The sequence below is a fragment of the Streptacidiphilus alkalitolerans genome (assembly GCF_042511045.1).
In the GTDB taxonomy this organism is placed as follows: domain Bacteria; phylum Actinomycetota; class Actinomycetes; order Streptomycetales; family Streptomycetaceae; genus Streptacidiphilus; species Streptacidiphilus alkalitolerans.
Window position 1 is genome coordinate 282,219 of sequence record NZ_JBHEZX010000003.1, and the last position, 83,133, is coordinate 365,351.

The window sequence follows — 83,133 nt, forward strand, 5'->3', positions numbered from 1 at the left end:
TGCTGGTGCTGCGGACCTCCCGGCTGTCCGCGCTGGCCATGGTGGTGACCTTCCTGGCGACCACTCAACTGCCGCTGCAGCAGGCCATCATCATCGGCGCGGTGCTGTCGCTGCTGCTCTACTGCGTGCAGGCGGCCCGGCAGTCGCGGCTGGTGGCGCTGACCCCGGCCGGCGACGGCGACTGGACCGTGGGGCCGGTGCCGCCGCGGCTGCCCTCCGACCAGGTGACGGTGCTCTACTACGGCGGGGTGAACCTCTTCGCCGAGCTGCCCCGGATCGACGCGCAGCGCCCCGACCCGCACGGCAGCGAGCGCGCGGTGGTGGTGCTGGCCGTCCGCGGCGCCCCGGACGTGCCGTCCTCGGCGGTGCTGAAGCTGCTCGGCCGGTACGCGGACGAGCACCGGGCCTGCGGCGGCCGGCTGATCGTCGCCGGAGCCGGCGAGGCCACCGCGCGGCTGCTGGAGCAGACCGGGGTGTCCGCGCGGCTGGGCGAGGGCGGGGTGGTGCGCAGCACGCCGCGGCTGATGGAGGCGGTGGAGCAGGCGGTGGCGGAGGGCCACCGCTGGATCGCCGAGCGGCAGCGCGAGCAGCGGGCCGGAGGGTCGGCACCGGGGCAGGAAGCCTGACGGTGCCGACCGTGGCCCGGGGGCGTGCTAGTCGGTGAAGTACCCGGTCAGGTCGGCGACCAGGTCGACCGTCCCGGTCCGGTTGAAGAAGACCGCCCGGCCCTTCACCACCGGCACGATCACCAGGCCGGAGACCAGCTCGCCCTTGCCGAAGCCGAGGCTGGTCGCCGTCGGGACGGTCGGCGGCCCGTACGGGAGGACGGTGACGGAGCCGTCGGCCGAGGGCCGGACCGCGGTGACGTTGAGGACCACCGCGGTGGCGCTCAGCGGGACCCCGTCGCGACCGCCCACCTGCAGCGTGACGGTCTCCCCCGGGCCCACCCGGCCGGCCCGCACCCCGGTGCCGTCGCGGGTGTCCATGACCCGGACCGGGCCGGCGGTGTGCAGCATCCCGCCGCTGCCGTCGGTGGTGAAGTACCCGTCCAGGTCGGCGACCAGGTCGACCGTCCCGGCGCGGTTGGAGAAGTCCACCGTGCCGTCCAGCACCGGGACGATCACCGTCCTGGGGCTGAGCTGCCCGGGGCCGAAGGTGAGGTCCGACGCCGCCGGATTCCCGGCGCCCGAGCCGTCCGAGCCGTCCGGGTGGACGCTCACCGCACCGGCGGCGGTGGGGGCGACCGCGGTCACGTTCAGCACCACCGCGGTGACCCCGTCGGCCGGCACCCCGGCCGTGCCGGCCACCTTGAGCTTGAGGACGCCGCCGGGCCCCAGCCTGGCCTTCGGGGCGCCGGTGCCGGTGACCGTGCTGAGGATCCGGGTCGGGCCGCTGGGCACGAAGGTGGAGCCGACGGTGGCGTCGGTGGTGAAGTAGCCGGTCAGGTCGGCGACCAGGTCGACCGTCCCGTTGTGGTTGTAGAAGTCGACCTTGCCGTTCACCACCGGCACCACGGCCAGGTCGGACTGGGCCAGGTCCGCGGCGTAGCCGTAGTCGACCGTGGGGACGGCGGGCAGCGCCCGGCCGTCCGGGTGGACCGTGATGAACCCCGGTGCGGAGGGCTTGACCGCGGTCACCTGGAGCACGACCGCGGTGACCCCGTCGGCCGGCACCCCGGCCGTGCCGGTGACCTGCAGCGTGACCGTGCCCCCGGCCGGGACCCGGGCGACCGGGACCCCGCCGGTGCCGGTCCTGGTGTCCAGCACCCGGGTCGGCGCGACCGGCACCAGGTTCCCGGCCGGCGGGGCCTTCGGCTTGATGGTCTGCACGTCGGAGGCCAGGACGTAGGCGAGCCGGTGGTTGTAGCGGATCTCGTAGTACTGGGTGGTGCCGATGACGACCTTGCACGCGGCGGTGCCGCACTTCCTGCCGTCGTAGTCGTAGTAGTCGCCGGTCACCGGGGTGGAGCCGGTGGTGGTGTACGCCTGGTTCGAGGTGATGGTGTAGTCCGGCAGCGCCACCAGCGGCCGGGCGTCGGCCGGGACCCCGGCCGCGGTGTACGCGGCGGCCTCCGGGTAGGCGCGGCCGTAGACCGCGATCGCCGCGGTGCCGCTGTTCGGTATGACCAGGCTCTGGCCGGGGTTGCTGTTGGCGTAGCTGTTCACCCCGCCGGGGTTGTAGAACCAGGCCTCCTGGCCGCCGTACCAGATCGCGGTCCAGGAGCCGGAGACAGCGGCCACCACGAAGCTCTGCCCGTAGACCGCCTTGTCGCTGACGTCGGCCAGGCCCGTGCCGGCCTGGGCCGCTCCGGCCGACTGCAGCAGCGGGTCGCCGATCAGCGGCGCCGCGGAGGCGGGCGCGGTGCGCAGGTAGACGAAGTTCGCCGGGTGGGCCACGCAGGCGCCGCCGCTGCAACCGGTGAGCACCGGCTTGTTGGACGCGTAGTCGGGGGCGATGGTGACCGTGCCGCCGACCATCGGCAGGCCGGTGCCGTCCAGCGCCGGGGCGCCCAGCAGGCTCAGGTAGTGGGCCCAGTCCCAGTACGGGCCCGGGTCGTCCTGCTGGCCGCCGGCGCCGGCGCCGGTCGGAGCGGGCACGTCGTCGTGGCCGAGGATGTGCTGCCGGTCCAGCGGGATGCCGTAGAGCGCGGCCAGGTTGCGCACCAGCGCGGCCGAGGCCGCGTACTCCGGCTCGGAGATCCAACTGCCGGCCCTGAGGCCGTAGCTCTCGTTCGCCACCCCGATGGAGTGCGCGTCCAGGGTGTCGTTGCCGGCGTGCAGGGCGACGTCCGAGGTCCGCACCAGCTGGGTGACCGCACCGGTCGCGGCCACCACGAAGTGGTCGCTGGCCGGTGCGGCGGGGTTGTTCGTCCGGATGGCGCTGACCATGGCGGCGGCGCTGCCCGCGGTGGTGTCGATCACGATGTCGCGGACGGCGTCGCCGTCGGTCGGACGCTTCGCCGTCTCCACGTTGCCGCTCGCCGCGGCCAGGTAGGCGCAGCTCCGCAGCCCGGTCGCGGTGCCCGCCTCGCAGGGCCGGGCCGGGCTGGGGGTGGCGGCGAGGCTGCGGGCCACGGTGGGCCCGGCGCTGCTGAGCGCGGCCGGTGTCCGCGGCCTGACCGAGGGGTCGGCCCGCAGCGCCACCGTCTGGTGGTCGTCCGTGGTGCGGGCCGCGCCGGTGGCGATGACCTGGTAGACCCGGTCGGCGAACTGCTCCTGGGTGGACGCGTCGGGGCCCTGCGAGAACCGGGCGACCGCCGCGTACCACTGCCCCGGGTCGGTCGGCAGCGAGCCCTCGGCCTGCTGCTCGTACGAGGCCAGCAGGGCCGCGCCGCCGCGGACGCTCTGCTCCATCTGGCCGCGCAGCGCCGCGTCGGGCTGCTGGATCAGCGCCGCGGCGGCGTCCAGGGTGTGCAGCGCGGGGAGCGTGGTGTCGACCGTCCCGGAACCGGCCGGCAGGTCGGAGCGGCCGACCGAGGTGAGGCCCATCACGTTGTAGTTGCCGGTGATGCTGGGGCCGCCCTGGTGCGACTCCCAGAGGGTCTGCTGGTAGGAGACCGCCAGCAGCACGGCCACCGGGACGTGGAACTCAGCCGCCGCCGCGGCGAAGTCCGCCTGCAGCGCGGTGGAGGGCGCCGGAGCGGGCTGGGCGGCGGCCACGATCCGTACCGGCGCCGGTACGGTCCCGGTGGCGGCGTCGGCCACCGCGCCGACCACCAGGCCGCCGACGGCCAGCCCGGCCGCGGCGCCGGCCCAGAGCCGTGACTTGGCCCTCCCGTGTTTGGCCGAACGCTTCGAAGCCGGTCCCCGGGCCTTGCCCCGGGCCGACCGACCATGTCTCGCTGTCAACGCTTGAGCCCCTGCCCTGTACTCATGTACGGGTCAGCCGTGACGCCCCGGTCCCCCCGGTCCCCCTGGCTCCCAGCCTTGCTACCCCGCATCTGTGAACGCTGCCCGCGTCACCGAAGACCGCGGTGCTCGAAGATTTCCCGAAGATTTCCGAACGCGATTCCGCGATTCGAACGCATGCCAAGTCCGGGGAGAGGCTAGCAGGAGCTGGTTCGGTTGCGACCGTTGGGGCTCCTGTGCTGTAACCAATCGTGCGACGATATGCACATGGTTGACGCGAACCGCACACATCGCAGCGACGCTCCCGCCAGCGAGGAGCCCCTCTCCCCCACCGGCCCCCAGCAGGTCATCGAGTACGGCGACTACCGCGCGGTGGTCACCGGCGTGGGGGCGGGCCTGCGCGCCCTCAGCCATCGCGGCCGTCCGCTGATCGTCAAGCACCCGGTGGACCAGACCGCGCCCGGCGGCGCCGGACAGCTGCTGGTGCCGTGGCCCAACCGGATCCGCGACGGCCGGTACGCGTTCGACGGCCAGCAGCAGCAGCTCGACATCAGCGAGCCGCCCAACCACAACGCCAGCCACGGCTTCGTCCGCTGGCTGCCCTGGCGGGTGGTCGCCGAGGACGCCTCCTCGGTCCGCCTCGGCCTGCGGCTCTACCCGATGCACGGCTACCCGCACATCCTGGAGCTGACCGCCTCCTACGAGCTGGGCGAGGACGGCCTGGGCGTCTCGGTCTCCGCCCACAACGTCGGCCCCACCGCGGCCCCGTACGGCATCGGCGCGCACCCCTACCTGACCCTGGGCCGGGGGCCCGGTAGCGTCGACGAGATGGTGCTGGAACTGCCGGCCGACACCTGGCTGCCGGTCGACGAGCGGATGATCCCGACCGGCGAGCGGAACGACGTCAGCGGCGGCCCGTACGATTTCCGCAAGGCCCGCGGCATCGCCGACACCCTGCTGGACACCGCGTTCACCGACCTCCAGCGCGACCAGGACGGACGCGCCAGGGTCCGGTTGACCAGCGGCGGCGGCAACCGGGGCGTGGAGCTCTGGGTCGGCGAGGGCATCGACTGGCTGCAGGTCTACTCGGCCGACGGACTGCCCGGCGGATACCGGCGCGCGGGCGTCGCGGTGGAGCCGATGAGCTGCCCGCCGAACGCCTTCGCCACCGGCGAGGACGTGATCCGGCTTGAGCCGGGCGAGCGGGTCACCCACCAGTGGGGCATCCGCTCGCTCTAGCAGCGGCCACACAGCATCTCCAACAGCAACTTTCCACTGACGCAGGGCCCCTCTTCCGCCGTAGAGTTGGGCTGACGAGGGGGTATCGCACATGCGCATGACGCAGGGGTGGACCAGCACGGGGCCGCAGTCGGCCGAAGAGATGATCACCGAGGCACGCAAGGCGTTCTTTGTGATGTTCGGCTTCATGGTGGTCATCTGGGCGCTCCAGATCGTCAACTGGGCCGGCCACTACCAGCTGGACCGGGAGTACGGGCTGATCCCGCTCCGGGTCAGCCGGCTCCCCGAGATCCTCACCTCGCCCTTCCTGCACTTCAGTTGGCAGCACATCGAGGGCAACTCCGGGCCGCTGTTCGTCTTCGGCTTCCTGGCCGCCTACCGGGGCGTGGTCCGCTTCCTCTGGCTCACCCTGCTGGTCGCGCTCACCAGCGGTTTCGCCGAGTGGTTCTTCCAGGGGACGAACACCCTCGGGGTGGGCGCCAGCGGGCTGATCTTCGGTTACTTCGGCTACGTGGTGCTGCGCGGGATCTTCGACCGGCACCTGATCGACACCCTGATCGGCGTGGTGATGGCGGCCTCCTTCGCCTACCTGGTCACCATCGCGCTGCCGGGCACGCCCGGGGTCAGCTGGCTGGCCCACCTGGGCGGGCTGATCGGCGGCATGGCCGGCGCCTGGCTGCTGCGGGACCGCAGGGAGAAGGCGGTGGCGGCGGCCCCCGCCCCGGCCGGGTCCGTGCCCGCGCAGCGCCCGGGGGCGAACCTCCCGGTGCAGGCCTCCGGCGGCCCGGCCGGGCCGGCCGACCCCAGCCGCAGTGACCTGCACAAAGAGCTCGGCGACCTCGGCCTGCTGTGACCGCCGCGGCGGTCGGTTAAGCGAAGCTGGGAGCAACGGCACCAAATTGCCACAGAATCCACAGGGCGGCCACAGACCGGCCTCATCGATTTCTCATCTGCTCTCGGCACCGTGTCGGCATGACCACAACTTCCCCTGCCTCCGACACGGCCCCCGTCGACCTCCGCCGCCCCGACGGCTCCCCCGTCCGGGTGCTCGTGGTCGACGACGAGGCGCCGCTGGCCGACCTGCTGTCCATGGCCCTGCGCTACGAGGGCTGGCAGACCGCCACCGCAGGCGACGGCGCCGAAGCGCTGCGCGGCGCGCGTGAGTTCCGTCCCGACGCGGTGATCCTGGACGTGATGCTGCCCGACATGAGCGGGCTCGAGGTGATGCGCCGGCTGCGCGCCGACCAGCAGGACGTGCCGGTGCTGTTCCTCACCGCGAAGGACGCCGTGGAGGACCGCATCGCCGGACTCACCGCCGGGGGCGACGACTACGTCACCAAGCCGTTCAGCCTGGAGGAGGTCGTCGCCCGGCTGCGCGGACTGCTCCGCCGCAGCGGCGCGGCGGCGGCCCGCTCGGAGTCGGTGCTGGTCGTCGGCGACCTGACGCTGGACGAGGACAGCCGCGAGGTGTTCCGCGGCGACGACTCGATCCGGCTCACCGCCACCGAGTTCGAGCTGCTGCGCTTCCTGATGCGCAACCCCCGCCGGGTGCTCAGCAAGCCGCAGATCCTGGACCGGGTCTGGTCCTACGACTTCGGCGGCCAGGGCAATGTGGTCGAGCTCTACATCTCCTACCTGCGCCGGAAGATAGACGCCGGGCGCAAGCCGATGATTCACACCATGCGCGGCGCGGGCTACGTGCTGAAGCCCGCCGACGCGGGAGCGCCGGGGCGATGACGTCGGCGACGGGCAGCGGGGCCGGCCGGTTCCGGAGCTGGTCCACCTGGTCGCTGCGGACCCGGCTGCTCGTCACCACGACGCTGATGCTGGCGGTGGTCTGCGGTGTGATCGCCCTGGTCATCACGCTGGCGGTGAAGGCCGACCTGATGGCCTCCGCCGGTGACCGGCTCCAGCAGGCGCAGAGCCGGACGAACCCCGGCGGCGGGCCGGCTCACGGGTCGTTGCCGGTGCAGCAGGCCGGCGGCGGCGACAGCGCCCTGGCCTTCGTCCACTTCCTCCCCGAAGGGACGATCGGTGCCGTGGTCAGCAAGGGGTCGGTGACCGCCGGTCAACCGGTGGTCGGCCTCGACGCCCACGCGCAGCCGCAGTTGAACATCACCCCGCTCACCGCCGCCGAAGCGGCACCGCTGGCGGCGGCCGTTGGCCAGGCCGGCAATGTGACGATCAACCTGCCCGGTCTGGGCGACTTCCTGGTGAGGGCCCAGCTCGATCCCGACACCGGCGACACCAAAGTGGTCGCCGTCCCGATCAACGGCATCGAGACGACGGTCAACCAGCTGATCGCGGTCGAGGCCGTGGTCACCGTGGGCGGCCTGATCGCGGCCGGCTTCCTCTCCTTCGCGCTGATCAGGGTCTCGCTGCGACCGCTGGACCGGGTCGCCGCGACCGCCGTGCGGATCTCCCGGCTGCCGCTCGACCGCGGCGAGGTCGGCGAGCTGGTCCGGGTCCCCGAGGCGGACACCGACACCAGGACCGAGGCCGGGCAGGTCGGCGCCTCGCTGAACCGGCTGATCGAGCACGTCGCCAGCGCCCTCGCCGCGCGGCACGCCAGTGAGACCCGGGTCCGGCAGTTCGTCGCCGATGCCAGCCATGAGCTGCGCACCCCGCTGGCGTCCATCGCCGGCTACGCCGAGCTGACCCGGCGCGGCCGGGAGACCGTGCCGCCGGACACCGCGTACGCGCTGAGCCGGGTGGAGTCGGAGGCCGCGCGGATGACCCGGCTGGTCGAGGACCTGCTGCTGCTCGCCCGCCTGGACGCCGGACGCCCGCTGGACCGCGCACCGCTGGACCTGTCCCCGCTGGTCATGGACGCGGTACGGGACGCCCACGCCGCCAGCCCGGGCCACCGCTGGCAGGTGGACCTCCCGGACGACCCGGTGATGGTGGACGGCGACGCGCACCGGCTGCACCAGGTGCTGGTCAATCTGCTCGCCAACGCGGGCAAGCACACCCCGGCCGGAACCGTGGTCACCGCCTCGGTCAGCAGCACCGCCGCCGATCGCAGTTGCGAGCTGCGGATCACCGACAACGGGCCCGGGATCCCGGAGCAACTGCTGCCCACGGTGTTCGAACGCTTTGCCAGGGGCGACAGCTCCCGCTCCCGCGCGGCCGGCAGCACCGGCCTCGGCCTGGCCATCGTCGCGGCCGTCGCCGCCTCGCACGGCGGCCAGGTCAGCGTGCAGAGCGAACCGGGCCGGACGGTGTTCGCGGTGCGGCTGCCGCAGGCGGCGTCCGAGCCGACGGAGCTGCTGGCCGTCAAGCGACGGGTCGTCAACCAACAGGTCGTCAACCGATAGCCGTCTCACAGCACCGGCATACGTCGACGACAGGGCGGCGGGCGAGATTGGGAGGGTGTCCAGTCCGCAGCCCCGAGAAGGTTCCCCGATGACCGAGACCGCCCCGCAACCCCACGTCCTCCCGCCTGCCGGCATTCCGTCGGCGCCCGACGCCGGGCCGCCCGCACCCGGCGCACCAGCGCGCGACCCGCGCTGGGTGCGGCCCGCCTTCGTCGGCCTGCTGCTGGCCACCGCCGTGCTCTACCTGTGGGGCCTCGGCGCGTCCGGCTGGGCCAACCAGTTCTACTCGGCGGCGGTCCAGGCCGGGACGAAGAGCTGGGAGGCGATGTTCTACGGCTCCTCCGACGCGTCCAACTTCATCACCGTGGACAAGCCGCCGGCCTCGCTGTGGCCGATGGAGATCTCCACCCGGATCTTCGGGGTCAACGCCTGGGCCATCCTGGTCCCGCAGGCGCTGGAGGGCGTCGCCACCGTCGCGGTGGTGTACGCGGCGGTCCGCCGCCGCTTCACCCCCGCGGCGGGGCTGATCGCCGGCGCGGTGCTGGCGCTCACCCCGGTCGCGGCGCTGATGTTCCGCTTCAACAACCCGGACGCGCTGCTGGCGCTGCTGCTGGCGCTCGCCGGCTACGCCGTGCTGCGGGCCCAGGAGCAGGCGCAGACCCGCTGGCTGGTGCTGGCCGGCGCGTGCGTCGGGACGGCGTTCCTGGCCAAGACCCTGCAGGCGTTCCTGATCCTGCCCGCGCTCGGCATCACCTACCTGGCGTTCGCCCCCACCGGGATGTGGCGGCGGATCAGGCAACTGCTGGTGGCCACGCTGGTCCTGGTCGTCAGCAGCGGCTGGTGGGTCGCCATCGTGGAGCTCACCCCGGCCGCGTACCGGCCGTTCGTCGGCGGCAGCCAGAACAACAGCTTCCTCGAACTGACCTTCGGCTACAACGGGTTCGGGCGGCTCAGCGGCGCCGAGACCGGAAGCGTGGGCGGCGGGGGCGGCGGCGCGGGCGGCACCGGGATGTGGGGTGCCACCGGTCTCGGCCGGCTGTTCGGCTCCGAGATGGGCGGACAGATCGCCTGGCTGCTCCCCGCCGCGCTGCTGCTGCTCGCGGCCGGGGTCTGGGCGACCTGGCGCACCGTCAGGACCGACCGGCAGCGGGCGGCCTTCGTGCTGTGGGGAATCGCGCTGCTGACCACGTTTCTGACGTTCAGTCTGATGAAGGGGATCTTCCACCCGTACTACAACGTGGCGCTGGCCCCGTACATCGCGGCGCTGGTCGGCATGGGCAGCGTGCTGCTGTGGCAGCGCCGGCAGAGCTGGTTCGGGTCGGCGACGCTGGCGCTGGCGGTGGGTGCGACCGCGGTGTGGTCGTACGTGCTGCTGGAGCGCAGCGCCGACTGGTACCCCTGGCTCCGGTACGCGGTGCTGGTCGTCGGGATGCTGGCGGCGCTGGGCATCGTCTTCGCCGGGCAGCTGCCGACCGGGATCGCCCGCACCTTCGCCATCACCGGCCTGATCGCCTCCCTGGCCGGGCCCGCGGCCTACACCCTGCAGACGGCCGGCACCGCGCACGGCGGCTCCCTGCCGACGGCGGGGCCGACCGTGGCCGGCGGCGGCTTCGGCGGCGGGGGCGGGGGCTTCGGCGGAGCGCGCGGCGGCTTCGGCGGCGGCGCGGGCGCGCCGGGCGGCGGTGCCGGCGGCGGCGCTGTCGGCGGGGCAGGCACGGGCGGCACCCCGCCGCAGGGCTTCCCCGGCGGCGGCACCGGCCCGCGCGGCGGCGCGGGCGGTACGGCCGGGGGCGGTGCCGCCGCCGGCGGCGCGGGCCGCGGCGGGGGTGGCGGGACCTTCCTGAACGGCTCCACCCCGGGCACCGCGATCACCGCGCTGCTCAAGGCCGACGCCTCCCGGTACACCTGGACCGCGGCGGCCATCGGCTCCCAGAACGCCTCCGGCTACCAACTGGCCACCGGCGAACCGGTGATGTCCATCGGCGGCTTCAACGGCACCGACCCGGCGCCGACCCTGGCCCAGTTCGAGCAGTACGTCCACGCCGGAAAGATCCACTACTTCATCGGCGGCGGAACGGGCATGGGCGGCGGTGCCGGGACCGGCGGCAGCAGCGACTCCAGCCAGATCTCCAGCTGGGTCGCGGCCCACTACAGCTCCAGCACGGTGGACGGGGTGACCGTCTACGACCTGACCAAGGCGAAGACCACCAGCTAGGCGGAAGGGAGCCGCTCCGCGGGCGTCCGCTCAGGCGTCCTCGGAGCGGCCCTGGCGCCAGTAGCCCATGAAGGTCACCGACTCCCGGCTGAAGGCCCGCTGGTTGACCAGGTGGCGGCGGATCGCGCGGACCTGCGCGGCCTCACCGGCCAGCCACACGTACGGGGCCTCCGACCGGAAGTCGGCCGAGGCCGCGGCGACCGCACGGGAGAGGAGGGTGTCGCCGTGCAGCCAGTGGAACCGGGCGGCGGCGGCCGTGCGCAGGTCCTGCCGGTCGGCCGGGTCGGCGGCGCGGAGGAAGACCTCGGCGGGGAAGCCGCTGGGCAGGGACTCCAGGATGGCGCCGATGGCCGGGAGCGCGGTCTCGTCGCCCGCAAGCAGCACCCACCCGGCGTCCGCCGGGAGTTGGAACTCGACGCCGCCCGCGTCCGGGACGGCCGGGCCGAAGATGCCGACCCGGTCGCCCGGACGGGCCGCCCTGGCCCAGCGCGAGGCGGGGCCCTCGGCGGCGCCGGCGTGCAGGGCGAGGTCGACGTCGACCTCGCCCTGCACGACCCGCTGCGCCCGGACCGTGTAGGTGCGCATGACGGGGCGCCAGGCGGCGGGCATCCGCTGCCAGGCGCGGTACCACCCGCCGTTGGCGTCCTGGTCCGGCAGGATCGGCTCGGTCTGGCCCTCCGACGGGAACAGCAGCTTGATCCGCTGGTCGCGGCCGCCGTTGACGAACCCGGCGAGGTCGTCACCGCCGAAGGTCACCCGGGTCATGCCGGGGGTGAGCCGTTCCGTCCGCACGACATGCGCGGAGAAGAGTCGGAACGGGGCGACCTCAACGGGGGCAACAGGTGCGACGGCGGGGGCGGCTACGGGGGCGGCTACGGGCATGGGGGCTCCAGGCGACCTAGGAGGTTAGGTTAGGCTGTCCTAACTATTGCATAAGCCTGCCACGTGTCACATCCTCCGCCGCCGTCCTGTCCTCACTGGTGACAGGCACTCGAACCGGTGGAGATGAGGAGAAGGACGATGAGGATCCTGCTGGCAGGCGGAAGCGGCACACTGGGGCAGCGCGTCCGCGAGCTGCTGACCGCCGAGGGACACCAGGTCTCCGGACTCGGCCGGGGCGCGGCCAACGAGCTGCGGGCGGACCTGCTCGACCGGGACGCCGTCCTCCGCGCCGTGGACGGCCTGCGGTTCGACGTGGTGGTGCACGCCGCGACCGCGCTGGCCGGCCAGTCGCTGGCCCGGCACCAGAGCATGGCCGGGACCAACGCCCTCCGACTGGAGGGCACCCCGCACCTGATCGAGGCCGCCCGGGCGACCGACGCCCGCCGCTTCATCTCCGAGTCGATGATGTTCGGCTACGGATACGGCGACCACCACGGCGCCCTGGTCACCGAGGACAGCACCCCGTTCGGCCCCCGCGGCAGCAATGCCTGGCTGGAGCGGCACGTGGGCGCGATGCGGGCGAAGGAGGAGCTCACCTTCGGCACGGACGGCATCGAGGGGGTCGCGCTGCGCTTCGGCCTGTTCCACGGTGCCGGGGTCACCGACACCACCGTGCTGCCGATGCTGCGCAAGCGCTCGCTGCCGGTGGTCGCCGAGCACGGGATGCTGCTGTCCTGGGTGTCGGTGGCGGACGCGGCAGCCGCCGTGACCGCGGCGGTCCGCAACGGACGTGCCGGGCGGGCCTACAACATCGCCGACGACACCCCGGTCAGCTTCGGCGCCCATGTCCGCGCGGTCGCGGAGGCGTTCGGCGCGCCCAGGCCGATGACCGTCCCGCTGTGGATGCTGCGGGCGACACCGCTGGCGCACACCGTGCTCAGCACCGACCTGCGGCTGTCCAACGCCAGGGCCAGGGCGGAACTGGGCTGGGTCCCCACCCACGCCTCCAGCCTGGACGCGGTACGCGCCCTGGCCGCGGCGCGGCGCCCGGCGGCGGTACGGGCCGCCTGACCGCCTCGCGCCGCAGGTCAGGGCAGCGGGACCGCGGCGCCGGAGACCCGGATCCGGCGGTCACCCGCCCTGAGCTCGACCCGGAGCAGCCCGGGCCGTCCCAGGTCCGCGCCCTGGTACAGGGTCAGCGTCGCGGACGGCGGCACCTCGCCCAGCTCGCGCAGATACGCGCCGAAGGCCGCCGCCGCCGCGCCGGTGGCCGGGTCCTCGACCACGCCGCCGACCGGGAACGGGTCGCGGACGTGGAAGGTGTCGGCGCTCTCCCGCCAGACCAGCTGCAGCGTGGTCAGATCACGCTCCGTCATGTACCCGGCCAGCCCCTCGAAGTCGTAGGCCAGGGCGGCCAGCCGCTCCCTGGTCCGCACGGCGAGGACCAGGTGCCGGGCGCCGGCGTAGGCGATCCGCGGCGGCAGCGCGGGGTCCAGGTCCCCCGCGCGCCAGTCGAGCAGCCGCAGCGCCTCGGCCACCTCGGCCTCGCCGACCGGGTGGACCTGGGGGTCGACGCTGGTCAGCGTGGCCGCCATCACCCCGTCCGGCCCTGCGGCCACGGTCACCGGGACCTCCCCGGCCCGGGTCCGGAACAGCAGTTCGCCGGGTCCGGTGAGGTGGTCGGCCAGGGCGACGCCGGTGGCGACGGTGGCGTGGCCGCAGAACGGGACCTCCGCCCGGGGGCTGAAGTAGCGGACGTCGAAGCCACGGCCGCCCCCGCCCTGGCCGCCGTCACGTCCGGTGACGAAGGCCGTCTCCGAGTAGCCCACCTCCGCCGCGACGGCGAGCATTGCCGCCGGGTCCAGTCCGCTCGCGTCGAGGACGACCCCGGCGGGGTTGCCGCCGGAGGGATCGGTGCTGAAGGCCGTGTAGCGAAGGATGTCCATGCTGGTGGCAACGGAGCAGCGGAACCGGTTGTTCCGGCTGCGGAGCCGTGCGCAAGTGACGGCAGGGGCTGAAAGGTATCAGCAGTTCGCTCTGCAAGATTCTGCAAGAACTTTCTGCAGGAGTATTGACGCGCCCACGGCACCCCGAGCATGGTCAGGCCTCAACAACCCTCCACCCAGGGAGTCCCTGATGCGCCGTCAACCCCCGCAGGCACGTCCGCGCAGAGGCCGTACCGGCCGTCTGCGAGCCGCCCTCGCCTCCGGCGCGCTGCTCACCGCGGGCATCGTCCCGCTGACCCTGGTCGCCGGTGCCGGCACCGCCCACGCGGCCATGAACAGCAGCGACGTCATCGCCAACCTCTTCATGTGGAACTGGAAGTCGGTCGGCAACGAGTGCACCACCGTGCTCGGCCCTTCCGGCTACGGCGGCGTCCAGGTCGCACCCCCGCAGGACTCCACCACCGCCTCCGGACACCCCTGGTGGGAGATCTACCAGCCGGTCGACTACAACCTGACCAGCAGGATGGGCAACGAGGCCCAGTTCGCCGCCATGGTCTCCACCTGCCGCGCCGCCGGGGTCAAGGTGTACGTGGACACCGTGATCAACCACATGACCGGGCAGGGCAGCAGCTCCTACGGCGGGGTCACCGGCTACAGCAAGTACAACTACCCCGGCCTGTACTCCAGCGCCGACTTCCACAACTACCCCAACGACTGCTCCGAGTCCGACGACCAGATCCACAACTGGAACGACTTCAACGAGGTCACCCACTGCGAGCTGTCCGACCTCGCCGACCTGCGCACCGAGTCCGACTACGTCCGCACCGAGATCGCCGGCTATCTCAATAAGCTGATCGGCTACGGGGTTTCCGGATTCCGGGTCGACGCCGCCAAGCACATCGGCCAGACCGACCTGGCCGCGATCGAGTCCAAGCTCAACACCACCGCCGACGGCACCGCCCCCTACGTCGCCCAGGAGGTCGCGCTCGGCAGCACCGGGCAGCTCGCCCCGTCCGCCTTCGAGGGCACCGGCAGCCTGCTCGGCTTCGACTACGCCGACGACCTGGCCCAGCAGTTCAACGGCAACATCGCCAACCTGAAGACCTTCGGCTCCTCCTGGGGCCTGCTGCCCAGCAACAAGGAACTGGTCTTCGTCGAGAACCACGACACCGAGCGCGACGGCTCCACCCTCAGCTACAAGTCCGGCGCGACCAACACCCTCGCCACCGAGTTCGAACTCGCCTGGGGCTACGGCACTCCCGAGGTCTACGCCGGATTCGACTTCAACGGCCGCGACGACTCGCCGCCGGCCGACGGCAACGGCTTCGTCACCGACACCACCTGCGGCAGCGGCTGGGAGTGCACCGACCGGATCACCGGGGTGAACCACCTGGTCGCCTGGCACAACCACACCGCCGGGCAGTCGGTCGCCAACTGGTACGACGACGGCTCCAACCTGATCGCCTTCAGCCGCGGCAACGCCGGCTGGATCGCCATCAACAACGAGGGCTCGGCGCAGACCAGGACCTTCGCCACCGGCCTCGCCGCGGGCAGCTACTGCGACATCGTGCACGGCACGGTCAGCAACGGCAGCTGCAGCGGCGCCGCGGTCACCGTGGACGGCAGCGGCAACGCCAGTGTGACCGTCCCGGCCAAGGACTCGGTCGCCTTCGACAGCACCGACCTGGTCGGCGGAACGGCCACGTCCACCCCGACGCCCACGCCCACCGGGACCGGCACCCCCGCCTCCGGCATCACCGAGACCTTCACCGTCGCGGGCGCGCCCGGCACCGCGCCGATCTACCTCACCGGGTCGATCGCCGCACTCTCCAACTGGGCTCCGGCCAGCGCGATCCCGATGACCCAGAACGGCGCCTACTGGACCGTCACGGTCAGCGGCCTGCCGGCCTCCACCGCGGTGCAGTACAAGTACATCGCCCGTGACGCCGGCGGCAACGTCACCTGGGAGCCGGGCAACAACATGGCCCTGACCACGGCGGCGACCGGGTCGGGCGCGGTCAGCGACGTGTGGACCGGCTCCGGCGCGACGGCCTCACCCACGGCCACGGCGACGCCCACGCCGACGGCCAGCGCTACCGCCGGCGCTGTCAGCGAGACCTTCAAGGAGAACGCGACCACCGTCCTCGGCCAGAACGTCTACCTGGTCGGCTCCATCCCCGCCCTCGGCAGCTGGAACACCAGCAGTGCCGTCCTGCTCTCCTCCGCGACCTACCCGGTCTGGGCCGGGACGCTGTCACTGCCGCCCGGCACCGCCTTCGAGTACAAGTACATCAAGAAGGACGGCAGCGGGAACGTCACCTGGGAGAGCGGCGCCAACCGCACCAGCACCACGCCCGCCTCGGGCAGCGCCACCCTCAACGACTCCTGGAAGTAGTGCGGTCAGGCCGCCGCCGGGGGTTCCTCGGCGGCGGCCAGCCACTCGGTGAACGTCTGCTGTCCACGCGGGCCGGGCCCGGTGGGCAGCAGCGCTCCCCCGGCCATCGCCCGCCCCGCCGCGCCCGGCAGCCGTACCGCCAGCAGACGTTGGCGACGACCGCCGGCGCCGCCCCTGGTCCACTGCACCCGCCGGGCCAGGTCGACCAGCTCCTCCCGCTGCGGCCCGGCCAGTTCCGGGGCCATCCCGACCGCCGGTCCGGCCGCCAGCGCGACCAGCGCCTCGGCCACCTCCGAGGCCGCCACCGGCTGCACCGTCATCCGCGGCACCACGGCCACCGGCCCGCGGGCCCGGTCCAGCACCTGCCCGGCGAACTCGTGGAACTGGGTGGCGCGCAGCACGCTGGACGGCGTCCCCGCCGCCAGCACCAGTTCCTCCTGCCGCCGCTTCCCCAGGTAGTAGCCGAAGTCCACCCGGTCGACGCCCACGATCGACAGCGCGACGTGGTGCCCCACCCCGGCCCTCCGCCCGGCGGCGAGCAGCCGCGTGGTACTCGCCGTGAAGTACGCCACCGCCGGCCGCTTCCGCGTGGTCGTCACATTGCCGACGTCGATCACGGCGCCGACCCCGACCAGCGCGTCGTCCAATCCCGCCCCGCTGACCAGATCCACCCCGCACGCCCGCGCCAGCACCACGGGCTCGTGCCCCGCCCGCCCCAGCGCGTCCACCACGTACCGTCCGACCAGCCCCGTCCCACCTGCCACCGCGATGCGCATGCCGATCGCTCTCCCTCTCCACTGCCGCCGGTTGTGCTGTCCACTCACCAGAGAGGACAGAACAGCCCCCGCAGATGTGACAGCGAGGCTTCCCGCTCAGGCGCGGGTCGGCGCCGGACGATCGATCGGCAGGCAGCGCACCCAGACCTCCCGCAGATAACTCCCGGAGGACACCGGGGGGAGCCACACACTGGGGTGGCCGGCCGGTGCGAGCGCATCCAGCACCTCCGCGGCCGGATACCCGAAGACGTCGACACCGTCCAGGACCACGGGAACGGCCGACGGCCCGGTGAGGGTCTCCGGCCACCGGTGGAGAGCGACCGAGGCGAGCCCGTTCCGGTCCAGCTCGGAGCGGCCCTGCCGGTCCTCACAGTCACCGAAGGCAGACAGCTCCAGGCCGTCCCACGCGGCCGTGAAGGCCCACCCGGCCCCGCAGGCCCACGACTCCCGCACATCCGCCAGGCTCGCGACCGCCCACTGGGCGTCCCGCTCGGACATGCCGAAGCTCAGCACGCCCACCTGACGCGGCAGCACAAGGCCCGTCCCGGGCAGCAGCTCAAACACCCGTCGATACTGCCCCCGCCGCCCGCCCCCGGCAACGGAGATACCGCCTTCGTGCGGGGGCCGACCGCGCCCTCCGGGCCGGAAGTGATCGTGCGTGCCCGAAGGCGACACGATCCGCTAGGCTGAGAGAGTTGAGGCTCCGGGCCGCATCGGATCGCAGGAGGGCACGTCGTGCCTGTCGCTGCGATCTGTGCTTGCCGGGGTCCTGACGCGCCTCCGTAGCTCAGGGGATAGAGCATTCGCCTCCTAAGTGAAGGGTCGCAGGTTCGAATCCTGCCGGGGGCACACGAGTTCAGGGGCCGGCGCGGTGGGTTCGCGTCGGCCCCTGACTGCTGTGCGGTCGGGCAGAGGTGCTAGCCCTCGCCGATGATGTTGGCCTGGGAGGCGGGGAAGCAGGTGGGCTCGCCGTGGGCGAGCAGGACCTCCATGGAGCCCATGGTGCTCGGGTGCAGGTCGCCCTTGAGGATGTGCTGGACCAGGACCAGGCTGTCGCCGCGCGGGATGGCGCTGGGCCGGATCACCATCAGGCGCCCGTTCTTCGGGTCGAAGGACTGGACCGCGTCGAGGTGGGCGTCGTCGGTGCTGACCTTGGCGGGGCAGGAGTCCGCGAGCTTCAGGACCACGGCGGGCACGCCCAGGCTGCGCAGCGCCCCCTGGAGTCCGGACAGCTTCGCGCCCGTCACCTGGATGGTGACGGTCCCGTCCTTGCGGGGGGCCACCGTGTAGGAGGCGTTGCTCAGCACCGGCGCGCTGCCGGTGTGCGCGCCGGCGGTGGCCTGCCCCGCTCCGGCCTGCGGCGGTGCGGCCGTGGTGCGGCCCGCGTGCGGGATCAGCACCACCGCGGTGACGGCCGCGGCCAGGCCCAGCGCGGTGACGGCGATCCGCCGGGTGTGGCGCGGGCGCCGGGTCACGGTCGCGGGGGGCGACAGGGCCTCGGCGCGGGCGGTGAGTTCCTCGGCGAGCTGCTGCCGGAAGTGCACGGGGGTGGTCATGAGCGGGCCTCCGAGACGGCGTACAGGGATGCGGTGGTCAGCGTGTCGACACGCTGCAGGGCTTTGCGGGCGCGGTGCAGGCGCACCCGGGCGGTGGCCGCGCTGATGCCCAGGGCCTGCGCGGCCTCGCGGACGCTCAGCCCGTCCAGGGCCACCAGGTCGAGCACGGCGCGCAGCGGCTCGGACAGGGCGGCGTGCTGCGCCGCCAGCTGCCGGGCGTCGCGGGCGGCGTCGATGCGGCCCTCGATCGCGCTGACGTCCTGGTCGTCCAGCAGCCGCCGGCCCGCGATCCGGGCGGCGGCCCGCTGCTCGCGGGCACTGCCCCGGAAGTGGGCGGCCAGGACGTTGCGGGAGATGCCGTAGAGCCAGGCGACCGGTGCGCCGCGCCGGGCGTCGTAGGTGTGCGCCTGCTCGAGCGCGGCCAGGAAGATGTCGGCGGTCAGGTCCGCGGCCAGGTGCGGGCTGTCGGTGCGCCGGGTGACAAAGCCGAGCACGGTGTCGAACTGCTGCTGGTAGAACACGGCGAACCCGGCCGGATCACGCACGGGTGGTGCTGTTGAATGCTCCGCTTGCACGGATGACTCCTTGAACGGACGAGCAATGCCTTACATCTCTACTTGGCTCGGGCCTCAAGAAGCGTTACACGCCGTACTCAGCGGGCGGCGTCGGGCAGGGCCTCCGGCAGGGCCCCGAGCAGGCGTTCGCGGGCGCGGCGCAGGTGGGTACGCATGGTGGCGGCCGCTGCGTCGGCGTCGTGCTCACGCAGGGTGTCGAGGATGCGCTCGTGCTCCCGGCAGGTCTCCTCGGCGATGCCCTCGCGGAAGTAGAGCCGGTAGAGATGGGTGTGCGCGTGCAGCCGTTCCAGGCTGCCGCGCAGCAGTCCGTTGCCGCCGGCCGCCGCGATCCGGTCGTGGAACAGCGCGTCCTGGCGTACGAACGACTGCAGCGCCCGGTCCGGGCCGGCCGCCCGGGCCTCGCGCATCTCGGCCAGCTGCCCGGCGAGCGCCCGCAGGTCGGCGGCGTCGGCGCGTTCGGCCGCGCGGGCCGCGGCGGCGGGTTCCAGCAGCATCCGCAGCTCGAACAGCTCGTCGAACTCCTGGCCGCTGAGCAGCGGGGCCGCCGTGTAGCCGGCCAGGGTGCGCTTCAGCACCAGCCCGTCGGCCTCCAGCCGGGCCAGCGCCTCGCGCACCGGGGTCGGGGAGACCTCCAGCTCCAGGGCCAGCGCGTTGATGTTGAGCTTGGACCCGGGTTCGATGGCGTGCTCCAGCAGCCGCTGCCGGATCGTGTCGTGGACCGTGTCCGCGAGCACCTGTCGCCGTGGTTCCGGCTGCGCCATCGTCCACCCTCCCAGTTTCCAGGATCCTACAGGATCTGCTGACAGACTCCCCCTTGACTGACCATAAATCCGGTCTAGCCTCATGGAAACTATACGATCGAAGAGGGCAGAGATGACCGTGATCGTCAGCGCCAGTGCCTACCTGGTCGATCTGGAGGTGGATCAGAAGCGGACCGACGCCGTGCAGTCGTTCGTCAAGCAGGAGACCGTCCTCGTTGAGATCCGCACCGACGACGGCCGTACCGGCACCGGCTACTCCTACACGATCGGCACCGGGGGCCGCTCGGTCCTGGCGATGCTCAGGGAGCACCTGCTGCCCCGGCTGCCCGGGCAGGACGCCCGGGCCGTGGAGGCGGTCTGGTTCGACCTGTTCGGATCCACCCGGGCCACCACCGTCGGCGTGATCACCTCGCTGGCCCTGGCCGCGGTGGACACCGCCCTCTGGGACCTGAAGTGCCTGCGCGCGGACGAGCCGCTGTGGCGGCTGGCCGGCGGCTTCCGCCGCGAGGTCCCGCTGTACGACACGGAGGGCGGCTGGCTGCACCTCACCACCGAGGAACTGGTCTCCGGCGCGCTGGCCTCGCGGTCCGCGGGCTGGCGCGGCGTCAAACTCAAGGTGGGCAAGCCCGGTGCGGGCCAGGACCTGGAACGGCTGCGCGCGGTACGGGAGGCGGTCGGCCCGGACCTGGACATCATGGTCGACGCCAACCAGTCGATGACCCACGCCGAGGCCCGCCGCCGCGCCGCCGCCTTCGAGCCCCTGGACCTGGCCTGGTTCGAGGAGCCGCTGCCCGCCGACGACGTGGCCGGGCACGCCCTGCTGGCCCGCTCCACCTCGATCCCGGTGGCGGTCGGCGAGTCGCTCTACTCCGTCGCCCAGTTCCGCGAGTACCTGGCCCGGGGGGCGGCCTCGATCGTCCAGGTCGACGCGGCGCGGGTCGGCGGGATCACACCCTGGCTGAAGGTGGCCCACCTCGCCGAGGCGTTCAACGTCCAGGTCTGCCCGCACTTCCTGATGGAACTGCACGTCAGCCTGGCCGCGGCGGTGCCCAACGGCCGCTACGTGGAGCATATTCCGCAGTTGCACGCGATCACCGACGACCCGTTGGAGATCGTGGACGGGCACGCCGTCGCCCCGGACCGCCCGGGCCTGGGCATCACCTGGAACCGGGACGCGATCGACGACCGCCGCGTCGACTGAGGCCGGAACGTCCACCGGGACCGGGTCAGGACGGCGGCGCTGCCGTCGCGCCGAGGCGGGGCGCGGCCAGGGCCGCCGCGCCCACCAGCCCGGCGTCGGTGCCCAGGGCCGCCGGGACGACCCGGATCGCGGAGGTGAAGGAGAGCGTGGCGTAGCGGGCCAGGTGCCGCCGCAGCGGGGCGAACAGCAGGTCACCGGCCTGGGCGACGCCTCCGCCGATGACGGCGAGGTCGATCTCGACCAGGGTGGCAGTGGCGGCGATCCCGGCGGCGAGCGCCTGCGCGCCCCGGTCGAAGGCGGCCAGCGCGATCGGGTCGCCCCGCCGCGCGGAGGCGGCGACCGCGCCGGCGGAGGTGTCGGAGCCGTGCGGCTGCCAGCCGTCGCGCAGGGCCCGCCGGGCGATGGCCGTGCCGCTGGCCAGGCCCTCGACGCAGCCGCGCGACCCGCAGGCGCAGGGGTCGCCGTCGAGGTCGACGCAGATGTGGCCCAGGTGTCCGGCGTTGCCGGTGGGCCCCGGGTACACGGCGCCGTCCAGGATCAGCCCGGCGCCGACCCCGGTGGAGACCACGATGCACAGGGCGTTGGCGTGTCCGCGGGCCGCGCCGCGCCAGTGCTCGGCCGCGGCCATGGCCACCGCGTCCCCGCCGAGCACCATCGGGAGCCCGGCCAGGGCCGGATGCGCGGCCATCGACCGGACCAGCGGGAAGTCGCGCCAGCCCGGGATGTTGACCGGGCTGACCGTGCCGCGGGCGGTGTCCACCGGCCCGGCGCTGCCGATGCCCAGGGCGGCCACCCGCCCCCAGCGCGGATCGGCGGCGAGCTGCTCGACGGCCGCGTGCACCGCCGTCAGTACGGCGCCGCCGGACTCCTGGGCCGGGGTGGGGCGGCTGACCTGGCACAGCAGCTCACCGGTCCGGTCGACCAGACCCGCGGCGATCTTCGTCCCGCCGATGTCCACGGCGGCGAGCAGCTGCCCCGAGGCTGCCGCCCGTTCCTTGGCTGTCACGGCCGACGGCGCGCTCATGGGGTACCTCCAGGTCGGTCGGCCGGGTCCGCTGTTCGAGTGCCAACGTTGTCCGATCGTACCTGACAACGTTGTCTAAGCTGAGACCACGTCCAAAAACCGCCACGGAGCCTCCGCCCCGGCCAGACACCCCCTAGGACACCCCGCTGCCCACTCCCGGGTCGATGTCCATCCGGGCGGCGATCTGGCCCCGGGCCGGGATGCCCAGCTTGGCCAGGATCCGTTCCACATGCGCGTCCACGGTGCGTTTGGAGATCACCAGGTGCTCGGCGATCTCGCGGTTGGACCGGCCCTCGGCGGCGAGCAGGGCCACCTCGCGCTCACGCTGCGTCAGCGGGCTGCGGCCGTGCCGCGTACCGGTCCGCGACCGCGGTGTGCCGCGGGGCCGCTCGGTCGCCCGGGCGACCACCCGTTCCAGCGGCTGCCGGGCCCCCTCCTGCCGCAGCGCGGCGCAGCGCTCGGCGCCCAGGGACGCCCGGGCCGAGCGCAGCGCCGACTGGTGCAGCTCCTCCATGATCGCGGTGCCGCCGAGCCGGGCCCCGGCCCCCTGCCAGAGCGGGTCGGCGGCGCCCAGCAGCCGCACCGCGTCGGTGAACCGCTGCTCGCGGACCGCCAGCCAGGCCAGCAGCTCCAGGCAGTACGCCATGCCGACGCCGTCGCCCAGTTCGTACTTGATCCGCAGGGCGGTGGTCGCGGACTGGGTGCTGCGCTCGTGCTCGCCCCGGCTGAAGCAGGCCACCCCGATCACATAGTGCAGATAACCGCGCACCCAGCCCTCGGCGGAGCGCTCGCCCAGCCGTCGGAGCCCTCGCTCGCAGGGCGCGATGGCGCTGTCCAGGTCGCCCGCCAGATGGTGCAGGTAGCCGGTCTGGGTCTCCAGGGTGATCAGCCCGACCACGTCGCCCACCGCTTCCAGCAGTGCCTCGGCCTCCTCCCCCGCGCGGGCCGCCTCGGCGTGGCGGCCCTGGAAGGTCAGCGAGAGGTGCAGATAGACCCGGCCGCGGCCGGCCAGGACCGGGTCGTCCAGCTCGTCCGCGATCGACACGCACTCCTGGGCCTGGGCCAGCGCCTCCGGGTCGGCCTGGAACGCGCCGAGGTAGCTGCTCTGGGCCAGCGCCCAGGCGCGTTCGCCCACCCGCTCCGGGTAGCGGTCGGTGATCTTCGCGTACCAGTAGCGCCCCTCGGTGTGCAGGCCGGCGATGTGCCAGTACCCCCACAGGTGGCTGGTCAGGGCCGCGGCCAGGGCCGGCCGGCCCGGGGCGGCGAGGGCGTACTCGATCGCCAGCCGCAGGTCGGCGTGCTCGGCGCGCAGCCTGCGGTACTGCGGGATCTGGTCGTCGGCGAGGAAGTCGGAGTCGAAGGTCGCGGCCAGGGCCAGGTAGCGGGCGAGGTGGCGGGCGCGCCCGGCGTCCTGCTCCCCGCTCGCGGCGAGCCGTTCGGCCCCGTACTCGCGCAGGGTGTCCAGCATCCGGTAGCAGGATCCGGAGTCCCGGACCCGCAGCACCACCGACTTGTCGACCAGGCCGACCAGCGCCACCAGCAGGTCCTCCCCGCTCAGCTCGCCGCCCGCGCAGACCTCCTCGGCCGCCGCGAGGTCGAAGGACCCGGCGAAGACCGAGAGCCTGGACCACAGCAGCTGCTCCTGGGCGGTGCAGAGGTCGAAGCTCCACTCGACCGCGGCGCGCAGGGTCTGATGGCGCGGCAGCGCCGCCCGCCGACCACCGGTGAGCAGCCGGAAGCGGTCGTCCAGCCGGTCGACCAGCTCGGCCAGGTCCACCGCGCGCAGCCGCACCCCGGCCAGCTCGATCGCCAGCGGCATCCCGTCCAGCCGGCGGCACAGCCGCAGCACGTCCGCGCGGTTGCCCTCGTGGACGGTGAACCCGGGCACCGCGGCGGCGGCGCACTGGGCGAACAGCTGGACGGCGTCCCCGCCGGTCCAGTCCTCCCCCTGGCCGCTCGCGCTCCCGCACCCGCCCGCTCCGTCGTCCTCGCCGTCCGGGTGGACCGGCAGCGGGGCGACCGTCCAGATCCACTCGCCGGGCACGTCCAGCGGCTGCCGGCTGGTGGCCAGCACGGTGACCCCGGCGGCCTCCCGGAGCAGGGTGTCGACCAGCGGCGCGCAGGCGTCCACCAGGTGCTCGCAGGTGTCGAGCACCAGCAGCAGCTCCCGGTCGCGCAGGTGCTCAAGCACCGTGTCCAGGGCCGAACTGCTGTCCTGCCGGGCCAGGTTGAGGCTGTCGGCCAGGGTGTGCGGAAGCAGCTCGGGATCGCGCAGGTCGGAGAGCTCGACCAGGCACAGGCCGTGCTGGTAGCGGTCGGCGATGCCCGCGGCGGCGCGCAGGGCGATCCGGGTCTTGCCCACCCCGCCCGGGCCGGTCACGGTCACCAGCCGGGCCGAACGCAGCGCGGCACGGACGTCGGCGACCTCCGTGGCCCGGCCGACCAGCGGCGTCACCTCGACGGGAAGGTCTCCGACCCGTCTGCGGCTCGGCCCAAACATCATCTCGCGCCCCCGCCACCGGTCACCGGCTGTCGTTTCCCCGACCATACCCAGCGGGGAACGATCAAAGCGAAGGTGGCCGTATCCGCCATGAAACGCCACAGCCGGCACTACAATCCGCGCCGCCCCGACTCCCCCGCCCCCTGCAAGCGGATGCACCCCCGCAGCACACGGCATAGTGTCCTGTTTATCCGTTTTATCCGGCGTGGATTCGGAGCACTCACATGTCCCGTCCAACGACCGCAACCGGCCAGGACGCCGGGCTCGCCGCCCGCTCCCCGGGTGAGAACCACCGCTGGTGGGTTCTCGCCGTCATCGGCCTGGCCCAGCTGATGGTCGTGCTCGACGCGACCATCGTGAACATCGCGCTCCCCTCGGCCCAGGCCGACCTCGGCTTCACCGACTCCAACCGGCAGTGGGTGGTCACCGCCTACGCGCTGGCCTTCGGCAGCCTGCTGCTGCTGGGCGGGCGGATCGCCGACCTGATCGGACGCAGGCGGGTCTTCCTGATCGGCCTGGTCGGCTTCTCGGTCGCCTCGGCCCTGGGCGGCGCCGCCCCCAGCTTCGAGGTGCTGGTCGCCGCGCGGGCCCTGCAGGGCGCCTTCGGGGCGCTGCTGGCGCCCGCCGCGCTGTCCCTGCTGACGACGACCTTCACCGATCCCAAGGAACGCGCCAAGGCCTTCGGCATCTACGGCGCCATCGCCGGCACCGGCGGCGCCGTCGGGCTGCTGCTGGGCGGGCTGCTGACCGAGTACCTGAACTGGCGCTGGTGCCTGTTCGTCAACCTGATCCTGGCCGCCATCGCCTTCGCCGGCGCGCTGCGGCTGCTGCACGCCGGCGCGCCGGCCGATCCGCCCAAGCTGGACATCCCCGGCACGGTCCTGGTGTCGCTGGGCCTGTTCGGCCTGGTCTACGGCTTCTCCAACGCCGAGAGCCACCCCTGGAGCACCGTCGCCACCTGGGGCTTCCTGCTGGCCGGGGTGCTGCTGCTGATCGCCTTCGCGTGGTGGCAGACCCGGACCCCGCACCCGGTGCTGCCGCCGCGGGTGGTGCTGGACCGCAACCGCGGCGCGTCCTTCCTGGGCATGTTCATCGCCGGTGCCGGGATGTTCGGGGTCTTCCTGTTCCTGACCTACTACCTGCAGCAGTCGCTGGGGTACTCCCCGGTGCTGACCGGCGTCGCCTTCCTGCCGATGGTCGCGGTGCTGATCGTCACCTCGGTGACCGCGACCAACATGCTGGTGCCCAGGTACGGCGCCAAGCCGATCGTCCCGGTCGGCATGCTGTTCGGCGCGGGTGCGATGGCCTGGCTGACCGCGCTCGACCTGAAGAGCGGCTACGCGGCGAATGTGATGCCGCCGCTGCTGCTGCTCGGCCTGGGCCTCGGCCTGATCTTCGCCCCGGCGATGTCCCTGGCCACCGCCGGGGTCGCCCCGCACGACGCGGGCGTCGCCTCGGCCACGGTCAATACCAGCCAGCAGGTCGGCGGCTCGATCGGCACGGCGCTGCTGAACAGCCTGGCGGGCAGCGCCGCCACCGCCTACCTGGTCGGCAAGCAGCACAGCCCGGCCAACCTGGCCCAGTCCCAGCTGCACAGCTACGCCACGGCGTACTGGTGGTCGGCCGGGTTCTTCCTGGTCGGGATGGTGGTCTGCGGCCTGCTGTACCCGGCGGGCAAGCCCGACATCCACCCGGAGGGCGACGCCGCCCCGGTGCACATGTAGCGCACCGGGGCGGGGCAGGGCACCGGGGCGGGCCCGGCCGGGGGTCACCCCAGCCGGGTCAGCCGGGCCTGGTAGGACGGCGCGGTCAGGTCGGCCTGCAGCGTCACCGGGATCTGCTGGGCGCTCGGTTCCGTGCCCACCTCCAGGGTGCCGACCGTGGTCCCGGCCTTGGCGGTGTGCGGCAGGCCGCCGATGGGCGGATCCAGCGACACGTCCACCGACAGGCTGCCCCAGCCGACCACGGTGACGTCCTTGGACGCCACCACCGGCACCTTGCCGCCGAGGCCGTCGTCCGCGTAGCCGACCACGTCGCCCTTCTTGGCGATGGTGTGCGACTGCAGCGCGGCCTCGGCGCTGAGGATGACCTTCTTGCTGTTCGCCAGCACCATCGGCAGGTAGCCGACGCCGTTGACGGCCGGCTGGCTGAGCACCACGCCGAGGACAGTCTGGGTGGTCCCGCCGATCTTCTGCTCCGCGGCCCACATCAGGCAGCCGAGCGCGGCGGTGCTGGACCCGGTCTTGATCCCGATCACGCCGTTCTTGTCCAGCAGGTCGTTGTTGTTGTAGGTCAGCTTGTCACCGGGCGGGGTGAACGAGGCGGTGCCGACGATCTCCCGGAAGACCGGGTCGAGCATCACCGTCTCGGCCAGCTTCAGCTGGTCGTTCGCGGTGCTCCTGGTGCTGCCCTCCAGACCGCTGGGGTCGGTGTAGGTGCTCTTGGTCATGCCCAGCGCGCCGGCCTCGGACTGCATCCTGGTGACGAACGCGGCGTCGCTGCCCGCGTCCCAGCGCCCGAGCAGCCGGGCGATGTTGTTGGCGGAGGGGATCAGCAGCATCTGCAGCGCCTGGTACTCGCTGATCTGCTCACCCTCGGTGACCTTGGCCGAGGACTCGCCGCTGGACACCGACTGCTGGTACTCCGTCTGCGCCTGCTTGTCGACGGTGATCAGCGGACCCAGCTCGCCGCTCTTCAGCGGGTGGTCCTTGAGGATCAGGTGCGCGGTCATCACCTTGGTCACGCTGGCGATCGGCACCGGGTTGTCGGAGCCGGTGTGCCCGAGCGAGCCGAGCCCGCTCACCTCGGCGGTGGCCTGCCCGCTGGGCGGCCAGGCCAGGGTGGGTGCGGAACCGGTGAAGGCGAAGTTCGACGCGGCGGTCAGCTTGAGGTCGGGCGTCGGCAGCGGGCGCAGCACCTGGACCACGGCCAGGACCACCAGCAGGAAGCAGAGCAGGCCGCCCCAGAGGCCGATCCGCTTGGCCGTGCGGCGCAGCGCGGAGGCCGGCCGGCGGTTGAGGGTGGCCAGCACCTCCATCGCCTCGGAGGTGGTCTCCGGGAACTCGTCCCCGGAAGGCGGACCGTCCGGGCCGCCGGGGCCCGGCGGCCCGGGGGGCGGGGCCGGCGGCGGGGTCCAGGCGGCCATCGGACGGGTGCGCTCGGCCTCCGGCGCGGTCGTCCAGGGTTCGGCGGCGGGGGCGCTACGCCATTCGGCGGGCGGAGGGGTCGGCTGCGGGGCCTGCGGGGCCCGGACCGTGTCGGCGTCCGCGGCGGAGGCGGCGGGCGAGGCGCCAGTCGCGACAGCGGAAGCGGCGGTCGCGGCGGCAGCCGCGGCGGGGGTCGCCTGGCGCAGCGTCCGGGTGGGGTCGTCCAGGGAGACCCGCAGCGCGGTGGTGGGCGAGTCCAGGGCGCCCTGGGGCTCCTCCGCGGCGGCGGGGGCGGGCTCGGCCGGGGCCGCCGGTGGCGGTGGCGGGGTGGGCTCGGACCCGGGACCGGGTGCGGGTGCGGGTGCGGGACGGTTCTCGGACCGGTCCTGAGTCTGCCCCGGAGCCCCTGCCACAGGCGCTTCGTCCGTACTCGACCTGAGCCCGGGGGCCCCGGCGCTCGGCACAGCCGGTCGCGCGAACCAGGACTCGGGCTGTGCTGCCCGGCCCTCGCCCGTTTCGCCGTTCCGTTCCGCCCTGTCGGGGGACTCGCCCACGTGACCCAACCTCCTCGCGCACCCGAAGAAGCGCCCGAGTCCGAGCGCCTCTCCACAAGTTTCTTTCACAACCATGACAACCGTGGCCAAGGGTGCCTCTCACCGGCGATTCTCAAGTGACACCAGCCCCATCAGTGCCAGACGTGGGGCTCACCCGTACGGTTCCCGAGATCACGTAGTGGTGTCACTCTCCAGGCACTCTCGACAGCGGGGTGTGAGAGGCGTCACTCTGTCTTCATCCACGCGGGGAGGCCTGGATGGGAAAGAGCCGCAGAACAATTCCCGAGGAACTGCTGTTGCTCGCGCTGGACCCGACGACCGGGACCACCGCACAGCCGCAGACCCTTGACCTCGGACTGGCCGGAGCACAGCTCGTCGAGCTGGCGATGGCCGGAAGAATAGTCCCGGACGGGGACCGGATCGCCGTGGTGAACCCGCGGCCGACCGGTGACCCGACCCTGGACCACGCGCTCGAGCTGCTGCGCCGTCGTGGCAGTGCGGTGCGTGCCGTGCACTGGATCGGCGGGCCCCGGCTGGGGCTGCGCCAGACGTACCTCGCGCACCTCGAACGGTGCGAGATGGTGCGTGCGGTGCCGGGCCAGGTGTGCGGGGTGCTGCCGACGACGCGCTATCAGGCGTCCGACGACTGCACGAACAGCGCCATCAAGGAACGGCTGGACACGGCCATCCGGACCGGGGTACCCCCGGACCCCCGGACCGCCGCGCTGGCAGCCCTGGCCCACGCCGTGGGCCTGGGAAAACACCTCTACCCGGGTAACGAGGGTCGCTCCTCCAGGTCACGCCTGCGCGACCTGATCCGGTACGACCCGCTCGGCGGGATGGTCGCGCACGCCGTCATGGACGTGCAGAACGGCCTGCCCGCACCGCAGGTCCGGGGTACCGCCCCCGGACGCGCACCGGCGCGGACGGCCGTACGTCCTTCCGCACTCCCGGGGATGGCCCGCGCCGCAGCGCGCTGACACTCCTGGTACCGCTACGCCGACCGCCGCCCATGCCCGCGACCACCCTCGCGGCACGGGCGGCGGTCGGCGTTTCCGCGTGCGGTCCGCGTGCGGCCTGCGGGGCGCCGGGTGGGAGGCGCGCGCATTCTAGCGTGCGCCGTCATGCGCGCCGATTGATGCACACGGGTGACCTTGGCAGTGGCATCCTGCTGAGCAGAATGCATTCCAACCAATAGCGAGAGCGAGAGCCGGAGGCCCCGTGTCGTCCGCCAGCATCAACCCCACCGTCCGCCGCCGCAGGCTCGGAGCGGAACTGCGCAGGCTCCGCGAACAGAAGGGCATGACCGCGGAGGACGTGGCCCAGCAGCTGCTGGTCTCCCAGTCGAAGATCAGCCGGCTGGAGAACGGCCGGCGCAGCATCAGCCAGCGCGATGTCCGCGACCTCTGCACGGTGTACGGGGTGGTCGAGGACGCCATGGTCGAGGGCCTGATGACGATGGCCCGGGAGTCCCGGCAGCGCGGCTGGTGGCATGCCTTCGGCGATCTGCCCTACAGCGTCTACATCGGCCTGGAGCAGGAGGCCGCGAAGATCATGATCTATGAGTCGCTGCTGCTGCCGGGCCTGCTGCAGACCCGCGAGTACGCGGCCGCGGTGGTGGCCGGGATCCAGCCGGACCGGGATCTGGAGGCGGTGCAGCGCCGGGTCGAGGTGCGGATGCAGCGCCAGGAGCGGATCCACGGCGAGGACCCGATCGACCTCTGGTCGGTGATCGACGAGGCGGCGCTGCAGCGGGTGGTCGGCAACCCCGAGGTGATGCGGGAGCAGCTGGAGCACCTGGCCGCGCTGTGCGAGCTGCCGCACATCAACATCCAGGTGTTGCCGTTCCGATCGGGGGCACATCCGGGTATGACGGGGGCATTCTCCATCCTTGAGTTCCCCGAGTCAGCTGATACGGCTGTTGTGTACCTCGAAGGAGTGACAAGCGACCTCTATTTGGAGAAGGAACCCGACGTCCGCCGCTATACCGGACTGTACGAGCACCTGCGTGCGTCGGCGCTGAGCACGGCCGAGAGCAGGGCCCTGATACTGGACAAGGCGAAGGAGCACTCCCCATGAGCAACCAGACCCCTTTTGACAACAACGCGCTGACCTGGCGCAAGAGCAGCCACAGCGGTGCCAACGGCGCCTGCGTCGAGGTGGCCGAGCCGGGCGGCCCGGTGATCGCCGTGCGCGACTCCAAGGACCCGCAGGGCCCGGCGCTGACCTTCTCCAACGAGGCCTGGGCCGCGTTCGTGGCAGCGGCGGCCTCCGACTCGTTCGGAGCCTGAGCCCGCTGACGCGGCATGCACCACGAGCGGTCGGGCCGGTCGGGCCGAGGAGATCCGACCGGCACGACCGCTCCGCCCCCACCGCTCCGCCCCCACCGCCCGGGCGCGACGGCTTCAGCGCAGCTGGTCGACGTAGGTGTCCGTTCCGGGCAGGGTCGGCACGAACGGCGCGACGAGTTCCACCCGGGCCCCCGGCACCGCCGCGGCGACCTGCGCGTCGAGGCCGGTGAAGGCGTCCCAGCAGCCGCGCGGGTCCTCCTGCAGGAACCAGAGCAGGGTGAGCCGGGTGTCGGTGCCGTCCACCGGCTTCACATAGGACATCTTGTCCACCGGCAGCGGCAGCGGACGGAAGACCACGCACATCGCCGCCGGGCTCCCGGTGCGCAGCTTCGCCGGCAGCCCGCGTTCGAGCAGCCAGTCCAGCAGTTGGTCACGCTGCTCCGCGCTCTCGGTGTCGATGACCTCCAGCACCAGCCCGGCGTACGGGTGGTCCAGCGCGTGCTTGTCCCTCGGCCCGGCCGCGCCGTCGCGGTAGGCGGCGCCGGCGTGCTGCTGGAACGAGGTGAAGACATGGGTGCGGTCGCGGTAGACCCGGCCGTCCCGGTTGAGCCGCTTGTTGATGCCCACGGTCCAGCGCATATGGTCGTCCTGGCGGCCCTCGGTGATCCAGTACACCGAGAGGTAGCAGCCCGCGCCGACCGGCTCGGCCACCGCGGACTTCTCCGGGTAGCGCAGTAGTTGCAGGTCGCGGGTGGCCACCCAGCGCCGCCCGGCGAACATCCAGGGCATGGCCATCGCCCCGGCGTAGAAGTGGTCGTCCTCGTACCAGCGGTTGTAGCCGTACTCATGGCCGGGGTGCGGCTCCACCATGGTGATCAGCGCGGATCCGATCTCCACGCCGTAGGGCCCGCGCGAGGCCAGCTCGGCGTACTGCTCCAGGTCGTCAGTCATAGGAACTGACGGTACGTCAGCTCGCGTCAACTGCCCAGAGCCGTGCCGGGACGCTCGGCGGAACCTCCGAACCGCGGCGGCGGCCAGGGGCGGTCTTCGGACGTTCCGCCCCTGGCGGCCCGACCCCGCCGTACCTAGCGTGTGCGCACATGCGAAGACGTCCCGCGGTACCCGTCGCAGCACCCGTCCCCTTCGATCCGGCCGCCGCGCGCCAGGCCCGGGAGCTGCTGGGACTGAGCCCGGCGACGCTGGCCCGGGCCATGGCCGCGCACGGGACGTATCCGGCCCCGGCCCAGGTGATCGCCTGGGAGACCGGCGAACTCCTGCCGAGCGAAGCGGAGTTGACCGCGCTGGCCCGGTCGCTGTGGTGCCCGCCAGGGCAGCTGATGGGCGGCCGGGCCAGCAGCGTCAGGGACCACCGGCTGGCCCTCGACCTCCCGCAGGAGGAGGCGGCCAGGCAGCTGGGGCTCACCCCGCGGGTGTACGCCCAGCTGGAGTCCGCGCCCCGCTGGACCGGCGACGAGGACCTCACCTACCTGCTCGCCCAGGTGCTCCGGCTCACCCCCTACGCCCTGGTGGTGGCGACCGGACGGAACGAGGAGCTGCAGGCCGCGCTGCAGCGCGCGGTGCACGGCCGCTGGCAGTCGCAGGCGAGGACGGTGGCCCGGCTGGTCCCGACGCTGGACCGGGCCGCCATCGAGCACGCGCTGCGGGTGCTGCACGACGAGGGGCAGACCGCGACCGGGCTCTGGGGCAGCGAGCGGCAGCAGGACGAGGCGCCGCCGCCGGGACCCGAGGACCAGGAGCTGCGCTTCTGGCGGCTGGTCGCCGGTTCCGCCCCCGCGTGACCCTGGTCATTCCCGCCCCCCACACCTAAGCTGACGGCCCATCAGATACTGGGAGGGCTGAGCCATGTCACTGCTCGCAGGTCGTACCGTCGTGGTGTCCGGGGTCGGCCCCGGGCTGGGGCAGCAAGTTGCCGTCCGGGCCGCGCGGGACGGGGCGAACGTCGTCCTCGGCGCCCGGACCGAGGAGAACCTGGCCAAGGTGGGGGCGGAGATCGAGGCGGCGCACCCCGGCGCCGGGCGGGTCGCCTGGCGTTCCACCGACATCGCCGACGACGACGCCTGCACGGCGCTGGCCGCGCTCGCGGTGGAGCGCTTCGGCCGGATCGACGCGGTGGTCCATGTCGCCGCCCTGGACAGCTACTTCGGTGGCCTGGCCGACGCCGACTTCTCCTCCTGGCGCAAGGTCCTGGACGTCAACCTGATCGGGACGCTGCAGCTCACCCGGGCCTGCCTGCCGGCCCTGCGCGAGCGCGGCGGCTCGGTGGTGATCATCGGGACCCAGTCCGCGGTGGCCTCGCCCAGCCAGGTCAAGCAGGCGGCGTACGCGGCGTCCAAGGGGGCGCTCACCTCGGCGATGTACTCCATGGCACGGGAGTTCGGCCCGGACCGGATCCGGGTCAACACCGTGGTCCCCGGCTGGATGTGGGGCCCGGCCGTGGAGGTCTATGTGCAGTGGACGGCGGGCACCGAGAACATCCCCGAGGAGACGGTGCAGGCCAGGCTCGCCGAGCGGATGGCACTGCCGGAGCTGGCCACGGACGGGGACGTCGCCGAGGCCGCACTGTTCTTCGCCTCGGACCGCGCCAAGTCCATCACCGGGCAGTCACTGCTGGTCAACGCGGGCGAGCTGATGCGCTGATGCACTGCCCCCTTCTCCTGTGCTGGATCCCTGCCGTGTGGTGCTGATCTGAGTGAGCCGGAGCCGGTCGGTCCTGGCGAAGCGTGAGTTCATGGTGCGGACAGCCCGGTGTTTCAAGCAATCACCAGGAAGGTCAAGGAATCGTAAAATCGTTCCGCCTGTAGATCGATGTTCAGAAATATGAATGACTAAATCCCTCGATACCGCCCATGAGCTGACAACTCGCCATGGACGACGGTCGTGGATGTGAACGCGCGCTCTTGACCGCCGGTCAGGAGCGCGCTTCAATCCGTGAGCAGCACCCGTCAAGGCAAGCTCCTTTACATCACGCTTGTGCCCCGTCGCCCCACCCCGTACGCCCCGGAACGGTTCGGTCCTGCGAAGCGCGCTACCGACCACCACCCCCGGTACGTCCACGAGACAAGGCGATTTGTTATGACGCAGACCGCAGCGGCAGCACCGCCTGCAGCCCTCCGCAGAATCAACCCTGCCGTCCTCTACTTCTTCGGTGCACTGGGCGGCATCCTCTTCGGCTACGACCTCGGCATCATCAGCGGCATCCTGGTGGTGATCTCCAAGGCGTGGAACCTCGACGGGTTCGGCAAGGGCGTGCTCACCGCGAGCCTCTCGGTCGGCGCCATGGTCGGCGCCGGCCTCGCCGCCCGGCTGACCGGCCGGGTCGGCCGCCGCCGGACCATCATGGTCGCCGGCGGCGTGGTCATCGTCGCCACCGTAGCCTGTGCCCTGGCCCCCGGCTTCGGAGTGCTGGTGGCCTTCCGCACCGTGCTGGGCCTCGGCATCGGCCTGTCCTCGGCGACCGTGCCGACCTATATCTCCGAGCTGGCCCCCAGCCGCATCCGCGGCGCGATGGGCGCGTTGAACCAGATCTTCATCGTCAGCGGCATCCTGATCGCCTTCCTGGTGAGCTACTGGCTGCAGCCGGACCACCTCTGGCGCTGGATGTTCGCCGGCGCGATCGTCCCCGCCACGATCCTGGTGATCGGCCTGAACCTGCTGCCGGAGACCCCGCGCTGGCTGCTCAACACCGGCAAGGAGGCGGAGGCCCGCGCCGTGCTGGCGAGCACCCACTCCGCGGACGGCGACGACATCGACGCCGAGGTCGAGTCCATCCGCGAGGTCATCCGGCTCGACAGCGAGCAGACCTACCGGATCCGCGACCTGGGCCGGAAGTGGGTCCGCCCGATGCTGTTCGTGGCCCTGCTGCTCGCCATCGGCCAGCAGTTCAGCGGGGTCAACGCGATCAACGCCTACTTCCCGACCATGCTGATCTCGCTGGGCTTCACCGCCAACACCGCGCTGCTGTCCGCGATCATCCTGGGCGTCACCAAGCTGGCCTTCACCGCCTGGGTGGTCTTCGTGGTGGACCGCTGGGGCCGCAAGCCGCTGCTGCTGATCGGCAACGCGGTGATGGTGGTCACCCTCGCCGCCACCGGCTGGGTGGTCCTCAACGTGCACGACAAGGACACCCTGGGCACCCTCGCCGTCGTGCTGCTGGTGCTCTACCTGGCCGGGTACGAGCTCGGCTGGGGCGCGGTGGTCTGGGTGATGATGGCCGAGGTCTTCCCGCTCAAGGCCCGCGGCGCGGGGATGGGCGTCGGCGCGGTGGTGCTCTGGGGCGCCACCGGCATCATCACCGCGGTCTTCCCGATCATGTCCGACCACAACCATCTGGGCATCGGGAAGTCCATGTACGTCTTCGCCGGGGTCAACCTGGTGCTCTTCGGGCTCACCAAGTGGCTGGTCCCGGAGACCAAGGGCCGCAGCCTGGAGCAGATCGAGCTGAACCTGCGCAGCGACGCCGCGGCCTGACGGGCCGTCCGGCGGCGCGGAGAGGGGGTACCGGCCGTGGCCGGTACCCCCTCGCTGCTAGTCCAGCACCGGGAGCAGCTGCGGCAGGTGGCCGTCCGAGGCCAGCGCGGCTGCCCGCCGCTCGGCCGGGACCTCGGCGTAGAGGGTGGTCCGCTGGGCGGAGGGGCGGCCCGCCGCCTCGGCGATGGCCTCCAAGCCCTGGATCGACTCGTAGCTGCCGTAGGCGGAGCCGGCCATCCGGGAGATGGTCTCCTCCATCAGTGTCCCGCCAAGGTCGTTGGCGCCGCTGCGCAGCATCTCGGCGGCGCCGTCGGCGCCGAGTTTGACCCAGCTGGTCTGGATGTTGGGGATGCGTCGGTGCAGCAGCAGCCGGGCCATGGCGACCACGGCGCGGTTGTCGCGCATGGTCGGGCCGGGGCGGGCGATGCCGGCCAGGTAGACCGGGGCGTTGGTGTGGATGAACGGCAGGGTGACGAACTCGGTGAAGCCGCCGGTCTGCTCCTGGATCCGGGCCAGCAGGCGGAGGTGGGCGAGCCAGTGCCGGGGCTGGTCGACGTGGCCGTACATCATCGTGGAGGAGGAGCGGATGCCCAGTTCATGGGCCGTGGTGACGACTTCGACCCAGGTCGCGGCGGGGAGCTTGCCCTTGGTGAGGATCCAGCGGACCTCGTCGTCCAGGATCTCGGCCGCGGTGCCGGGGATGGTGTCCAGCCCCGCGTCCTTGGCCTGCTGCAGCCAGTCGCGGATGGAGAGGCCGGTGCGGGTCGCGCCGTTGACCACCTCCATCGGCGAGAAGGCGTGCACGTGCATGCCGGGGACCCGGGCCTTGACCGCGCGGGCGATGTCGAAGTAGGCGGTGCCGGGCAGGTCGGGGTGGATGCCGCCCTGCATGCAGACCTCGGTCGCGCCCACCTCCCAGGCCTGGGCGGCCCGGTCGGCGACCTGGTCCAGCGAGAGGGTGTAGGCGTCGGCGTCGGTGCGGCGCTGGGCGAAGGCGCAGAAGCGGCAGCCGGTGTAGCAGACATTGGTGAAGTTGATGTTCCTGGTGACGCAGTAGGTGACGGTGTCCCCCACCGCGTCCCGGCGCACGTCGTCGGCGATCCGGCAGAGCGCGTCCAGGGCCGGCCCGTCCGCGTGGAACAGGACCAGGGCCTGGGCGTCCGTCAGCTTCAGCGGGTCCTGGGCCGCGGTCGCCAGCGCATCGCGGACGTCGCCGTCCAGCCGGGAGGGCAGCGAGGAGGCCACCGCCTGCTCGCGCAGCGCGTCCCAGTCGCCGTAGACCTCGTCGAAGTCGGCCCGGCGGTCGCCGGTGCGGCCCTCGGTGTCGACGGCGGTGTGCAGGTCGGTGCGGCCGGAGGCGGTGAACCCCTCCTCCGGCTCCTGCCAGGGCAGGCCGACCGGCATCGCGTCAGGTCGGGCCAGACCGGTCTCGGGGTCCGCCAGCGCCCGGACGTGGGGCAGGATCCGCGGGTCGAGCCAGGGCTCGCCGTGCTTCACGTACTCGGGGTAGACGGTCAGGCGTTCGCGCAGCTCGAAGCCGTTGGCGGCGCACTGGGCGGCGAGGTCGTCGATCTGCGGCCAGGGGCGCTCGGGGTTGACGTGGTCCGGGGTCAGCGGGGAGACGCCGCCCCAGTCGTCGATGCCGGCCCCGATGATCAGCGCGTACTCAGCGTCGACCAGGTTCGGCGGGGCCTGGATCCGGGCCGAGGGGCCCAGGATGACCCGGGCCACGGCGATGGTCGCGGCCAGCTCCTCCAGCTCCGCGTCCGGCATGGCCCGCATCGCGGTGTCCGGCTTGGCCCGGAAGTTCTGCACGATCACCTCCTGCAGGCCGTGGTACTGCCGGGCGACCCGGCGCAGCGCGAACAGCGAGTCCGCGCGCTCCTCGTGGTCCTCGCCGATGCCGATCAGGATCCCGCTGGTGAAGGGGACGTTGGAGCGGCCGGCGTCCTCCAGCACCCGCAGCCGGACCGCGGGCTCCTTGTCCGGGGAGCCGTGGTGCGGGCCGCCGGGCTCGGACCAGAGCCGGGTGGCGGTGGTCTCCAGCATCATCCCCATCGACGGGGCGACCGGCTTCAGCCGCTGGAAGTCGGTCCAGGACAGCACCCCGGGGTTGAGGTGCGGCAGCAGCCCGGTCTCCTCCAGCACCCGGATCGACATCGCCCGCACATAGGCCAGGGTGTCGTCGTAGCCGTGCGCGTCCAGCCACTCGCGGGCCTCGGGCCAGCGCTCCTCGGGCCGGTCCCCGAGGGTGAACAGGGCCTCCTTGCAGCCCAGCGCCGCACCCTGGCGGGCGATCTCCAGCACCTCGTCCGGGGACAGGTACAGCCCGTGCCCCTCGCGCCGCAGCTTGCCGGGCACGGTCACGAAGGTGCAGTAGTGGCAGCGGTCCCGGCACAGCCGGGTCAGCGGGATGAAGACCTTCTTGGAGTAGGTGACCACCCCGGGCCGCCCGGCCTCGGCCAGGCCCGCGTCGCGGATCCGCGAGGCGGTGCCGCAGAGGTCCGCCAGGTCCTCGCCGCGGGCCTGCAGCAGCACCGCCGCCTCCCCGGCGTCCAGGGCGACGCCCTCTCTGGCCCGGTGCAACGCCCGACGCATCGCGTTCGCGGTGGGCGGGGCGGACCTGATCGGCAGCGCGGCAGGGGCGGAAGCGGCGGCGAGGGGACGCTGATCCTTCATGTGCTGAACCATAGACGAGCGGGCGGGCCGGGTGGCGGGACGACCCTGAGGCCGTCTCAGGGTCAGCTGCACCACGAGGCGGAGAGGAGTTCCCCCGCTGGGGCGATCCGGCGAGGGCGATTGAGGCGTCTAATGGGAGGAAGAAGAAGGGCATGCGGCCGCCGAGGGGAGCGGTGCGGCCGACGCGTGAACGTAGGACGAGGGGACACAGAGGACATGTCGAACCAGTCAGACCAGGAATTCCCGGGCCAGGGCGACCAACTCGGGGCACCGGTCGCGGCCGACTCCGTTCCGCGGGTGCGCGGACGCCGGGGGCGGGTCCTGCTGCCGGCCGCGATCGCGGCCGTGGTGGCGGCCGGAGTGGTCGTGGTGCCGGCCCTGGCCGCGAGCCAGGACGACCTGCCCTCGGTCACCGCCCAGCAGCTGCTGACCAAGGTGCTGTCCTCGAAGGTGCAGACCTTCTCCGGCAGTGTCACCGCCAGCGTGGACCTGGGCCTCCCGGCCGGGGTGAGCGGCCTGCTGCCGTCCGCCGCCGCGAGCGCGGGTGCCGACAAGGCGGTCCAGTCGCAGACCGCCGCGGCGCAGCAGCAGTTGCTGGCGCTGCTGGCCGGCGGCAAGCGCACCTTCCAGGTGGCCGTGGACGGCCCGGACCGGCAGCGGGTCTCCTCCACCGACTCGGGCACCGCGTTCACCCTGGTCCACAACGGCAGTACGGCCTGGGCCTACGAGGCCCAGGGCAACACCGCCACCGAGCTGACCGGCATCAGCGGCGGTGCCGGCGGCACCGACAGCAGGCTCAGCAACCCGCAGCAGGTGGCGGCGCAGGCGCTGAAGGCGCTGGGCCCGTCCACCACGGTCTCGGTGGCGGGCACCTCCAAGGTGGCCGGCCAGTCGGTCTACGAGCTGAGCGTCAAGCCCAAGGGCAGCGGCTCGACCGTCGGCGAGGTGCGGATCGCGGTGGACGCCGCCAACGGCATGCCGCTGCAGGTGCGGGTGAACCCGTCGGACGGCAGCAGCTCGATCCTCAATGTCTCCTTTGCGAAGGTGTCTTTCGTCACACCGGCCGCGAGCACCTTCGCTTACACCCCGCCGAGCGGCGCCAAGGTGATCAAGCAGGCAGCCCCCGCCCATTCGGCGCCCGGCGCGGCCCTTCCGAAGGACTTCGGCACAAAGGACGCGAAGGGCGCGAAGGGCTCCAAGTCCGACATCGGCTCGAACGAGCGGACGATCGGGACTGGTTGGAGCACGATCTACTCCTTCGCCCCGTCCGCCACCGACAGTAAGGGCGGAAGCACGGCGAGCGGCATCAGCGGCCTCAAGGCCCTCGGCAAGCAGGTCACGGGCGGCACGTTGATCTCCACCAAGCTGGTGAACGTTCTGATCACCGACAATGGGACCGTCTACGCGGGTGCGGTCACTCCGGCACTGCTGCAGCAGGCCGCCGGAAAGTAGCGGTTGACCTGCGCCTGAGAGCAGCAGGCCGGTCACACAGCGACACCGGGAGGGGCGTCCGAGTAACGGGCGCCCCTCCCGGCGCTCTCCCACCACGCACAGTGGTGTCAATTTCTCCGACGAATGAATCCGAATTGTGCCCGGAATCCGTCTCATTGAATGAATCCTGACTTGACGCACAGGCTTGTTGGACTGTCAGATGATGCCTATTCATCTGAACGTGTGACAGTAATCCGTGCCGGGTCGTGTGGATCCCCCTCTCCCTCAGTCCCAGGACCGAGCGGCGGCGCGGGCTGCTTCGTGCCGCCTCTGTGCGAGGGCGGCGCCGCACGTTCGCCCGCACGACAGGAGACATCCACACATGGCCATGAGCCGCCGTTTCTTCCTCGCAGCCGCCGGAGTCGTCGGTGCGACCGCGAGCACCGGGCTGCTCTCCGCCTGCAGCAGCGACTCCAACTCGTCGGTCGGGGCGAACGGCGCGCCCGGCGAGCTGGAGGTCTTCTCCTGGTGGACCGATCCCGGTGAGAAGGCCGCCCTGGACTCGCTGGTCTCGGTGTTCAACCAGAACAACCCCAACATCAAGTTCATCAACCGGGCCATCGTCGGCGGTGGCGGCGACGCGGCCAAGGCGCTGCTCGCCTCCCGGCTCAAGGCCAAGAACCCGCCGGACACCTTCCAGGCCCAGGCCGGGGAGATGGTCGGCGACTACATCACGGCCGGCCAGATCGAGGACCTCACCTTCCTCTACAAGCAGGAGGGCTGGGACACCCAGTTCAGCCAGAAGGTGCTGAAGCTGATCCAGCGCGACGGCAAGTTCTACTCGGTGCCGGTGGACACCCACCACATCAACGTGCTCTGGTCCAACCCCAAGGTGTGCGCGGCCCACGGGGTCAGCGCCAAGCCGACCTCGATGGACGAGTTCCTCGGCAACCTGCGCAAGCTGAAGAAGGCCGGAAACGTCATCCCGCTCGCGGTCTCGCTGGACCCGGGGCAGGACTGGCAGGTCAAGCACATCATGGAGACCGTGCTGCTGAGCACGCTCAAGGCGGACGCCTGGTCGGCGCTGTGGAAGAAGGGCGCCGACTGGAGCACCCCGCAGGTCACCAAGGCGCTGGACACCTTCGCCGAGATCATGACCTACGCCCCCGGCACCGCGCCCGCGGCCGGCTGGGACCAGGTCTGCACCCTGGTCGGCGGCGGCAAGGCCGCCTACCAGATCATGGGCGACTGGGTCGAGGCCAACTTCACCGTGGCCCAGAACCTCTACCCGGGCCGGGACTACGCCTGGTGCGCCGTGCCCGGCACCGCGGGCACCTTCCTGTTCGCCTCGGACTGCTTCACCCTGCCGGTCGGCGCCAAGGACCGGGCGGCCACCATCGCCTGGCTCACCAGCTGCGGCAGCAAGGCCGGACAGGACGCCTTCACCGCGGTGAAGGGCGCCATCCCGCCCCGGCAGACGATCGGCTCGGACGAGCGCACCCTGTTCGACCCCTACCTGCAGTGGTCCCTGGACGAGTGGAAGAAGGACGTCCTGGCCGGCTCGCTGACCCACGGTGTGGTCGCCTCCGGCGCCTGGAACACCGCGGTCGACGGGGCCGTGGTCAACTGGCTGAAGGACCGCAGCGTGACCAAGCTGCAGCAGAACCTGGTCAGCGCAGCGGGCCAGTACGCGGCGCTGTCGCACAGCTGACCGCCACGCCCTCGGCGGTCGCCTCCGCACGGACCGCGACCGCCGAGGCCCTGGCCGTGCGCAGCGCGTCCCAGCTGAGCAGCGCCAGCGCCGCCCAGACCAGGGCGAAACCGGCCCAGCGGGCGGCCGGCATCCGCTCGTGGAACACCGTGATGCCCAGCCCGAACTGGAACACCGGCGCGAGGTACTGCAGCAGGCCCAGCGTGGTCAGCGGCACCCGTACGGCCGCCGCGCCGAAGGCCAGCAGCGGCACGGCCGTCACCACCCCGCAGAGCGCCAGCAGGACGGTGTGGCCCCAGCCGTAGGAGCCGGGCACGGTACGGCCGAAGGTGCCGGTGCCGCTGACCGCCAGGTACACCAGGAAGCCCAGCGCGGGCAGGAACTGGAACGCGGTCTCCCCGGCCAGGCTCTCCAGGCCGCCCAGGTTCAGCTTCTTCTTGATCAGCCCGTAGCTGCCGAAGGAGAACGCCAGCGTCAGCGCGATCCACGGCAGCTGCCCGTAGCCGACGGTCAGCACCACCACGGCCAGCGTGCCGACACCGACCGCGGCCCACTGCACCGGGCGCAGCCGCTCGTGCAGCACCAGCACCCCGAAGGCGATGGTGACCAGCGGGTTGATGAAGTAGCCCAGCGAGGTCTCCACCACATGGCCGCTGTTGACGCTCCAGATGTAGACGCCCCAGTTGACCGAGATCAGCGCCGAGGCGGCGGCTATCAGCGCCAGCCGGCGCGGCTGCCGCAGCAGCGGACCGATCCAGGCCCAGTGCCGCTGGGACGCGAGGATCACCACCACCGCGACCAGCGACCAGGCCATCCGGTTGGCCAGGATCTCACCCGCGCCGCTGGGCTTGAGCAGCGGCCAGTAGAGCGGGAACAGGCCCCACAAGCCGTAGGCGGCCACGCCGAACCAGAACCCTCTTCGCGTCTCCTGCATGCCACTGAAGGTAGGGGGCGCGGGGGTCTGCTGTCATGCGTGTCTCACGCCCATGCTGCTGTCAGCGCACCGTCCAGGTGTCGGCGCCGGTGAGCAGGGCGGCGAGGTCGCCGGGGCCCTGCCGGGCGACCGCGGTGTCGAGCTGCTCGGACATCTGGGTGTCGTAGACCGGGCGCTGGACGCTGCGCAGCACGCCGATCGGGGTGTGGTGCAGGGTGTCCGGGTCGGCCAGCCGGGTCAGCGCGAAGGCGGTGGTCGGGCTGGCCGCGTGGGCGTCGTGGACCAGCACCCGGCCGCGGTTGGCCTCGGTGACCGGCGCGGTGGCCAGCTCGCCGGTGGCCGGGTCCCGGAACACGCCCTCGCCGCCCTCGGCGCCGAACAGGATCGGCTGCCCGTGCTCGAGCCGGATCAGCGCCAGGTCGCGGGTGGCCGGCTCCTTGAGCGCCTCGAAGGCGTTGTCGTTGAAGATGTTGCAGTTCTGGTAGATCTCCACCAGCGCGGTGCCCCGGTGCTCGGCCGCGGCCCGCAGCACCGACTGCAGGTGCTTGCGGTCGGAGTCGATGGTGCGGGCCACGAAGCTCGCCTCGGCGCCGAGGGCCAGCGACAGCGGGTTGAAGGGCGCGTCCAGCGAGCCCATCGGGGTGGACTTGGTGATCTTCCCGACCTCGCTGGTGGGCGAGTACTGGCCCTTGGTCAGCCCGTAGATCCGGTTGTTGAACAGCAGGATCTTGAGGTTGACGTTCCGTCGCAGCGCGTGGATCAGGTGGTTGCCGCCGATCGACAGCGCGTCGCCGTCCCCGGTGACCACCCAGACGCTGAGGTCGGTGCGGGACGCGGCCAGGCCGGTGGCGATGGCCGGGGCGCGGCCGTGGATCGAGTGCATCCCGTAGGTGTTCAGGTAGTACGGGAAGCGGGAGGAGCAGCCGATCCCGGAGACGAAGCAGATGTTCTCCCGGGCCAGGCCCAGCTCGGGCAGGAACGCCTGCACCGCGGCCAGGATGGCGTAGTCGCCGCACCCGGGGCACCAGCGCACCTCCTGGTCGGACTTGAAGTCCTTGAGGCTCTGCGGGGCGGCGGCCTTGGGCACCAGGCTCAGGGAGGGGAAGCGGCCGTTGCCGCCGGGTGCGTCAGGCATGGACTGCCTCCAGTTCGGCGGTGAGGGCGTCGGCGAGCTGCTCGGCCTTGAACGGCAGGCCGGTGACCTGGGTGAAGGAGTGGGCGTCGACCAGGTACTTGGCCCGGACCAGGTGGGCCAGCTGACCGAGGTTCATCTCCGGTACCAGCACCCGGTCGTAGCCCTTCAGCACCTCGCCGAGGTTGGCCGGGAAGGGGTTGAGGTGGCGCAGGTGCGCCTGGGCGACCTGTCCGCCGGCCGCCCGCACCCGGCGCACCCCGGCCGCGATCGGGCCGTAGGTGGAGCCCCAGCCCAGCACCAGCAGCCGGGCCGCGCCGCTCGGGTCGTCGACCTCCAGGTCCGGCACGGTGATGCCGTCGATCTTGGCCTGGCGGATCCGGACCATGTGGTCGTGGTTGGCCGGGTCGTAGGAGATGTTGCCGCTGCCGTCCTGCTTCTCGATCCCGCCCACCCGGTGCTCCAGGCCGGGGGTGCCGGGCACGGCCCAGGGCCGGGCCAGGGTCAGCGGGTCGCGGAGGTAGGGCCAGAAGGACCCGTCCGGGCGGTTCGGGGCGGTGGCGAACTCCACCCGCAGGTCCGGCAGTTCCTCGGGCTCGGGGATCCGCCACGGCTCGGACCCGTTGGCCAGGTAGCCGTCCGACAGCAGGAACACCGGGGTGCGGTAGGTCAGCGCGATCCGGGCCGCCTCCAGTGCGGCGGTGAAGCACTCCGCCGCGGTGGCCGGGGCCACGATCGGCACCGGCGCCTCGCCGTTGCGGCCGTACATCGCCTGCAGCAGGTCGGCCTGCTCGGTCTTGGTGGGCAACCCGGTGGAGGGGCCGCCGCGCTGGATGTCGATGATCAGCAGCGGCAGTTCCAGCGAGACGGCGAGGCCGATGGTCTCCGACTTCAGCGCCACGCCGGGGCCCGAGGTGGTGGTCACCCCCAGCGCGCCGCCGAAAGCCGCGCCCAGGGCCGCGCCGATCCCGGCGATCTCGTCCTCGGCCTGGAAGGTGCGCACCCCGAAGTTCTTGTGCCGGGACAGCTCGTGCAGGATGTCCGAGGCCGGGGTGATCGGGTAGGAGCCGAGGAACAGCGGCAGGTCCGACTGCCGCGAGGCCGCCACCAGCCCGTACGCCAGCGCCAGGTTCCCGGAGATGTTCCGGTACCGGCCCGGGGCGAAGGAGGCCGTGGCCGGCGCCACCTCGTAGGAGACGGCGAAGTCCTCGGTGGTCTCTCCGTAGTTCCAGCCGGCCTTGAACGCGGTGATGTTGGCCTCGGCGATGTCGGGCTTCTTGGCGAACTTGGTGCGCAGGAAGCGCTCGGTGCCCTCGACCGGCCGGTGGTACATCCAGGACAGCAGCCCCAGCGCGAACATGTTCTTCGCCCGCTCCGCGTCCTTGCGGGCCAGGCCGGAGTCCTTCAGCGCCTCCACGGTCAGCGTGGTCAGCGGCACCCGGTGCACCGAGTACGCCTCCAGCGAGCCGTCCTCCAGCGGGTCGGCGGCGTAGCCGACCTTCGTCAGCGCCCGCTTGGTGAACTCGTCGGTGTTGACGATGATCTCCGCGCCGCGCGGCACGTCGCCGAGATTGGCCTTCAGCGCCGCCGGGTTCATCGCCACCAGGACGTTGGGCGCGTCCCCGGGGGTGAGGATGTCGTGGTCCGCGAAGTGCAGTTGGAAGCTGGACACCCCGGGCAGGGTCCCTGCGGGGGCCCGGATCTCGGCCGGGAAGTTGGGCAGCGTCGACAGGTCGTTCCCGAAGCCCGCCGTCTCGGTGGTGAACCGGTCGCCGGTCAACTGCATACCGTCGCCGGAGTCGCCCGCGAAGCGGATCACCACCCGGTCGAGCCGGCGTACCTGCTTGCCGCCCACCGTCTCCCCGCCCGGCGGGACTGCCGGTTCGCCGTCCGTGGACTCCGCTACCTCGACCTGACTGGTCACCGGGACCGGGCCTCCCTCGCCGCCGTTGGCTGGTGCTCTCCTCGGCATCATAAGCCGAGGTGAGCAGACCTCGCGTGAGGTCGTCGTCAGCCGCCCGGCCTCGAAAAAAAGCTTATCCGACTACTCGTCAGACAGGGCTCGGCGCTCAGGTGTTCAAGTGGGTAAGCACGGCCAGCACCCGCCGGTGGTCGTCCGAGCTCTGGGTCAGGCCGAGCTTCATGAAGATGTTGCTGACGTGCTTCTCCACCGCCCCGTCGGAGACCACCAGCTGCCGCGCGATGGCGCTGTTGGTGCGCCCCTCGCCCATCAGCCCCAGCACCTCGCGCTCGCGCGGGGTGAGCGCGTCCAGGACGTCGTGCCGGCGGCTGCGGCCGAGCAGCTGGGACACCACCTCCGGGTCCAGCGCCGTCCCGCCCTGCGCGACCCGCTCCACCGCCTCGACGAACTCGCGCACCTCGGCGACCCGGTCCTTCAGCAGGTAGCCGACGCCCCGGGTGGATCCGGCCAGCAGTTCGGAGGCGTAGCGCTCCTCGACGTACTGGGACAGCACCAGCGTCCCCACCCCCGGATACCGCTTGCGCAGCTCCACACAGGCCCGTACGCCCTCGTCGGTGTGCGTGGGGGGCATCCGTACGTCGGCCACCACCACGTCCGGCAGGGCCTGCTCCGCGGCCAGCTGATCGACCGCGGCGAGCAGCGCCTCGCCGTCCCCCACGGCGGCGACCACCTCCAGCCCCCGGTCGGTGAGCAACCGGGTCAGCCCGTCCCTCAGCAGCACCGAATCCTCGGCGATGACCACCCGCAGCACGTGTGCACTCCCCTGCGTCGACGTCCGTTCCCGGCCCAGTCTCCCGCACCCGGGGCCGCCGCGGGACCGTCCGCGGCGACGACCACGACGAACTACATGGTGCGCAGCGCCACCGCGTCGCAGAGGCCCTCCAGGGCCGACTTGGCCGAGCAGTCCGGCAGCGGGGTGAGCAGGGCCCTGGCCTCCTCCGCGTAGCGCAGGGTGGCCTCACGGGCCTCGGCCAGCGCCGGGTGGGCCCGGAGCAGGGCCAGCGCCTCGGCGTGCCGGGCGTCGCTGTCCTGGCCGTCGGCCGGGAAGCCGGCCGCGATCAGCTCGCGCAGCCGCAGGTCGCCGGCCAGCCGGGGGTCCGGCTCGGAGGCGCGGAGCAGCAGCACCGGCAGGGTCGGCACGCCCTCGCGCAGGTCGGTGCCGGGGGTCTTGCCGGACTCGTGGCTGTCGCTGGCCACGTCCAGGATGTCGTCGGCGAGCTGGAAGGCGATGCCGATCCGCTCGCCGTACTGGGTGAGCACATCGGCCACCCACTCGTCCGCGCCGGCCATCAGCGCGCCGAAGTGGCAGGAGACCGCGATCAGCGAGCCGGTCTTGCCGGAGAGCACGTCCAGGTAGTGCTGGACCGGGTCCTCGCCGGGGAGGGGGCCGGCGGTCTCCTGGATCTGGCCGGTGACCAGCCGCTCGAAGGCGCCGGCCTGCAGCCGGACCGCCTCGGGGCCGAGGTCGGCCAGGATCCGGGAGGCCCGGGAGAAGAGGAAGTCGCCGGTGAGGATGGCCACCGAGTTGTCCCAGCGGGCGTTGGCGCTGGGCGCGCCGCGCCGCATCGCCGCCTCGTCCATGACGTCGTCGTGGTAGAGCGTGGCGAGGTGGGTGAGCTCCACGACCACGGCGGAGGGGATCACGCCGGGTGCGTTGGGGTCGCCGAACTGCGCGGCGAGCAGCACGAGCAGGGGACGGAAGCGCTTGCCCCCGGCCTCCTTGAGATGCTGGGCGGTGACCGTGATGAAGGGCACATCGCTCTTGGTCGCCTCGGCCAGCGCCTGCTCGACGCCCGCGATGCCGATCTGGACGTCCGCTTCCAGTGCCTGGTCCTGCACGCTCAGCCCGAAGGGCCCCACGACGGTCACCGGGAACTCTCCTGTCGCTGGTCGGTCGCTCATTGCGGCTTATGCCCAGGGCACGCCGTCCCAGGGGTGCCTCGGCCATCCTGTGCAGCGTATCCGGTCCGGAAGACGATCACTGCGCCTGCCCGGTGTGCCGGGCAGGCGCAGCACGGCCTCAGTGGACGAACAGCGAGGCCTGGTCGGCGAGGTGCAGGAAGTACTGGGGCAGGATTCCCAGCCCCAGGGTGACCAGCACGCCCAGCGCGATCGCGGTGGCCGTGAACGCGCTGGGGACCGCGACCGTGGGCCCGTTGGGCTGCGGGTCGGAGAAGAACATCAGCACGATCACCCGGATGTAGAAGAACGCGGCGACCGCCGAGGACAGCACACCGACGATCACCAGCGGGGTCGCGCCGCTGCTCGCCGCCGCCTGGAACACGGCGAACTTTCCGGCGAAGCCGCTGGTCAGCGGGATGCCGGCGAAGGCGAGCAGAAACAGTGCGAAGGTCGCCGCGACCAGTGGCGAGCGCCGGCCGAGGCCGGCCCAGCGGGAGAGGTGGGTGGCCTCGCCGCTCGCGTCGCGGACCAGGGTGACCACCGCGAAGGCGCCGAGGGTCACGAAGGAGTAGGCGCCGAGGTAGAACAGCACCGCCCCGAGGCCCTGCTTGTTCATGGCGATCACGCCGGTCAGGATGAAGCCCGCGTGGGCGATCGAGGAGTAGGCGAGCAGCCGCTTCACATCGGTCTGGGTGACCGCGATGATCGCGCCGACCGCCATGGTGAGGATCGCCACACCCCACATCACCGGGCGCCAGTCCCAGCTGAGGCCGGGGAAGGCCACGTAGAGCAGCCGCAGCAGCGCGCCGAAGCCGGCCACCTTGGTGGCCGAGGCCATGAAGCCGGTGACCGGGGTGGGCGCGCCCTGGTAGACGTCCGGGGTCCAGGCGTGGAACGGGACCGCGCCGACCTTGAACAGCAGGCCGACCCCCAGCATGGCCAGGCCGATCAGCAGCAGCGCGTCATTGCCGGTGGTGTTGGCCAGCGCCGGGGTGGGCGTGGCCGTGCCGGAGACCACGTCGGCGATGCCGCCGAGCGAGACGGTGCCCGCGTAGCCGTAGAGCAGGGCCAGGCCGAACAGGAAGAAGGCCGAGGAGAACGCCCCGAGCAGGAAGTACTTGACCGCCGCCTCCTGCGAGAGCAGCCGCCGGCGCCGGGCCAGCGCGCAGAGCAGGTAGAGCGGGAGCGAGAAGACCTCCAGCGCCACGAACATGGTCAGCAGGTCGCTGGCGGCCGGGAAGAGCAGCATCCCGCCGACCGCGAACATGGTGAGCGGGAAGACCTCGGTGGTGGCGAAGCCGGAGCGGGCGGCGGACTTCTCCGCGTCGCTGCCGGGGACCGTCGCCGCCTGCGGCGCGAAGGCGTCCACCGGGGCGCCGGTGCTGGACCGGGGCTCCAGCCGGCGCTCGGCGAAGCCCAGCACCGCGACCACCGCCACCAGGACGATGACCCCGTCCAGGAACAGCGAAGGACCGTCGACCGCGACCGCGCCCATCGCGGCCAGGTGCGCCTTGGTGGTGGCGTACCCGTCCGCGGCGAGCAGCACGATGGCGACGAAGGCGCCGATCAGTCCGGCCAGGGCGATGGCGATCTGGGCCCAGTAGCGGTTCCGCCGGGGCAGGAACGCCTCGGCCAGGATGCCCACCGCCGCCGCGCCGAAGACGATCAGCATCGGCGACAGCTGGGTGTACTCGATGTGGGGTGCCGGGATGGTCGCCACCCCGCTGGAGTCGGCAGCGAGCGTCCACAGGCTGTGGACAACGTTCGGCGCGGCGCTCACTGGCCACCTCCGTTAGCAGTCGAGGGCGCCACCTGGGCGAGCGGCGCCGGGTGGGCCGGGGCCGGGTCGGTCCGGTGGACGTCGGACAGGGTGGCCCGGACCGCCGGGTTGATGATGTCGGTGATCGGCTTGGGGAAGACCCCGAGCAGCAGCAGCAGCGCGATCAGCGGGGTCACCACGACCAGTTCGCGGGCCCGGAGGTCCTTGAACCCGGCCACCTCGGGCTTCACCGGGCCGGTCATGGTCCGCTGGTAGAGCACCAGGACGTAGAGCGCGGCCAGGACGATGCCCGCGGTGGCGATGATCCCGATCACCGGGTAGCGGGTGAAGGTGCCGACCAGGACCAGGAACTCGCTGACGAAGGGCGCGAGTCCGGGCAGTGACAGCGTCGCCAGGCCGCCGATCATGAACGTCCCGGCGAGCACCGGGGCGACCTTCTGGACGCCTCCGTAGTCGGCGATCAGCCTGCTGCCCCGACGGGACATCAGGAAGCCGACCACCAGCAGCAGGGCGGCCGTGGAGATGCCGTGGTTGACCATGTAGAGGGTCGCCCCGGACTGGCCCTGGCTGGTCATCGCGAAGATGCCCATGATGATGAAGCCGAAGTGCGACAGCGAGGCGTAGGCGATCAGCCGCTTGATGTCCTTCTGACCCACCGCCAGCAGCGCGCCGTAGATGATCCCGATCACCGAGAGGATCAGGATCGCCGGGGCGAAGGTCTTCGAGGCGTCCGGGAACAGCTGGAGGCAGAACCGGATCATCGCGTAGGTGCCGACCTTGTCGACCACCGCGGTGATCAGCACGGCCACCCCGGCGGTGGACTCCCCCATGGCGTTGGGCAGCCAGGTGTGGAACGGCCACAGCGGGGCCTTCACCGCGAAGGCGAACATGAAGCCGAGGAACAGCGCGTTCTCGGCGGTGCCGGAGAACTTCAGCTTCCCGGAGGCCAGCGCCTGGGTGATGGTCGACAGGTTGAAGGTGCCGTGGCCGTCGGTGCCGACGCCCTGCTTGGCGGTGATGACGTAGAGGCCGATCACCGCGGACAGCATGATCAGTCCGCCGAGCAGGTTGTAGAGCAGGAACTTCACCGCGGCGTAGGAGCGCTGGCGGGCGTCCTCGCCCTGGGTGCGGTCGCCGAAGCCGCCGATCAGGAAGTACATCGGGATCAGCATGGCTTCGAAGAACACGTAGAACAGGAAGACGTCGGTGGCCTCGAAGGAGATCACCACCATCGCCTCCACCGCCAGGATCAGCGCGAAGAAGCCCTGGGTGCGGCGGCTGCGCTCAAAGGTCCCGGCGTCGTTGGCGACCGGGTCGGCGTCGTGCCAGGAGGCCAGCATCACCACCGGCACCAGCACCGCGGTGAGCAGGATCAGGACGACCGCGATGCCGTCCACGCCCAGGCTGTAGCTGACGCCGAAGTCGGCGATCCAGGCGTGGTACTCGGTCATCTGGTAGCGGGCGCCGCCCGGCTTGAAGCGGATCGCGACGATCGCCGCCAGCACCAGGGTCAGCAGCGCGAGTCCCAGCGGCACGGCCTTGTTGAGGTCGCGCCGCCTGGCATTGGTGGCGGCCGGCAGCGCGGCGGTCAGGACCGCGCCGACTGCGGGGAGCGCAGCCGCGACGGTGAGGAGAGGGAAGGAGCTCATGCCATCCTCATCAGGAGAGTCGTGGCGACCAGCACCAGCGCACCGCCGAACATCGACAGCGCGTAGGAGCGGACATATCCGTTCTGGAGCTTGCGCATCCGCCCCGAACTGCCGCCGACAGCGGCGGAGATGCCGTTGACGATGCCGTCGAAGCCCTTGGCGTCCAGGTAGACCAGGAAGCGGGTGAGGTGCTCGCCGCCGCCGACCAGGACCACGTGGTTGAAGTCGTCCTGCAGCAGGTCGCGGCGGGCCGCCCGGGTGAGCAGCGAGCCGACCGGCGCGGTGGCCGGGACCGGCTGCCGTCCGTAGACCAGCCAGGCGATCACGATGCCGACGACGATCACCGCCATGGTGACCAGCGAGACCGTGGTCGCGCCGAGCGGGGAGTTGCCCTCCTCGTGGCCGGTGACCGGGGTCAGCCACTTCACGAAGGAGCTGTTCCAGTTGAACAGGAAGCCGGCGCAGACCGAGCCGACCGCCAGCACCGCCATCGGGATGCCCATGGTCCTCGGGGACTCGTGCGGGTGCGGCTCGTGGCCCTCGGCGTCGGGGACCCAGCGCTTCTGGCCGAAGAAGGTCATCAGCATCACCCGGGTCATGTAGAACGCGGTGACCGCGGCGCCGACCAGGGCGGCCGAGCCGAGGATCCAGCCCTCGGCGCCGCCGTGGCCGAAGGCCGCCTCGATGATCTTGTCCTTGGAGTAGAAGCCGGACAGGCCGGGGAAGCCGATGATCGCCAGGTAGCCGAGGCCGAAGGTGACGAAGGTCAGCGGCATGTACTTCCGCAGCCCGCCGTACTTCCTCATGTCGACCTCGTCGTTCATGCCGTGCATGACCGAGCCGGCGCCGAGGAACAGGCCTGCCTTGAAGAAGCCGTGGGTCACCAGGTGCATGATGGCGAAGACGTAGCCGATCGGGCCGAGCCCGGCGGCCATCACCATGTAGCCGATCTGCGACATGGTCGACCCGGCCAGGGCCTTCTTGATGTCGTCCTTGGCGCAACCGACGATCGCACCGAAGAGCAGCGTCACCGCGCCCACGCACACCGTCGCCAGCTGGGCGGTCGGGGCCAGGTTGAAGATGGCGCTGGAGCGGACGATCAGGTAGACCCCGGCGGTGACCATGGTCGCCGCGTGGATCAGGGCCGAGACCGGGGTCGGGCCCTCCATCGCGTCGCCGAGCCAGGACTGCAGCGGCACCTGGGCCGACTTGCCGCAGGCGGCCAGCAGCAGCATCAGCCCGATGCCGGTCAGCGTGGCCTGGGAGGCGGTGTGCGCGGTGGCGAACACCGGGCCGAAGGCGAAGGTCCCGAAGGTGCTGAACATCAGCATGATCGCGACCGAGAGGCCGATGTCGCCGACCCGGTTGACCAGGAACGCCTTCTTGGCGGCGGTGGCCGCGCTGGGCTTGTGCTGCCAGAACCCGATCAGCAGGTACGAGGCCAGGCCCACGCCCTCCCAGCCCATGTACAGCAGCAGGTAGTTGTCGGCGAGGACCAGCAGCAGCATCGCCGCCAGGAACAGGTTCAGATAGCCGAAGAAGCGCCGCCGGCGTTCGTCGTGCTCCATGTAGCCCACCGAGTAGAGGTGGATCAGCGAGCCGACACCGGTGATCAGCAGCACGAAGACGACCGAGAGCTGGTCGAGTTGGAAGCCGATCTGCGCCTGGAAGCCTTCGACCGGCACCCAGGTGAACAGGTGGTTGTGGATCGGGCGGGCGTCGGTGGAACGGCCCAGCATCGAGAAGAACAGGACGAGCCCCACGGCGAAGGACGCGGTGGAGGCGAGGACGCCCAGCCAGTGGCCGAAGCGGTCCAATCGGCGGCCGCCCAGCAGGAGCACGGCGGCTCCGGCCAGGGGCAGCCCAACCAGTACGGGGATGAGATTGTCCACGGTCAGTCAGCCTCCGCCGCTACAGCTTCATGAGGTTGGTGTCGTCGACCGAGGCCGAGTGACGGGTGCGGAAGACACTCACGATGATCGCGAGACCGACGACTACCTCGGCCGCGGCGACCACCATGGTGAAGAAGGCGATGATCTGTCCGTCCAGGTTGCCGTGCAGCCGGGAGAAGGTGACCAGGGCCAGATTGGAGGCGTTCAGCATCAGCTCGACGCACATGAACAGCACGATGGCGTTGCGCCGGACCAGTACGCCGGTGGCGCCGATGGTGAACAGCAGCGCGGCGAGGTAGAGGTAGTTGACGGGGTTCATTCGCTCTCCTCCACCGTGGTCGACGGCGTCCTGGTGAGTTCGGTGCTGGTCCGCTGCTTCGGCGTCTTCCTGCCGAGGTAGCCGGCCGTCGACTCCTCCAGTTCGCCCATCCGGTGCACCAGTTCGCCGCTGACGTCGCGCATCTGCCCGCGGGCCCGCAGCGTCGGGTTGACCGACAGCTCGGAGACGGTGCCGTCCGGCAGCAGGCCGGGGATGTCCACCGCGTTGTGCCGGGCGTAGACGCCGGGCGCGGGCAGCGGGGTGATCTGGGTGCCGAGCCGGATCCGCTGCTCGGCCAGCTCGCGCTGGCTCTGCCGCTCCTCGGTGTGCTCACGGTGCGTCAGCACCATGGCGCCGATGGCGGCGGTGATCAGCAGGGCGCCGGTGACCTCGAAGGCCCAGACGTACTTGGTGAAGATCAGCACGGCCAGGCCCTGGACGTTGCCGCCGGCCTTGGCGTTGGCGGCGCCGGTCCCGGTGAAGGTCCGCAGCTTGGCATTGGCGATCCCGGCGCAGAGCAGCACGCCGAAGCCGAGACCGGCGACCACGGCCGCGATCCGCTGGCCCCTGAGCGCGTCCTTGACGGTGTCCTCGGCGGTGACCCCGACCAGCATCACCACGAACAGGAACAGCATCATGATCGCGCCGGTGTAGACCACGATCTGGACGATGCCCAGGAAGACCGCGCCCTCGGCCATGTAGCAGACCGCCAGCGCCATCATCGTCCCGGCCAGGCAGAGCGCGGAGTGCACGGCCTTCCGGCAGAGCACCATGCCCAGCGCACCGGCCACCGCGATCACCGCGAGGACCCAGAACTGCACGGCCTCCCCGGTGGACGCGGCCCCGGTGAGGGGGGTGGCAATCGTGATCATGCCGTCGCCTCCTCGGGTTCGGACGGGGTCTCGCTCTTGCTGACGGCGACCTGGCGGACCGTGCCCGGCGCGGCCTCGGTGACCTGGCCGCGGTAGTAGTCCACGTCCTCCATGCCGGGGAAGATCGAGTGCGGGGAGTCGACCATGCCCTCGGTCAGCCCGGAGAGCAGCTGCTCCTTGGTGAAGATCAGCGACTCGCGGCTGCTGTCCGCCAGTTCGTACTCGTTGGTCATGGTGAGCGCGCGGGTCGGGCAGGCCTCGATGCACAGCCCGCAGAGGATGCAGCGGGCGTAGTTGATCTGGTAGACCCGGCCGTAGCGCTCCCCCGGGGAGTAGCGCTCCTCCTCGGTGTTGTCCGCGCCCTCGACGTAGATCGCGTCCGCCGGACAGGCCCAGGCGCAGAGCTCGCAGCCGATGCACTTCTCAAGACCGTCCGGGTGGCGGTTGAGCTGGTGCCGGCCGTGGAAGCGGGGCGCGGTGGGCTTCTTGTACTCGGGGTACTGCTCGGTGAGCCGCTTCTTGAACATGGCCGTGAAGGTCACGCCGAAGCCTGCGGCTGGTCCCAGGATGTCAGGCATCGTCATCCGCTCCCTTCAGTGCTGCAACGGTTTCTGGCGTACGTGAGCGCCGGCGCGGGACGGGCGGCAGCTGCTGCCCGGGCAGCGGCGGGACGGGGAAGCCGCCCGCCATCGGGTCGAACTCGGCCTCGGCCCCCGCCGCGGCGACCGGCTCCGGCTTCTTCCGGAGCGAGTCCCAGAGGATCGAGAGCAGCAGCAGGACGACGACCGCTCCGCCGATGTACAGGGCGTTCTGGCCGAAGCTGTAGCCCTTGTTGCGCAGCGCGCGGAAGGTGGCGACCATGACCAGCCACACCAGCGACACCGGGATGAGGACCTTCCACCCCAGTTTCATGAACTGGTCGTAGCGCAGCCGGGGCAGGGTGCCGCGGAGCCAGATGAAGAAGAACAGCAGCAGCTGGATCTTGACGATGATCCAGAGCATCGGCCACCAGCCCGCGTTGGCCCCGGCCCAGAAGGTGCTGATCGGCCAGGGTGCGCGCCAGCCGCCGAGGAACAGCACCGAGGCGACCGCGGAGACGGTGACCATGTTGATGTACTCGGCCAGCATGAACATCGCGAACTTAAGCGAGGAGTACTCGGTGTTGAATCCGCCGACCAGCTCGCCCTCGGCCTCGGGGAGGTCGAAGGGGGCCCGGTTGGTCTCACCGACCATCGAGATGATGTAGATCACGAAGCTGACCGGCAGCAGGCAGATGAACCAGGTGTGCGACTGCGCGTCCACGATGCCCGAGGTGGACATGGTGCCCGAGTAGATGAACACCGCCGCGAAGGACAGGCCCATCGCGATCTCGTAGGAGACCATCTGCGCGGCCGAGCGCAGCCCGCCGAGCAGCGGGTAGGTCGAGCCCGAGGCCCAGCCCGCCAGCACGATGCCGTAGATCCCGACCGAGGCGGCGGCCAGGATGTACAGCATCGCCACCGGGAGGTCGGTGAGCTGCATCGTGGTCCTGGTGCCGAAGATGCTGATCTGGTGGTCGGCCGGGCCGAACGGGATCACCGCGATCGCCAGGAAGGCGGGGATCGCCGAGATCACCGGGGCCAGGATGAAGACCACCTTGTCGGAGGCGGTCACCACCAGGTCTTCCTTGAGCGCCAGCTTGACGCCGTCGGCGAGGCTCTGCAGCAGGCCCCAGGGCCCGTGCCGGTTGGGGCCGATGCGCAGCTGCATCCAGGCGACGACCTTGCGCTCCCAGACGATCGCGACCAGCACGGTCACCAGCAGGAAGGCGAAGCAGAACACCGCCTTGACGACCACCAGCCACCACGGGTCGGTCCCGAACACGGTCAGGTCCTCGGTGGCGAGGAGAACTCCCTGCGGGCCCATCAGTTCACCTCCGTAGCAGTCAAGGCCTGGGACAGGCCCACCACGCGGCCGGGGACCGCGCCGAGGGCGCGGAAGGCGCCGCCCGGCGTCGAGTTGAGCGGGATCCAGACCACCCGGTCGGGCAGGTCGGGAGTGATCACCAGCGGCAGCGTCACCGTGCCGGCCGGGCCGGAGACGCTCAGCGGAGCGCCCTCGGCGATGCCGACCTCGGCGGCGGTGGCCGGGGAGAGCCGGGCCACGGCCGGGTGCCGGGTGCCGGCGAGCGCGGTGTCGCCGTCCTGGAGCGTGCCGTTGTCCAGCAGCTGCCGCCAGCCGCCGAGCACGGCCTCGCCCACGGCCGGACGCGGCAGCGGACGGGCGAGCTCGGCCGGGGCCTCGGCCCGCTCGCCGTGCCAGGCGCCCAGGGCGTCCAGCTCACGGCGGGCGGCGGTGCCGTCCGGCAGTCCCAGCGGCGCGCCCAGCGCGTCGGCCAGCATGTGCAGCACCCGGAGGTCGGGGAACAGGTGACGCTGGGTCATCTGGTCGGCCTTCAGGGCGGGTTCGAACAGCCGGACCCGGCCCTCCCAGTCCAGGAAGGTGCCGGCCTTCTCGGCCACCGCGGCGACCGGGAGGACCACGTCGGCCCGGTCGGTGACCGCGGAGGGCCGCAGTTCCAGGCTGACGATGAAGCCGACCTGCTCCAGCGCCCGGTCGGCGGCGGCCGGATCGGCCAGGTCGGCCGGGTCCACCCCGCCCACGACCAGGGCGTCCAGGTCGCCGTTGGCGGCGGCGGTGAGAATGCCGGCGGTGTCGCGGCCGAAGCGCGCAGGCAGCTCGTCCGGGCCGAGCCCCCAGGCCGCCGCCGTCTGCGCGCGGCCCTCGGGGTCGGTGACCGGGCGTCCGCCGGGCAGCAGGCCCGGCAGCGCGCCGGCCTCGACCGCTCCGCGTTCGCCCGCGCGGCGCGGGATCCAGGCCAGCCGGGCCCCGGTGCTGCGGGCCAGCCGGATCGCGGCGCTCAGCGCGCCGGGGACCCCGGCCAGCCGCTCGCCGACGATCAGCACCGCGCCCGGCTCGCGCAGCGCGGCGGCTGCCGCGCCCGCGTCGCCGTCCAGCGGGTCGCCGTCGGAGAGCGCCTCCAGCCATTCGGCCTCGGTGCCGGGGGCGGCCGGGAGCAGCCTGCCGCCCAGCTTGGTGAGCCCGCGCGAGGCGTGGGTGGCCACCGAGTAGACCTTGAGGCCCTTGGTCCTGGCGGCCTTGCGGAGCCGCAGATAGACGATCGGCGACTCCTCCTCCGGCTCGAAGCCGACCAGCAGCGCCGCCGGGGCGGCCTCCAGGTCCTGGTAGCTGGTGCCGGTGCCGTCGATGTCGACACCGCGTCCGGCGACGGCCGCCGCGAGGAAGTCCGCCTCCTCGCTGCTGTGGATCCGGGAGCGGAAGTCCACGTCGTTGGTACCCAGGGCGACCCGGGCGAACTTGGCGTAGGCGTAGGCGTCCTCGACCGTGGCCCGGCCGCCGACCAGCACCCCGGTGCGCCCGCGGGCCAGCCCGGCGGCGGCGGCGCGCAGCGCCTCCGGCCAGGAGGCCGGGGCCAGTTCGCCGTCCGCGCCGCGGACCAGCGGAGTGGTCAGCCGGTCCCGCGACTGCGCGTAGCGGAAGCCGAAGCGGCCCTTGTCGCAGTTCCACTCCTCGTTCACCGCCGGGTCGTCCCCGGCCAGCCGCCGCATCACCTTGCCGCGGCGGTGGTCGGTGCGCACCGCGCAGCCCGAGGAGCAGTGCTCGCAGATGCTCGGCGAGGAGACCAGGTCGAACGGCCGCGAGCGGAACCGGTAGGCCGCCGAGGTCAGCGCGCCCACCGGGCAGATCTGGATGGTGTTGCCGGAGAAGTAGGAGCGGAACTCGTCGCCCTCGCCGATCCCGACCTGCTGGTGCGCCCCGCGCTCCAGCAGCTCGATGAACGGGTCGCCGGCGATCTGCTCGCTGAACCGGGTGCACCGCGCGCACAGCACGCAGCGCTCGCGGTCCAGCAGCACCTGGGTGGAGATCGGCACCGGCTTCTCGAAGGTCCGCTTGACGCCCTCGAACCGGCTGTCGGACTGGCCGTGCGACAGCGCCTGGTTCTGCAGCGGGCACTCGCCGCCCTTGTCGCAGACCGGGCAGTCCAGCGGGTGGTTGATCAGCAGCAGCTCCATCACGCCGCGCTGCGCCTTCTCGGCGACCGGCGAGCTGAGCTGGGTGCTGACGACCATGCCGTCGGTCACCGTGATGGTGCAGGACGCGACCGGCTTGCGCTGGCCCTCGACCTCCACGATGCACTGGCGGCAGGCCCCGACCGGGGCGAGCAGCGGGTGGTCGCAGAAGCGCGGGATCTGGACGCCGACCAGTTCGGCGGCGCGGATGATGAGGGTGCCCTTGGGCACGTGCACCTGGACGCCGTCGATGGTGACGGCGAGGAGCTCCTCGGGTGGCGGAGCCGCAGGCGTCCCGGGGGTGTTGGCCACTGTCGTCATGCGAGCACCCCCTTCTCCTGGGCGGTGGTGTGGGTGGGTACGGAGCCGCGGCGGCTGCCGCCCTGATCGGCCCAGACCGTGGAGGCGGCCGGGTCGAACGGGCAGCGGCCCTCGCGGAGGTGCTGCTCGTACTCCTCGCGGAAGTACTGCAGCGAGGAGAAGATCGGGCTGGCGGCGCCGTCGCCGAGGGCGCAGAAGGACTTGCCGTTGATGTTGTCGGCGATGTCGTTCAGCTTCTCCAGGTCGCCCTCGACGCCCTTGCCGTCCTCGATCCGGCGCAGCAGCTGGACCAGCCAGTAGGTGCCCTCGCGGCAGGGGGTGCACTTGCCGCAGGACTCGTGGGCGTAGAACTCGGTCCAGCGGGTGACCGCGCGGACCACGCAGGTGGTCTCGTCGAACACCTGCAGCGCCTTGGTGCCGAGCATGGAGCCGGCCGCGGCGACGCCCTCGTAGTCGAGCGCGACGTCCAGGTGCTGGTCGGTGAACATCGGGGTGGAGGAGCCGCCCGGGGTCCAGAACTTCAGCCGGTGCCCCTCGCGCACTCCCCCGCTGATGTCCAGCAGTTGACGCAGCGTCACCCCGAGCGGGGCCTCGTACTGGCCGGGGTTGGTGACATGGCCGGAGAGCGAGTAGAGGGTGAAGCCGGGCGACTTCTCGCTGCCCATGCCCCGGAACCACTCCTTGCCCCGGTGCAGGATGCTGGGCACCGAGGCGATCGACTCCACGTTGTTGACCACGGTCGGACAGGCGTAGAGCCCGGCGATGGCCGGGAACGGCGGACGCAGCCGGGGCTGGCCGCGGCGCCCCTCCAGCGAGTCCAGCAGCGCCGTCTCCTCGCCGCAGATGTAGGCGCCGGCCCCGGCGTGGACGGTGATGTCCAGGTCGAAGCCGGAGCCGAGCACGTCCTTGCCGAGGTACCCGGCCGCGTACGCCTCGGCGACGGCGGCCTGCAGCCGGCGCAGCACCGGCACGGTCTCGCCGCGCAGGTAGATGAAGGCGTGGCTGCAGCGGATCGCGTAGCTGGCGATCACCATGCCCTCGATCAGCACGTGCGGGTTGGCGAACAGCAGCGGGATGTCCTTGCAGGTGCCCGGCTCGGACTCGTCCGCGTTCACCACCAGGTAGTGCGGCTTGCCGTCGCCCTGCGGGATGAACTGCCACTTCATCCCGGTGGGGAAGCCCGCGCCGCCGCGACCGCGCAGTCCGGCGTCCTTGACCAGCGCGATCACCGCGTCCGGGTCCATCCGCAGGGCCTCGTGCAGGCCCTTGTAGCCGTCGTGGCGGCGGTAGGTGTCCAGAGTCCAGGGGCGGTCGTCGTCCCAGCTGTCGGACAGGACCGGGGAGAGCAGTTTCTCCGGGTGCTCGGCGCTCACTCTGCCGTTCCTTCCTCATGGGCGGAGTCCGAGGCCGAGGTCTCGGCGGGCGACTCGGCGTCGTGCGCGCTCGGGGTCTCGGCCGGGGAGGGTGAGGTACCACCGGCCGGTGCGTCGTCTCCGGACGCGTCCTCGTGCCGCGGGGCGACCACGCGGGTGGCCCCGCCCGCCCCCGGCAGGGCTTGGCCGCGGGCCAGCCGGAGGCCGGCCATGGTGGCGGCGCCGCCGGCGCCGGACTCGTCCACCGCGCCCTCGCGCGGGTCCGGGAAGCCGGCCAGGATCCGCGAGGTGTCGCGGAAACCGCACAGCTTGGCGCCCCGGGTGGGCCGCACGTCCTGGCCGCCGGCCCGCAGGTCGTCGACCAGCTGCCGGGCGCTGTCCGGGGTCTGGTTGTCGAAGAACTCCCAGTTCACCATCACCACCGGCGCGTAGTCGCAGGCGGCGTTGCACTCGATGTGCTCCAGCGAGACCGAGCCGTCCTCGGTGGTCTCGTTGTTGCCGATACCGAGGTGCTGCTGCAGTTCCTCGAAGATCTGGTCGCCGCCGAGCACCGCGCACAGGGTGTTGGTGCACACGCCCACGTGGTACTCGCCGGCCGGACGCCGCCGGTACATGGTGTAGAAGGTCGCCACCGCGGTGACCTCAGCCGTGGTCAGCCCCAACTGCTCGGCGCAGTACCGGATCCCGGTGCGGCTGACGAAGCTCTCCTCGGCCTGCACCAGGTGCAGCAGCGGCAGCAGCGCGGAGCGGCTGTCCGGGTAGCGGCCGATCAGCTCGGCGGCGTCGACGTCCAGCCTGGCCCGTACCTCGGCCGGGAATGCCTTGGCCGGCAGCTCGGGCAGGCCGAGCAGCGTCGGCTCTGTGTCCTGAGTGGTCACCTGTCCACGCCTCCCATCACGGGGTCGATCCCGGCCACGGCGACGATGACGTCCGCGACCTGCCCGCCCTCACACATCGCGGCCATCGACTGCAGGTTGGTGCTCCAGCCCCCCGGGGAGCGACCCCCCGTACCCCCACGTGAACCCGCGGTGCCGGGCCGCCGTCGCCGGCCCCCCGACTCGCCGAGCGCATCAGTGCTCACCTGTCCACGCCTCCCATCACGGGGTCGATCCCGGCCACGGCGACGATGACGTCCGCGACCTGCCCGCCCTCACACATCGCGGCCATCGACTGCAGGTTGGTGAAGCTGGGGTCGCGGAAGTGCACCCGGTAGGGGCGCGTCCCGCCGTCGCTGACGACGTGCACGCCCAGCTCGCCCTTGGGCGACTCCACCGCCGCGTACGCCTGGCCGGCCGGGACGTGGAAGCCCTCGGTGACCAGCTTGAAGTGGTGGATCAGGGCTTCCATCGACTCACCCATGATGGTGCGGATGTGGTCGAGCGAGTTGCCCATGCCGTCCGGGCCCAGCGACAGCTGGGCCGGCCAGGCGATCTTCTTGTCCTCGACCATGACCCGGCCGGTGGCGCCGCCGCGGAGCCGGTCCAGGCACTGCTCGACGATCCGCAGCGACTGCTCCATCTCCGCCAGCCGGATCAGGAACCGGCCGTAGGAGTCGCAGGTGTCGGCGGTCGGCACCTCGAACTCGTAGGACTCGTAGCCGCAGTACGGGTCGGACTTGCGCAGGTCGTGCGGCAGGCCGGTGGAGCGGAGGATCGGGCCGGTCGCGCCGAGCGCCATGCAGCCGGCCAGGTCCAGGTAGCCGACGTCCACCAGCCGGGCCTTGAACACCGGGTTGTTGGTGGCCAGCTTGTCGTACTCGTGCATCCGGCCGCGCAGGGTCTTGATGCCCTCGCGGATCTGGTCCAGCGCGCCGGGCGGCAGGTCCTGCGCCAGGCCGCCGGGGCGGACGTACGCGTGGTTCATCCGCAGGCCGGTGACCAGCTCGAAGATGTCGAGGATGATCTCGCGGTCGCGGAAGCCGTAGATCATCAGCGTGGTGGAGCCGATCTCCATCCCGCCGGTGGCCAGGCAGACCAGGTGCGAGGAGATCCGGTTGAGCTCCATCATCAGCACCCGGATCACGGTGGCCCGCTCCGGGATGTCCTCGGTGATGCCGAGCAGCCGCTCGACCGCCAGGCAGTAGGCGGTCTCGTTGAACAGCGGAGTCAGGTAGTCCATCCGGGTCACGAAGGTCGTGCCCTGGGTCCAGTTCCGGTACTCCATGTTCTTCTCGATGCCGGTGTGCAGGTAGCCGATCCCGCACCTGGCCTCGGTGACGGTCTCGCCGTCGATCTCCAGGATCAGCCGCAGCACACCGTGGGTGGACGGGTGCTGCGGGCCCATGTTGACGATGATGCGCTCGTCGTCGGCCTTCGCCGCCGCCTGCACCACCTCGTCCCAGTCGCCGCCGGTGACGGTGTAGACCTTGCCCTCGGTGGTCTCCCTGCCCGGGGCCTCAGCGTGTGGAGTACTCATCAGTTGTACGACCTCCGCTGGTCGGGAGCCGGGATCTGCGCGCCCTTGTACTCGACGGCGATCCCGCCGAGGGGGTAGTCCTTGCGCTGCGGGTGGCCCAGCCAGTCGTCCGGCATCATGATCCGGGTGAGCGCGGGGTGGCCGTCGAAGACGATGCCGAAGAAGTCGTAGGTCTCCCGCTCGTGCCAGTCGTTGGTCGGGTAGACCGCGAACGTGGACGGGATGTGCGGGTCCTCGTCCGGGGCCGAGACCTCCACCCGGACCAGCCGGTTGTGGGTGATCGACCGCAGGTGGTAGACCGCGTGCAGCTCGCGGCCGCGGTCGCCGGGGTAGTGCACCCCGCTGACGCCGGTGCAGAGCTCGAAGCGCAGCGCCGGGTCGTCCCGCAGCGTCCGCATCACCTGGACCAGGTGCTCGCGGCGGACGTGGAAGGTGAGCTCGCCGCGGTCCACCACGGTCTTCTCGATCACCGTCCCGGGGAGCAGGTCCTGCTCCTCCAGCGCGCCCTCGAACTCGTCGGCCACCTCGTCGAACCAGCCGTGCCCGTACGGGCGGGGGCTCTGCCCGGGCAGCACGATCGGGCTGACCAGGCGGCCGTACCCGGAGGTGTCGCCGCTGCCGCCGCCGACCCCGTTGCCGCCGCCGAACATCCCGTGCCGGACGCCGACCACCTCGAGCTCGGTCGCGCCCTCGGCCGGGGTCGGCACGCTGCCTTCCTGGCTGTTGTCGGTCACCGCAGCAGCCCCTTCATCTCGATGGTGGGGACCGCCAGCAGCGCCTGCTGCTCCGCCTCGTCCTCGGCCTTGGCCTTCTGCGCGCCGAGCTTCTCGTGGCGGATCTGGTCGTGCAGCTTGAGGATCGCGTCCATCAGCATCTCCGGCCGCGGCGGACAGCCCGGCAGGTAGATGTCCACCGGGATGACGTGGTCGACGCCCTGGACGATCGCGTAGTTGTTGAACATCCCGCCCGACGAGGCGCAGACGCCCATGGAGATGACCCACTTGGGGTTCGCCATCTGGTCGTAGACCTGGCGGACGACCGGGGCCATCTTCTGGCTCACCCGGCCGGCCACGATCATCAGGTCGGCCTGGCGCGGGGAGCCGCGGAAGACCTCCATGCCGAACCGGGCCAGGTCGTAGCGACCGGCCCCGGTGGTCATCATCTCGATCGCGCAGCAGGCGAGTCCGAAGGTGGCCGGGAAGAGCGAACTCTTCCGCACCCACCCGGCGGCCTGCTCGACCGAGGTGAGCAGGAAGCCGCTGGGCAGCTTCTCCTCGAGTCCCATCCGGTGTCCTCTCAGCTCTCGGTGGACGTGGTGGCGATGGTCGTACGACAGCCGGTCAGTCCCACTCGAGGCCTCCGCGGCGCCAGACGTAGGCGTAGGCGACGAAGACGGTGAGGATGAACAGCACCATCTCCACCAGGCCGAAGATGCCCAGGGAGTCGAAGGAGACCGCCCAGGGGTAGAGGAAGACGATCTCGATGTCGAAGACGATGAAGAGCATCGCCGTCAGGTAGTACTTGATCGGGAACCGGCCACCGCCCTCCGGCTGCGGGGTCGGCTCGATCCCGCATTCGTAGGCGTCCAATTTGGCGCGGTTGTACCGCTTCGGACCGGTCAGCGCGGCCATCGCCACGGAGCCGACCGCGAAGGCAGCCGCGAGGGCGCCAAGTACCATGATCGGCGCATATGCGTTCATACCGAACGACCTCCCAGGCGTCAGTCCGTTCCGACTTCCCTGTCGGTGACTGCAAGTCAGTACAGCTCGGGAGCGTGATCAGCTCATGTGAGGCAGTTCACAAGCCCCCAAGACGGCTGCATCCTATGCCCGTTCAGGTGTGATCTGCGACACGGGTGTCAGCCCCTGCAATGTGATCTACGCCACCTGATGAACGATCATGAAGTAATGGGTGGGCAAAATCAGCCACCTGGCGTGTGCGTGCATGCACAAGCTGTAGGCCCCCGTGCTGACTGCGCAGGTCAGAGCGTTCGCCCCTATCATCCGGCGGCGATCCAAAGCAAGTTTTGTCACTCCCCCGAGGCCGTGTTATTGAACTCCCGCCTCGACCGGGTGGCGTCGGGATCCGGGCGTTGACGGACGCCCGCCGGACGGCCTCTGGACGGCGTCCGCGCCCGCGGCGGAGGCTTGCGGGATGCTCCTCCGCCAGCTCGAGTACCTGGTCGCCCTCGCCCGCGAGCGCCACTTCTCCCGCGCCGCCGACGCCTGCTTCGTGTCCCAGCCATCCCTCTCCGCCGCGATCCGCAAGCTGGAGCACGAGCTGGACGTCCCCATCGTCCGCCGTGGCCGCCGGTACGAGGGGCTGACCCCGGAGGGCGAGCGGGTGCTCGCCTGGGCGCACCGGATCCTGGCCGAGCGGGACGCGCTGGAGCAGGAGCTGTCGGCGATGCGCGGCGGCCTGACCGGCACCCTGCGGCTCGGCGCGATCCCGACCGCGCTCACCGCCGCCTCCCTGCTCACCACCCCGTTCTGCGAGCGGCACCCCTTGGTCCGGGTCAGCCTGGAGTCGCTGTCCTCGCGCGAGATCACCGACCGCTTGGCCGAATTCGAACTCGACGCGGCCATGACGTATCTGGACGACGACACCCTGCGCCGCATCCGCGGGATGCCGCTCTACGAGGAGCGCTATCTGCTGCTCACCCCCGCCGGGGGCCCGCTGGCCGAGCAGCGGACCGCCCGCTGGTCCCAGGCCGCCGCGCTGCCGCTGTGCCTGCTGTCACCGCGGATGCGCAACCGGCGGATCATGGACGAGTGCTTCGCCGCCGACGGCTCGACCGCCCGTCCGTCCGTCGAGTCGGACACCGTCGCGGGCCTCTACGCCCATCTGACCAGCGCCAACGGCCGCTGGTCCAGCGTGATCTCGCATGCCTGGCTGCATATGTTCGGCGTCCCCGAAGGGATGCGGGTACTACCGCTGGACGGCCCGGCGCACGGCCCCCGGGTCGGCCTGGTGGTCGCCGACCACGAACCCGGGTCCGTGCTGGGCCGCGCGCTGTGGGAGGTGGCCCGGGAGGCCCGGGTCCGCGACACCCTGGAGGACCTGCTCGCCGCCCACACGGGTTGATAGCAGAGACCTATCACGGGATAGCGAGATTCGCTTTGACCGCTCTCGACCGGCGCAAGCAGGGTGGAGCCACCAGCCCTTCCACCTCCCTCCGGACGAGGAGCCCCGCCATGGCCAAGGTTCTCTGCGTGCTCTACGACGACCCCAAGGACGGCTACCCCGCCTCCTACGCCCGCGACGACCTGCCCGTCATCGACCACTACCCGGGCGGCCAGACCACGCCCACCCCGCACGGCACCGACTTCACCCCCGGCCAGTTGCTCGGCAGCGTCTCCGGCGAACTCGGCCTGCGCACCTTCCTGGAGAGCCGCGGCCACACCCTGGTGGTCACCTCCGACAAGGACGGCGCGGGCTCGGTCTTCGACCGCGAGCTGGTGGACGCCGACATCGTCATCTCCCAGCCGTTCTGGCCCGCCTACCTCACCCCCGAGCGGATCGCCGCCGCGAAGAACCTCAAGCTGGCGGTCACCGCCGGCATCGGCTCCGACCACGTCGACCTGGACGCCGCCGTCGCGCACGGCCTCACCGTGGCCGAGGTCACCTACTCCAACAGCATCAGCGTCGCCGAGCACGTGGTGATGATGACGCTGGCGCTGGTCCGCAACTACCTGCCCTCGCACCGGACCGTGCTGGACGGCGGCTGGGACATCGCCGACTGCGTGGCCCGCTCCTACGACCTGGAGGGGATGCAGGTCGGCACGGTGGCCGCCGGACGGATCGGGCTCGCGGTGCTGCGCCGGCTCGCGCCCTTCGACGTCGGGCTGCACTACACCGACCGGCACCGGCTGCCGGCCGAGCTGGAGCAGGAGCTCAACCTCAGCTGGCACGGGAGCGCCGCCGAGATGGTCCCGCACTGCGACGTGGTCACCATCAACGCGCCGTTGCACCCGGAGACCGAGGGCCTGTTCGACGACAAGCTGATCAGCACGATGAAGCGCGGCGCGTACCTGATCAACACCGCGCGTGCGCTGATCGTGGACCGGGACGCGATCGGCCGGGCGCTGCGCAGCGGGCAGTTGGCCGGCTATGCCGGGGACGTCTGGTACCCGCAGCCCGCCCCGGCCGACCACCCCTGGCGGACCGTGCCGCACCAGGGGATGACCCCGCACATCTCCGGCTCGTCGCTGTCCGCGCAGGCCCGCTACGCGGCCGGGACCAGGGAGATCCTGGAGTCCTGGTTCGACGGGACCCCGATCCCCGACGAGTACCTGATCGTCCGGGGCGGCGCGCTGGCCGGGACCGGCGCGCACTCCTACGCGGTCAACGGGTAACGGCTCCCCCCGGGGGGCGGCAGTCTCAGGCCCGGGGGGCGACCTTGGCGAGGCCGTTGATGATGCGGTCCATCGCGTCGCCGCCCTGCGGGTCGGTCAGGTTCGCCAGCAGCTTCAGCACGAACTTCATCAGCACCGGGTGGGTCAGCCCGCGCTGCGCGGCCATCCGCATCACCAGCGGGTTGCCGATGGCCTTCACAAAGCCGCGCCCCAGCGAGTAGTACCCGCCGTAGACGTCCTTGAGGATCCGCGGGTACGCCTCCAGCGCCCGCTCCCGCCCGAGGTCGGTCTGCCGCGCCAGCGCCTGGACGATGACCCCGGCCGCGATCTGGCCGGATTCCATCGCATAGGCGATGCCCTCGCCGTTGAACGGGTTGACCATCCCGCCCGCGTCGCCGACCAGCAGGAAGCCGCGGGTGTAGTGCGGCTGCCGGTTGAAGGCCATCGGCAGGGCGGCGCCGCGGATCGGCTCGGTCATGTTCTCGGGGGTGTAGCCCCACTCCTCGGGCATCCCCGCGCACCACACCTTGAGCAGCTCGCGGTAGTCGATGTCCTTGAACGACTTGGTGGTGTTCAGCAGCCCCAGGCCGACGTTGCTGGTCCCGTCGCCCATGCCGAAGATCCAGCCGTAGCCGGGCAGCAGCTTCTCCTGGCCGCCGCGCCGGTCCCACAGCTCCAGCCAGGACTCCAGGTAGTCGTCGTTGCTGCGCGGCGAGTTGAAGTAGGTCCGGTAGGCGACGCCCATCGGCCGGTCCTCGCGCCGGTGCAGGCCCATGGCCAGCGACAGCCGGGTGGAGTTGCCGTCCGCGGCGACCACCAGCGGGGCCCGGAAGGTCACTTCCCGCTTCTCCTCGCCGAGCTTGGCGGTCACCCCGACGATCCGTCCGGTCCGCTCGTCCAGCACCGGTCCGGTGACATTGCAGAGCTGGTGCAGCTTGGCGCCGGCCTTCTCGGCCTGGGACGCGAGCAGCTCGTCGAAGTCCGCGCGCTTGCGGACCAGGCCGTAGTCCGGGAAGCTCGCCAGCTCCGGCCAGTCCAGCTCCAGACGGACCCCGCCGCCGATGATCCGCAGGCCCTTGTTGCGCAGCCAGCCGGCCTCCTCGGAGATGTCGATCCCCATGTCGACCAGCTGCTTGGTGGCCCGGGGCGTCAGCCCGTCCCCGCACACCTTCTCCCTCGGGAACTGCGCCTTCTCCAGCAGCAGCACCTCAAGACCGGCCCTGGCCAGGTGGTACGCCGTGGTCGCGCCAGCCGGGCCGGCGCCGACGACGATCACATCGGCCTCCGCCTCGACGGCTGCGGTCTGCTGGGTCACCTGCGACACCTGGACTCCTGCTGCTCTTGTGGGGAGGGCACTGCGGGCCCGCGAGGGCACCACACCGCAGTCTAGGAGATAGGGCCTACCCTGATCCGGATCCCCCACCAGTTCAGCCGGGAGCTTTGATGCACATAGGAGTGATGGGCCACAGCGGTCTCTCCGAGATCACCGAGATGCTGGTCCGCGGCGAACTGTGGAAGCTGATCACCGGTTACCAGACCTACGGCCTGGTCGGCGTCAGCCCGCTCGGCGAGGGCCCGGAGAGCTGGTTCGCCAGCGCCGTGCTCGAACACGGCGGCTCGCTGGAGGTCCTCGGCACCCCGACCGCGCCGGCCGCCGCACCGCTGCTGCGCCGGGCCCGCGCCGTGCACCGGCTGTCCCCCGGCCTCGACCCGACCGAGTCCCTGCTCGGCCTGGTCGACGAACTGGTCGCGGTCTGGGACGGCGAACCCGGCGGCCCGCTCGCGGAGGCGGTCGCCCGCGCCGAGGCCCGGGGCACCTGTGTGCACGTCATCTGGCCCGAGGGCTCGGCGCGGTCCTGAACTCCGGCTCTACTTCTCGCGGGTGCCGCGGTGCAGGGCGACGATGCCGCCGGTGAGGTTGCGCCAGGCGACCTTGGACCAGCCCGCCTGCTGCAGCCGCGCGGCCAGCGCGGGCTGGTCCGGCCAGGCCCTGATGGAGTCGGCGAGGTAGACATAGGCGTCAGGGTTGCTGCTCACCGCGGTGGCGACCGGCGGCAGCGCCCGCATCAGGTACTCGGTGTAGACGGTGCGGAACGGCGACCAGGTGGGGTGGCTGAACTCGCAGATGACGACCCGGCCGCCGGGCCTGGTGACCCGCAGCAGCTCCCGCAGCGCGGCGTCGGTGTCCTGGACGTTGCGCAGCCCGAAGGAGATGGTGACGGCGTCGAACACCCCGTCGGCGAAGGGCAGCCGGGTGGCGTCCCCGGCCGTCAGCGGCAGTTCGGGGTGCCGGCGCTTGCCCTCACGGAGCATGCCGAGCGAGAAGTCGCAGGGCACGACGGTCGCCCCGGCCTCGGCGAAGGGCAGCGAGGAGGTCGCCGTCCCGGCGGCGAGGTCGAGCACCAGCTCGCCCGGCCGCGCGTCCACCGCGCGGGCGACGGCCCTGCGCCAGAGCCGGGTCTGGCCCAGCGAGAGCACATCGTTGGTCATGTCGTACTTGGCCGCCACGTCGTCGAACATGGAAGCGACTTCGTGCGGCTGCTTGTCCAGAGAGGCTCGGGTCACGCGCCCCATTCTTCACCCACCGGGGGCGGACTCACGCACGGCGGTGGACGAGTCGCCCCGCGAGCACGGTGGCCAGGCAGTTGCCGTCCGCGTCGAAGACCGCCAGGTCGGCCCGGGCACCGATGATCAACTCCGGTTCCCGGTCGGTGATCGCCAGCCCGTTGCGCCGGGCGGCAGCCCGCAGCGCGGGGTCGGCGAGGTGCTCGGGGCGGGCCGCGGTCGCACCGGCGCGCAGCAGGGCGTGCACCTGCTCCCGCGCGCTGGGCGCGTCCGGCAGCGGACCCGGGTGCAGCCGCCCGGGTCCGAGCGTGCCGCGCCAGCGGCGCACCCGGGCGGTCGGGTGGCCCGCCTCCAGTTCCTCCGCCGGACCGGTCGCGGCGATCAGCTCGCCGTCGACCAGCACGCCCTGACCTGCCGCGATGTGAAGGGTGAGCAACGCCGCGTCAGTTGGCGTTGAGGAGCTTCAGCTCCGGGTGCGCGGTGCCCCCGACGATCGCGGTGGAGGCGATGTGCGAGTACGCGTGGTCGTTGACCGGGTCGTTCGCCGGGTCGTCGTGGATCACCAGGTGCTCGTAGGTGGTCGCGCGCTGCGCCGGGACGCGTCCGGCCGAGCGGATCAGGTTGATCAGCTCCATCCGGTTGGAGCGGTGCTTGGCGCCGGCCGAGGAGACCACGTTCTCCTCCAGCATCACCGAGCCCAGGTCGTCCGCCCCGTAGTGCAGCGTCAGCTGGCCCATCTCCTTGCCGACGGTCAGCCAGGAGCCCTGGATGTGGGCGATGTTGTCGAGGAACAGCCGGGCCACCGCGATCAGCCGCAGGTACTCGAACAACGTGGCCTGGGTCTGGCCCTTGAGCTTGTTGTTCTCCGGCTGGTACGTGTACGGGATGAAGGCCCGGAAGCCGCCGGTGCGGTCCTGCACGTCGCGGAGCATCCGCAGGTGCTCGATCCGCTCGGCGTTGGTCTCGCCGGTGCCCATCAGCATGGTGGAGGTGGACTCGACGCCCAGGCCGTGGGCGATCTCCATGATCTCCAGCCAGCGCTCGCCGGACTCCTTGAGCGGCGCGATGGCGGTACGGGGCCGCTCGGGCAGCATCTCCGCGCCGGCGCCCGCGAAGGAGTCGAGGCCGGCGGCGTGGATCCGGCGGATCGCCTCCTCGGCGGTGACCCCGGAGATCCGCGACATGTGCTCGACCTCGGACGCGCCGAGGGAGTGGATCACCAGCTGCGGGAAGTCCTTCTTGATCGCCGAGAAGGCCCGCTCGTAGTACTCCACCCCGTAGTCGGGGTGGTGGCCGCCCTGGAACATGATCTGGGTGCCGCCGAGCTCGACCGTCTCCGCGCAGCGGCGCAGGATCTCCTCGAGATCCCGCGACCAGCCCTTCTCCACGTCCTTCGGAGCGGCGTAGAAGGCGCAGAACTTGCAGGCCGTCACACACACATTGGTGTAGTTGATATTGCGTTCGATGATGTACGTCGCGATGTGCTCGGTACCGGCGTAGCGGCGACGGCGCGCGGCGTCGGCGGCCCGGCCGAGGGCGTGCAGGGGGGCGCGGCGGTAGAGCTCCAGCGCCTCCTCGGGCGTGATGCGCCCTCCGGCGGCGGCCCGGTCGAGGACAGCCTGAAGATCCGTCTCCTGGGGCTGGGCGGTTTCAAGCACCTCGGGCGTCCTCTCACTCACGACTGTCGCTGTCTAGAACCTAGACAGCGTTCAGACTACGCCAGCCCCTCACTTCACCTTGCGGAAGTCCCCGCTGGGGTTGCCGCTGCCCGGAGCGTCGTCCCGGTGGTGCAGGGTGCCGTCCGGGTTGAGGGTGAAGACCTGGGTGCCGGTGCCGGCCGAGCAGAGGCCCGCGGTGCTGCCCGGCAGCAGCCGGTCGTGGAAGGTGATCGAGGTCGCCGTCGCGGACACCAGTTCCTCGCCGCCGAGGCAGGCCGCGCTGAGGCCGGTGACGGTGGTGATGCTGGTGGTGTTCTCCACGCCGACCGCTCCCGGCCGGATGGCGATCGTGGTGGGCTCGCTGAGCAGCCCGTCCGAGGTGGTCATCACCGCGGTCCAGGTGCCCAGGAAGACCGCGGGGATGGCATTGGGGCTGCTCGGACCGGGCGACGGCGGAGCGGGCGGGACCGGCACCGAGTCGTCGCCGGAACCGTCCGAACCGCCGGTGCCCGTGGTGCCGGCGGTCGTGGTCGTGGTCCCCGTGGTCTGCCCCGAGACGGTCGGGCTGCTCGACCCGGCGGTCGGACCGCCCCCGCCGCCCGACGACCCGTTCCCGTTCAGTACCGGGACCAGGACGGCGGCCAGCACCCCCAGCGCGACCACCGCGCCCACCGCCACCAGCGCCCGCCGACTGCGGGCCGGCGCGGCTGCGGGCGCCGGGAGGGGCGGATACGGCGGCTGATAGCCGGCCGGAGTCGCGTCGGTCGGCGCGAAGCCGCCGGTCCCGCCGAACGCGCCGGTCCCGCCGTAGCCGAACGCGGGCGTCGCGCCGGCGGGCGTGGCGTCCATCACCGGCGCCGGGCCGAACCCCGCCACCGACCCGCCGCCGGTCACCCCCGACCCCGCGCCCGGCCCCGTCCCCGGCCAACTCCCGCTCGCGCCCCCGGACAGGGCCGCGCCCTCCCCCACCGTCTCCAGGTCCAGCAGTTCCGCCGTGCGCCGCCCCACCGAGGCGACCAGCAGCGGCGGCAGCCAGCCGTCCGCGGGGCCGACCCCGCCCAGCGCCTCCCGCAGCTGCCCCGGCGTCGGCCGGTCCGCCGGGTCCTTCGCCAGGCAGTGCTCGACGATCTCGCGCAGCGGCCCGTCCGCCATCGCGGCCATCCCGTCCAGCCGCGGCGGCTCGTGCATCACCCGGTAGAGCAGCACCGGCGCGCTCGCGCTGTCGCCGAAGGGCCCGACGCCGGTGGCCGCGTACGCCAGCACCCCGCCCAGCGAGAACACATCGCTCTCGGGCCCTGCGGGCTCCCCCGCGCCCTGCTCCGGCGACATGTAGCCGGGCGAGCCGACCACATAGCCGGACCGGGTCAGCGCGGTGGCCGCGTCCAGCGCCCGGGCGATGCCGAAGTCGATCAGCCTGGGCCCGTCCAGGGTGAGCAGCACATTGGACGGCTTGAGGTCGCGGTGCACCAGCCCGGTGGCGTGGACGGCGGCCAGCGAGTCCGCAAGGCCGACGCCCAGCATCCGCACCGACGGGCCCGGCAGCACCCCGAAGTCCCGGACGGCGGCGTCCAGCCCGGGGCCGGGGACGTAGCCGGTGGCGACCCACGGGTGCTCGCTCTCGGTGTCGGCGTCCAGCACCGCCGCCGTCCAGGCCCCGCCGACCCGTCGGGCGGCGGCGACCTCCTGCCGGAAGCGGGCCCGGAAGTCGGTGTCGTCGGCCAGTTCCGAGCGCACCACCTTCACCGCGACGGTGCGGCCACCGGCCGTCCGCCCCAGGTAGACCCGGCCCATTCCGCCCGCGCCGAGCCGCCCCAGCAGCCGGTATGCACCTATCTGCCGCGGATCTCCCGCCCCCAACGGTTCCATGGCACACCATCATGGCCGTCCGGCGGATGATCCGTCAGCTTTCCAGCACCTCGACGTGCTCGGTGCTCGCCCCGATCCGCCGGGCGAACTCGCGCATCCCGGCGAGCTGCCGCTCGCCGAAGGAGAAGTCCAGCGCTTCGGCGAAGTAGCGGCGCAGCACCTCCTGGTCGAAGACCTCCCAACGGGCGGTCTGCTCGGCGACCTTGTCGACCTCGGACATGGAGAGGTCGCGCGAGTCCAGGAAGGCGCGGTGCACCTCGCGCACCGTCTCCGGCTCGCGGGCCAGGAAGTCGCGGCGGACGGCCCAGACCGCGAAGACGAAGGGCAGCCCGGTCCAGTCCTTCCACATCGCGCCGAGGTCGTGCACGTCCAGGCCGAGCCGGGGGCCGTCGTGCATGGTGGCGCGCAGCGCGGCGTCCCCGATCAGGACGGCGGCGTCGGCCTCCTGCATCATCACGGCGAGGTCGGGCGGGCAGCTGTAGTAGTCGGGCCGGACCTGGTACTGCTCGGCGAGCAGCAGCTGCGCCAGCCGCACGGACGTGCGGCTGGTCGAGCCCAGCGCGACCCGGCGGCCGTCCAGTTGGTCCAGCGGCACCTGGCTGACGATCACGCAGGACTCCACCGGACCGTCGCTGCCGACCGCGATATTGGGCAGCACCACCAGTTGGTCGGCGTTGCGCAGGTACTCGACGCAGGTGATCGGGGAGATGTCCAGATCACCGGCGACCAGTTGGTCGCTCAACCGCTCGGGGGTGTCCTTGCGCAGGTCGAGGTCGAAGAGGGTGCCGGTACGGGCCAGGCCCCAGTAGATGGGCAGGCAGTTCAGGAACTGGATGTGTCCCACCCGAGGGCGGCTCCGTCCGTCCAGGTTGCCGGAGTCGGAGTCGCCGTCACGCTCGGTGTATGTATCCACACCAGCACAGTAGACCGCGGACTTAGATCTTCCCTGGCCGGGCCCGGAACTGCGTGCTAGGGTTTCCGCAGTTGCAGTTTGATTTCCCATGCAGTACTCAAGCCTGCGGAGCATGTGACCGCGGGCTTCTGTAGTTTTCAGAGCTTTGTAAAGAAGTACCTGAAGGCGGGGCGATCAGCGCAGCGGACCGGGCATCACGAGGTGTGGTGTCCTTTACGTCCCTCGCAAGGAGAACGGTATGGCGACCGGAACCGTCAAGTGGTTCAACGCCGAGAAGGGCTTCGGCTTCATCGCCCAGGACGGCGGCGGCCCCGACGTCTTCGTCCACTACTCCGCCATCAACGCGAGCGGCTTCCGCTCGCTTGAGGAGAACCAGCCCGTGGAGTTCGACGTCACGCAGGGTCCGAAGGGCCCGCAGGCGGAGAACGTCACCCCGGTCTGACATCCAACCAATGATCACCAGCTCCTGACCGGACCCGGTCGGGGCATCTGATCGTCCGGTGGCTTCCGCAGCACCACCCCAAGGGGGCCCGCGCCGCTGCAGCGACGACGGGCCCTCTGCCTTGCCCTGGCCGGCTGTCCTTCGCCCGCCCCTCGGGCCGGCCACGCCCGCCGCCGGCTGGCCCCCCGGCGGGTTACGCTTCGGCCGGACCGTCCATCAACTCCCGGCCCCGCAGGGCCAGTTCGATCTCGAAGCGGGCGTCGGGATCCGTCAGCGCCGGGCCGAACAGCTCCTCGATCTTGCGCATCCGCTGCCGCGCGGTCTGCGGGTGCAGGCCCAGCCGCTCGGCCACCTCCGGCGCGCTGCCGCGCGAGCTCTCCAGCCACACCAGCAGGGTTGCCTCCAGCCGGTGCCGGCGCTTCTCGGTCAGCCCGTCCAGCGGCGCCAGCCGACGCGCGGCCAGCAGCCGCACCAGTTCCTCGTCCCCCAGCAGCAGCACCGAGGAGAGCCGCTCGTCACAGCGCAGCAGCCCCGGAGCGGCGCCCGCCGCCCCCCGTCCCGTCCCCCGCGCCGCGACGGTACGGGCCCAGCGCAGCGACTGCCCCGCCTGCCCGACCGGGACCACCGGCCCGAGCACGGCCCGGCGGTCGGCCAGCACCCGTCCCACCTGCTCGCGGCGCCCCGGCAGCTCCGGGTCGGCCAGGTACAGGCACGGCTCAGGACCCTCCAACTCGGCCAGCGCGAACGCCAACGGCCGCAGCCCCGCCGCGACCGCCGCATAACCCTCGGCGCCGGACCCGCCACCGCTGGTGGCACTGCCGCCGCCGTTGCCGATACTGCTGCCGTTGCTGTTGCCATTGCTGCCGCTGCCGCTCGAGGCCAGCGCCACCGCGGCGATCCGCTCCGGCAGCTCCCAGCGCGCCGACCGGGCCGCCTCGACCAGCACCGCCATCGAGGCGCCCTCGGTCAGCAGCTCCACCAGCCTGCGCCGGGACCGCCGCAGGGTGCCGACCGCATCGGCCCGCGCCTCGCTGTACCCCTCCACCGAGGCCGCGGCCATCTCGTCGATATGCGCGAAGATCGCCTCCGCCAGCACCGCCGTCGCCGCCGGCGGCATCCCGGCACGCCGTGCCACCTGCGCATACCGCCGCCAGGCCAGACGTCCGCCGAGCCGGTAGGCAGCCTGCAGCGCGTCCAGGCTGCGCCCCTCCTGCCACTCCCCCCGGCCCAGCGCCCGGTACACCTGCAGGGACTCCTCAGGCGGTGCCGCGTCGTCCGCGATCAGCTCAGCGAACTGCGCCAGCGCCCGGGTCGCCCCGCGCTGGATCCCGACCCCGAAGCCGCCGCCCAGGGGCCGCGCGTACTCCGGTATCTGACGGCGTATCTCCCGGACGATCTCCGGCCCGAGCCGTACATTCTCGGCCCGGATCAGCGCTGCGAGCCCCTGCGGCAGCGCCGCCCAAGGCCGGTCCCGCACAAAGGAATTCGCCAGGCCGTTCACGGGCGGGCGCAATGGGGGATTCGCGGGCACCACAGCGGTCATGAAACCTCCTGCGCCGGTCCGAATCTTCTGTCACCGAGGTAGCTCTGACAATTGCCAGTATTCGATGGCAGATTCCGGAGATTCACATCCCCCCGAAGTGAAGTGTCTGCGCATAATTTGCTCGAACAAAGACAACCCACGTTGCCTGGCTCGCAGTATCTGCCGCTTGTCGTCAGCGTGTCAACGTTCAGGTCCCGCAACGGCGGTCAGCACGGACGCCCCGAACGCGCCCGTTGCGGGAAGTCGCCACGCGTCCGCCGACAGCGTTGTCCGCCCGGGCGGGCGGGCGAGGTGCAGAGAGCCGGGCCGGGGCGGGGTACTGGGGCGGGGCTGAGCCGGAGTTCTCGGGCAGGGGGTTCGGGGATGGCGCTGGGGTGTGGTGCTGGGCGGAGGTTAAGGCGGAGCTGAGGCGCGGCTGAGGCAGCGTACTGAGAGGGAGTGCTGAGGCGGAGTGCTGAGAGGGAGTGCTGAGGCGGAGTCAGATCGACCTGCCCGCCCGCAGCCGCTAAAAAGGTGCCCATGGAGCTCACCCAGATACGCCTACTGGTGTCCGACTTCCCCAGCGTCTACCGCTTCTACCGGGATATTCTCGGCCTGAAGCCGCAGTTCGAGGCCGAGAACGGCCCGTACGCCAAGCTCACCCCCGACACCGGGCACGCCGCAATCGCCCTGCAGGACCGCACCACCATCGCAGGCACGCTGGACCAGTTGGCCCCCGACCCGCAGGGACACCGCGCCCTGGTGGTGCTGCGGGTGGACGATCTGGACGCCACCCACGCCGAACTCACCTCCCGCGGAGCCGAGTTCACCCGTGCGCCGGCCCCGATGGGCGACCGCATGCGGGTCGCGTACCTGGAGGACCCCGAGGGGAATGTGATCGAACTCCAGGAGTGGCTCGCCCTGCGCGACCAGTCCGCGTAACGACGACAAGGCCGACGCCCCCCGGGAGGGAGGGCGTCGGCCTTCACACGTCTCGTTCAGACGCCAGCGGGGGCTGTCGCCGGGGCGGGGGCCTCCGCCGGAGCGGCAGGAGCCTCCGCCCGGTCGAGGGGCTCCGGCTCCGTCAAGGGCTCCGGCTCCGTCGCCGTGGCGGGATCCGGCCTACTGTCGCGCATGACCAGGGTGGCCAGGATCGCGGCGGCGACAACCCCGATCGCGCTGATGGTGAAGGTGGTCGACATCGAGGCCGTGAAGGCCTCCCGCGCGGCGTGGACCAGACCGCTGTCACCGTGGGCCGCGGCCAACGCCCCGGCGATCGACTGCCTGGCCTGCTCGGGTACGTCGACGGGCATCGTGCGGGCAAACCCGCTGGACAGCAGCGAGCCCAGGATCGCAATGCCGAGCGCGGTGCCGGCCTGCTGGATGGTGTCGTTCAGCGCCGAGCCGGCGCCCGCCTGCTCCGCCGGGATCGTGCCCATCAGCGCGCCGACCGCGGCCGGCATCGCCAGCCCCGCGCCGAGGCCGAGCAGTCCGAGCGCCACCGCCGGGACGGTGAAGCCGCTGTCGGCCGAGACGGTGGTCAGCAGCGCGAAGGAGGCGGCCATGACCAGCATCCCGGCCAGTACCAGCAGACGGTTGCCGGTCTTCGCGGCGAGCTTCATGCCCAGCGTGTTGCCGGCCAGGGCGGCGACGGCCAGCGGTACGAACGCGAGGCCCGCCTTCACCGGCGAGTAGCCGAGCACAAACTGCAGGTACTGGGTCAGCACCAGCAGCAGGCCGCCGTTGCCGATCTGCACCAGGGTCAGCGACAAGGAGCCGCCGCTGAAGTTGCGGTGCCTGAACAGGACCAGCGGTGCCATCGGCGCGGGGGTGATGTTCTCCCAGACCACGAACCCGACCAGGGCGACGACCGCGACCGCCAGGGTGATCGCCGACCAGCCGTCGAAGGCGCCGTGCTGCGGGATCCCGATGATCCACCAGATCAGCGCGGTCATCCCGACCGCTGACAGCACCGCACCGAGCGGGTCGGGCTTCTGCCACGGCCCCTTCGACTCCGGCATCAGGATGAGTCCCGCCAGCACAGCCAGCACCACGACCGGCACATTGAGGAAGAAGATCGAGTGCCAGGAGAAGTGGGCGATCAGCACGCCGCCCAGCACCGGGCTGCCGACCAGGCCGAGCATCGACACCGAGCTCCAGGCCGCCATCGCCTTGCCGCGTTCCTCGTCGTCGAAGACGGTGATGAGGATCGACAGCGTCGAGGGCATGATCAGCGCCCCGCCGACACCCATGGTGATCCGCGCGGCGATCACCTCGCCCGGAGTCGCACAGAAGGTCGCGGCCAGTGACGCCGCCCCGAAGAGCAGCAGGCCGATGATCATGATCTTCCGGCGGCCGAACCGGTCACCGAGGCTGCCGGCGGCGAGCAGGAGCCCGGCGAAGACCAGGATGTAGGAGTCGAGGATCCACTGCGTGTCCTGGGCGCTCGCGCCGATGTCCGCGGTCATCGACGGCACCGCCACGGTCAGCGCCATGCTGTCGATCACCAGGACCATCGAGCTGAGGCACAGCACGACCAGGATCCACCAGCGACGTGGATTGCGGCTTTCCATGGGGCTTCCCTCCCAGATGCGTACACCGTTCCTTCGATGGGAACACTGTACGCACAGAGGAACAGTGTGCGCAATGCCCCTTCCTGTACGCTGGATGCGAACGCTGTACGCCACACGGCGTGCGCCGTGGCGCCGTGGCGCTGCGCGCCGTACCCCACACGCCTGCACGCCTGCGTGCAGGCACACCTGCATGCACGCCCTACACGCATCGAGGAGCGCCGTGGCCGCCAGGACCAACCCGAGCCCGAACCCGATCCCGTCCGTGTGGACCCGGCAGCAGCGCGAGCCCGACCAGCCCGCGCTGAGCCGGACCGCGATCGTCCGCGAGGCGATCGCCATGCTGGACGCGGAGGGCACCGAGGCACTCAGCATGCGCAAGCTCGGCTCCCGCCTGAACGCCGGCGCGACCTCTCTCTACCGCCACGTCGCCACCAAGGACGAGCTGATGGAGCTCGCGGTGGACGAGGTCTTCGCCGAGATCACCGTCCCGCCCGCGGACTCCGCCCCGGAGGACGGCCGGGACGGCTCCCCCACCCCCCGCGCCACCCACCCGGCCACCGCCAACCCTGACGCCGTCGCCCCGGGCACCCTCGCCGCCCCCGCCTGGGGCGACTGGCGGGCCGCCACCATCGAGGCCGCCCGGTCCTTCCGGGCGACGGCCCTGCGCCACCCCTGGCTCGCCTCGGTCCTCGGTCAGGCGGGCCTCGCCTACCTGGGTCCCAACCTGATGTCCTACTCCGAGCAGTTGGCCACCCTGTTCACCTCCGCCGGCTTCCCCGAGCCGGGTCGGGCGATCGACACCCTGCTGGCGTACGTCATCGGCATGAGCACCACCGAGGCCGCCTGGCTCACCACGGTCGCCCGCTCCGGCGAGACCGAGGCCGCGTTCGTCGCCCACCTCATGCCCGCCGCGCAGCAGGCCGCCGCCCCGCACAGCCACCTCGCCGACGCCTACTCCGCCCCCGCGCCCCCCGACCCCGCCGGGATCCGCGACGACAAGTTCAACTACGGCCTGCAAGCCGTCCTCGACGGCCTGGCCCTACGCCTCCCGAGCTAGGCAGCCAGTGCTGCTCCGCAGAGGTTGGCTACGCGGCCCCTGCCTCGGCTTTGCGGGCGAGCAGGTGAATCTCCTGGAACTGCCGTTGGTCGGTGGGTTGAGGCTCGCGAACCATCCGGGCCACCTCGGCCAATCCGGCCTCGCGCAGCATCCCGGCGAGGTGATCCGGCGACCACCGGTAGGCCGGGGCGACTGTGTGATCGAAGACCTGAGTCGGTGGGACCGGACCATCGCTGGCCGAGAAGCCGACCAGAAGATGGCCCCCAGGTGCCAGCACGCGGTGGAACTCCGCCAGGATCAAGGGGAGTTCTTGCGGCGGGGTGTGGATGATCGACCAGCGCGACAGTACGCCGCCCAGCACACCGTCGGCGATGTTCAACGCGGCCATCGAGCCCACGTCGAACCGCAGGCCCGGATAGGCCTCGCGAGCCAGCTCGATCATCGCCGACGAAGCGTCAACGCCAAAGGCTGCCAGCCCCAACTCGTCCAAGTAGGCGGTGATATGGCCGGGCCCACACCCCAGATCCGCGACTTGGCCGTTCCCACTCGCACTCGCACCCGCACCCACGACCTCGGCGAAGGCACTCAAGATCGCGCGGTCCAGGGGTCTGTCCTGCAGCGCGTCACGGAACCGCTGTGCGTAGATGAGGGCAGCAGCGTCGTATGCCTCGCGGGTGACACTGAGGGCATCGTGTTCAACCATGCTCGCGACCGTAGCTCCTGGCGCGACTGCCCCTCGACGGCCTGGCCCGCGACACGGATCCTGACCCATCCGCCACGGCGCGGTACGTCGACCGCTGCAGCCAAGCTGCCGTCCGCCGCCCCCGCCGCAAGGGGAACCGCTCGTCCCCAAAGTCTCTCAAGGAACGGCGGCCCATCAGCCAATTCGATGGGCCGCCATAAAGGCTCTTCAGCCTCTCAATCAGTTGCTGAAGGTGAGAGTCGGGCTCCACGAGTTCAGCCAGGTCGCGGTCTCCCGGTAGTTGATGTAGAAATACGTCGCGTACTTGTGACCCTTGACGCCCGTAATCGAAATCACGCCGTGGTGGCCGAGTGCGCAGTTCCCGTTGACCGTGTGGGACGTGTTCGCCGTAAGGTCCCAGAGCGTCAGAGTCGTGCTGACGCAGTCGCCGGCCGTGATGACGTAAGCGTCACCCTTGACCAGCGAGCCGGATGCACTGATGCACCCTTCCGCCTTGTTGCCGTCGGCCGAGTTCGTTGAACAGCCGCCCCCGGACGAAAAGGGAGTGATGGTGGCAGAGCTCGCAGCACTCGCCGGAAGCGAAGTGGCCAACGAGACCACAGGAACCGCGAGAGCGAGCAGAGCGACGCGGGCAAGCTTGTTTCGAATCACAGGAGAACTCCCTTTACTGCCGATCAAAGCAACCAAGAGGAATTGACCCAGGCGGCGATTGCCACCTGCGATCGATCGTCAGTATGCACACATCCATCCTGCGCACGCAATGCCATTAACCTCCTTCATGCCATCCTGCAACACTTGGATAAATGGACCCAATTATTGAAAATGTGCGGAAAATTAACTTTCTGCCCATGCCGGGCAAAACAATGCAAAGAAAATGAGGGTCACTCAAGGCCAGTGCCGTGCGCCGCCCCTGCCCGCTGCCATCTGCCCGCTCGCCCGCCGAGCGCAAGCACGCTGCCACCACCGCCGGAGTCTGGGCGCGCGTCCAGGCACCCTCCACAAACGGGGCAGTGCAACTAGCTGCTCGCGCCCAAATGCCGTTCGATCGTGGCCACTTTGGAGGTCAGCCCGTCGGTGACTCCCTCGCGGATGTCCGCCTTCAGCACGACGCTCACCCGGCCGGCCTTCAACTTCACGGCCTCCACCGCGAGTTTGACCACCGCCATCACCTCGTCCCACTCCCCCTCGATGCTGGTGAACATCGCATCCGTGTGGTTCGGCAGCCCGCTCGCACGAACAACCCGGACAGCGTCAGCCACTGCCTCTCCGACGTCTTCGCCAATACCCACCGGGGTGACGGAAAACGCGACAATCATCAGGGACCCCATTCCGGCGGCCCCGAACCCCACGCCTGCCGCACGGCGCAGAACCACACCGGGGCACCATAACGGACATCCCATGGCCAACCCCCTTGACCTAGCATGGAGGCCCCGGGATGCCGACCGACGGCCCTGGGTACCCCACGCCGCAGTCGCAAAGTCGCTCGCTGGCTCGAGAACATGCAAGTACGCTCGGCTGCCATGTCCGAGACCTCCCCCCCGACCAAGCTGCTCGTCGATGCGGTTGTCCGCAACGCTGGAAGGGCTACTCTGCCCTTCCAGCAGGCCCACACTGGCGATCACTATGCAACCGCCTTCTGGTACAACGACCTTGTCGATGCAACACCGGGTACAGAACAAGTGCGCCAATACCTGGTGACAGCCACGGCTGGCACCCACTTCACGCTCGCTCAGTGGACGCTGAGGCCCGAACTGTGCCAGCCGCAGATGAGTGCTGAACTGCTCTTGATGCCCGACTTCGAGGACCAGTGGACCGCACTGGCAGCGCTCGGGGTCTCCGTGATGCCCAGCGAAGGCCTGCATCAGCACGCAGCGCGCAAGGGCTGGCAGTGGGCTACCGACGAAGTGACGGAAGGCATCGGTGCCACGCCTGCCGACCTGGCAGTGATTGGATCCGCCCCCGTGGCGTCCCTTGTACTCGGTCATGACGTCGGTCCGGCGGGGGAACGTCTTCAGGTGGTCGTCGTCGGTAGCGTCTCACGGGGCGTCGATGGCACTCTGCGCTGGGATCGGGCGATGCCCGACGGTTGCGTCGGGGCCCCTGTCTTCATTGGCCTCCCACGCGGTGAGGGTGAGTGGAAGCTGGTGTGCTTGGGCGTGGTGCTACCCGGACCCGGGCTGAACGTCATCGCTCCCTTCGATCACATACGAGTTGCTGTGCGCGCACTGGTCCACTGATCGTTTCAAGACGACGCACGGAGTCGGCACAGACAGATACTGCTGCAGGCCAACTCCAGCAGGCCTCGATGAAGGTCGAAGTCGCCCTTGGGGGACGCGAAGGCGGCCCGGTCGAGGGTGCCCTCGCGGGCGACGACCAGGATCAGGGCGACGGACTGGCCGGCGACGTTTGCTGCCGTGCGCATCATGTCCAGGATCGGGTCGATGGCGATCAGCAGGCCGACGCCTTCGGGTTTTGCGCTTGAATGGTTATACGTATAACTTGAGGAGTCAACTCCACTCGCACCCCACCCGAGGAGACCGGCCTTCGTGGGCTACCTCACTGTCCTGCGCAGCCCCCAGGTCGCGCGTCTGCTGCTGGGCACCCTCACCGGACGCCTGCCCGCCGGGATGACCGTCGTCGCCGTCGCCCTCGCCCTGCACGCGGCCGGTGCGCCGTACTCGCAGATCGGGCTGACCACCGCCGCGTACGCCATCGCCGCCGCGATCGGCGGTCCGGTGCTCGGACGGGCCGTGGACCGGGTCGGCCAGCCGCGGGTGCTGCTCGCCTCCGCCGCGGTCGCCGCGTGCGGCTACGCGGTCCTGGCCATGGCGCCGCGGGACCCCGCCGCGGCGATGGCCGGGGCGGCGCTCGCCGGGCTCGCCATGCCCCCGCTCGAACCGTGCCTGCGCTCGCTCTGGCCCGACATCGTCGCCCCGGACGCGCTGGAGACCGCGTACGCGCTGGACTCCGCGTCGCAGCAGGTGCTGTACGTGGCCGGGCCGCTGCTGGTGGCCGGGGTCGCGGCGGTCGGCAGCCCGGCCGCCGCGTTGTGGCTGGCCGCGGGGCTGGGTCTGCTGGGCACGCTCGCAGTCGCCACCTCGGGGCCGGCCCGGGCCTGGCGGGCGCCTGCCCTCACCGGGGACGGAGCGTCAGGAAAGGTACGGAGCGGGTGGCTTGGGCCGCTGCGTTCGCCCGGGTTGGTGCTGCTGTTGCTCGCCTTCGCCGGGACCGGGTGGTCCGTGGGCGCGCAGAACATCCTGTTCGTCGCCTACGCCCAGGCCCATCCGGGCATTCCGGGCGGGGCGGGCGCGCTGCTCGCGCTGGCGGCCCTGGCCGGGCTGCTCGGCGCGCTCGGCTACGGCGCCATCCGGTGGTCCGCGCCGACCGCCACCCGCACCTGGGCCCTGGCCGGGGCGATGGCGCTCTGCTACCTGCCGCTGCTGCTGGTCCCCGGACCGGGTGCGATGGGGGTGGCCGCCTTTGTCTCCGGCCTCGGCCTGGCCCCGCTGCTCGCTGCCGCGTTCGTGCTGATAGCCGAGTTGGCGCCGGCGGGCACCACGACCGAGGCGTTCGCCTGGCTGGTCACCCTGTTCGCGACGGGCAACGCGCTGGGCTCCGCGGTGTCCGGGGCCGTCGTCTCGGACTCGCTCCGCGGAGCGGCCGGCGTCGCGGTCGGCGGGATAACCGCAGGCGCACTGCTGTTGCTCGCGGCGCGGCGGGTGCTGGCCGCTAGCGCGGAGGCGGAAGCGGAAGCGAAGTCGGCGGGGGTTGGGGCAGGGGCAGGGGTAGGAGCTGAGGCCGAGGTGGGGGCTGCGGGGGCACCGGCTCACGCCGGCTGAGGTGCCCCCGCGGGGAGCCAACACCCCAGCTGCGCCACGTAGGTGCGGCTGACTGAGGTGGGGGAGCTGCTGCGGCGGCCAGCGTCGGCTGTGCCGGCAAGCAGGCGACCATTTCCCCGTGCCACCCAGTCACGAGCAGCGACAGGGCCCCGCCCCTGTCCGGCGTTGCGCGCGTGAGCGTGGGCCCGTGGGCGCGAAAGAACAGGCGCTACGAGCAGCGCGGCGCGCTGACGTGAAGTGACTGACGCTACAGACAGGCCGCACCGCGCAGCGGAAACCGCACCGCGCAGCGGAAACCGCACCGCGCAGCGGGGCCTGCCGCACAGCGGAAACCGCACCGCACAGCGGGGCCTGCCGCACAGCGGAAACCGCACCGCACAGCGGGGCCTGCCGCACAGCGGAAACCGCACCGCACAGCGGGGCCTGCCGCACAGCGGAAACCGCACCGCACAGCGGGGCCTGCCG

69 protein-coding genes, 1 tRNA gene and 2 pseudogenes (1 of these 72 cut by a window edge) are annotated in these 83,133 nt (G+C 71.7%); 27 read left to right on the forward strand and 45 right to left on the reverse strand.

Features of this window, described 5'->3' with window-relative positions:
* Positions 1-626, forward strand: the final stretch of a protein-coding gene (locus ACEZDG_RS08090; protein WP_380504584.1) for a SulP family inorganic anion transporter. It extends 1,087 nt beyond the left edge of the window; 626 of the gene's 1,713 nt are visible here — the last part of the coding sequence; the start codon falls outside the window, past its left edge; the stop codon is at positions 624-626.
* A 27-nt stretch (positions 627-653) separates the two neighbouring features.
* On the opposite strand, the gene ACEZDG_RS08095 is transcribed toward ACEZDG_RS08090, so the two are convergent.
* Entirely contained in the window at positions 654-3,848 is a 3,195-nt protein-coding gene (locus tag ACEZDG_RS08095; protein WP_380504587.1) for an N-acetylmuramoyl-L-alanine amidase, read from the reverse strand.
* 267 nt (positions 3,849-4,115) lie between these two features.
* On the opposite strand from ACEZDG_RS08095, the gene ACEZDG_RS08100 reads away from it, so the two are divergent.
* From ACEZDG_RS08100 to ACEZDG_RS08120, 5 genes are all read left to right on the forward strand, one after another.
* The gene (locus ACEZDG_RS08100) at positions 4,116-5,087 is read left to right on the forward strand and encodes an aldose 1-epimerase family protein (protein WP_380504590.1); all 972 of its coding nucleotides are present in this window, start codon (positions 4,116-4,118) and stop codon (positions 5,085-5,087) included.
* Positions 5,088-5,178: 91 nt separating this feature from the next.
* A complete protein-coding gene (locus ACEZDG_RS08105) occupies positions 5,179-5,940 on the forward strand; it encodes a rhomboid family intramembrane serine protease (protein ID WP_380504593.1) in 762 nt (253 codons plus the stop codon).
* Between the two features lie 119 nt (positions 5,941-6,059).
* Positions 6,060-6,824 (forward strand): response regulator transcription factor, encoded by a 765-nt coding sequence (locus tag ACEZDG_RS08110; protein ID WP_380504596.1) that lies wholly within the window; start codon positions 6,060-6,062, stop codon positions 6,822-6,824.
* Positions 6,821-8,404 (forward strand): sensor histidine kinase, encoded by a 1,584-nt coding sequence (locus ACEZDG_RS08115; RefSeq protein ID WP_380504599.1) that lies wholly within the window; start codon positions 6,821-6,823, stop codon positions 8,402-8,404. Before ACEZDG_RS08110 ends, ACEZDG_RS08115 begins: the two co-directional genes overlap by 4 nt.
* Before the next feature lie 88 nt (positions 8,405-8,492).
* Positions 8,493-10,619, forward strand: a complete 2,127-nt coding sequence (locus ACEZDG_RS08120) for an ArnT family glycosyltransferase (protein ID WP_380504602.1) — start codon at positions 8,493-8,495, stop codon at positions 10,617-10,619.
* Between the two features lie 30 nt (positions 10,620-10,649).
* Here ACEZDG_RS08120 and ACEZDG_RS08125 read toward each other — a convergent pair whose 3' ends face one another.
* Complete coding sequence (locus ACEZDG_RS08125; RefSeq protein WP_380504605.1) at positions 10,650-11,501, reverse strand: siderophore-interacting protein; 852 nt, start codon at positions 11,499-11,501, stop codon at positions 10,650-10,652.
* Between the two features lie 138 nt (positions 11,502-11,639).
* On the opposite strand from ACEZDG_RS08125, the gene ACEZDG_RS08130 reads away from it, so the two are divergent.
* On the forward strand, positions 11,640-12,572 hold the full coding sequence (locus ACEZDG_RS08130; RefSeq protein ID WP_380504608.1) for an NAD-dependent epimerase/dehydratase family protein: 933 nt from the start codon (positions 11,640-11,642) through the stop codon (positions 12,570-12,572).
* 17 nt (positions 12,573-12,589) lie between these two features.
* On the opposite strand, the gene ACEZDG_RS08135 is transcribed toward ACEZDG_RS08130, so the two are convergent.
* Complete coding sequence (locus tag ACEZDG_RS08135) at positions 12,590-13,447, reverse strand: PhzF family phenazine biosynthesis protein (RefSeq protein ID WP_380504611.1); 858 nt, start codon at positions 13,445-13,447, stop codon at positions 12,590-12,592.
* A 190-nt stretch (positions 13,448-13,637) separates the two neighbouring features.
* On the opposite strand from ACEZDG_RS08135, the gene ACEZDG_RS08140 reads away from it, so the two are divergent.
* Positions 13,638-15,842: a carbohydrate-binding module family 20 domain-containing protein gene (locus tag ACEZDG_RS08140; protein ID WP_380504614.1), complete on the forward strand. Its 2,205-nt coding sequence runs from the start codon at positions 13,638-13,640 to the stop codon at positions 15,840-15,842.
* A 5-nt stretch (positions 15,843-15,847) separates the two neighbouring features.
* On the opposite strand, the gene ACEZDG_RS08145 is transcribed toward ACEZDG_RS08140, so the two are convergent.
* Both ACEZDG_RS08145 and ACEZDG_RS08150 read right to left on the reverse strand, forming a co-directional pair.
* Positions 15,848-16,618 carry an SDR family oxidoreductase gene (locus tag ACEZDG_RS08145; RefSeq protein ID WP_380504617.1) on the reverse strand — a complete coding sequence of 257 codons (771 nt, stop codon included), beginning with the start codon at positions 16,616-16,618 and terminating at the stop codon, positions 15,848-15,850.
* A 96-nt stretch (positions 16,619-16,714) separates the two neighbouring features.
* A complete protein-coding gene (locus ACEZDG_RS08150; RefSeq protein ID WP_380504620.1) occupies positions 16,715-17,182 on the reverse strand; it encodes a hypothetical protein in 468 nt (155 codons plus the stop codon).
* A 212-nt stretch (positions 17,183-17,394) separates the two neighbouring features.
* Between ACEZDG_RS08150 and ACEZDG_RS08155 the strand changes: the two genes are divergently transcribed.
* Positions 17,395-17,467 (forward strand) — tRNA-Arg (locus tag ACEZDG_RS08155).
* Between the two features lie 68 nt (positions 17,468-17,535).
* Here the strand turns inward: ACEZDG_RS08155 and ACEZDG_RS08160 are convergent.
* From ACEZDG_RS08160 to ACEZDG_RS08170, 3 genes are all read right to left on the reverse strand, one after another.
* On the reverse strand, positions 17,536-18,174 hold the full coding sequence (locus tag ACEZDG_RS08160) for a hypothetical protein (protein ID WP_380504623.1): 639 nt from the start codon (positions 18,172-18,174) through the stop codon (positions 17,536-17,538).
* A complete protein-coding gene (locus ACEZDG_RS08165) occupies positions 18,171-18,719 on the reverse strand; it encodes an RNA polymerase sigma factor (RefSeq protein ID WP_380504626.1) in 549 nt (182 codons plus the stop codon). The genes ACEZDG_RS08160 and ACEZDG_RS08165 overlap by 4 nt, the downstream gene beginning before the upstream one ends.
* A gap of 107 nt (positions 18,720-18,826) precedes the next feature.
* The gene (locus ACEZDG_RS08170; protein WP_380504629.1) at positions 18,827-19,510 is read right to left on the reverse strand and encodes a GntR family transcriptional regulator; all 684 of its coding nucleotides are present in this window, start codon (positions 19,508-19,510) and stop codon (positions 18,827-18,829) included.
* Positions 19,511-19,622: 112 nt separating this feature from the next.
* On the opposite strand from ACEZDG_RS08170, the gene ACEZDG_RS08175 reads away from it, so the two are divergent.
* Positions 19,623-20,711, forward strand: a complete 1,089-nt coding sequence (locus ACEZDG_RS08175; protein WP_380504632.1) for a mandelate racemase/muconate lactonizing enzyme family protein — start codon at positions 19,623-19,625, stop codon at positions 20,709-20,711.
* Positions 20,712-20,736: 25 nt separating this feature from the next.
* On the opposite strand, the gene ACEZDG_RS08180 is transcribed toward ACEZDG_RS08175, so the two are convergent.
* Complete coding sequence (locus ACEZDG_RS08180; RefSeq protein ID WP_380504635.1) at positions 20,737-21,735, reverse strand: ROK family protein; 999 nt, start codon at positions 21,733-21,735, stop codon at positions 20,737-20,739.
* A gap of 133 nt (positions 21,736-21,868) precedes the next feature.
* Positions 21,869-24,238, reverse strand: a complete 2,370-nt coding sequence (locus ACEZDG_RS08185; protein WP_380504637.1) for an ATP-binding protein — start codon at positions 24,236-24,238, stop codon at positions 21,869-21,871.
* A gap of 221 nt (positions 24,239-24,459) precedes the next feature.
* Here ACEZDG_RS08185 and ACEZDG_RS08190 point away from each other — a divergent pair, with 221 nt between their 5' ends.
* The gene (locus tag ACEZDG_RS08190; RefSeq protein ID WP_380504640.1) at positions 24,460-25,959 is read left to right on the forward strand and encodes an MFS transporter; all 1,500 of its coding nucleotides are present in this window, start codon (positions 24,460-24,462) and stop codon (positions 25,957-25,959) included.
* A gap of 44 nt (positions 25,960-26,003) precedes the next feature.
* Here the strand turns inward: ACEZDG_RS08190 and ACEZDG_RS08195 are convergent, their stop codons facing one another.
* Positions 26,004-27,794: a D-alanyl-D-alanine carboxypeptidase family protein gene (locus ACEZDG_RS08195; protein WP_380504643.1), complete on the reverse strand. Its 1,791-nt coding sequence runs from the start codon at positions 27,792-27,794 to the stop codon at positions 26,004-26,006.
* Positions 27,795-28,192: 398 nt separating this feature from the next.
* Here ACEZDG_RS08195 and ACEZDG_RS08200 point away from each other — a divergent pair, with 398 nt between their 5' ends.
* The 3 genes from ACEZDG_RS08200 (at position 28,193) to ACEZDG_RS08210 (ending at position 30,226) form a co-directional block, all read left to right on the forward strand.
* Positions 28,193-28,915, forward strand: coding sequence for a GOLPH3/VPS74 family protein (locus tag ACEZDG_RS08200; RefSeq protein ID WP_380504646.1), 723 nt, complete (start codon positions 28,193-28,195; stop codon positions 28,913-28,915).
* A gap of 241 nt (positions 28,916-29,156) precedes the next feature.
* Complete coding sequence (locus ACEZDG_RS08205; protein WP_380504649.1) at positions 29,157-30,014, forward strand: helix-turn-helix domain-containing protein; 858 nt, start codon at positions 29,157-29,159, stop codon at positions 30,012-30,014.
* The gene (locus tag ACEZDG_RS08210; protein WP_380504652.1) at positions 30,011-30,226 is read left to right on the forward strand and encodes a DUF397 domain-containing protein; all 216 of its coding nucleotides are present in this window, start codon (positions 30,011-30,013) and stop codon (positions 30,224-30,226) included. Before ACEZDG_RS08205 ends, ACEZDG_RS08210 begins: the two co-directional genes overlap by 4 nt.
* Before the next feature lie 114 nt (positions 30,227-30,340).
* Here ACEZDG_RS08210 and ACEZDG_RS08215 read toward each other — a convergent pair whose 3' ends face one another.
* The gene (locus tag ACEZDG_RS08215; protein ID WP_380504654.1) at positions 30,341-31,177 is read right to left on the reverse strand and encodes a hypothetical protein; all 837 of its coding nucleotides are present in this window, start codon (positions 31,175-31,177) and stop codon (positions 30,341-30,343) included.
* 149 nt (positions 31,178-31,326) lie between these two features.
* On the opposite strand from ACEZDG_RS08215, the gene ACEZDG_RS08220 reads away from it, so the two are divergent.
* The 3 genes from ACEZDG_RS08220 to ACEZDG_RS08230 all read left to right on the forward strand — a co-directional run bounded on the left by ACEZDG_RS08220 (position 31,327) and on the right by ACEZDG_RS08230 (position 34,714).
* Positions 31,327-32,025: a helix-turn-helix domain-containing protein gene (locus tag ACEZDG_RS08220; protein ID WP_380504657.1), complete on the forward strand. Its 699-nt coding sequence runs from the start codon at positions 31,327-31,329 to the stop codon at positions 32,023-32,025.
* Between the two features lie 64 nt (positions 32,026-32,089).
* A complete protein-coding gene (locus tag ACEZDG_RS08225) occupies positions 32,090-32,884 on the forward strand; it encodes an SDR family oxidoreductase (RefSeq protein WP_380504659.1) in 795 nt (264 codons plus the stop codon).
* Positions 32,885-33,319: 435 nt separating this feature from the next.
* Entirely contained in the window at positions 33,320-34,714 is a 1,395-nt protein-coding gene (locus tag ACEZDG_RS08230; protein WP_380504662.1) for a sugar porter family MFS transporter, read from the forward strand.
* Positions 34,715-34,771: 57 nt separating this feature from the next.
* Here ACEZDG_RS08230 and ACEZDG_RS08235 read toward each other — a convergent pair whose 3' ends face one another.
* The gene (locus tag ACEZDG_RS08235; protein ID WP_380504664.1) at positions 34,772-37,393 is read right to left on the reverse strand and encodes a bifunctional FO biosynthesis protein CofGH; all 2,622 of its coding nucleotides are present in this window, start codon (positions 37,391-37,393) and stop codon (positions 34,772-34,774) included.
* A 216-nt stretch (positions 37,394-37,609) separates the two neighbouring features.
* Between ACEZDG_RS08235 and ACEZDG_RS08240 the strand changes: the two genes are divergently transcribed.
* Both ACEZDG_RS08240 and ACEZDG_RS08245 read left to right on the forward strand, forming a co-directional pair.
* Positions 37,610-38,845, forward strand: a complete 1,236-nt coding sequence (locus ACEZDG_RS08240) for a LolA family protein (protein ID WP_380504667.1) — start codon at positions 37,610-37,612, stop codon at positions 38,843-38,845.
* Between the two features lie 361 nt (positions 38,846-39,206).
* The gene (locus ACEZDG_RS08245; RefSeq protein WP_380504669.1) at positions 39,207-40,535 is read left to right on the forward strand and encodes an ABC transporter substrate-binding protein; all 1,329 of its coding nucleotides are present in this window, start codon (positions 39,207-39,209) and stop codon (positions 40,533-40,535) included.
* Here ACEZDG_RS08245 and rarD read toward each other — a convergent pair.
* The 20 genes and pseudogenes from rarD to ACEZDG_RS08345 all read right to left on the reverse strand — a co-directional run bounded on the left by rarD (position 40,495) and on the right by ACEZDG_RS08345 (position 62,875).
* Positions 40,495-41,469, reverse strand: a complete 975-nt coding sequence (gene rarD / locus ACEZDG_RS08250; protein ID WP_380504671.1) for an EamA family transporter RarD — start codon at positions 41,467-41,469, stop codon at positions 40,495-40,497. The genes ACEZDG_RS08245 and rarD overlap by 41 nt on opposite strands.
* A 61-nt stretch (positions 41,470-41,530) precedes the next feature.
* The gene (locus tag ACEZDG_RS08255; RefSeq protein ID WP_380504674.1) at positions 41,531-42,604 is read right to left on the reverse strand and encodes a 2-oxoacid:ferredoxin oxidoreductase subunit beta; all 1,074 of its coding nucleotides are present in this window, start codon (positions 42,602-42,604) and stop codon (positions 41,531-41,533) included.
* A complete protein-coding gene (locus tag ACEZDG_RS08260) occupies positions 42,597-44,525 on the reverse strand; it encodes a 2-oxoacid:acceptor oxidoreductase subunit alpha (protein WP_380504677.1) in 1,929 nt (642 codons plus the stop codon). Before ACEZDG_RS08260 ends, ACEZDG_RS08255 begins: the two co-directional genes overlap by 8 nt.
* Before the next feature lie 145 nt (positions 44,526-44,670).
* Positions 44,671-45,330: a LuxR C-terminal-related transcriptional regulator gene (locus ACEZDG_RS08265; RefSeq protein WP_380505456.1), complete on the reverse strand. Its 660-nt coding sequence runs from the start codon at positions 45,328-45,330 to the stop codon at positions 44,671-44,673.
* Between the two features lie 95 nt (positions 45,331-45,425).
* The gene (locus ACEZDG_RS08270) at positions 45,426-46,451 is read right to left on the reverse strand and encodes a polyprenyl synthetase family protein (protein ID WP_380504680.1); all 1,026 of its coding nucleotides are present in this window, start codon (positions 46,449-46,451) and stop codon (positions 45,426-45,428) included.
* Between the two features lie 151 nt (positions 46,452-46,602).
* Positions 46,603-48,264, reverse strand: a complete 1,662-nt coding sequence (nuoN, locus tag ACEZDG_RS08275) for an NADH-quinone oxidoreductase subunit NuoN (RefSeq protein WP_380504683.1) — start codon at positions 48,262-48,264, stop codon at positions 46,603-46,605.
* Positions 48,261-49,913, reverse strand: coding sequence for an NADH-quinone oxidoreductase subunit M (locus tag ACEZDG_RS08280; protein ID WP_380504686.1), 1,653 nt, complete (start codon positions 49,911-49,913; stop codon positions 48,261-48,263). The genes nuoN and ACEZDG_RS08280 overlap by 4 nt, the downstream gene beginning before the upstream one ends.
* Positions 49,910-51,805, reverse strand: coding sequence for an NADH-quinone oxidoreductase subunit L (nuoL, locus tag ACEZDG_RS08285; RefSeq protein ID WP_380504689.1), 1,896 nt, complete (start codon positions 51,803-51,805; stop codon positions 49,910-49,912). The genes ACEZDG_RS08280 and nuoL overlap by 4 nt, the downstream gene beginning before the upstream one ends.
* A gap of 19 nt (positions 51,806-51,824) precedes the next feature.
* Entirely contained in the window at positions 51,825-52,124 is a 300-nt protein-coding gene (gene nuoK, locus ACEZDG_RS08290; protein WP_030261239.1) for an NADH-quinone oxidoreductase subunit NuoK, read from the reverse strand.
* Positions 52,121-52,996: an NADH-quinone oxidoreductase subunit J gene (locus tag ACEZDG_RS08295; RefSeq protein ID WP_380504692.1), complete on the reverse strand. Its 876-nt coding sequence runs from the start codon at positions 52,994-52,996 to the stop codon at positions 52,121-52,123. Before ACEZDG_RS08295 ends, nuoK begins: the two co-directional genes overlap by 4 nt.
* Positions 52,993-53,574: an NADH-quinone oxidoreductase subunit NuoI gene (gene nuoI / locus ACEZDG_RS08300; protein ID WP_380504695.1), complete on the reverse strand. Its 582-nt coding sequence runs from the start codon at positions 53,572-53,574 to the stop codon at positions 52,993-52,995. The genes ACEZDG_RS08295 and nuoI overlap by 4 nt, the downstream gene beginning before the upstream one ends.
* Entirely contained in the window at positions 53,567-54,901 is a 1,335-nt protein-coding gene (gene nuoH / locus ACEZDG_RS08305; RefSeq protein ID WP_380504698.1) for an NADH-quinone oxidoreductase subunit NuoH, read from the reverse strand. Before nuoH ends, nuoI begins: the two co-directional genes overlap by 8 nt.
* Entirely contained in the window at positions 54,901-57,387 is a 2,487-nt protein-coding gene (locus ACEZDG_RS08310) for an NADH-quinone oxidoreductase subunit G (protein WP_380504701.1), read from the reverse strand. The genes nuoH and ACEZDG_RS08310 overlap by 1 nt, the downstream gene beginning before the upstream one ends.
* Positions 57,384-58,760 (reverse strand): NADH-quinone oxidoreductase subunit NuoF, encoded by a 1,377-nt coding sequence (gene nuoF / locus ACEZDG_RS08315; protein WP_380504704.1) that lies wholly within the window; start codon positions 58,758-58,760, stop codon positions 57,384-57,386. Before nuoF ends, ACEZDG_RS08310 begins: the two co-directional genes overlap by 4 nt.
* Positions 58,757-59,638 (reverse strand): NADH-quinone oxidoreductase subunit NuoE, encoded by an 882-nt coding sequence (gene nuoE / locus ACEZDG_RS08320; protein ID WP_380504707.1) that lies wholly within the window; start codon positions 59,636-59,638, stop codon positions 58,757-58,759. Before nuoE ends, nuoF begins: the two co-directional genes overlap by 4 nt.
* Positions 59,635-59,739 (reverse strand): annotated as a pseudogene (locus tag ACEZDG_RS08325) (NADH-quinone oxidoreductase subunit D-related protein); the annotation flags it as partial. The gene nuoE and the pseudogene ACEZDG_RS08325, both read right to left, overlap by 4 nt.
* Positions 59,740-59,837: 98 nt before the next feature.
* The gene (locus ACEZDG_RS08330) at positions 59,838-61,175 is read right to left on the reverse strand and encodes an NADH-quinone oxidoreductase subunit D (protein ID WP_380504710.1); all 1,338 of its coding nucleotides are present in this window, start codon (positions 61,173-61,175) and stop codon (positions 59,838-59,840) included.
* A complete protein-coding gene (locus tag ACEZDG_RS08335) occupies positions 61,175-61,882 on the reverse strand; it encodes an NADH-quinone oxidoreductase subunit C (protein ID WP_380505459.1) in 708 nt (235 codons plus the stop codon). Before ACEZDG_RS08335 ends, ACEZDG_RS08330 begins: the two co-directional genes overlap by 1 nt.
* A 23-nt stretch (positions 61,883-61,905) precedes the next feature.
* Entirely contained in the window at positions 61,906-62,460 is a 555-nt protein-coding gene (locus ACEZDG_RS08340; RefSeq protein WP_380504713.1) for a NuoB/complex I 20 kDa subunit family protein, read from the reverse strand.
* 55 nt (positions 62,461-62,515) lie between these two features.
* The gene (locus ACEZDG_RS08345; protein WP_380504716.1) at positions 62,516-62,875 is read right to left on the reverse strand and encodes an NADH-quinone oxidoreductase subunit A; all 360 of its coding nucleotides are present in this window, start codon (positions 62,873-62,875) and stop codon (positions 62,516-62,518) included.
* Positions 62,876-63,329: 454 nt separating this feature from the next.
* Between ACEZDG_RS08345 and ACEZDG_RS08350 the strand changes: the two genes are divergently transcribed.
* Together ACEZDG_RS08350 and ACEZDG_RS08355 are read left to right on the forward strand one after the other, a co-directional pair.
* Positions 63,330-64,259, forward strand: a complete 930-nt coding sequence (locus tag ACEZDG_RS08350) for a LysR family transcriptional regulator (RefSeq protein ID WP_380504719.1) — start codon at positions 63,330-63,332, stop codon at positions 64,257-64,259.
* A 110-nt stretch (positions 64,260-64,369) separates the two neighbouring features.
* Entirely contained in the window at positions 64,370-65,530 is a 1,161-nt protein-coding gene (locus tag ACEZDG_RS08355) for an NAD-dependent formate dehydrogenase (protein ID WP_380504722.1), read from the forward strand.
* Positions 65,531-65,555: 25 nt separating this feature from the next.
* Here ACEZDG_RS08355 and ACEZDG_RS08360 read toward each other — a convergent pair whose 3' ends face one another.
* Positions 65,556-66,845, reverse strand: coding sequence for a geranylgeranyl reductase family protein (locus tag ACEZDG_RS08360; protein WP_380505461.1), 1,290 nt, complete (start codon positions 66,843-66,845; stop codon positions 65,556-65,558).
* Positions 66,846-66,973: 128 nt separating this feature from the next.
* Between ACEZDG_RS08360 and ACEZDG_RS08365 the strand changes: the two genes are divergently transcribed.
* Positions 66,974-67,390 (forward strand): hypothetical protein, encoded by a 417-nt coding sequence (locus ACEZDG_RS08365; protein WP_380504725.1) that lies wholly within the window; start codon positions 66,974-66,976, stop codon positions 67,388-67,390.
* 9 nt (positions 67,391-67,399) lie between these two features.
* On the opposite strand, the gene ACEZDG_RS08370 is transcribed toward ACEZDG_RS08365, so the two are convergent.
* From ACEZDG_RS08370 to ACEZDG_RS08390, 5 genes are all read right to left on the reverse strand, one after another.
* Positions 67,400-68,095: a demethylmenaquinone methyltransferase gene (locus ACEZDG_RS08370; RefSeq protein ID WP_380504728.1), complete on the reverse strand. Its 696-nt coding sequence runs from the start codon at positions 68,093-68,095 to the stop codon at positions 67,400-67,402.
* A gap of 31 nt (positions 68,096-68,126) precedes the next feature.
* The gene (locus ACEZDG_RS08375) at positions 68,127-68,531 is read right to left on the reverse strand and encodes an imidazolonepropionase-like domain-containing protein (RefSeq protein ID WP_380504731.1); all 405 of its coding nucleotides are present in this window, start codon (positions 68,529-68,531) and stop codon (positions 68,127-68,129) included.
* A gap of 7 nt (positions 68,532-68,538) precedes the next feature.
* Positions 68,539-69,753 (reverse strand): cyclic dehypoxanthinyl futalosine synthase, encoded by a 1,215-nt coding sequence (gene mqnC, locus ACEZDG_RS08380; protein ID WP_380504734.1) that lies wholly within the window; start codon positions 69,751-69,753, stop codon positions 68,539-68,541.
* Between the two features lie 69 nt (positions 69,754-69,822).
* Entirely contained in the window at positions 69,823-71,619 is a 1,797-nt protein-coding gene (locus tag ACEZDG_RS08385) for a serine/threonine-protein kinase (protein WP_380504736.1), read from the reverse strand.
* Positions 71,620-71,653: 34 nt separating this feature from the next.
* The gene (locus ACEZDG_RS08390) at positions 71,654-72,532 is read right to left on the reverse strand and encodes a menaquinone biosynthetic enzyme MqnA/MqnD family protein (RefSeq protein WP_380504739.1); all 879 of its coding nucleotides are present in this window, start codon (positions 72,530-72,532) and stop codon (positions 71,654-71,656) included.
* A gap of 238 nt (positions 72,533-72,770) precedes the next feature.
* Here ACEZDG_RS08390 and ACEZDG_RS08395 point away from each other — a divergent pair, with 238 nt between their 5' ends.
* Positions 72,771-72,974: a cold-shock protein gene (locus tag ACEZDG_RS08395; RefSeq protein WP_034088937.1), complete on the forward strand. Its 204-nt coding sequence runs from the start codon at positions 72,771-72,773 to the stop codon at positions 72,972-72,974.
* A gap of 193 nt (positions 72,975-73,167) precedes the next feature.
* On the opposite strand, the gene ACEZDG_RS08400 is transcribed toward ACEZDG_RS08395, so the two are convergent.
* Positions 73,168-74,451, reverse strand: a complete 1,284-nt coding sequence (locus ACEZDG_RS08400; RefSeq protein WP_380504743.1) for a helix-turn-helix domain-containing protein — start codon at positions 74,449-74,451, stop codon at positions 73,168-73,170.
* Positions 74,452-75,036: 585 nt separating this feature from the next.
* Here ACEZDG_RS08400 and ACEZDG_RS08405 point away from each other — a divergent pair.
* Positions 75,037-75,438 (forward strand): VOC family protein, encoded by a 402-nt coding sequence (locus tag ACEZDG_RS08405; RefSeq protein WP_380504746.1) that lies wholly within the window; start codon positions 75,037-75,039, stop codon positions 75,436-75,438.
* Positions 75,439-75,494: 56 nt separating this feature from the next.
* Here the strand turns inward: ACEZDG_RS08405 and ACEZDG_RS08410 are convergent, their stop codons facing one another.
* Positions 75,495-77,069 carry an MFS transporter gene (locus tag ACEZDG_RS08410; RefSeq protein ID WP_380504748.1) on the reverse strand — a complete coding sequence of 525 codons (1,575 nt, stop codon included), beginning with the start codon at positions 77,067-77,069 and terminating at the stop codon, positions 75,495-75,497.
* Between the two features lie 220 nt (positions 77,070-77,289).
* On the opposite strand from ACEZDG_RS08410, the gene ACEZDG_RS08415 reads away from it, so the two are divergent.
* Positions 77,290-78,126, forward strand: coding sequence for a TetR/AcrR family transcriptional regulator (locus ACEZDG_RS08415; RefSeq protein ID WP_380504751.1), 837 nt, complete (start codon positions 77,290-77,292; stop codon positions 78,124-78,126).
* A 28-nt stretch (positions 78,127-78,154) separates the two neighbouring features.
* Here the strand turns inward: ACEZDG_RS08415 and ACEZDG_RS08420 are convergent, their stop codons facing one another.
* The 3 genes from ACEZDG_RS08420 to ACEZDG_RS08430 all read right to left on the reverse strand — a co-directional run bounded on the left by ACEZDG_RS08420 (position 78,155) and on the right by ACEZDG_RS08430 (position 80,145).
* Positions 78,155-78,829 carry a class I SAM-dependent methyltransferase gene (locus ACEZDG_RS08420; RefSeq protein WP_380504754.1) on the reverse strand — a complete coding sequence of 225 codons (675 nt, stop codon included), beginning with the start codon at positions 78,827-78,829 and terminating at the stop codon, positions 78,155-78,157.
* A 219-nt stretch (positions 78,830-79,048) separates the two neighbouring features.
* Positions 79,049-79,480 carry a hypothetical protein gene (locus ACEZDG_RS08425; RefSeq protein WP_380504757.1) on the reverse strand — a complete coding sequence of 144 codons (432 nt, stop codon included), beginning with the start codon at positions 79,478-79,480 and terminating at the stop codon, positions 79,049-79,051.
* A gap of 365 nt (positions 79,481-79,845) precedes the next feature.
* Positions 79,846-80,145 (reverse strand): thiamine-binding protein, encoded by a 300-nt coding sequence (locus tag ACEZDG_RS08430; protein WP_380504760.1) that lies wholly within the window; start codon positions 80,143-80,145, stop codon positions 79,846-79,848.
* A gap of 204 nt (positions 80,146-80,349) precedes the next feature.
* On the opposite strand from ACEZDG_RS08430, the gene ACEZDG_RS08435 reads away from it, so the two are divergent.
* Positions 80,350-81,066, forward strand: a complete 717-nt coding sequence (locus ACEZDG_RS08435; protein ID WP_380504763.1) for a hypothetical protein — start codon at positions 80,350-80,352, stop codon at positions 81,064-81,066.
* 5 nt (positions 81,067-81,071) lie between these two features.
* Here the strand turns inward: ACEZDG_RS08435 and ACEZDG_RS08440 are convergent.
* Positions 81,072-81,296 (reverse strand): annotated as a pseudogene (locus tag ACEZDG_RS08440) (cation:dicarboxylate symporter family transporter); the annotation flags it as partial.
* A gap of 79 nt (positions 81,297-81,375) precedes the next feature.
* Between ACEZDG_RS08440 and ACEZDG_RS08445 the strand changes: the two are divergent.
* Entirely contained in the window at positions 81,376-82,668 is a 1,293-nt protein-coding gene (locus ACEZDG_RS08445) for an MFS transporter (RefSeq protein ID WP_380504766.1), read from the forward strand.
* Positions 82,669-83,133: the final 465 nt, after the last annotated feature.

Bases quoted from the DNA above. Each gene is read 5' to 3' on its own strand.
- ACEZDG_RS08100 (WP_380504590.1), top strand. From the start codon at position 4,116: ATGGTTGACGCGAACCGCACACATCGCAGCGACGCTCCCGCCAGCGAG.
- ACEZDG_RS08105 (WP_380504593.1), top strand. From the start codon at position 5,179: ATGCGCATGACGCAGGGGTGGACCAGCACGGGGCCGCAGTCGGCCGAA.
- ACEZDG_RS08110 (WP_380504596.1), top strand. From the start codon at position 6,060: ATGACCACAACTTCCCCTGCCTCCGACACGGCCCCCGTCGACCTCCGC.
- ACEZDG_RS08115 (WP_380504599.1), top strand. From the start codon at position 6,821: ATGACGTCGGCGACGGGCAGCGGGGCCGGCCGGTTCCGGAGCTGGTCC.
- ACEZDG_RS08120 (WP_380504602.1), top strand. From the start codon at position 8,493: ATGACCGAGACCGCCCCGCAACCCCACGTCCTCCCGCCTGCCGGCATT.
- ACEZDG_RS08125 (WP_380504605.1), bottom strand. From the start codon at position 11,501: ATGCCCGTAGCCGCCCCCGTAGCCGCCCCCGCCGTCGCACCTGTTGCC.
- ACEZDG_RS08130 (WP_380504608.1), top strand. From the start codon at position 11,640: ATGAGGATCCTGCTGGCAGGCGGAAGCGGCACACTGGGGCAGCGCGTC.
- ACEZDG_RS08135 (WP_380504611.1), bottom strand. From the start codon at position 13,447: ATGGACATCCTTCGCTACACGGCCTTCAGCACCGATCCCTCCGGCGGC.
- ACEZDG_RS08140 (WP_380504614.1), top strand. From the start codon at position 13,638: ATGCGCCGTCAACCCCCGCAGGCACGTCCGCGCAGAGGCCGTACCGGC.
- ACEZDG_RS08145 (WP_380504617.1), bottom strand. From the start codon at position 16,618: ATGCGCATCGCGGTGGCAGGTGGGACGGGGCTGGTCGGACGGTACGTG.
- ACEZDG_RS08160 (WP_380504623.1), bottom strand. From the start codon at position 18,174: ATGACCACCCCCGTGCACTTCCGGCAGCAGCTCGCCGAGGAACTCACC.
- ACEZDG_RS08170 (WP_380504629.1), bottom strand. From the start codon at position 19,510: ATGGCGCAGCCGGAACCACGGCGACAGGTGCTCGCGGACACGGTCCAC.
- ACEZDG_RS08175 (WP_380504632.1), top strand. From the start codon at position 19,623: ATGACCGTGATCGTCAGCGCCAGTGCCTACCTGGTCGATCTGGAGGTG.
- ACEZDG_RS08180 (WP_380504635.1), bottom strand. From the start codon at position 21,735: ATGAGCGCGCCGTCGGCCGTGACAGCCAAGGAACGGGCGGCAGCCTCG.
- ACEZDG_RS08185 (WP_380504637.1), bottom strand. From the start codon at position 24,238: ATGATGTTTGGGCCGAGCCGCAGACGGGTCGGAGACCTTCCCGTCGAG.
- ACEZDG_RS08190 (WP_380504640.1), top strand. From the start codon at position 24,460: ATGTCCCGTCCAACGACCGCAACCGGCCAGGACGCCGGGCTCGCCGCC.
- ACEZDG_RS08200 (WP_380504646.1), top strand. From the start codon at position 28,193: ATGGGAAAGAGCCGCAGAACAATTCCCGAGGAACTGCTGTTGCTCGCG.
- ACEZDG_RS08210 (WP_380504652.1), top strand. From the start codon at position 30,011: ATGAGCAACCAGACCCCTTTTGACAACAACGCGCTGACCTGGCGCAAG.
- ACEZDG_RS08215 (WP_380504654.1), bottom strand. From the start codon at position 31,177: ATGACTGACGACCTGGAGCAGTACGCCGAGCTGGCCTCGCGCGGGCCC.
- ACEZDG_RS08220 (WP_380504657.1), top strand. From the start codon at position 31,327: ATGCGAAGACGTCCCGCGGTACCCGTCGCAGCACCCGTCCCCTTCGAT.
- ACEZDG_RS08225 (WP_380504659.1), top strand. From the start codon at position 32,090: ATGTCACTGCTCGCAGGTCGTACCGTCGTGGTGTCCGGGGTCGGCCCC.
- ACEZDG_RS08230 (WP_380504662.1), top strand. From the start codon at position 33,320: ATGACGCAGACCGCAGCGGCAGCACCGCCTGCAGCCCTCCGCAGAATC.
- ACEZDG_RS08235 (WP_380504664.1), bottom strand. From the start codon at position 37,393: ATGAAGGATCAGCGTCCCCTCGCCGCCGCTTCCGCCCCTGCCGCGCTG.
- ACEZDG_RS08240 (WP_380504667.1), top strand. From the start codon at position 37,610: ATGTCGAACCAGTCAGACCAGGAATTCCCGGGCCAGGGCGACCAACTC.
- ACEZDG_RS08245 (WP_380504669.1), top strand. From the start codon at position 39,207: ATGGCCATGAGCCGCCGTTTCTTCCTCGCAGCCGCCGGAGTCGTCGGT.
- rarD (WP_380504671.1), bottom strand. From the start codon at position 41,469: ATGCAGGAGACGCGAAGAGGGTTCTGGTTCGGCGTGGCCGCCTACGGC.
- ACEZDG_RS08255 (WP_380504674.1), bottom strand. From the start codon at position 42,604: ATGCCTGACGCACCCGGCGGCAACGGCCGCTTCCCCTCCCTGAGCCTG.
- ACEZDG_RS08280 (WP_380504686.1), bottom strand. From the start codon at position 49,913: ATGAGCTCCTTCCCTCTCCTCACCGTCGCGGCTGCGCTCCCCGCAGTC.
- nuoK (WP_030261239.1), bottom strand. From the start codon at position 52,124: ATGAACCCCGTCAACTACCTCTACCTCGCCGCGCTGCTGTTCACCATC.
- ACEZDG_RS08295 (WP_380504692.1), bottom strand. From the start codon at position 52,996: ATGATCACGATTGCCACCCCCCTCACCGGGGCCGCGTCCACCGGGGAG.
- nuoI (WP_380504695.1), bottom strand. From the start codon at position 53,574: ATGCCTGACATCCTGGGACCAGCCGCAGGCTTCGGCGTGACCTTCACG.
- nuoH (WP_380504698.1), bottom strand. From the start codon at position 54,901: ATGGGCCCGCAGGGAGTTCTCCTCGCCACCGAGGACCTGACCGTGTTC.
- ACEZDG_RS08310 (WP_380504701.1), bottom strand. From the start codon at position 57,387: ATGACGACAGTGGCCAACACCCCCGGGACGCCTGCGGCTCCGCCACCC.
- ACEZDG_RS08330 (WP_380504710.1), bottom strand. From the start codon at position 61,175: ATGAGTACTCCACACGCTGAGGCCCCGGGCAGGGAGACCACCGAGGGC.
- ACEZDG_RS08340 (WP_380504713.1), bottom strand. From the start codon at position 62,460: ATGGGACTCGAGGAGAAGCTGCCCAGCGGCTTCCTGCTCACCTCGGTC.
- ACEZDG_RS08345 (WP_380504716.1), bottom strand. From the start codon at position 62,875: ATGAACGCATATGCGCCGATCATGGTACTTGGCGCCCTCGCGGCTGCC.
- ACEZDG_RS08350 (WP_380504719.1), top strand. From the start codon at position 63,330: ATGCTCCTCCGCCAGCTCGAGTACCTGGTCGCCCTCGCCCGCGAGCGC.
- ACEZDG_RS08355 (WP_380504722.1), top strand. From the start codon at position 64,370: ATGGCCAAGGTTCTCTGCGTGCTCTACGACGACCCCAAGGACGGCTAC.
- ACEZDG_RS08365 (WP_380504725.1), top strand. From the start codon at position 66,974: ATGCACATAGGAGTGATGGGCCACAGCGGTCTCTCCGAGATCACCGAG.
- ACEZDG_RS08385 (WP_380504736.1), bottom strand. From the start codon at position 71,619: ATGGAACCGTTGGGGGCGGGAGATCCGCGGCAGATAGGTGCATACCGG.
- ACEZDG_RS08395 (WP_034088937.1), top strand. From the start codon at position 72,771: ATGGCGACCGGAACCGTCAAGTGGTTCAACGCCGAGAAGGGCTTCGGC.
- ACEZDG_RS08405 (WP_380504746.1), top strand. From the start codon at position 75,037: ATGGAGCTCACCCAGATACGCCTACTGGTGTCCGACTTCCCCAGCGTC.
- ACEZDG_RS08410 (WP_380504748.1), bottom strand. From the start codon at position 77,069: ATGGAAAGCCGCAATCCACGTCGCTGGTGGATCCTGGTCGTGCTGTGC.
- ACEZDG_RS08420 (WP_380504754.1), bottom strand. From the start codon at position 78,829: ATGGTTGAACACGATGCCCTCAGTGTCACCCGCGAGGCATACGACGCT.
- ACEZDG_RS08430 (WP_380504760.1), bottom strand. From the start codon at position 80,145: ATGATTGTCGCGTTTTCCGTCACCCCGGTGGGTATTGGCGAAGACGTC.
- ACEZDG_RS08435 (WP_380504763.1), top strand. From the start codon at position 80,350: ATGTCCGAGACCTCCCCCCCGACCAAGCTGCTCGTCGATGCGGTTGTC.